The organism is Desulfocurvus thunnarius (genome assembly GCF_055390965.1).
In genome coordinates this window covers 2,086,084-2,197,802 of sequence record NZ_AP042411.1, presented here as the reverse complement: position 1 = coordinate 2,197,802, position 111,719 = coordinate 2,086,084, and the positions used below count along the sequence as shown (strand labels likewise).

Annotated in this window: 103 protein-coding genes (1 of these 103 running past the window's edge); 41 read left to right on the top strand and 62 right to left on the bottom strand. The window is 70.8% G+C overall.

Going from position 1 to position 111,719, the window contains the following annotated elements:
• From ACZ5KV_RS09590 to acs, 4 genes are all read right to left on the bottom strand, one after another.
• Positions 1-107: the start of an ABC transporter substrate-binding protein gene (locus tag ACZ5KV_RS09590; protein WP_464239084.1), read on the bottom strand. Its footprint begins 1,192 nt before the window's first position; only the first 107 of its 1,299 coding nucleotides appear in the window; the start codon lies at positions 105-107; its stop codon lies beyond the left edge, outside the window.
• 106 nt (positions 108-213) lie between these two features.
• The gene (locus tag ACZ5KV_RS09585; RefSeq protein ID WP_464239083.1) at positions 214-1,317 is read right to left on the bottom strand and encodes an ABC transporter ATP-binding protein; all 1,104 of its coding nucleotides are present in this window, start codon (positions 1,315-1,317) and stop codon (positions 214-216) included.
• Entirely contained in the window at positions 1,314-2,285 is a 972-nt protein-coding gene (locus tag ACZ5KV_RS09580; RefSeq protein WP_464239082.1) for a sugar-binding transcriptional regulator, read from the bottom strand. The genes ACZ5KV_RS09585 and ACZ5KV_RS09580 overlap by 4 nt, the downstream gene beginning before the upstream one ends.
• Positions 2,286-2,582: 297 nt before the next feature.
• Complete coding sequence (acs, locus tag ACZ5KV_RS09575; protein WP_464239081.1) at positions 2,583-4,568, bottom strand: acetate--CoA ligase; 1,986 nt, start codon at positions 4,566-4,568, stop codon at positions 2,583-2,585.
• A gap of 314 nt (positions 4,569-4,882) precedes the next feature.
• On the opposite strand from acs, the gene ACZ5KV_RS09570 reads away from it, so the two are divergent.
• Positions 4,883-7,597, top strand: coding sequence for a bifunctional acetate--CoA ligase family protein/GNAT family N-acetyltransferase (locus ACZ5KV_RS09570; RefSeq protein WP_464239080.1), 2,715 nt, complete (start codon positions 4,883-4,885; stop codon positions 7,595-7,597).
• Between the two features lie 85 nt (positions 7,598-7,682).
• Here ACZ5KV_RS09570 and ACZ5KV_RS09565 read toward each other — a convergent pair whose 3' ends face one another.
• Positions 7,683-8,330, bottom strand: coding sequence for a response regulator (locus ACZ5KV_RS09565; protein ID WP_464239079.1), 648 nt, complete (start codon positions 8,328-8,330; stop codon positions 7,683-7,685).
• A gap of 187 nt (positions 8,331-8,517) precedes the next feature.
• On the opposite strand from ACZ5KV_RS09565, the gene gnd reads away from it, so the two are divergent.
• Positions 8,518-9,438 carry a phosphogluconate dehydrogenase (NAD(+)-dependent, decarboxylating) gene (gene gnd, locus ACZ5KV_RS09560; protein ID WP_464239078.1) on the top strand — a complete coding sequence of 307 codons (921 nt, stop codon included), beginning with the start codon at positions 8,518-8,520 and terminating at the stop codon, positions 9,436-9,438.
• The gene (gene zwf, locus ACZ5KV_RS09555) at positions 9,435-11,036 is read left to right on the top strand and encodes a glucose-6-phosphate dehydrogenase (protein ID WP_464239077.1); all 1,602 of its coding nucleotides are present in this window, start codon (positions 9,435-9,437) and stop codon (positions 11,034-11,036) included. Before gnd ends, zwf begins: the two co-directional genes overlap by 4 nt.
• Before the next feature lie 31 nt (positions 11,037-11,067).
• Here the strand turns inward: zwf and ACZ5KV_RS09550 are convergent, their stop codons facing one another.
• On the bottom strand, positions 11,068-11,526 hold the full coding sequence (locus tag ACZ5KV_RS09550; RefSeq protein WP_464239076.1) for a hypothetical protein: 459 nt from the start codon (positions 11,524-11,526) through the stop codon (positions 11,068-11,070).
• A 307-nt stretch (positions 11,527-11,833) separates the two neighbouring features.
• Between ACZ5KV_RS09550 and ACZ5KV_RS09545 the strand changes: the two genes are divergently transcribed.
• From ACZ5KV_RS09545 to ACZ5KV_RS09520, 6 genes are all read left to right on the top strand, one after another.
• Positions 11,834-12,700, top strand: a complete 867-nt coding sequence (locus ACZ5KV_RS09545; RefSeq protein WP_464239075.1) for a tetratricopeptide repeat protein — start codon at positions 11,834-11,836, stop codon at positions 12,698-12,700.
• Positions 12,701-12,739: 39 nt separating this feature from the next.
• Positions 12,740-13,117 (top strand): hypothetical protein, encoded by a 378-nt coding sequence (locus ACZ5KV_RS09540; protein WP_464239074.1) that lies wholly within the window; start codon positions 12,740-12,742, stop codon positions 13,115-13,117.
• Positions 13,118-13,192: 75 nt separating this feature from the next.
• Positions 13,193-15,871, top strand: a complete 2,679-nt coding sequence (locus ACZ5KV_RS09535) for a TIGR03960 family B12-binding radical SAM protein (RefSeq protein ID WP_464239073.1) — start codon at positions 13,193-13,195, stop codon at positions 15,869-15,871.
• Positions 15,872-15,980: 109 nt separating this feature from the next.
• Positions 15,981-16,907, top strand: a complete 927-nt coding sequence (locus ACZ5KV_RS09530) for a DMT family transporter (protein ID WP_464239072.1) — start codon at positions 15,981-15,983, stop codon at positions 16,905-16,907.
• Positions 16,904-17,197, top strand: coding sequence for a hypothetical protein (locus tag ACZ5KV_RS09525; protein ID WP_464239071.1), 294 nt, complete (start codon positions 16,904-16,906; stop codon positions 17,195-17,197). Before ACZ5KV_RS09530 ends, ACZ5KV_RS09525 begins: the two co-directional genes overlap by 4 nt.
• A 109-nt stretch (positions 17,198-17,306) precedes the next feature.
• Complete coding sequence (locus ACZ5KV_RS09520) at positions 17,307-19,943, top strand: M16 family metallopeptidase (RefSeq protein WP_464239070.1); 2,637 nt, start codon at positions 17,307-17,309, stop codon at positions 19,941-19,943.
• Between the two features lie 314 nt (positions 19,944-20,257).
• Here ACZ5KV_RS09520 and ACZ5KV_RS09515 read toward each other — a convergent pair whose 3' ends face one another.
• Positions 20,258-21,037 (bottom strand): TIGR03943 family putative permease subunit, encoded by a 780-nt coding sequence (locus tag ACZ5KV_RS09515; RefSeq protein WP_464239069.1) that lies wholly within the window; start codon positions 21,035-21,037, stop codon positions 20,258-20,260.
• A 1-nt stretch (position 21,038) separates the two neighbouring features.
• Complete coding sequence (locus ACZ5KV_RS09510; RefSeq protein ID WP_464239068.1) at positions 21,039-21,998, bottom strand: permease; 960 nt, start codon at positions 21,996-21,998, stop codon at positions 21,039-21,041.
• A 178-nt stretch (positions 21,999-22,176) separates the two neighbouring features.
• On the opposite strand from ACZ5KV_RS09510, the gene ACZ5KV_RS09505 reads away from it, so the two are divergent.
• Positions 22,177-23,163 (top strand): ABC transporter ATP-binding protein, encoded by a 987-nt coding sequence (locus tag ACZ5KV_RS09505; RefSeq protein WP_464239067.1) that lies wholly within the window; start codon positions 22,177-22,179, stop codon positions 23,161-23,163.
• Between the two features lie 160 nt (positions 23,164-23,323).
• Here the strand turns inward: ACZ5KV_RS09505 and ACZ5KV_RS09500 are convergent, their stop codons facing one another.
• The 5 genes from ACZ5KV_RS09500 to ACZ5KV_RS09480 all read right to left on the bottom strand — a co-directional run bounded on the left by ACZ5KV_RS09500 (position 23,324) and on the right by ACZ5KV_RS09480 (position 25,876).
• The gene (locus ACZ5KV_RS09500) at positions 23,324-23,968 is read right to left on the bottom strand and encodes a redox-sensing transcriptional repressor Rex (protein WP_464239066.1); all 645 of its coding nucleotides are present in this window, start codon (positions 23,966-23,968) and stop codon (positions 23,324-23,326) included.
• 89 nt (positions 23,969-24,057) lie between these two features.
• Entirely contained in the window at positions 24,058-24,381 is a 324-nt protein-coding gene (atpE, locus tag ACZ5KV_RS09495; protein WP_464239065.1) for an ATP synthase F0 subunit C, read from the bottom strand.
• Between the two features lie 67 nt (positions 24,382-24,448).
• A complete protein-coding gene (gene atpB / locus ACZ5KV_RS09490) occupies positions 24,449-25,135 on the bottom strand; it encodes a F0F1 ATP synthase subunit A (protein ID WP_464239064.1) in 687 nt (228 codons plus the stop codon).
• 41 nt (positions 25,136-25,176) lie between these two features.
• A complete protein-coding gene (locus tag ACZ5KV_RS09485; RefSeq protein ID WP_464239063.1) occupies positions 25,177-25,602 on the bottom strand; it encodes an ATP synthase subunit I in 426 nt (141 codons plus the stop codon).
• On the bottom strand, positions 25,574-25,876 hold the full coding sequence (locus ACZ5KV_RS09480; protein WP_464239062.1) for an AtpZ/AtpI family protein: 303 nt from the start codon (positions 25,874-25,876) through the stop codon (positions 25,574-25,576). The genes ACZ5KV_RS09485 and ACZ5KV_RS09480 overlap by 29 nt, the downstream gene beginning before the upstream one ends.
• 421 nt (positions 25,877-26,297) lie before the next feature.
• On the opposite strand from ACZ5KV_RS09480, the gene ACZ5KV_RS09475 reads away from it, so the two are divergent.
• Positions 26,298-26,996 (top strand): Hpt domain-containing response regulator, encoded by a 699-nt coding sequence (locus tag ACZ5KV_RS09475; RefSeq protein ID WP_464239061.1) that lies wholly within the window; start codon positions 26,298-26,300, stop codon positions 26,994-26,996.
• A gap of 498 nt (positions 26,997-27,494) precedes the next feature.
• Here the strand turns inward: ACZ5KV_RS09475 and ACZ5KV_RS09470 are convergent, their stop codons facing one another.
• On the bottom strand, positions 27,495-27,848 hold the full coding sequence (locus tag ACZ5KV_RS09470) for a hypothetical protein (protein ID WP_464239060.1): 354 nt from the start codon (positions 27,846-27,848) through the stop codon (positions 27,495-27,497).
• 258 nt (positions 27,849-28,106) lie between these two features.
• Here ACZ5KV_RS09470 and ACZ5KV_RS09465 point away from each other — a divergent pair, with 258 nt between their 5' ends.
• A complete protein-coding gene (locus ACZ5KV_RS09465; RefSeq protein ID WP_464239059.1) occupies positions 28,107-28,520 on the top strand; it encodes a hypothetical protein in 414 nt (137 codons plus the stop codon).
• 108 nt (positions 28,521-28,628) lie between these two features.
• Here the strand turns inward: ACZ5KV_RS09465 and ACZ5KV_RS09460 are convergent, their stop codons facing one another.
• The 7 genes from ACZ5KV_RS09460 to ACZ5KV_RS09430 form a co-directional block, all read right to left on the bottom strand.
• Positions 28,629-29,060: a Fur family transcriptional regulator gene (locus ACZ5KV_RS09460; RefSeq protein WP_464239058.1), complete on the bottom strand. Its 432-nt coding sequence runs from the start codon at positions 29,058-29,060 to the stop codon at positions 28,629-28,631.
• Positions 29,061-29,347: 287 nt separating this feature from the next.
• Positions 29,348-30,520, bottom strand: coding sequence for a sulfate reduction electron transfer complex DsrMKJOP subunit DsrP (gene dsrP / locus ACZ5KV_RS09455; protein WP_464239057.1), 1,173 nt, complete (start codon positions 30,518-30,520; stop codon positions 29,348-29,350).
• A gap of 10 nt (positions 30,521-30,530) precedes the next feature.
• The gene (gene dsrO, locus ACZ5KV_RS09450; protein ID WP_464239056.1) at positions 30,531-31,313 is read right to left on the bottom strand and encodes a sulfate reduction electron transfer complex DsrMKJOP subunit DsrO; all 783 of its coding nucleotides are present in this window, start codon (positions 31,311-31,313) and stop codon (positions 30,531-30,533) included.
• Complete coding sequence (gene dsrJ / locus ACZ5KV_RS09445; RefSeq protein WP_464239055.1) at positions 31,313-31,699, bottom strand: sulfate reduction electron transfer complex DsrMKJOP subunit DsrJ; 387 nt, start codon at positions 31,697-31,699, stop codon at positions 31,313-31,315. Before dsrJ ends, dsrO begins: the two co-directional genes overlap by 1 nt.
• Positions 31,700-31,713: 14 nt before the next feature.
• Positions 31,714-33,333 carry a sulfate reduction electron transfer complex DsrMKJOP subunit DsrK gene (gene dsrK, locus ACZ5KV_RS09440; RefSeq protein WP_464239054.1) on the bottom strand — a complete coding sequence of 540 codons (1,620 nt, stop codon included), beginning with the start codon at positions 33,331-33,333 and terminating at the stop codon, positions 31,714-31,716.
• Positions 33,334-33,348: 15 nt separating this feature from the next.
• On the bottom strand, positions 33,349-34,395 hold the full coding sequence (gene dsrM / locus ACZ5KV_RS09435) for a sulfate reduction electron transfer complex DsrMKJOP subunit DsrM (RefSeq protein ID WP_464239053.1): 1,047 nt from the start codon (positions 34,393-34,395) through the stop codon (positions 33,349-33,351).
• Between the two features lie 33 nt (positions 34,396-34,428).
• Positions 34,429-34,974, bottom strand: coding sequence for an RsbRD N-terminal domain-containing protein (locus tag ACZ5KV_RS09430; RefSeq protein ID WP_464239052.1), 546 nt, complete (start codon positions 34,972-34,974; stop codon positions 34,429-34,431).
• Between the two features lie 713 nt (positions 34,975-35,687).
• Between ACZ5KV_RS09430 and ACZ5KV_RS09425 the strand changes: the two genes are divergently transcribed.
• From ACZ5KV_RS09425 to ACZ5KV_RS09400, 6 genes are all read left to right on the top strand, one after another.
• Positions 35,688-37,487, top strand: a complete 1,800-nt coding sequence (locus ACZ5KV_RS09425) for a B12-binding domain-containing radical SAM protein (RefSeq protein WP_464239051.1) — start codon at positions 35,688-35,690, stop codon at positions 37,485-37,487.
• A 102-nt stretch (positions 37,488-37,589) separates the two neighbouring features.
• Positions 37,590-39,038 (top strand): MATE family efflux transporter, encoded by a 1,449-nt coding sequence (locus ACZ5KV_RS09420; protein WP_464239050.1) that lies wholly within the window; start codon positions 37,590-37,592, stop codon positions 39,036-39,038.
• 16 nt (positions 39,039-39,054) lie between these two features.
• On the top strand, positions 39,055-39,951 hold the full coding sequence (locus ACZ5KV_RS09415; protein ID WP_464239049.1) for a DUF2156 domain-containing protein: 897 nt from the start codon (positions 39,055-39,057) through the stop codon (positions 39,949-39,951).
• Positions 39,952-40,105: 154 nt separating this feature from the next.
• A complete protein-coding gene (locus ACZ5KV_RS09410; protein ID WP_464239048.1) occupies positions 40,106-42,079 on the top strand; it encodes a methyl-accepting chemotaxis protein in 1,974 nt (657 codons plus the stop codon).
• 172 nt (positions 42,080-42,251) lie between these two features.
• A complete protein-coding gene (locus ACZ5KV_RS09405; protein ID WP_464239047.1) occupies positions 42,252-43,070 on the top strand; it encodes an AraC family transcriptional regulator in 819 nt (272 codons plus the stop codon).
• A 78-nt stretch (positions 43,071-43,148) separates the two neighbouring features.
• Positions 43,149-44,093, top strand: coding sequence for a DMT family transporter (locus ACZ5KV_RS09400; RefSeq protein WP_464239046.1), 945 nt, complete (start codon positions 43,149-43,151; stop codon positions 44,091-44,093).
• 143 nt (positions 44,094-44,236) lie between these two features.
• On the opposite strand, the gene ACZ5KV_RS09395 is transcribed toward ACZ5KV_RS09400, so the two are convergent.
• The 6 genes from ACZ5KV_RS09395 to ACZ5KV_RS09370 all read right to left on the bottom strand — a co-directional run bounded on the left by ACZ5KV_RS09395 (position 44,237) and on the right by ACZ5KV_RS09370 (position 48,780).
• Positions 44,237-45,814 (bottom strand): two-component system sensor histidine kinase NtrB, encoded by a 1,578-nt coding sequence (locus ACZ5KV_RS09395; protein WP_464239045.1) that lies wholly within the window; start codon positions 45,812-45,814, stop codon positions 44,237-44,239.
• The gene (locus ACZ5KV_RS09390; protein ID WP_464239044.1) at positions 45,811-46,662 is read right to left on the bottom strand and encodes a hypothetical protein; all 852 of its coding nucleotides are present in this window, start codon (positions 46,660-46,662) and stop codon (positions 45,811-45,813) included. Before ACZ5KV_RS09390 ends, ACZ5KV_RS09395 begins: the two co-directional genes overlap by 4 nt.
• Complete coding sequence (locus tag ACZ5KV_RS09385) at positions 46,659-46,928, bottom strand: hypothetical protein (RefSeq protein WP_464239043.1); 270 nt, start codon at positions 46,926-46,928, stop codon at positions 46,659-46,661. Before ACZ5KV_RS09385 ends, ACZ5KV_RS09390 begins: the two co-directional genes overlap by 4 nt.
• 104 nt (positions 46,929-47,032) lie before the next feature.
• Entirely contained in the window at positions 47,033-47,404 is a 372-nt protein-coding gene (locus ACZ5KV_RS09380; protein ID WP_464239042.1) for a hypothetical protein, read from the bottom strand.
• 19 nt (positions 47,405-47,423) lie between these two features.
• Positions 47,424-48,464: a sulfite exporter TauE/SafE family protein gene (locus tag ACZ5KV_RS09375; protein WP_464239041.1), complete on the bottom strand. Its 1,041-nt coding sequence runs from the start codon at positions 48,462-48,464 to the stop codon at positions 47,424-47,426.
• Between the two features lie 16 nt (positions 48,465-48,480).
• Positions 48,481-48,780 (bottom strand): DVU0150 family protein, encoded by a 300-nt coding sequence (locus ACZ5KV_RS09370; protein ID WP_464239040.1) that lies wholly within the window; start codon positions 48,778-48,780, stop codon positions 48,481-48,483.
• 232 nt (positions 48,781-49,012) lie between these two features.
• Here ACZ5KV_RS09370 and ACZ5KV_RS09365 point away from each other — a divergent pair, with 232 nt between their 5' ends.
• Together ACZ5KV_RS09365 and ACZ5KV_RS09360 are read left to right on the top strand one after the other, a co-directional pair.
• A complete protein-coding gene (locus tag ACZ5KV_RS09365; RefSeq protein ID WP_464239039.1) occupies positions 49,013-51,586 on the top strand; it encodes a sigma 54-interacting transcriptional regulator in 2,574 nt (857 codons plus the stop codon).
• 19 nt (positions 51,587-51,605) lie between these two features.
• On the top strand, positions 51,606-54,173 hold the full coding sequence (locus ACZ5KV_RS09360; protein ID WP_464241828.1) for a PEP/pyruvate-binding domain-containing protein: 2,568 nt from the start codon (positions 51,606-51,608) through the stop codon (positions 54,171-54,173).
• An 85-nt stretch (positions 54,174-54,258) separates the two neighbouring features.
• Here ACZ5KV_RS09360 and ACZ5KV_RS09355 read toward each other — a convergent pair whose 3' ends face one another.
• From ACZ5KV_RS09355 to ACZ5KV_RS09305, 11 genes are all read right to left on the bottom strand, one after another.
• Positions 54,259-54,651, bottom strand: coding sequence for a response regulator (locus tag ACZ5KV_RS09355; RefSeq protein ID WP_464239038.1), 393 nt, complete (start codon positions 54,649-54,651; stop codon positions 54,259-54,261).
• Positions 54,648-55,619: a sensor histidine kinase gene (locus ACZ5KV_RS09350; protein WP_464239037.1), complete on the bottom strand. Its 972-nt coding sequence runs from the start codon at positions 55,617-55,619 to the stop codon at positions 54,648-54,650. Before ACZ5KV_RS09350 ends, ACZ5KV_RS09355 begins: the two co-directional genes overlap by 4 nt.
• Positions 55,616-56,017, bottom strand: coding sequence for a response regulator (locus ACZ5KV_RS09345; protein WP_464239036.1), 402 nt, complete (start codon positions 56,015-56,017; stop codon positions 55,616-55,618). Before ACZ5KV_RS09345 ends, ACZ5KV_RS09350 begins: the two co-directional genes overlap by 4 nt.
• Before the next feature lie 2 nt (positions 56,018-56,019).
• Positions 56,020-57,711: a sensor histidine kinase gene (locus tag ACZ5KV_RS09340; protein ID WP_464239035.1), complete on the bottom strand. Its 1,692-nt coding sequence runs from the start codon at positions 57,709-57,711 to the stop codon at positions 56,020-56,022.
• A gap of 132 nt (positions 57,712-57,843) precedes the next feature.
• Positions 57,844-60,531, bottom strand: a complete 2,688-nt coding sequence (locus tag ACZ5KV_RS09335; RefSeq protein WP_464239034.1) for a PEP/pyruvate-binding domain-containing protein — start codon at positions 60,529-60,531, stop codon at positions 57,844-57,846.
• A gap of 9 nt (positions 60,532-60,540) precedes the next feature.
• Entirely contained in the window at positions 60,541-60,930 is a 390-nt protein-coding gene (locus ACZ5KV_RS09330) for a response regulator (RefSeq protein WP_464239033.1), read from the bottom strand.
• A 388-nt stretch (positions 60,931-61,318) separates the two neighbouring features.
• On the bottom strand, positions 61,319-61,957 hold the full coding sequence (locus ACZ5KV_RS09325; protein WP_464241827.1) for a PqiC family protein: 639 nt from the start codon (positions 61,955-61,957) through the stop codon (positions 61,319-61,321).
• Positions 61,957-63,609, bottom strand: a complete 1,653-nt coding sequence (locus tag ACZ5KV_RS09320) for a PqiB family protein (RefSeq protein ID WP_464239032.1) — start codon at positions 63,607-63,609, stop codon at positions 61,957-61,959. Before ACZ5KV_RS09320 ends, ACZ5KV_RS09325 begins: the two co-directional genes overlap by 1 nt.
• Complete coding sequence (locus ACZ5KV_RS09315) at positions 63,606-64,298, bottom strand: paraquat-inducible protein A (protein WP_464239031.1); 693 nt, start codon at positions 64,296-64,298, stop codon at positions 63,606-63,608. The genes ACZ5KV_RS09320 and ACZ5KV_RS09315 overlap by 4 nt, the downstream gene beginning before the upstream one ends.
• Positions 64,295-64,900 carry a paraquat-inducible protein A gene (locus tag ACZ5KV_RS09310; protein ID WP_464239030.1) on the bottom strand — a complete coding sequence of 202 codons (606 nt, stop codon included), beginning with the start codon at positions 64,898-64,900 and terminating at the stop codon, positions 64,295-64,297. Before ACZ5KV_RS09310 ends, ACZ5KV_RS09315 begins: the two co-directional genes overlap by 4 nt.
• Positions 64,901-65,191: 291 nt before the next feature.
• Positions 65,192-66,085 (bottom strand): LysR family transcriptional regulator ArgP, encoded by an 894-nt coding sequence (locus ACZ5KV_RS09305; protein WP_464239029.1) that lies wholly within the window; start codon positions 66,083-66,085, stop codon positions 65,192-65,194.
• 116 nt (positions 66,086-66,201) lie between these two features.
• Between ACZ5KV_RS09305 and ACZ5KV_RS09300 the strand changes: the two genes are divergently transcribed.
• The 4 genes from ACZ5KV_RS09300 to phnE all read left to right on the top strand — a co-directional run bounded on the left by ACZ5KV_RS09300 (position 66,202) and on the right by phnE (position 70,094).
• Positions 66,202-66,813, top strand: a complete 612-nt coding sequence (locus ACZ5KV_RS09300) for a LysE/ArgO family amino acid transporter (RefSeq protein ID WP_464239028.1) — start codon at positions 66,202-66,204, stop codon at positions 66,811-66,813.
• A 387-nt stretch (positions 66,814-67,200) separates the two neighbouring features.
• Positions 67,201-68,028: a phosphonate ABC transporter ATP-binding protein gene (phnC, locus tag ACZ5KV_RS09295; protein WP_464239027.1), complete on the top strand. Its 828-nt coding sequence runs from the start codon at positions 67,201-67,203 to the stop codon at positions 68,026-68,028.
• 61 nt (positions 68,029-68,089) lie between these two features.
• Complete coding sequence (gene phnD, locus ACZ5KV_RS09290) at positions 68,090-68,968, top strand: phosphonate ABC transporter substrate-binding protein (RefSeq protein WP_464239026.1); 879 nt, start codon at positions 68,090-68,092, stop codon at positions 68,966-68,968.
• A 4-nt stretch (positions 68,969-68,972) separates the two neighbouring features.
• Positions 68,973-70,094: a phosphonate ABC transporter, permease protein PhnE gene (gene phnE, locus ACZ5KV_RS09285; protein WP_464239025.1), complete on the top strand. Its 1,122-nt coding sequence runs from the start codon at positions 68,973-68,975 to the stop codon at positions 70,092-70,094.
• Positions 70,095-70,141: 47 nt separating this feature from the next.
• On the opposite strand, the gene phnF is transcribed toward phnE, so the two are convergent.
• A complete protein-coding gene (phnF, locus tag ACZ5KV_RS09280) occupies positions 70,142-70,864 on the bottom strand; it encodes a phosphonate metabolism transcriptional regulator PhnF (protein ID WP_464239024.1) in 723 nt (240 codons plus the stop codon).
• 143 nt (positions 70,865-71,007) lie between these two features.
• Between phnF and phnG the strand changes: the two genes are divergently transcribed.
• Genes phnG through phnN form a run of 9 tightly spaced genes read left to right on the top strand, consistent with a single transcriptional unit; the run spans position 71,008 to position 78,145 of the window.
• A complete protein-coding gene (gene phnG / locus ACZ5KV_RS09275; RefSeq protein WP_464239023.1) occupies positions 71,008-71,523 on the top strand; it encodes a phosphonate C-P lyase system protein PhnG in 516 nt (171 codons plus the stop codon).
• Positions 71,520-72,131, top strand: a complete 612-nt coding sequence (gene phnH / locus ACZ5KV_RS09270; RefSeq protein ID WP_464239022.1) for a phosphonate C-P lyase system protein PhnH — start codon at positions 71,520-71,522, stop codon at positions 72,129-72,131. Before phnG ends, phnH begins: the two co-directional genes overlap by 4 nt.
• Entirely contained in the window at positions 72,122-73,264 is a 1,143-nt protein-coding gene (locus tag ACZ5KV_RS09265) for a carbon-phosphorus lyase complex subunit (protein ID WP_464239021.1), read from the top strand. The genes phnH and ACZ5KV_RS09265 overlap by 10 nt, the downstream gene beginning before the upstream one ends.
• Positions 73,248-74,165 (top strand): alpha-D-ribose 1-methylphosphonate 5-phosphate C-P-lyase PhnJ, encoded by a 918-nt coding sequence (locus ACZ5KV_RS09260; RefSeq protein WP_464239020.1) that lies wholly within the window; start codon positions 73,248-73,250, stop codon positions 74,163-74,165. The genes ACZ5KV_RS09265 and ACZ5KV_RS09260 overlap by 17 nt, the downstream gene beginning before the upstream one ends.
• Positions 74,155-74,940, top strand: a complete 786-nt coding sequence (phnK, locus tag ACZ5KV_RS09255) for a phosphonate C-P lyase system protein PhnK (protein WP_464239019.1) — start codon at positions 74,155-74,157, stop codon at positions 74,938-74,940. The genes ACZ5KV_RS09260 and phnK overlap by 11 nt, the downstream gene beginning before the upstream one ends.
• A gap of 9 nt (positions 74,941-74,949) precedes the next feature.
• Positions 74,950-75,669 (top strand): phosphonate C-P lyase system protein PhnL, encoded by a 720-nt coding sequence (gene phnL / locus ACZ5KV_RS09250; protein ID WP_464239018.1) that lies wholly within the window; start codon positions 74,950-74,952, stop codon positions 75,667-75,669.
• Positions 75,666-76,808 (top strand): alpha-D-ribose 1-methylphosphonate 5-triphosphate diphosphatase, encoded by a 1,143-nt coding sequence (locus tag ACZ5KV_RS09245; protein WP_464239017.1) that lies wholly within the window; start codon positions 75,666-75,668, stop codon positions 76,806-76,808. The genes phnL and ACZ5KV_RS09245 overlap by 4 nt, the downstream gene beginning before the upstream one ends.
• A gap of 42 nt (positions 76,809-76,850) precedes the next feature.
• Positions 76,851-77,564, top strand: coding sequence for a DUF1045 domain-containing protein (locus ACZ5KV_RS09240; protein ID WP_464239016.1), 714 nt, complete (start codon positions 76,851-76,853; stop codon positions 77,562-77,564).
• Positions 77,564-78,145 carry a phosphonate metabolism protein/1,5-bisphosphokinase (PRPP-forming) PhnN gene (phnN, locus tag ACZ5KV_RS09235; protein WP_464239015.1) on the top strand — a complete coding sequence of 194 codons (582 nt, stop codon included), beginning with the start codon at positions 77,564-77,566 and terminating at the stop codon, positions 78,143-78,145. The genes ACZ5KV_RS09240 and phnN overlap by 1 nt, the downstream gene beginning before the upstream one ends.
• A gap of 176 nt (positions 78,146-78,321) precedes the next feature.
• Here the strand turns inward: phnN and ACZ5KV_RS09230 are convergent, their stop codons facing one another.
• The 4 genes from ACZ5KV_RS09230 to ACZ5KV_RS09215 form a co-directional block, all read right to left on the bottom strand.
• On the bottom strand, positions 78,322-79,062 hold the full coding sequence (locus ACZ5KV_RS09230) for a 3'-5' exonuclease (RefSeq protein WP_464239014.1): 741 nt from the start codon (positions 79,060-79,062) through the stop codon (positions 78,322-78,324).
• Between the two features lie 50 nt (positions 79,063-79,112).
• The gene (locus ACZ5KV_RS09225) at positions 79,113-81,062 is read right to left on the bottom strand and encodes a putative nucleotidyltransferase substrate binding domain-containing protein (RefSeq protein ID WP_464239013.1); all 1,950 of its coding nucleotides are present in this window, start codon (positions 81,060-81,062) and stop codon (positions 79,113-79,115) included.
• An 84-nt stretch (positions 81,063-81,146) separates the two neighbouring features.
• The gene (locus ACZ5KV_RS09220) at positions 81,147-82,922 is read right to left on the bottom strand and encodes a sodium:solute symporter family protein (RefSeq protein ID WP_464239012.1); all 1,776 of its coding nucleotides are present in this window, start codon (positions 82,920-82,922) and stop codon (positions 81,147-81,149) included.
• Between the two features lie 48 nt (positions 82,923-82,970).
• Positions 82,971-83,255, bottom strand: coding sequence for a DUF4212 domain-containing protein (locus ACZ5KV_RS09215; protein ID WP_464239011.1), 285 nt, complete (start codon positions 83,253-83,255; stop codon positions 82,971-82,973).
• A 400-nt stretch (positions 83,256-83,655) separates the two neighbouring features.
• Here ACZ5KV_RS09215 and ACZ5KV_RS09210 point away from each other — a divergent pair, with 400 nt between their 5' ends.
• The 3 genes from ACZ5KV_RS09210 (at position 83,656) to ACZ5KV_RS09200 (ending at position 87,200) form a co-directional block, all read left to right on the top strand.
• On the top strand, positions 83,656-84,318 hold the full coding sequence (locus tag ACZ5KV_RS09210) for a CvpA family protein (RefSeq protein WP_464239010.1): 663 nt from the start codon (positions 83,656-83,658) through the stop codon (positions 84,316-84,318).
• On the top strand, positions 84,315-85,145 hold the full coding sequence (gene mazG, locus ACZ5KV_RS09205) for a nucleoside triphosphate pyrophosphohydrolase (protein ID WP_464239009.1): 831 nt from the start codon (positions 84,315-84,317) through the stop codon (positions 85,143-85,145). The genes ACZ5KV_RS09210 and mazG overlap by 4 nt, the downstream gene beginning before the upstream one ends.
• Before the next feature lie 99 nt (positions 85,146-85,244).
• Entirely contained in the window at positions 85,245-87,200 is a 1,956-nt protein-coding gene (locus ACZ5KV_RS09200; RefSeq protein WP_464239008.1) for a GmrSD restriction endonuclease domain-containing protein, read from the top strand.
• 97 nt (positions 87,201-87,297) lie between these two features.
• Here ACZ5KV_RS09200 and ACZ5KV_RS09195 read toward each other — a convergent pair whose 3' ends face one another.
• From ACZ5KV_RS09195 to ACZ5KV_RS09185, 3 genes are all read right to left on the bottom strand, one after another.
• The gene (locus ACZ5KV_RS09195; protein ID WP_464239007.1) at positions 87,298-88,443 is read right to left on the bottom strand and encodes an iron-containing alcohol dehydrogenase; all 1,146 of its coding nucleotides are present in this window, start codon (positions 88,441-88,443) and stop codon (positions 87,298-87,300) included.
• Positions 88,444-88,561: 118 nt separating this feature from the next.
• Positions 88,562-89,230, bottom strand: coding sequence for an NAD(P)/FAD-dependent oxidoreductase (locus ACZ5KV_RS09190; protein WP_464239006.1), 669 nt, complete (start codon positions 89,228-89,230; stop codon positions 88,562-88,564).
• Positions 89,231-89,253: 23 nt separating this feature from the next.
• Positions 89,254-89,613 carry a cupin domain-containing protein gene (locus ACZ5KV_RS09185; protein WP_464239005.1) on the bottom strand — a complete coding sequence of 120 codons (360 nt, stop codon included), beginning with the start codon at positions 89,611-89,613 and terminating at the stop codon, positions 89,254-89,256.
• 273 nt (positions 89,614-89,886) lie between these two features.
• Between ACZ5KV_RS09185 and ACZ5KV_RS09180 the strand changes: the two genes are divergently transcribed.
• Positions 89,887-90,762 (top strand): Abi family protein, encoded by an 876-nt coding sequence (locus tag ACZ5KV_RS09180; RefSeq protein ID WP_464239004.1) that lies wholly within the window; start codon positions 89,887-89,889, stop codon positions 90,760-90,762.
• Positions 90,763-90,769: 7 nt separating this feature from the next.
• Here the strand turns inward: ACZ5KV_RS09180 and ACZ5KV_RS09175 are convergent, their stop codons facing one another.
• From ACZ5KV_RS09175 to ACZ5KV_RS09160, 4 genes are read right to left on the bottom strand one after another with little or no spacing between them, the layout of a single operon-like run.
• Positions 90,770-91,432, bottom strand: a complete 663-nt coding sequence (locus ACZ5KV_RS09175; protein WP_464239003.1) for a cyclase family protein — start codon at positions 91,430-91,432, stop codon at positions 90,770-90,772.
• Positions 91,429-91,908: a hypothetical protein gene (locus ACZ5KV_RS09170; RefSeq protein WP_464239002.1), complete on the bottom strand. Its 480-nt coding sequence runs from the start codon at positions 91,906-91,908 to the stop codon at positions 91,429-91,431. The genes ACZ5KV_RS09175 and ACZ5KV_RS09170 overlap by 4 nt, the downstream gene beginning before the upstream one ends.
• 10 nt (positions 91,909-91,918) lie before the next feature.
• Positions 91,919-92,275: a cupin domain-containing protein gene (locus ACZ5KV_RS09165; protein WP_464239001.1), complete on the bottom strand. Its 357-nt coding sequence runs from the start codon at positions 92,273-92,275 to the stop codon at positions 91,919-91,921.
• A 52-nt stretch (positions 92,276-92,327) separates the two neighbouring features.
• Positions 92,328-92,807 (bottom strand): Lrp/AsnC family transcriptional regulator, encoded by a 480-nt coding sequence (locus ACZ5KV_RS09160; RefSeq protein ID WP_464239000.1) that lies wholly within the window; start codon positions 92,805-92,807, stop codon positions 92,328-92,330.
• A 236-nt stretch (positions 92,808-93,043) separates the two neighbouring features.
• Between ACZ5KV_RS09160 and ACZ5KV_RS09155 the strand changes: the two genes are divergently transcribed.
• Positions 93,044-94,414: an MATE family efflux transporter gene (locus ACZ5KV_RS09155; protein WP_464238999.1), complete on the top strand. Its 1,371-nt coding sequence runs from the start codon at positions 93,044-93,046 to the stop codon at positions 94,412-94,414.
• A gap of 138 nt (positions 94,415-94,552) precedes the next feature.
• Entirely contained in the window at positions 94,553-97,357 is a 2,805-nt protein-coding gene (gene uvrA, locus ACZ5KV_RS09150; RefSeq protein WP_464238998.1) for an excinuclease ABC subunit UvrA, read from the top strand.
• Between the two features lie 238 nt (positions 97,358-97,595).
• Here the strand turns inward: uvrA and ACZ5KV_RS09145 are convergent, their stop codons facing one another.
• The 11 genes from ACZ5KV_RS09145 to ACZ5KV_RS09095 all read right to left on the bottom strand — a co-directional run bounded on the left by ACZ5KV_RS09145 (position 97,596) and on the right by ACZ5KV_RS09095 (position 109,064).
• Positions 97,596-98,792 (bottom strand): tetratricopeptide repeat protein, encoded by a 1,197-nt coding sequence (locus ACZ5KV_RS09145; RefSeq protein WP_464238997.1) that lies wholly within the window; start codon positions 98,790-98,792, stop codon positions 97,596-97,598.
• Positions 98,793-98,809: 17 nt separating this feature from the next.
• Positions 98,810-99,562 (bottom strand): energy transducer TonB, encoded by a 753-nt coding sequence (locus tag ACZ5KV_RS09140; RefSeq protein WP_464238996.1) that lies wholly within the window; start codon positions 99,560-99,562, stop codon positions 98,810-98,812.
• The gene (locus ACZ5KV_RS09135) at positions 99,559-99,972 is read right to left on the bottom strand and encodes an ExbD/TolR family protein (protein WP_464238995.1); all 414 of its coding nucleotides are present in this window, start codon (positions 99,970-99,972) and stop codon (positions 99,559-99,561) included. The genes ACZ5KV_RS09140 and ACZ5KV_RS09135 overlap by 4 nt, the downstream gene beginning before the upstream one ends.
• Entirely contained in the window at positions 99,969-100,538 is a 570-nt protein-coding gene (locus tag ACZ5KV_RS09130; protein ID WP_464238994.1) for a MotA/TolQ/ExbB proton channel family protein, read from the bottom strand. Before ACZ5KV_RS09130 ends, ACZ5KV_RS09135 begins: the two co-directional genes overlap by 4 nt.
• The gene (locus tag ACZ5KV_RS09125; RefSeq protein WP_464238993.1) at positions 100,519-102,021 is read right to left on the bottom strand and encodes a MotA/TolQ/ExbB proton channel family protein; all 1,503 of its coding nucleotides are present in this window, start codon (positions 102,019-102,021) and stop codon (positions 100,519-100,521) included. The genes ACZ5KV_RS09130 and ACZ5KV_RS09125 overlap by 20 nt, the downstream gene beginning before the upstream one ends.
• 14 nt (positions 102,022-102,035) lie before the next feature.
• A complete protein-coding gene (locus ACZ5KV_RS09120; protein ID WP_464238992.1) occupies positions 102,036-102,863 on the bottom strand; it encodes a DUF3450 domain-containing protein in 828 nt (275 codons plus the stop codon).
• A 563-nt stretch (positions 102,864-103,426) separates the two neighbouring features.
• Complete coding sequence (locus tag ACZ5KV_RS09115; protein ID WP_464238991.1) at positions 103,427-104,092, bottom strand: ABC transporter ATP-binding protein; 666 nt, start codon at positions 104,090-104,092, stop codon at positions 103,427-103,429.
• On the bottom strand, positions 104,089-104,859 hold the full coding sequence (locus tag ACZ5KV_RS09110; protein ID WP_464238990.1) for an ABC transporter permease: 771 nt from the start codon (positions 104,857-104,859) through the stop codon (positions 104,089-104,091). The genes ACZ5KV_RS09115 and ACZ5KV_RS09110 overlap by 4 nt, the downstream gene beginning before the upstream one ends.
• Positions 104,846-105,889, bottom strand: coding sequence for a hypothetical protein (locus tag ACZ5KV_RS09105; RefSeq protein ID WP_464238989.1), 1,044 nt, complete (start codon positions 105,887-105,889; stop codon positions 104,846-104,848). Before ACZ5KV_RS09105 ends, ACZ5KV_RS09110 begins: the two co-directional genes overlap by 14 nt.
• Complete coding sequence (locus ACZ5KV_RS09100; protein WP_464238988.1) at positions 105,886-107,004, bottom strand: methyltransferase; 1,119 nt, start codon at positions 107,002-107,004, stop codon at positions 105,886-105,888. The genes ACZ5KV_RS09105 and ACZ5KV_RS09100 overlap by 4 nt, the downstream gene beginning before the upstream one ends.
• 2 nt (positions 107,005-107,006) lie before the next feature.
• Entirely contained in the window at positions 107,007-109,064 is a 2,058-nt protein-coding gene (locus tag ACZ5KV_RS09095) for a TonB-dependent receptor (RefSeq protein ID WP_464238987.1), read from the bottom strand.
• Positions 109,065-109,186: 122 nt separating this feature from the next.
• Between ACZ5KV_RS09095 and ACZ5KV_RS09090 the strand changes: the two genes are divergently transcribed.
• Positions 109,187-110,137 carry a helix-turn-helix transcriptional regulator gene (locus ACZ5KV_RS09090; RefSeq protein ID WP_464238986.1) on the top strand — a complete coding sequence of 317 codons (951 nt, stop codon included), beginning with the start codon at positions 109,187-109,189 and terminating at the stop codon, positions 110,135-110,137.
• Between the two features lie 81 nt (positions 110,138-110,218).
• Here the strand turns inward: ACZ5KV_RS09090 and ACZ5KV_RS09085 are convergent, their stop codons facing one another.
• Positions 110,219-110,965 (bottom strand): transposase, encoded by a 747-nt coding sequence (locus tag ACZ5KV_RS09085; RefSeq protein WP_464238985.1) that lies wholly within the window; start codon positions 110,963-110,965, stop codon positions 110,219-110,221.
• Between the two features lie 317 nt (positions 110,966-111,282).
• Here ACZ5KV_RS09085 and ACZ5KV_RS09080 point away from each other — a divergent pair, with 317 nt between their 5' ends.
• The gene (locus ACZ5KV_RS09080; protein WP_464238984.1) at positions 111,283-111,717 is read left to right on the top strand and encodes a winged helix-turn-helix domain-containing protein; all 435 of its coding nucleotides are present in this window, start codon (positions 111,283-111,285) and stop codon (positions 111,715-111,717) included.
• Positions 111,718-111,719: the final 2 nt, after the last annotated feature.

Sequence of the window (111,719 nt, the reverse complement as noted above, 5' to 3'; positions counted from 1 at the left end):
TACATGGTCAGCTCGATGTCCTTGGCCCGGGACAGGCCGGGCAGGCACAGGGCCGCGACCAGGAGGGCCAGGGCCCCCAGGGCCGCTTTGCGGAATACGGATTTCATGATACTGCTCCTTGCATGTTGCGGTGTGCTTCCTGCGTGAAGAGACCGTCCACGCGCCCGGCGGAGCCCCCCGCCGGGCGCGTTTTTTCCTCTGCCGCCCGCGGGGTCAGGCCCCGCAGGAAATGTCGTCGCGCCGCCTGCCGCTGGCGGCGTCGAAAAAGTGCAGCGCCTGCGGCGGCAGCACCAGCCCCACCCCGTCGCCCGCGGCCACGTCGCGCTTGCCCGGCAGGCGCACCAGCACCTCGCCGCCCGCCAGGGCGCAGCGCGCCAGCAGGTCCGCCCCCAGGAACTCCGTGTCCACCACCCGCGCGGGCAGGCCGCCCGGGGCCAGGGTGATGTCCTCGGGGCGCACGCCGAGCAGCACGCCCCTGCCCGGCACCCCGGGCAGCACCGCCGCGCCCCCCGGCTCCAGGGCCGCGCCGCCTCCGGCCTCGTACAGCGGCACGAGGTTCATGGGCGGGGTGCCGATGAAGCGCGCGGCGAACACCGTGTCCGGGCGCGAATACAGCTCGGCCGGAGTGGCGTGCTGCACCAGCCGCCCGCCGTCGAGCAGCGCCACCCGGTCGGCCATGGTCATGGCCTCCACCTGATCGTGGGTCACGTAGATCATGGTGATGCCCAGGGTGCGTTGCAGGGAATGGATCTCGCGGCGCATGGAGTTGCGCAGCTTGGCGTCGAGGTTGGAGAGCGGCTCGTCCATGAGGCACACGGGCTTCTTGGAGACGATGGCCCGCCCCAGGGCCACGCGCTGCTGCTGGCCGCCGGAAAGCTCCGAGGGCTTGCGGTCGAGCAGTTCGCCCAGGCCCAGCAGGCGCGAGGCCGTTTCCAGCCGCTCGGCGATCTCGGCGGCGCCGCGCTTGCGCAGCCGCAGGCCGAAGACGATGTTCTCGCGCACCGGCAGATGCGGGAACAGCGCGTAGGACTGGAAGACCATGGACAGCCGCCGGTCGGCCGGGGGCAGGGTCGTGATGTCCGCCCCGCCCATGACCATGGTGCCCGAGGTCACGGCCTCCAACCCGGCCACCAGCCGCAACAGGGTGGACTTGCCGCAGCCCGAGGGGCCGAGGATGACCAGGAACTCGCCCGGGGCGATGTCCAGGGACACGTCGTCCACGGCGGTGAACTCGCCGAAACGCTTGGTGATGTTTTGCAGGCTGATGCCGACGCCCCGGATTTCGGGGGCGGCGGAGGCGGGGGAAGAGTCGCTCATGCGGTGGGTTCCTCGGTGTTTCCTTGGTCCAGCAGGGCGGCGGCGGTCTGCTCGTCGGTGGCCAGCACGGTCAGGTACCGGCCCAGGAGCACGGCGCGCAGGATGGCCGTCTTCTGCATGCCGCCCGAAGCGGCGATGATGATGGGGATGGCCCGCAGGCGGTCCAGGGACGGGCCGGTGAAGCAGCGGTTCAGCGGATGGTCCACCGGATTGCCCGCCGCATCCAGGAAGTGGCCGAACAGTTCGCCCACGGCTCCGGCCTCCAGCAGGGAATGCCACTCTTCGTGGCTCAGGGCGCCCAGGGCCACGTTGGTGGAGCGCGCCGTCAGGTCGCCCACGCCCACCAGGGCCATGTCCACCTCCGCCGCGCGCTCGTAGACGCGGGTGAACATGGGCTGGCCGACCAGGGTGGCGCGGGTGGCCGGGGAGTCGGCATACATGGGCGCGGCGATGTAGTAGCACTGCGCGGCGCCCAGCCTGCGGGCGTAGCGCGAGGCCACGTCGTAGGGGTTGGTGGTGTGGCTGTGGGGCAGGCCGCCGAAGAGGGAGACCACGGCGATGTCGCCCTGGGGGCGGCGGGGCAGCGCGCCCACGCTGGCACTCAGGGTCTTGCCCCAGCCCAGGCCCAGGGACTGGCCGTCGCGCAGCCGCTCGCCGACCCAGGCCGCGGCGGCCTCGCCCACGGCCTGATAGAGCTGGCGCTCGCGGGCCGGAGTGGGCACCACCATGGCCCGGGCCAGGCCGAAAGCCTCCTGCAACCGCCACTCCAGCTCCACGCACGAGGCCAGCGGGGAGCTGATGGTGATCTGCACGAGTCCCGTTTCGCGGGCGTCCTGAAGCAGGCGGTTGACCCGGGCCCGGGTCAGCCCGTAGTGCTCGGCGATGCCGGCCTGGGTCTGCCCTTCCTTGTAATAGGCCCAGGCGATGCGCGCCTGAAGGTCCCCCAGTCTGTCCGTATCGTCGCCCATGGCCCCCCACACGTGACTTGTGTCACTTTTTTGCGGCAACTGTACAGGATTCTGGAGACCACGCAAGGGGCAAACGCCCCCCCGGGCCCGACGACACACGATTGCCACCTGCCCGTAAAATCCCTGTAAATCAAAGTCCGGCGGCACCCCTTCGCTCCGGTCGGCCGCTGCATCCGCTGTGGACTATTGTACTTTCAGGTGACATTTGTTCCAGCGCCGACACACTCCGGGACGCAACGAAACGGGCCGGAGGCTTCCGCCCCCGGCCCGTGGTTCCGGCGTCCTGCGATGTGCGGCCTAATTCCCGCGAATCTCGTGGTAGCCGTCGATGAGGTCGTCGATGACCGTGGCGTCGGCCAGGGTCGAGGTGTCGCCGAACTGGTCGAAGATGCCCGCCGCGATCTTGCGCAGCACGCGGCGCATGATCTTGCCCGACCGCGTCTTGGGCAGGCCCTCGGCGAACTGGATGACCTCCGGCGAGGCGATGGGCCCGATCTCCTTGCGCACCCAGGCCCGCAGCTCCGCCGCCAGTTCCGGCGAGTCCTCCACTCCGGCGGAGAGGGTCACGTAGGCGTAGATCGACTCGCCCTTGATGTCGTGGGGCATGCCGACCACGGCGGCCTCAGCCACCTTGGGGTGCGCCACCAGGGCCGACTCGATCTCGGCGGTGCCCATGCGGTGACCCGAGACGTTGATCACGTCGTCCAGCCGGCCCATGACCCAGAAGTAGCCGTCCTCGTCGCGCCGCGCGCCGTCGCCGGACTCGTACATGCCCGGGAAGCGCTCGAAGTACGTGGAGCGATAGCGCTCGGGGTTGCGGAAAACCCCGCGCAGCATCCCCGGCCACGGCTTGCGCACCACGAGGTTGCCGCCCGTGCCCGGGGGCACCTCGGCGCCTTCGGCGTCGACCACCGCGGCGTCCACCCCCGGCAGGGGCAGCGTGGCCGAGCCGGGCTTGAGGGGCGTCACGTAGGGCATGGCCGAGATGAGGATGCCGCCGGTCTCGGTCTGCCACCACGTGTCCACGATGGGCAGGCGGCTCTTGCCGATGTGCTCGTGGTACCACATCCAGGCCTCGGGGTTGATGGGCTCGCCCACCGAGCCCAGCACCCGCAGGCTGGACAGGTCGCGCCGGGTGGTCCAGTCCACGCCCTCGCGCATCAGCGCGCGGATGACCGTGGGCGCGGTGTAGAAGATGTTGACCTTGAACTTCTCGACCACCTGCCAGAAGCGGTCCGGCCCCGGATAGCTGGGCACGCCCTCGAACATCAGCGAGGTGCCGCCCAGGGCCAGGGGGCCGTAGACGATATAGCTGTGCCCCGTGACCCAGCCGATGTCCGCCGTGCACCAGTACACGTCGTCGTCGTGCAGGTCGAAGACGTACTGCATGGTCGAGGCCACGTAGGTCAGGTAGCCGCCGGTGGTGTGCATCACGCCCTTGGGCTTGCCCGTGGAGCCCGAGGTGTAGAGGATGAACAGCGGGTCCTCTGCGCCCATGGCCTCGGGGGCCACGGGGGCCTGCACGTCGGGCGCGGCCATTTCCTCGTGCCACCACACGTCGCGCCCTTCGGTCATGGGCACGGCGTTGCCCGCGCGGCGCACCACGACGCATTTGCCCACGCTGGGGCAGGCCGCGAGGGCCTCGTCCGCGTTGGGCTTGAGGGGGATGGTCCGCCCCGCGCGCAGCACGGCGTCCGCCGTGACCAGCACCTTGGCCTCGCAGTCCTGCACGCGGTTTTGCAGGCTCATGGCCGAGAATCCGGCAAAGACGATGGAGTGCATGGCCCCGATGCGCGCGCAGGCCAGCATGGCGATGGCCAGCTCGGGAATCATCGGCAGGTACAGCGACACGCAGTCGCCCCGGCGCACGCCGAGCTTCCTGAGCACGGCGGCGAAGCGGTTCACCTCGGTGTGCAGCATCTGGTAGGTATAGACGCGCACGTCGCCGTCGGGCTCGCCCTGCCAGATGATGGCCGCCTTGTTGCGCCGCCCGTTTTCCAGGTGGCGGTCCAGGCAGTTGTAGGCCACGTTCAGCGTGCCGTCGGCGAACCAGGCCACCTCGGGCTTGTGCAGGTCGCACTCCATGATCCGCGTGGGCTCGCGGAACCAGGAAACCAGCTCCCTGGTGCGCCGGGCCCAGAAGCCCTCGGGGTCGTCCATGGACTGGCGGTACAGCTCGCGGTACTGCTCCATGCTCCGGACGTGGGCCTGCTCCCGGTGCTCCGCCGGGGGCTGGAAAAGCCGCGTTTCGTGCATCACGCTTTCGATTCTCTCTTCGCTCATGACCTGACTCCTTTAGGCTCCTTTGGCTGCCTTGGTTGTCCTTGCGGCGGAGGGCGACCCCACCCCGGCGCGCGCCCCCCTGGCCGCGCGCCGTGTGGTCCTGCCCTCCCGGGTTACACGCTTCCCTAGGCGATGCAAATTCCAGCGGGCACTATTTTTTGGTAAACGGCATGATTTGGTGGTATGAACGGATGCGTGAAAAGAGGCACACGCCCGGCCTTGCCCGGCGCCCGTTTTTGGGTCAAAGGAACCCTGTGGGCCGCAGTCCCGGCCCGCGACGCATACGGCCCCAGCGCCCCGGAGCAGCCCCGTCCATGAACCTCGACAATTTCAACACCATGTTCCGGCCCAACTCGGTGGCCGTCATCGGCGCCACCGAGGAGCCCGGCCACCCCGGGGCCGTGCTCATGCGCAACATTCTGGCCAGCAAATTCATCGGCCCGGTCATTCCCGTCCACGAAACCCTCTCGTCCTGCTTCGGCCTGCCGGTCTACCGCGAAATCGACACCCTGCCCCTGACCCCCGACGTTGCGCTCATCTGCTCCGAGCCCGAAACCGTGCCCGACTACGTGCTCCAGCTCGGCAGGCGCGGCACGGCCGGGGCCGTGGTCATCGGCAACGGCTTCGCCGACCTGCCCGCCGACGTGCGCGCCATGCTCGAAGGCGCCATCCTTTCCGCCGCCCGGCGCACGGACCTGCGCATCCTCGGCCCGGAGAGCATCGGCTTCATCTCGCCCGCCACGGGCATCAACGCCAGCCTGGGGCACGCCGGCGCCGAAAACGGCCGGGTGGCCTTCATCACCGAGTCCGACTCGCTGTTCACCTCCGTGCTCGACTGGGCGGGCAGCCGCAACATCGGCTTTTCGCACTTCATTTCCCTGGGCCGCAAGCTCGACTTCGGCTTCGGCGACCTGCTCGACTGGCTGAACGCCGACCCCAACACCCGAGCGGTCATGCTCTACGTCGAGGAAATCGCCAACGCGCGCAAGTTCATGTCCGCCGCCAGGGCCACGGCGCGCAACAAGCCGCTGCTGGTCATCAAGGGCGGGCGCAGCCCCGAGGCCGCCGACCTGCTGGGCCGCTACTCCCGCCGCCCCCAGGGGCTGGACGCCGTGTACGACGCGGCCTTCCGCCGCTCGGGCATGCTGCGCGTGGGCGACATCGACTCGCTCTTCGACGCCGTGGAAACCATCGTGCGCTCCCGGCCCCTCAAGGGCGAACGCCTGGCCATCCTTTCCAACGGCCGCAGCCCCGGCATCCTGGTGCAGGACATGCTCGTGGGCGGCGGCGGCACCCTGGCCCGGCTGAACGAGGAAACGCGCACCGCCCTCATGGACCTGCTGGCGGGCGAGCCCGGCGGCCCGGCCAAGGCCTTCCTTGACGCCGAAAACCCCGTGAACATCACCGCCCACGCCAGCCCCGAGCGCTATGCCGAGGCACTGAAGATACTGCTCAAGGCCGAGGGCGTGGACGCCGTGCTCGTGCTCAACGTGCCCTCGCCCCTGGTGGACGGCCAGGACGTGGCCCGGGCCGTGGCCGGGGCCGCCCGGCGCGCCAAGCGCACCGTCCTGGCCTCGTGGATCGGCGGGGAGCACTCCCAGAAGGGCCGCGAAATCCTCAACGAGGCGGGCATCTCCACCTACTGGACCCCGGACAAGGCCGTGCGGGCCTTCCTGAACCTGGTGCATTACGGGCGCAACCAGGACATGCTCATGCAGACCCCGGCCTCCCTGCCCACGGAATTCATGCCCGACACCTCCACCGCGCGCATGGTCGTGGACAGCGCCCTGGAAGCGGGCCGCAGCACCCTGACCGTGCCCGAGGCCATGGACGTGCTGGACTGCTACGCCGTGCCCGTGGTCGAAACCCGGCTGTCGGGCAGCGCCGAGGCCGCCGTGGCCGCCGCCGCCGAGATGGGTTTCCCCGTGGCCCTCAAGGTCCTTTCGCCCGACTCCTTCTGCAAGACGCGCGCGGGCGGCGTGGCTCTGGACCTGGAGTCCCCCGAGGCCGTGCGCGAGGCCACCGCGGCCGTGGCCGAGCGCGTGGCCGAGGCGCACCCCGACTGCCGCGTGGCGGGCTACGTGGTCCAGCGCATGGGCCGCCGCCCCCGGGCCCGCGAGGTCTTCATCCGCGCGAGCACCGACCCCGTGTTCGGGCCCTACATCCACTTCGGCCAGGGCGGCGCGGACACCGAAATCCTGCGCGACGAGGCCATGGCCCTGCCGCCGCTGAACATGGCCCTGGCCCGCGAGCTCATCTCGCGCACCGCCGTCTCGCACCTGCTGGCCGAACACCACGGTCAGCCCGGCGCGGACCTCGACGCCCTGTGCCTGACCCTGGTCAAAGTCTCGCACATCATCATCGACCTGCCCGAGGTCCAGACCCTGGAAATCAACCCCCTGTTCGTGGACCAGGACGGCGTGCTGGCCCTGGACGCCCAGATCACCGTCGCCCCGGCCCAGGGCGAGCCCGGCGCGCGCCTGGCCATCCGGCCCTACCCGCGCGAACTCGAGGAATGCGTGGTGCTCAACGACGGCACCCGCGTGACCCTGCGGCCCATCCGCCCCGAAGACGAGCCCGCCCATTGGGAGTTCCTGTCCCGGCTGTCCATCGACGACATCCGCTACCGCTTCTTCGGGCTGGTGCGCGAGCTGCCGCGCTCGGAGATGATCCGCCTGACCCAGATCGACTACGACCGCGAAATGGCCTTCATCGCCACCGCCGAGAAGCCCGACGCCCCGGGACAGACCGAAACCCTCGGCGTGGTGCGCGGCATGACCAAGCCCGACAACTCCGCCACCGAGTTCGCCATCGTCGTGCGCTCGGACCTCAAGCGCAAGGGCCTGGGGCGCATCCTCATGGACAAGCTCATCCGCTATGCCCGCACCCGGGGCACCCGCTTCATGACCGGCGAGGCCCTGCTCGAAAACAAGGGCATGTCCACCCTGGCCGAGCGCCTGGGCTTCGAGGTCAAAAAGAACTACGACGACGATGTCTACCAGTTCCGCCTGCCCCTGAACCCCGAATGACGCCGCAAGGCCCCGCGGCCTGACGGCCCGGGGCGGGGTATGGGCGCGCGGCCACCCTGCGGGGCGCGCTCCGGGAAAACGGGGGCTAGTCGAACAAGCCGTATTCGTGGGCGAAGGGGGCCAGCTCCGAGGCCGAACGCAGGCCGAGCTTGCGCACGAGGTTGGCCTTGTGCTTTTCCACGGTCTTGACGCTGATGCACAGCTCCCGGGCCAGGGCCTTGTTGCCCTTGCCCCGGGCCGTCAGGCGCAGGACCAGGAGTTCGCGCTCCGAAAGCCGGTCCAGCGCCGAGGGCTGCTCCCGGGCCGGGCCGGAGGCGGCGGGCTGTTCCAGCAGGGCTTCCGGAATGTCCGGGCTCATGTAGCGCCCGCCGGACAGGACGGTCTCCATGGCCCGCACCAGTTCGGGGGCGGTGGTGTTCTTGAGCACGTAGCCGTCGGCTCCGGCCGCCAGGGCGCCGCGAATGTGCGCCAGGCTCTTGTGGGCCGTGAGGGCCAGGATCTTGACGCGCGGGAAGCGGCGTTTGATGTCGCGGATGGCCTCGGCGCCGTCCATGGTGGGCATGGACAGATCCATGAGCACCAGGTCCGGCGTGATGCGCTCCACCTGACGCACGGCCTCCAGCCCGTCGCCCGCCTCGCCCGCGATCTCGAAGTCCGAATGGGCTTCGAGCAGGCTGCGCAGCCCCTCGCGGACGATATCCAGGTCTTCGACGAGCACGACGGTGCGGCGCATCAGTATCCTCCTGCGCGGATGAGTATTTCTCCGGACAGCATCCAGGCATAGCCGCCAAAAGTATCGATGTAAAGCCGGGTTTTCCCCGGGCGGCCTTCCCCGCCCCCTCCGCGCCGCGTCGCCGCGCTTTGCCATTGCGCCAAAGCGCGGTATGCTGGGCGGGAATCGGAAATCCGGAGGACAACGCATGAAAATCGCAATGCTCGGCCTGGGGCGCATGGGCATGAACATGGCCCGCAGGCTGCTCGCCGGCGGGCACGACGTGGTGGCCTGGAACCGCTCGCCCGGGCCGGTGCGGGAACTGGCCGCCCAGGGCGCCGTGCCCGCCTTTTCCCTGGCGGAGGCCGCGGCCGCCCTGGACGCGCCGCGCACGCTGTGGCTCATGCTGCCCGCGCCGGTGGTGGACGAACACCTGGAGGCCCTGCGGCCGCTGCTGGCTCCGGGCGACCTGCTCGTGGACGGCGGCAACTCGCCCTACAAGCGCGACCCGGACCGGGGCAAGACCCTGGCCGAAGCCGGGCTGCTCTACGCCGACGCCGGAGTCAGCGGCGGCATCTGGGGGCGGACCGAGGGCTACTGCACCATGGTCGGCGGGCCGCCCGAGGCCTACGAGCGCCTGCGCCCGGCCCTGGACACCCTGGCGCCCCCCGGCGGGCACATGCACTGCGGCCCCCACGGCGCCGGGCATTACGCCAAGATGATCCACAACGGCATCGAGTACGGCATGATGCAGGCCTACGCCGAGGGTTTCGCCCTGCTCGAAGCCTCGCCCTACGGCCCGGGGCTGGACCTGGGCGCCGTGGCCCGGCTGTGGAACCGGGGCAGCGTGGTCCGCTCGTGGCTGCTGGAACTGGCGGCGGCGGCCCTGGAGCGCGACCCGGCCCTGGACACCGTGGCGCCCTATGTCGAGGACTCGGGCGAGGGCCGCTGGACCGTGGACAGCGCCGTGGAACTGGGCGTGCCCGCGCCGGTGCTGGCGCTCTCGCTCATGGAGCGCTTCCGCTCACGGCAGGACAATTCCTTTGCCGACCGGCTGCTGGCGGCCCTGCGCAACGAGTTCGGCGGCCACGCCGTGCGCCGCCCCGGCCCGGGGGAGGGCGGGGCATGACCGGCGCACCGGACTCCGCGACGGGCGCGACGGGCGCGGCCCCGTCCATCTCCTTCGACACCGCGCCCTTGGGCGGCGGGCCGTCCTGTCTCATCCCGCCGCGCCCCGAGCCGTGCACGGTAGTCGTCTTCGGGGCCTCGGGCGATCTGGCCGCGCGGATGGTCCTGCCCGCCCTGTACGCCCTGCACCGCCACGGCGCCCTGGCCGGAGGGCTGACCGTGGTCGGCGCCGCGCGCACGCCCTGGGACGACGAGGCCTTCCGCGAGCACGCGCGCCGGGCCCTGGAAGCCGCCGGAGGGTTGGACGCGGCGGCCTGGGCGGCCCTGGCTCCGCGCGTGTTCTACCAGCCCCTGGACTACGCCGACCCGACGGGCTGCGCGGCCCTGGCCGCCCGCCTGGACGCGCTGGACGCGCCGGACGCACTGGGCAGGCAGGAGACGGACAGCGCGCCCGGCAACCGCCTGTTCTATCTGGCCACGCCGCCCACGGTCTACGCCGCCCTGGCGCGCAACCTCGGCGCGGCGGGCCTCGCCCGCGAGGAGCGCGGGTTCGCGCGCATCGTGGTCGAGAAGCCCTTCGGCCGCGACCTGGACAGCGCCCGGGCCCTGGACGCCGCCCTGCACGAGCACTTCGCCGAGCATCAGATCTTCCGCATCGACCACTACCTGGCGAAGGAGACGGTGCAGAACATCCTGCTGCTGCGCTTCGCCAACGCCATCTTCGAGCCCCTGTGGAACCGGCGCTACGTGGCCTCGGTGACCTGCGCGGCCATGGAGACCCTGGGCGTGGGCCACCGCGCGGGCTATTACGAGCGCTCGGGCGTGCTGCGCGACATGTTCCAGAACCACATGATGCAGCTTCTGGCCCTGGTGGCCATGGAGCCGCCCCCGGCCTTCGACGCCGAGGCCGTGCGCGACGAGAAGACCAAGGTCTACCGCGCCCTGCGGCCCTTCGCCCCGGCCCGGCTGGCCGAAGACCTCGTGCTCGGCCAGTACGGCCCGGGCACGGCGGGCGGGGCGCCCCGGCCCGGCTACCGCCAGGAGCCCGGCGTGGCGCCGGACTCCGCCACCCCGACCTTCGCGGCCATGCGCCTGTGGGTGGACAACTGGCGCTGGCAGGGCGTGCCCTTCCACCTGCTCTCGGGCAAATGCCTGCGCGAGAAGCTGACGCGCATCGTGGTCCGCTTCCGCGAGGTGCCGCACTCCCTGTTCCGGCATATCCTGGGCGAGGACATCGGCGCCAACCGGCTGATCCTGGACATCCATCCCGGCAACGCCGTGTCGCTCACGGTGCAGGCCAAGCTGCCCGGGGCCCGGCTGTGCCTGCAACCGGCGACCATGCGCTTCGACTTCGACGCCGCCCACGCCCCGGCCCGGGCCCTGGAGGCCTATGAAAAGGTGCTCCTGGACTGCATGCTCGGCGACCAGACGCTCTTCTGGCGCCAGGATGCGGTGGAACTGTGCTGGGGCTTCCTGACCCCCGTGCTGGAGCGCTGCGAGGCTTGCGGCGCCACGGGCTCCCCGGCGGTGCCGCACGACTATCCGGCGGGCTCGTGGGGCCCGGCGGCGGGGCTGGAGATGGTCCAGGAACTGTTCTAGGCGGGAGCGGAACGGAACGCGGGCCAGGCGGCTACACGCTGCCCAGGCGGCCCGGCACGGGCTGGAACTGGGCCAGGGCGGCCTGGGCGTAAGCCTCCAGGGCCCGGCGGCGGGAAAGGACCGCGTCGGCGGACAGCGCCTCGGACCCGGCGGCGCCGGAGCCGGAAGCCCCGGCGGCCTGCTGTCCGGCGGCGGTCTCGGCCAGCAGGGCGGCGGCGTCCAGGGCGTCGGAGAAGGCGCGCCCGGCCAGGGTCGGCGCGGTGGCCTCGGGCATCTCCACATCATGGGTGGTCAGGTCGATGCCCAGGCTGCCCAGGGTGATGCCGATGGAACGCGTGCGCACGGTGGCCTGGGCGCCGTCGGCGCGCAGGGCCTGGGCCAGGCGCGCGGCGTCGCGCTCCATGCGCTGGGTGCGCATGGCGTCCTGGTAGGCGCCAAGGCCGTGGGAGCCGGGGCTGGTCGTGCTGCCTGCCGTGGGGCGTACGCCCATGGCGTCCTCCGGGCCCCGTGGGGCTCGGCTGGGGTGGGCCGCGCGGCGGGCTCCCCGTCCCGGGGGGCCGCGCGGTCCGGTCTCCGTCCTGGAGGCGGGCCTGAGCGGGCGGGCGAAGCCGCCGCTTCAAACAAGAGTATAAACCCGCGCCGCAGCCGTGGCAAGCGGTCGGCCCCACCCGGCGCCAAGTGCTTTATTCCGCCCTGGAAATGCTGTACAAACACACGACACACCCCGCGCCCGGAAGCCGGGGCCGCAAAAGGGAGCAGGAAAGGCGCCCGGAGGGCGCCCGAGGGAGAAAGACAGCATGGCCAGCCCCGTGCAGACGGTGATCCAGCATCTGAGCCGCGCCAAGGCGGCGTTCCTCAAGGGCGAAACCCTGCGGCCCCTGGTCTGCGTGGCCGAGGCGCTCAAGATCGTCCTGACCACCAAGCTGCATTCGCAGGACATGGCCAAGGTCGCCGGGCTGCTGCGCGAAAACGTCCAGAACCTCGGCAAGCTCGAAGGCGTCGCCTCGCGGGTGTCCAGCCCGCTGGGCTATCAGCCCGGGGCCGAACGCAAGCTCCTGGCCCTGCTCCTGCCGGTCATCAAGGCCCTGCACGCCGAGACCAAACGCGAGAGCATGGGCGCCGTGCGCGAACGCAAGCTGAAGATCGACCACGCCATCATCCACGGCACCAAGGCCCTGCAAGGCGGCAAGGTGGACGAGGCCCAGGGCTATTTCCGCGAGGCCGTGGACCTCTACGTGGACGAGCACGCCATGTTCCTGATCATCGCCGACCGGCTCCAGGCCGCCGGAGCGTTCAAGGAATCCTTCGAGTACCTGCGCGGCGCCCTGGCCCTGAACCCCGACGAACGCAAGGCCTGCGAGATGGTCGTCGCCGCATCGGAAAAGGTGGCCAACCCCGACCGGGGCCTGACGCTGCTCCAGAAGATCGCCGAGAAAAAAGGCGCCGGGCCGCACCTGCACCTGGCCCTGGCGCGGCTTCTGGTGCTCAAGAAGCAATGGCCCGAGGCCGAGGGCCACGCCCGCGCCGCCGCCCAGGCCAAGGACGACCTGCTCGACGCCCACAAGCTGCTGCGCCGCCTGACGGCCCGCGCGGCAAAGGCCGCCAAGGCCCCGGCGGCGCCCCAGGCCGGGCCCGGCCTTGACAGCCCGGTCCCGAGTTCCTAGGTTCCCCTCTCCACACACCGCATCCAAGGAGCAGGCCCCATGGCGTACGACATCCGGCTCGTGAAGCTGGTCAACGGCGAGATGATCATCGGCAAATACAAGGACGACGACCAGGGCAAACGCCTGGAGGACGTGGCGGTGCTTCAGACCGTGCCCACCCAGCAGGGCGTGCAGATGATGCTCCTGCCCTTCGGCTACCCCTTCGACAACGAGATCGACGCGGTCATCGCCTACGCCCACGTGATGTACGAGTACAAGAAGTTCCCCGAGGAACTGAAGACCAAGTATCTGGAAGCCGCCAGCAACCTGACCCTGACCGCCCCCGCCGGGGGCCTGGGCGGGCTGGGCGGCCTGGGCGGCGCCAAGGGCGCGCCCAAGGGCGGCGTGGCCGACCTGTCGCGGCTGCTCAAGAAATAGCGGCGCCCCGTTCCTGTTCGGAAGGGCGGCCGACGGCCGCCCTTTTTCGTCTCCCACCCGCCCGCGCGAGGGCCCATGAAAAAGCTTCTGCCCCTGTTCACCGGCCCCAGCCGCTACCTCGGCAACGAGCCGGGCTCGGTGCTCAAGGACCCGTCCGCCGTGGCCGTGCGCCTGGCCCTGGCCTTTCCGGACCTCTACGAGGTGGGCATGTCCTACCTCGGGCAAAAAATCCTCTACGGCATCGTCAACGAGCGCCCCGAGTTCTGGGCCGAGCGCGTCTTCGCGCCGGACATGGACGTGGCCGCCGTGCTGCGCGAACACGGCGAGCCCCTGTGTACCCTGGAGTCGGACACCCCCCTGGCGGCCATGGACGTGGTGGCGTTCCACATCACCCACGAACTCTGCTACACCAACGTCCTGTACATGCTCGACCTGGGCGGCATCCCCCTGGAGGCCGCCGCGCGCGGCCCGCGCGATCCGCTGGTCATGGCCGGGGGCGGCTGCACCTTCAACGCCGAGCCCATCGCCCCGTTCATGGACCTGATGGTCCTTGGCGACGGCGAGGAAGTGCTGCCCGAGATTCTGGAGCACGTGGCCCGGGCCCGGGCCGAGGGGCTGCCCCGGGCGGCGCTGCTGGAGCGGCTGCGCCACCTGCCGGGCGTCTACGTGCCCGCCTTTTTCGCCGAGGCGCCCGGGGGCGGCCTGCCCCTGACCCCGCGCTTCGCCGATTCCCCGCGCGTGGAAAAGCGCATCCTGCCCGATCTGGCCGACGCCCGGCGCGCGGCCTTCCCCACGGGGCATATCGTGCCTTTCGCGGATACCGTCCACGACCGGCTGGCCGTGGAAATCGCGCGCGGCTGCACCCGGGGCTGCCGCTTCTGTCAGGCGGGCATGGTCTACCGCCCGGCCCGCGAGCGCGCCCCCCAGGCCCTGGACGCGCTCATCGCCAAGGGGCTGGCCGAAACGGGCTTCGAGGACCTGTCCTTCCTGTCCCTGTCCACGGGCGACTATTCGGCCCTGGAAGAGCTGTTCGCCGCGAGCTTCTCGCGCTGCCGCCAGGCCCAGGTGTCCATCTCCCTGCCGTCCCTGCGCGTGGGCTCGGTGAGCGAGCGGATCATGGGCCTCATGTCCACCATCCGCCGCACCGGGGCGACCCTGGCCCCCGAGGCGGGCAGCCAGCGCCTGCGCGACGTGATCAACAAGGGCGTCACCGAGGAGGCCCTGGTGGCCCACGTGCGCAAGCTCTTCGACCACGGCTGGCAGAACGTGAAGCTCTACTTCATGCTCGGCCTGCCCACGGAAACCGACGAGGACCTGGACGCCATCGTGGACCTGTGCCTCAAGGTCCGCGACTGCGCCGGGCGCCACGTCAAGCGGTTGCAGGTTTCTGCGGCGGTGTCGCCCTTCGTTCCCAAGGCGCACACGCCCTTCCAGTGGGAGCGCCAGTTGACCATGGACGAGGTCCGCGCGCGGGTGGACCGCCTGCGCGCCGGGTTCGCCCCGCACAAGCGCCTCAAGCTGCGCTGGCATCAGCCGGAGATGAGCTTCCTGGAAGGCGTGTTCTCGCGCGGCGGGCGCGAGCTGGCCCCGGTGGTCCGCGCGGCCTACGCCAAGGGCGCGCTGTTCGCCAGTTGGATCGACCACCTGCGCCTGGGACCCTGGCTGGAGGCCCTGGCCGAACACGGGCTGGACCCGCTGCACTTCCTGCGCGAGCGCGACGAAGACGAACCCCTGCCCTGGGACCACCTGACCAGCGGCGTGCACACCCGCTTTTTGCGCACCGAGCGCCGCCGGGCCCGGGAGGCCCGCCTGACCGACGACTGCCGCTACAACGCCTGCCGCAACTGCGGGGTCTGCAACTTCGAGGGCCGGACCTCGGAGCTGGCCCTTCAGGCCGCCCGCGAGGAGATCCGGCCCCGGGTCATCCACGCCGTGCGCGACCAGGCCGACGCCACGGGCGACGCCGCCCACCAGACCGCCCCGGCCCCCGAGCCCCAGGCGGCCCCGGAGATTCCGCAGCCCGGGCCACGGCCCGAGCCCCAGGCCGAACAGGCCAAGGGCGCCCGCCCGCGCCCGCCGGACATCGGCGAGCTGGCCGACAAGGCCGCGCACTACCGCGTGTGGCACACCCGGCTGGACGAGATGCGCTTCATCAGCCAGATCGAGCTGCAACGGCTCATCGAGCGCGTGCTGCGCCGGGCCGATGTGCCCGTAAGCTTTTCCGCCGGGTTCCACCCCCTGGCGCGGCTGTCCTTCGGGCGGGCGCTGCCCGTGGGCGTGGAAAGCCGCCGCGAGTGGTTCGACGTGTTCCTGCGCCGCGACACGGGGCCCGGGGAGCTGGCCGCGCGCCTGACGCCGCACCTGCCCCGGGGCATGGACCTGCTGTACATCGAGACCCTGGACCTGGGCCGCAAAACGCGCCAGGCCGTGGCCGAGGACTTCCTGCTGACCTGGGAGGGCGACGCCGCCGAGGTCGCCGCACGCCAGGCCCAGTGGGCCGGGGCCCTGACCCTGGCCGAACTGCCCTGGGCCCGCGAGACGAAAAAGGGCCCGCGCACCACCGACGTGCGGCCCTTCATCGCCGGGGCCTGGCCACGCGAGGGCGCCGTGGCCCTGCGCCTGGACTGGAGCACCGGCTACGTGAGCCCCCTGCGGCTGGTGGAGCTGGTCAACCCCGGGCTGCGGCCCGACCGCTTCGGCCTGTGCAAGCTGCGCCAGTGGATGGACGCTCCGGAGCCCGACGCGCCCTGCTGACCGCGCGCCCTCGCCGTCTCTGATTCCCCGCCGGGCCCGCGCGCGCCCCTTGCGCCGGGCCCGCCGAAGGGCTATCCCTGCCGTATCCTTGGGTATCGAAGGGGGCGCCGTGGCGCAACATTCCCGCGCGGCGGCGCTGCTGGCGCTGACCGCCCTGCTGTGGAGTTCCGGCGGGCTGGCCGTCAAGGTCATCGACCTGCACCCCATGGCCATCACCGGCGCGCGCAGCGCCCTGTCGGCGCTGACGCTGCTCGTGCTGCTGCGCGGGTCGGCCCGCCCGGCCCTGACTCCGGCGGGCCTGGGCGCGGCCCTGGGCTATGCGGGCCTGCTCGTCACCAACGTGGCGGCCACCAAGCTGACCACCGCCGCCAACGCCATCCTGCTGGCCTACACCGCGCCGCTCTACGTGGCCCTGCTGGCCCCGGCCCTGCTGGGCGAGCCCACCCGCCGGGCCGACTGGGCCTTCCTGGCCGCCGCGCTGGGCGGCATGGTGCTTTTCTTTCTCGACCGTCTCTCGCCCGCAGGCCTGTGGGGCAACGCCCTGGCCGTGGGCACGGGCCTGTGCTACGCGGTCTTCACCCTGTGCATGCGCGCGCAGAAGGACGCCTCCCCCGTGGGTTCGGTGGTCCTGGGCCATGCCGTCACGGCGGCCGTGGGCCTGCCCTTTCTGGCCCACGGCCTGCCCGACGCCGCCGGGGCCCTGGGGCTGGCCTACCTGGGGGTGGTCCAGCAGGGGCTGTCCCTGCTGCTCTACGTCTGGTGCATCCGCCGCCTGCCCGCCCTGACGGCCATCCTGATCATGACCCTGGAGCCGGTGCTCAACCCGCTGTGGGTGGCCCTGGGCGTGGGCGAACTGCCCGGGCCGTGGGCTCTGGCGGGCGGGGCGCTGGTGCTTGGCGCCGTGACCCTGCGCGCCGTGGCCGGGGCAACGGCGTCCGCCGGTTTGCGGCGCCCGCGCGGCTGTGGTATGCTGGAGCCCAAATCCGCCCTGCGGCCCGCGCAGGGCCGGGGCGGCAACAGCGGGAGGAAACCATGACCACAAACGTGACGACAGACGCGCTGCTGGCGCGCATCAAGGAGTTCTACCCCGAACTGGAACGCCATGGCGTGGCCTTGTCCGCGCGACTGGACGAGGCCTCCGGCGCCTGGATCGTGACCATGAACACGGAGGCGGCGGGAACCGCGGGCGAACACAGCCTGTCCACCCATGTGGACGTGCAGGACGCCGAAAAGTGCCTGCAGGGTGTGGAGTGCCTGTACCTGGGAGTCCAGGTCGGCCGGTTCATCGAAAACCACTGCCTGGGGGGCGGGGCCTGCCCGGTGTGACGGGCTTGCCAAATTCCGTCCGGAACCTATGATTGAAAAGCGGGGCGCGCCCCGCTTTTTTTCATCCGCGCCACGCGCGCCATCCTCAAAGGAGACTACGGAGTGCCCCATGCTGAAACGGATCCTCATCCTGGCGGGAGCCCTGCTCATGGCCGCCGGGGTTAGCCTGGCCCACGCCGGGGACGCCGCCCCGACGCTCACGCGCCTGGAAAACGGCCTGGGCGTGCTGGTGCAGCCCGACAAGCGCTTCCCCCTGGTGTCCCTGCGTCTCTACGTCCACGCCGGGTCGGCCTACGAGACGCCCGGTCGCTCGGGCATCAGCCACCTGCTGGAACACATGGTCTTCAAGGGCACGGCCCGCCGCGCCCCCGGCCAGGTCGCCGAGGACATCGAAAGCGCAGGCGGCTACCTGAACGCCGCCACCAGCTTCGACTACACCGTCTACATCATCGACCTGCCCGCCGAGCGGCTGGACCTGGGCCTGGACGTGCTGCGCGACATGATCTCCGGCGCGGCCCTGGACCCCGAAGAACTGGAACGCGAAAAGCAAGTGGTGCTCTCGGAGCTCGAACGCGGGGAGGACAGCCCCGGCAGCCGCCGCTTCCAGGCCCTGCAACCGTTGCTGTGGCCCGGCACGCCTTACGAGCGGCCGATCATCGGCCTGCGCGAAACCGTCTCCTCCTTCACCCGCCAGGACATCCTGGACTACATCGCCGAGTTCTATCAGCCGCAGTCCATGCTGGCCGTGGTTGTCGGCGACGTGGACCCCGCCCGGGCGGTGGATATGGTCCGCGCCCATTTCGGCGACCTGAAGAACACCGCGCCGACGGCTCCGCGCGGGCCGCTGCCCGCCCCGCGTTTCGACGCCCCGCGCGTGGCCGTGCAGGCCGGGCCGTGGAACAAGGTCTACCTCTCGGTGGCCTTCCCCGCGCCCGCCCTGGGCACCGCCCAGGGCCCGGGGCTGGACCTGCTGGCCCAGGTGCTCGGCGGCGACCGCTCCTCGCGCCTGTACCGCAAGTACCAGTACGAACTGGGCCTTGTGGACTCCATCTCCGCCTATGCCATGAACCTCGAAGGCACGGGCCTGTTCTCCATCAGCGCCGAGCTGGACCGCGACAAGCTGCCCGCCTTCTGGGCCGGGCTGACCGCCGACCTCGCCGCCCTGCCCACGGCCACCTTCACCGACCGCGAGCTGGACCGCGCCCGGCTGAACCTTGAGGACGACCTCTACTCCTCCAAGGAAACCCTGGGCGGACTGGCCTCCAAGCTCGGCTACTTCCAGTTCTTCGAAAACGGTCCCCAGGCCGAGGACAACTACCTCTACGCCCTGCGCCACGCGGGCGCGGACGAACTGCGCGCCCTGGCCGCCGGTGTGCTGACCCGCGAGGCCCTGGCCGCAACGGTTCTGCTGCCCGAGGGCGAAACGAACGCCCCGGAAGCCCTGGAAAAGGACCTGCTGGCCGGGGTGGACGCCGCCTTCGGCCCCGGCGCCGCTGCCGCGCCCAAGGCCGAGGCCGTCGGCGGCCAGCGCGGCGGCATGGACACCGTGGACCTGGGCGGCGGGCGGACCCTGGTGCTCCTGCCCGACACCACCCTGCCCTATACCTCCGTGACCTTGGCCGCTCCCGGCGGCGACGCCCTGCTGTTCCCCGACGAACAGGGGCTGGCCGAGCTTGCGGCCCAGGCCCTGACCCGGGGCACCGCCGACCTGTCGGCCACGGAATACCGCGACTTCCTGGCCGACCGCGCCGCCTCCATCGGCGCCCGGGCCTCGCGCGACATGTTCACCGTCAGCGCCCGCTTCCCCTCGCGCTTCGCCGCCGACGTGCTGCCCCTGCTGGGCCGGACCATCACCGCCCCGGCCTTCGGCGCCGACGAGGTGGCCCGCGCCGTGACCGAACAGCAGGCCGCCATCCGCAGCCGCGAAGACCAGCCCACAGGCCTGGCCTTCCGTCACCTCTTCCCCATGCTCTTTGCCGACACCGGCTACGGCCAGTTCCACGAGGGCACCGTGGACGGCATCGCCGGCCTCGGCCCGGCCCAGGTGCGCGAGTTCTGGGCGCGCCAGCGCCGCCAGCCCTGGACCATGGCCGTCTGCGGCGACTTCGACCGCGAGGCCGTGGTGGCCCTGGCCCGCGAGCTGGCCGCCGGGCCGCCCGCCGAACCCTTCGCCTTCCCCCGGCCGACCTGGGGCCCGGGGCACACCCAGGCCCTGACCCTGCCCGACCGCAACCAGTCGCACATCGTGGTCGCCTTCCCCGTGCCGGGCCTGCGCTCGGACGACAGCGTGGGCCTGGACGTGCTGCGCCAGGCCCTGGCCGGACAGGGCGGGCTGCTCTTCCGCGAACTGCGCGACCGCCAGGGCCTGGGCTACACCGTCACCGCCCTGCTCTGGCAGGCGCCGGAAACGGGTTTCCTGGCCTTCTACATCGGCACCTCGCCCGACAAGACCGCCCAGGCCCTGGAAGGCTTCCGCCAGGCCGTGACCGGCCTGCGCGAAACGCCCCTGGCCGAGGCCGAGGTGGCCCGCGCCGCCAGCCTCATCGCCGGGGACTACCACCGCGACAACCAGAGCCTGTCCGCCCGCAGCGCCGAGGCCGCCGGGCTGCTGGCCCGGGGCTTCCCGGCGGACCACGACCGCGAAAACGTGGCCCGCGCCGCCCAGGTCACGCCCGCCGACCTGCACGCCCTGGCCCGCAACTGGCTGGTCTGGGACCGGGCCTACGTGCTGACCGTCGAACCCTGACCACCGTCGACAACGACAAGCCGACGCCCGGGTACCGCAAGGTTCCCGGGCGTTTTGCATCGGGGCGCACGCGGCGCCCGCGAAAGAGGAAGACGCGGGAACCTTTTCCCTGCGCCGAAGATTCCTCCGTCCCCCGCTCTCCCGCTCACCCCCCGCCCCTTCCAAAATGCGCTCTTTCGGAACAGGGCGACGGCGCACGCGCCGCGCGGGGCCGGGCGACGTGTGGGAGGCAAGGGCCGGAGCCCCTGGCGGAAGGTATGGGGGAGGCGAAGCGCCCGACCGGTTCGCTCGAGGATGGGCAGCGATCCGGACGGCTAATAGGCGAAGGGTTCCTGGTCGTGCATGGTGAAGATGAACGGGACGCTCGGCGCGGCCACGGGCTCGACGCTGGCGGCGGCCACGGCGTGCTCCTCGCCCAGAAGCACGCCGATGACCCCCGGAAAGGCCACCTGCGGCGCGGGGTCGGGGCCCAGGGGCTCCAGGCCGCCGCGCACCTCCACCCAGGTTCCGGTCTCGGGCGCGGTGCCCGGTGCATGGACCACGAAGCCCACGCCCACGGCGTCGGCCAGGCAGCAGACGATCTGCACGCGCACGAGGACGAACGCGCCGCGCGCGTCCAGTTCCGGCAGGCGCACGACCATGCCGCGTGCCGCGAAATGCCGGGGGGCGGTGATGCCCGAGTCGGGCATGGCGCCCACGAGCAGTTCCGCGAGATTCAGGCGCACGTATTCGGTGCCGTCCACGGTAATGCGCGGGGCGAGGGATTCCTCAAGCTCCTGGGCCTCGGTGGGCCCGGTGAGGGGCGTGTGTTCCGGAGCCTTGGGCAGGCTGGCCTGCTGCGCGGCCAGGGTCAGGGCGGCCATGAGGACCATGGTCGCGGCGCCGGGCGCGGTGCAGCGCCGCCCGCGCGCCAGGGCCACGGCGGCACCCAGCAGGACCAGAACCAATCCGCTGCCCCCCGTGAGCATCTGAAAGCGGGGGTTCAGGAACATCCAGTAGTTTTCGGCCTGGGCGAGGTGGAGCATGGCGCCGCCCAGGGCCGCCAGGGCGGCGCCCCGGCCCAGACGGCCCCAGGGCAGGGAACGCGCGGCCATGCTAGCGGCCCTCCGCAAGGCCCAGGGCCAGTGCCAGCAGCAGCACCACCACCGTGGGCACCGTGACCAGGGCCACGGCCAGCCGCCGCCGGAAGGTCACCAGGAACATGGGGATGAGTTTCAGGTCCACCATGGGACCCAGGGCCAGGAAGGCCAGTTGCGCTGCCTTGGGGACCATGGCGAAGGACGCGGCCACGAAGGCGTCGGCCTCGGAGCAGACCGAGAGCAGCACGGCCAGGAGCATCATGCCCGGCACGGCCACGAACACGTTGTCGCCCAGCCAGGCGATGGCGCCCAGGGGCAAAAAGGCCTTGAACGCGGCGGCGGCGCAGGCGCCGAGGACCAGGAAGCGGCCCATGGACAGGAATTCCTCCGCCGTATGCAGCAGCACGCGCAGGATTTTGGAGCCGCCAGCGGGGCCGTGGTCGTGGCCGCAGCCGCAGGAACAGGCCGGGCCGTGCCCGTGGTCGTCGTGGGCGGCGGCCGGGGCGCCCGGAGCGGGCATGCGCCCAAGGGCGGGGCGCGCCGCGCGCAGCACGTCCTCAGGCCGGGCCTCGCCCAGGGCCAGCCCCAGGGCCACGGCGGGCACGGCCACGAGGATGACGCGCCACAGGGCCATGTACCACTGGCCGGGAAAGGCCACCAGGGTGGACAGCAGGGACACGGGGTGCATCACCGGCGCGGCGAGCATGTAGGGGATGACCACCCGGGGCGGCACCCCGCGCACGAGCAGCTTGCGCGCGATGGGCACCACGCCGCACTCGCAGGTGGGCACCACGAGCCCGGCCAGCAGGCCGAAACTGATCTGCCCGCCCGGGGAGCGCGGCACCAGCCGTTGCAGCACCGTGTCGGGCACGCAGACTTCCACCAGCGAACCCAGCAGCGCCCCCAGCAGCAGGAAGGGCGCGGCCTCGAAGACGATGGCCGTGGCGTAGGAGGCGAATTCGAGCAGGGTTTCCATGGCGTGCGGGACGATCCGGGGCGGTTGGCGGGCGGTGGGGCGAAGGCCCCGGCGCGGCGCGGTTCGGGGAGGTTCGGGAGCGGCCCGGAGCCGGGCGACCCGGGCAATCTAGCGCCCGGCCCGGCCGGATGCAAGCCCCTTTCCCGGCGGGCGGGCTTGGTGTATACCGGGGGGCACCTTGCTTGAGGAGCGCGCCATAGACCCCTTCATCCAGCTTACCGATGTCGCCCGGCACTATACCGTGCGCGGCGGCCTGCTCGGCGCCCGCCAGGGCAGCGTGCACGCCGTGGACGGCGTGACGCTGGAGGTTCTGCGCGGCGAGACGCTGGGGCTGGTGGGTGAATCGGGCTGCGGCAAGAGCACCCTGGCGCGGCTGCTGCTGCGCCTGGAGCAGCCCAGCTCCGGGCGCATCGTGGTCGACGGGCAGGATTTGGCCCGGGCCCCTGCGCAATTCCTGGCCGCCTATCCGCGCAAGGTCCAGATGATCTTCCAGGACCCGTTTTCGTCGCTGAACCCGCGCTGGAGCGTGGGCGCGACCATCGTCGAGCCGCTGGCCATCCACGGCGTGGCCCGCGCGGCACGCGCCGCGCGGCTGGCGGAACTGATGGAGCGCGTGGGCCTGCGCCCGGAGCTGGCCCGGCGCTATCCGCACGAATTTTCCGGCGGCCAGCGCCAGCGCGTGGCCATCGCCCGGGCCCTGGCGTTGAACCCGGACTGCGTGGTCTGCGACGAGCCCGTCTCGGCCCTGGACGTATCCATCCAGGCCCAGGTCATCAACCTGCTGCGCGAGTTGCAGCGCGACTTCGGCCTGACCTACGTGTTCATCTCTCACGACCTGTCGGTGGTCGGCCACGTGTCCGACCGGGTGGCGGTGATGTACCTGGGACGGCTCATGGAGCTGGCCCCGGCCGAGGAGCTGTTCGCCGCGCCGCTGCACCCGTACACCCGGGCCCTGCTGCGGGCCGTGCCCGTGCCGGACCCCACGCGCCGGAGCCGGGCCGCGCGCCTGGGCGGCGACCCGCCGAGCCCCCTGGCTCCGCCCGCGGGCTGCCCCTTCCATCCGCGCTGCCCCGAGGCCCTGCCCGTATGCGCCCAGGCCGCCCCGGCCTGGGCCGAGGTCGCCCCGGGCCGCCGCGCGGCCTGCCACCTGCACGCCCCGGCCTGACCGCCACGCCGCCACGCCGCCACGCCGCCACGCCGCCACGCCGCCACGCCGCCACGCCGCCACGCCGCCACGCCGCCACGCCGCGCGACCGCTTGCGGTCGCGCGGAAACGCCCGTGCCGGTGCGTCGTCCGGCAGGTCGGCCGCGGGTTCGCCCCGGGCCTAGCCTTCCTGGAGATTCAGGGTCACGTTGAAGGCCACGGCGTAGAAGTGGTGGAAGAAGTCCACATACTCCACGGTCACGTCGTCGGGGACGGTGATCCGCGCCGGGGCGAAGTTGATGATGCCCTTGATGCCCGCGTCCACGAGATAATTGGTGGCGCGCTGGGCGCGTTCGGGCGGAGTGGTGATGATGCCGATCTCGATGTCCAGCTCCTCGGCCTTTTCCTTGAGGCGGCGCGAGCAGATGACTTCCAGGCCGGAGACGACCTCGCCGATCTTGAAGGGGTCGCAGTCGAAGGCGCCGACGATATGGAACCCGCGCAGCTTGAATTCGCGGTGGTTCAAGAGCGCACGGCCCAGGTTGCCGATGCCCACCACGCAGGTGCGCCAGACGCGGTCCACGCCCAGGGCCTTCTTGATGCTGCCGATGAGGTCCTGCACGTAGTAGCCGACGCCGCGCACGCCGAATTCGCCGAAATAGGCGAGGTCCTTGCGAATCTGGGAAGGATTCACATCACAGGTGCGGGCGAGCAGCTCCGAGGAAATGACTTCCTTGCCATCGCGCTGCAGGGTCTCCAGAACCTGGATGTACACCGCCATGCGCTGGATGGTGGCCCGAGGGATATGTTGGCTTTTGAGGGTCATCGGCGGCCAAATTATGTGAAATTAGTAACGATGTAAACAGAAAAAAGGGAGGCCGTGCAACACGGCCTCCCTTTGTCGGCACGTGCGAATTAGCTGACGAAGGGGTTGGCGAACAGCAGCAGCAGGCAGACGACCAGGGCGTAAATGGCCAGGGACTCCACGAAGGCCAGGCCCAGGATCAGCATGGTCTGGATCTTGCCGGCGGCCTCGGGGTTGCGGGCGGTGCCTTCGCAGGCGGCCTTCAGGCCCAGGCCCTGGCCGATGCCGCAACCGGCGGCGGCGATGGCCATGCCGATGCCGCAGGCCCACATGATGTTGGACAGCACCTCGGGGGCGGCGTCGGAGGCGAAGGCCAGGGAGGCGATGGACAGCAGGGCCACGGTGTTCACGGCGGTCATCAGAACTTTACGCATGGAGTGACTCCTTGAAAGGTTGTATTGTGTCGGTCGTTGGACCATTTCCCCCAATGTCGGGTGCGGCCTAGTGCGCGTGATCCAGGGAGCCCTTCAGGTAGATCATGCCGAGCATGAAGAAGATGAAGGCCTGGATGAACTTGGCCAGCACGAACAGGAAGTACATCGGCAGGGAGCCGACGATGGGCGCCAGCATGAACATCAGGATGAGCACGATCTCCTCGCCCTTGATGTTGCCGAACAGTCGCAGCGTGAGCGAGAGCGGCCGGGCCAGGTGGGAGATGAACTCCAGGATGATCATCAGCGGAGCCATGGCCGGAACCGGGCCCATGAAGTGCTTGATGTAGCCCGCGCCCCATTTCTTGATGCCGATCCAGTTGTAGTAGAGGAACAGGAACAGCGCCAGGGCCGCGTTGGTGTTGACGTTGGCCGTGGGCGCGTCCAGCCCGGGGATGAGCCCGAACCAGTTGCAGGGCAGGATGAACAGGAACAGGATGACGATGACGTGGAACACCTCGCGGCCCTTCTCGCCGACGTTTGCGACGCAGAAGTCCTCAAGGCCTCCGATGATCAGCTCGAAGACGTTTTGCAGCTTCCCGGGCACAAGAGTCAGGTTCTTGCGCACCAGGATGCCGATGGTGAACAGCAGGAGCATGACCACCCACGTGTAGGCCACGTGGACCGGGACATGGATGCCCACGGCATCCAGAACCGCGGGAACGATGAATTGCGGATGCGGAAGTCCACCAGCCATATAGGTAACGCCTCCTTGATATGTTTTCCCACCCCGGCGGGTCAGTTCGCGGATGGTTTCCCCGTCACCCGTGAAATGCCCCAGATGAGAACAGTCGCAACCCCTGTGGACAGCCCAAGCAGCAGGGCGGGAATCGAGGCCCCGCCCCAGGCGACGAGTGCCGCCAGGGCCAGCGCCGTCACGAACAACCGCCCGTAGAACCGCACAAGCAGGTTCGGCACGGCGCCGTCACGGTGCACGAGCACCCGCTGGAGGAACCCCGCCAGCAGGTAGAAATTCAACGTCATCAGCACGGCGCCCAGGGCCGTGTCGGCCAGCCAGCGCCAGCGCCAGCCCAGGCCCAGCCCCAGCAGGCACAGCGCCCCGGTCAGCACGATCTGGTTGCGGACCATGACGCGCGTGTCCCGGTGGGCATAGCCCCGGCGCAGGAGCCAACGCTCAACGCCTGTCAGAAGTCTGCCCGTCATCGCGGTCCTGCCCGTCGTGCCCGGTGGGCCCGTTTTCCTGGGCGTCCTGACGGCCAAGGCGCCGGACCTCCTGGAACATGTTGCGGAACCCCGCGATGATGCCCAGGATCAGGAAGACCAGCAGCAGCCAGGGCTTCGTGCCCAGCCACTTGTCCAGATACCAGCCCATGCCCATGCCGATGAACGTGGATGCCACCAGATGCATCCCCATCGTGCCGACATCGGCCAGGGGGGTCAGAACAGACTTCTTGTCCTTCTTGCTGCCAAAGAGCATCGCACTCCCGCGGCGTCCAGCCGTCTCTCCGGAAACCGCTTCGTGCATTCATTCACAAACACCGCGTCCCTACCACAGCCGCCGCGCGGTAGTCAACATTCTTGAGCGGTTCCGGATGCGTTTTTCCTGCGCCGGGCGACCTGGGATCACACGGATGGCCGTTGATTCCTACCCTCCCGGGCCGACGTTGTCCAGTCCCCCGATGCAGACCACAGGCCGCTCACGCCCCTGCCCGGTGCGACGGCCTCGCGCCACGCACGTTCCCGCCCCCGGCCAGGCAAATTTTTTTCGGCACAAGCGTCCGCACCGGCACCACCCCACGCCGCCACCCGCCGCCCACCAAGCCGCCAATCGGGGAAAAACCCCTTCCCCCCGGCGTTTTCGGCCTTGACCGCGCCCCGGCGATGACATACCGGGAGGCATGACCCTCCAGAGCGCCACCCCGGGCTCCGGCCCGACCCGTCCTCGTGTCCTCGTGGCCGACGACGACCGCGCCCTGCGCGCACTGGTGGAATTCCACTTCCGCGACGCGCCCTGGGAGGCCGTCTTCGTCGCCGACGGCCCCGCCGCCGTGGAAGCCTTCGCCCTCGCCCCCTGGGACCTCGTGCTGCTGGACCTGCAACTGCCCGGCCTGCACGGCACCGAGGCCGCCCGGGCCATGCGCCGCGCCGAGGCCGAACAAGGCCGCGCGCCGGTGCCCATACTGGCCCTGTCCGCCGGAGGCCCGGACGGGCCGGTCACCCCCGGGCCGGACTTCTCCGGCACCCTGCCCAAGCCCTTCACCCGCCAAGCGCTGCTGGACGCCGTGGGCACCGCCCTGCGCGCACCCGCCCCGCGCGCCGGACAGGGCACCGACCCCGCCCTGCTCCACCTGTTGCCCCGGCTCTACGACTCCGTGGCCGAACTGGCCGCCGAGGCCGCGGCGGGCCTGGACCGGGGCGACCTGGACGCCGCCGCCCGCGCCGGGCACAAGATGCGCGGAGCCACCGCCTGCTTCGGTGTCCGCCCCCTGGCCGACGCCGCCGCCCGCCTGGAGCGCGAAGCCCTGGACGGAAACCCCGCCGCCGCCGCCCTGGCCCTGGATACCCTGACCGGCCTGCTGGAAACGTCGCGATCCTGAGCCGTCGGGGCGCTGCCCCGAACCCCGGCAGGGGGCGTTGCCCCCTGCACCCCCACCAGGGGCCGACGGCCCCTGGACCCCACACGCCGGCGCGGGCCGGGCGGCAGAAAGCCGCCCGGCCCGCGCCGGAGATTTTGACGGGTGGGTAAGGGGAAAGGCTCCGAAGGTTTTGCCTGGGAAAAAGGAAGAACGTCCCTGAGGTTTCGGGAGGGCGAGGTTCGGCGACCGCCGGGAGACGCGCTTATTGGCGGATAACTCTTGGAGATTTTACGACAATCCTGGCAAACGGCCCGCAGGACGAAACGAAAGAACCGCTCCCGGCCGCAGGCTGCCCCCCCGCCCGGGGCCGCCCCGAACGAGAACCTCCCCGCGCTGGACAAAAAGCCCGAAAGAAACGGGGGGGAAAGATGGAGGCGGGGCGGGCGGCCCCCTTTCTCCTCAAAAAGGGGGGGCCGCCCGCCCCCGCCGCGAATCGCGGCTCCGGCGCGGCCCGGTGGCCTAGTTCACGCTGCGGGTGGGCGTGGGGGCGATGGCGAGCATGGCCTGCTCGTCCACGGAGGCGGACTCCTCGACGATGAGGCGGCAACGCTGGGCGCCGGTGCTCAGACGGGCGAGAATGTGCTCGTAGGCCGCCGCGTCGGTTTCGTTCAGGCCCACGGCGAAACTGTTCCTGCGCAGCAGGTTCAGCAGGTCGTTGGTGGCGGTGGCCAGGGCGCCGTACTCCTCGATCATGGCCTCGCGGAAGCCGCCGCTGTGCAGTTCGCAGAGCACTTCCGGGCGCAGGCTCTCGCGCAGTTTCTCGAAGGTGGAACGGATTTCCTCGGCGCTGGGTTCCATGTCCAGAATACGCATCTGTGCTCTCCTTGCCGCCGCCACGGCGGGTCGTTGGGGTCGTTGGCGCTGGCGAAGCAAGGTTCGGGCCAAAGAGCAGTGCAATTTTTTTAGCTGTTATCCAGGGCTGTTACACTCTTAGCGAATCTTTACAGGGCAGGGTTTGCCGCCCAGGAGTCAAGGAAACGACGCCGCAAGGGGTGTTAAGGTTTTTACGGAGGCGGCCGATGAGAGGGCAACGCGCCTGGCGTGTCAGACCGTGTCATTCAGGAGGCCGCAATGGGCACAGTGATCGCCCTGGACCAGTATCGCATGCGCAGGGATCCCGACAGGGAACTGCACACACTCCTCGCCCCGCCGCCGCGCATCAACGACGGGCAGATTTTCGCGCGCGACTATTCCAAGCTGGACGGCATCGTCTTCGCGGTGCTGAAAATCCGCGAGATTCTGCGCTACCATGTGCAGACCAACGAGGAGTGGCAGTATCTGGCGCTCCAGGTGCTGGATGCGGCGTACCATTTCGATGCCGAGCGCAGCGCACTGCTGCACGAGGCTGCGGAATCGCTCAAGGAATACATTCTGGGGGAGATGGACAGCCGCAACGGCCGCGACATGACGGCGGCGCTGCTGCTGCTGGACCTCGTGGAGAAGGCGCCCCGGAACCGGGACCGCCAGCCCGCCCGGGACGGCTGAGGAGCACGGGCCGTCCTTCCGAAAAAGAAAACGCCCCCTGCGGGGGCGTTTTTTTGCGCCCGGAGGGGTTCCTCACGGGAGCGCAGGCGGGCCCGAATTTTCGGGGTGCTACTGTCTGCCCTGCGGGCCGTCGGGCCGGGAGGGGGCTCCCCGCTCGCGGCACAGGTCGCATATTCCGTAGAATTCCACGGTGCCTCCGGTAATCGTGAACCCGGGGGCGCTGAAACCCGTCACGTCCAGTTCCGCGACCTCGTTTTCCACGTCGCCCACACGACCGCAATGCACGCAGCGCACATGGTAGTGCGGATGGGTGTCGCCGTCGAAACGCTTCTGGCTGCCGGCCGATTCCAGCTTGAGCACCTCGCCGTTCTCCTGGAGCACGTCCAGGTTGCGGTACACCGTGCCCAGGCTGATGCGCGGCAGACGCTCGCGCACGGCGTCGTAGAGTTCGTCCGCCGTGGGATGGCTCTTGAGTTTGCGCAATTCCTCAAGAATGATCCTGCGTTGGCGGGTCATGCGCTGGGGTCGTTGTTCGGCCATGGGTTCCCTCGTTTTTATGCTTCGATTGATAACTATTACTGATAAGCCCAAAGGTCAAGGGGGGACCAGGGATTTTCCCCGGCTGCGGGCAGCCCCCCTCCCCCGGCGGCAGCGGCGCCCCGGTCCCGGCCCCGGGCCGTCGGGCGGCCGGGGCCTCGGCGGGGCGATAGACCTGCTCTCGGGCTTGGTCACCCGGCTCGCGCGCGGTCTGCAAGAGGAAGGCCCGCCCCTTGCGGGGCGGGCCTTGTCAATCGAGGCTGGGCAGCCGGATGCGGGCGGCCTGGGGGTTATGCTGCGGCTTTTTTGACGGAGACAGCGATTTTCCACAGCACGGTGACGACCAGGGCTCCGATGGAGTAGATGCCCAGGGAGATGAACAGCTCGGTGGAGGACGGCATGTATTCCGTCACGCCCTCGAACATGTTGGGGATGAAACCGGCGACCACCAGGCCCATGCCCTTGTCGATCCAGGTCGCGGCGATGAGGATCAGCAGCGCGAAGATCAGCACGGGCTTGCAGTTGCGGGTCGCCGGGGGAATGAGCAGGGCCAGGGACAGCAGGGCCAGGAACGCGGCGGTCCAGAAGTAGGGCACCATGGCGCCCAGGTGTTGGCCGGTCGCGGGGTCTTCGAGCCCGGCGAACAGGTACACGATGGAGTGCATGTGCCCGGGGATCTGGGAATAGAAGGCGGTGAACAGTTCGAGGCCGAAGAAGAAGACGTTGAAGATCATGGCGTAGGTGATGATCCGCGCCAGCATCTTCACGGCGTATTCGCCCAGCTCGAACTTGGCGACCTTCTCGACGATGAACAGCAGCAGCAGCATGATGGCCGGCCCGGCGCAGAAGGCGCTGGCCAGGAAGCGGGCGGCCATGATGGCGGTCAGCCAGAAGTGGCGGGCCGGGATGCCTGCGTAGAGGAAGGCCGTGACGGTATGGATGGAGAAGGCGAAGGGCACGGAGACGATCGCCAGGATCTTGACCCACTTGGCGTAGGGCACGCCCTTCTTCTGGGCCTCAAGGGAGGCCCAGCCCACGATGATGTTCAGGAACATGTAGCCGTTCAGCACGATCATGTCCCAGAACAGCACGGAGTTCGGCGTCGGGTGCAGCACGACGTTCATCAGGCGCTTGGGCTGGCCCAGGTCGACCACGACGAAGAGCAGGCACATGATGATGGCGCCGATGGCCATGAACTCGCCGAAGACGACGAGGTTTCCGAACTTCTTGTAGTCGTGCAGGTAGTAGGGCAGCACGAGCATGACGCCCGAGGCGGCCACGCCGACGAGGTAGGTGAGCTGGGCCACGTAGAAGCCCCAGGACACGTCGCGGCTCATGTTCGTGAGTTGCAGGCCGTGCTGGAACTGCAGGACGTAGTTGTAGGCGCCGACCGCGATGCACGCGAGCAGCAGCCCGATCCACCACCAGTAGTATTTGTTGCCGTTAAGCGCTTTTTCGAGCATGGCTCACCCCCTAGATGATGTAGAAGACGCTCGGGCTGGTGCCCAGGTCCGGTTTGCGGCGGAGGGTGAAGTTCTCCGCCAGGATGTGCCGGATCTCGGAGTCGGGATCGCCCAGGTCGCCGAAGACGATCTTGCCTTCGGAGGCCTCGACGCAGGCCGGCATCTTCCCTTCGGCCAGGCGCTCGGTGCAGAAGGTGCACTTCTCGACGACGCCCTTCATGCGCGTGGGGTACGCGGGGTTCTCTTCGGCGAGGAACGGGCGCGGATCCTGGAAGTTGAAACTCCGGGAGCCGTAGGGGCAGCCCGCCATACAGAAACGGCAACCGATGCAGCGGTGCATGTCCATCATCACGATGCCGTCCTCGCGCTTGAAGGTGGCCTTGGTCGGGCACACGCGCACGCAGGGCGGGTTGTCGCAGTGGTTGCACAGCAGCAGATAGCGGGAGTGATGCACCCGCTCGGCCAGGAACTCCTGGTGGTTGTGCGGGAAGGCGGCGTGGAAGGAGTCGGTCCACAGCCATTTCACGTCCTGCTTGCCCGGGATGGTCGGGACGTTGTGCTCCTTGTGGCAGGCCGCGATGAGGGGCGCGAAGTCCTCCTCGCCGTGGAAGGCGCGGGTGTCGATGACCATGCCCCAGCGCTTGGCCGTGAGATGCTCGTGGCCGGGCGCCATATGCTCATAGTGCGGCAGGTAGGCGCCCTTGGAATAGGCCAGGGCGGAACCCGCACCGGCGGCCATGCCCAGGGCCGTCACACCAGCCACTTTCAGGAAGTCGCGTCTGGTGGTTTTCATTATTTCTCCTCCTTGGGCGCGATATGGCAATCCCAGCAGTAGGGCTCCACGGCTGCGGCGGTGTGGCACTTGTCGCAGAAGTCCTTCTTGCTGTCATGGCAGTCCATGCAGGTCTTTTGCAGGCTCATTTCCACGTGGCTGCCGGAGGCGGCGGTATAGTCGCGGTTGCCCTCGCGGACCACGGAATCCCGCCAGGTGTCGAGAAGCTGCATGTGCTCGGCGCGCATCCACTCGGTGGGCTCGATGCACTGGGTGGCCTTGGACTTGGGCGGCAGCTTCAGCTCGGGGGTCGTGTAGCCGGCGCTCCCCGCATTGTACCAGAACGGGAACCCGACGATGCCGAGGAACACGATCAGGCCGGCGATGATTTTTCCACCATCATACATTGGCAGTACCTCCCTTACTCCATCCCGGGCAAGGGCTCTTGCCGCAGGTCTACTTCTCTGGGTTTCTCGCCCGTCATGACCAGCGCGTTGGCCACCAGCTCATGGACGCCGTACACCTCCACGCCGGGCGCCCAGTAGCGGGCCAGCGGGGGCAGGGTGGCGCGGTCGATGGCGCAGATGGTGGCCAGGGTGTTCACGTCGTTCTTCTGCTGCACGTGGCGCAGGGCGTTGCCCCGGCCGATGCCGCCGCGCATGCGCATTTCCATGAACTCGTCCGTGTTCAGGCCCGATCCGCCGGCGCAGCAGAAGGTCTTCTCGCGGATGGTGTCCTCGGGCATTTCGACGAAGTTGTTGCACACGTTCTTGATGACGTAGCGCGGTTCGTCGAGCAGGCCCATGGCGCGGGCGGGGTTGCAGGAGTCGTGGAAGGTCACGATCTTGTCGTCGTTGCGGCTGGGGTCGAGCTTGAGCTTGCCGTGCTTCATCAGGTCGGAGGTGAACTCCGTGATGTGGATCATGCTCGTTCCGGCGGCGTTTTCGAAACGGGTGCCGGTGATGGGGCTCACCGGGGTTTCCAGGAAGTCGGCCGGACCGTTCATGGTGTCCATGTACTGGTTGAGCACGCGCCACATGTGGCCGCACTCGCCGCCGATGATGTACTTCACGCCCAGGCGCTTGGCCTCGGCGTACATCTTGGCGTTCAGCTTCTTCATCATCCTGTCGGACGTGAACAGGCCGAAGTTGCCGCCCTCGGAGGCGTAGGTGGACCAGGTGTAGTCCAGCCCGATCTCGTGGAAGAGCATCAGGTAGCCCATGTAGGTGTAGGTGCCCGGGTCGGCGAAGATGTCGCCCGACGGGGTGATGAACAGCACCTCATGGCCTTTCTCGTTCACCGGGCAGTTGACCTTGATGCCGGTGATTTCCTCGATGTCGTCGCACATGAACTCCATCATGCCGTAGTAGGCATGGGGCTGGATGCCCATGTGGTTGCCGGTGCGGTTGGAGTTGGAGGCGGGCTCCAGAATCCAGTTGATGTTGCAGCCCACCAGGTGCAGCAGCTCGCGGGCCATCATGGTGATCTCGGCGGTGTCGATGCCGTAGGGGCAGAACAGCGAACACCGGCGGCATTCCGTGCACTGATAGAAGTACAGGAACCACTCCTTGATGACATCCTCTTCGAGCTTGCGCGCGCCCGCCAGGCGGCCCAGGATCTTGCCCGCCAGGGTGAACTCGCCGCGATAGATGGAGCGCAGCAGCTCGGCGCGCAGCACGGGCATGTTCTTGGGGTCGCCGCCGCCGATGTAGAAGTGGCACTTGTCGGCGCAGGCGCCGCAGCGCACGCACACATCCATGAAGACCTTGAAGGAGCGGTACTTGTCCAGCCGCTCGCGGAAGCCCTTCTTGATGCGCTCGCGCCAGTCTTCGGGCAGCTTCCAGTCCACGTCGGTGGGCACCCACTCGCGGATGTGCGGGAAGTCGCCCTTGGTGGCCTTGTTCAGGTATTCCAGGATGTCGGGCTTGGCCGGGTAGCACCACGTGCCAGGCTTGAACTCGGGCGGAACATCCATCCAGTTCTTCTGGGGAACCTTGTAATCGTACTGAAGCAGCTCTTCAGGTTTGACATTCCAAGCCATCGTCCACTCCTTGGGCTACTGGGCCTCGGTTTTGGCGGCCTCTTCGAGAGTCTTCTCGACGGGCAGCCCGGCTTCGATCATCTTCTCCCGGAACTCGTCCTCGTAGGCCGCGTAGCTGTGCGGCTTGACGTTCGGGTCGTTCCAGGGGTTGCGGTGGTACCTGGCGCGGCTGTCGTTGGGCAGGTTCCTGGTGGGGGAGAGGAACACGCCGCCCATGTGCATCAGCTTGCTGAAGGGCAGGTAGGCGATGAGGCAGCTCACCAGGAAGACGTGGACGAAGAAGATGGCCCCGACCCCTTCGATGTGCACGGCGGGGTTCAGCGAGAACAGGGCCATGGTCACTTCCTTCACGGCCATGATGTCGGTCTTGGCCCAGTAGCGCATGGCGATGCCCGAGACGGCCACGGCCAGGATCAGGAACAGGGGGAAGTAGTCCGCGGGCTGGGAGATGTAGCGCACCTGGGCCACCGCGAAGCGGCGCAGCAGGAGCAGCGTCACGCCCACGACCAGGGTCGCGCCGCTCAGGTACAGCGCGGGCACGCCGATCTGCAGGAAGGTGTCGGCGTATTCCAGGCCCAGGATGAACGAGGGCACCGGGTCGAGGAACAGCCGCCAGTGGCGGATGAACACGGCCAGGAAGGAGTAGTGGAAGATCAGGGCGAACAGCCACAGCCATTTGGCCGAGGCGTAGCGGATCTTCACGTCCACGCCGTCGGCGGCGGAGCCGAAGCGCTGCACCGCCAGGTTGCGGAACAGGGAGCGGAACAGCAGCACTTCGAGGGCCATGCGCACGAAGGTCTGCCCGGCGGTGGCGGGGTTGTCGTACTTGTCGTGGCGGATCCAGTCGTGCGACTTCATCTGCCCCGCGGTGGTCGGGATGCGGAACGGCACGGGCGCTTTGGCCCAGCCGATGACCTTGGCGACGAAGCCGACCAGGAAGACGGCAATCGCCAGCCAGGGGATGTACAGCCCGAAGAGCTGCTCCATCCCCGCGGCCCCCGCGCCGACCAGGGCGATCACGACCAGCGCGAAGACAGCGAAAAGTGAGTACAATGCGTTCATAAGCCCCTACCTCGATTGATGTTACACTGCCATTTACCCGTCACCCGATTCCGAAGTCCCGCTGTCGAACTTCGGATATTCGACGATGATCTTGTGCTTGCGCATGAGCCCGGTGAAGTTGCGCTTGAAGTCGTCCAGGCGGTTTTCCATCACCGTGTTGCGGCATTTGGTGTAGAGGTCGAAGGCGATGAGCATCATCGTATCGACCTTGTTGTCGAACTCGTGCAACTCCCTGGCAGGGATGGCCCCGGAGTCAATCTCGGCGGCGAAGCGCTCGCGGACCACGTGCTTGACGAAGAGCAGGATGGCCACGGCCTCGGAGGGCATGTAGTCCTGCACGGCGCGGATGCGCACCACGGTGTCCAGCAGGGGGGCCAGATCGTTCGAGGCCTCGGGCTGGAGCATCTCGTCGTAGAGCTTTTCGATGGCCCCGTGGATGTTGGTGCCCACGGGATTGCCCCAGCGGTGGTTCTTCTTGAGGAATACAGCCGACAACCCCGGGTAGGTCCGCACGATGAGGTCGAACCAGCGGTCGAGGATCTGTTCCCTGTTCTGGGCGAGAAGCGCAGCCAGTGTCATGGTGGGCCTTTACTAAATGATATGATAACCAGTTGGCGCACAATACGAATCGGCACAGGATTGAAGCATCCCGCGCCATTTGTAAACACTTGAAAACGAGTCTCAACCCTCCCGCCACGGCCTGCGGGCCGGGGGGGCGCCCCTTTTCCGCCAGGGGGCCGGGCGGGCCCGCCGCCCTGCGGCCCTGCGGTGCGCTCCGGCCATCGGGGGCCGTCGGGGACAGGACTCGAAAACTGCCTCGCGGATCGTTTCGCATTCCGCTTGCCCCGGCTATAATGAAATTTCCGCCTTCTCGTCAAATGGTTCGTGCAAATTTTCACTATTGGACGCGACGACCGGCCCCCAGCCCCACGGTCCGCAGGGCCCGGGGCCCGGTTTCCCGCGCTGTCGTAGCGGGAGCGCCGGAGGTGCGCCCGGAGCCCGGGCGGGCGGGCGGGGGAGCGCTCCCCCGCCCCGGGCAGCCAGGGCCGCCCCGTAAGGCGGCCGGAAGGCACGGGTCGCTCGGCGGCACGCCCCGCGCCGCTCGTTGCCCCGCGCCGCCCGCCCCGGGCCGCCGCATTTCCCCCCGGCCGCGGTTCCTCGCCGGTCCCGGCCTGTTCCGGCGTCTCCCGGCGTCCGCCCCCCCCCGCCTGCCCCGCTCCGCGCCCATTCCACCGCGCCCCCGGCGCTGGCGCTCGGGCCCAAGGTCGGGTACAGCTTGCGCCGGAGGAGCCATGCGCGAGAAACCCCTGGTCGCCCTGATCTACCCGCCCTGGCTGGAGGAGCGCACGCACACCGAGGACGTGGCCTGCGTGCCCATGGGCACCTACGCCGTGGCCGCGGCCCTGCTGGAGGCCGGGTGCGACGCCCGCGTGCTGGACTGGCACGCCCTGCGCGGCCAGCCCGAGGCCATGCGCGAGGAACTGCGCGCCCTGGCGCCCGACGTGGTCGGCGTCACCGTGCTCCAGGCCAACCGCTTCGGGGCCATGGACGCCGCGCGCATGGCCCGCGAACTGGACCCGGACGTGCGCGTGACCTTCGGCGGCGTGGGCGCCACCTCGCTGTATGCCTTCTTCCTGGAGCACTGCCCGGAGCTGGACGCCGTAGTCCTCGGCGAGGGCGACCTGACCACCCCCGAGCTGGTGCGCGCGTGGCAGACGGGGACGGACCCGGCCACCGTGCCCGGGCTGGCCCTGCGCGGGCCGGACGGCCCCGTGCTCACCGCCCCGCGAGCGCCCGTGGCCGACCTGGACGGCCTGCCCATCCCCGCGCGGCACTTCACCTACCAGCACCTGTCCCTGACCCGGGGCTGCCCCGGGCGCTGCACCTTCTGCGGCTCGCCCGCCTTCTGGGGCCCCCGGGTGCGCTTCCGCTCGCCCGGCCATTTCGTGGACGAGATGGAACTGCTGGCCGCCCGGGGCGTGGCGCACCTCTACGTCAGCGACGACACCTTCACCCTGGACCGCGAGCGCGTGCGCGCCGTATGCCGCGAAATCCTGGCCCGGGGGCTGGAAGTCGAATGGCAGGCCATCTCGCGGGTCAACGCCGTGGACGACGAGACCCTGGCCCTCATGCGCCGCGCGGGCTGCATCCAGATCAGCTTCGGCGTGGAGTCCGGCGACGACGCCATCCGCGAAACCCTGAACAAACACGTGCGCCGCGAGGACGCCGTGCGCGCCTTTGCCCTGTGCCGCAAATACGGCATCCTGGCCCGGGCCTATTTCATCTACGGCTGCCCGGGCGAAAGCGACGCCACCATCCGCGCCACCCTGGAGCTCATCGCCGAACTGCGACCCCTGGTGGCCCACTTTTTCATCCTGTCCGTCTTTCCGGGCACGGAGCTGTACGAGCGCTTCAAGGCCGCCACGGGCGCCGCCGACTCCATCTGGCTCGACCCCGTGGAGGACATCAAGCACTTCGAGCTGGACCCCGACCAGGACCTGGAGACCGTGGCCGCCTGGGGCCGGGCCCTGCGCGAGGGCTACCACGCCATGCTGCCGGGCTTCGCCCTGGCCGCCGCCGACGACCTGGCGCCGGACCCGGAGCTGGCCCGGTCGCACGCCGATTTCCTGGCCCGGCTGGGCATGACCTTCGAGCGCGGCGACTACGCCCGGAACCCGCACGTGCCGCGCGCCGGGGAAATCGCCGCGCGGCTCTATGCCCGGGCCCTGGAGCTCCACCCCGACGCCACCGCCGCCCTGGGCCTGGGGCTCATGCTCCAGCGCCAGCGCGACTACGGCGCCTCGGTGCGCACCCTGGCCCTGGGCCTGACGGGCAACCCGGGGCACGAGGGCCTGTCCCTGGCCCTGGCCGTGGCGCTCATGAACTGCGGCGACTTCGAGCGCGCCTGTTCGTTCCTGACGCCGTTCACGGGCAACCCCCAGGCCATGGACTACCTGGCCCTGTGCCACCGCCACCTGGGCCACCCCGAGCGCGAAGCCCTGGCCCTGGCCCACGCCCGGGCCCTGCGCCAGGGCCGCCCCGTGCCCGGGGCGGGCGACCCCATCGCCGGGAAGCCGGGCGCCCCGGAGTAGAAGCCGCCGCCGCGCCGCCCCGGGGTTGACCGACCCCCGGGGCGGTCTTATCCTCGCTGTTCGGTTCCACCGCACCCCCACGCCCACCCCACGAAGGCCCGCATGGCGTTCAAGAATCCCGCGCAGGACACGGCGCACCCGTATCGCGCCATCTGGCGGCTGTCCTGGCCCCAGGTGGTCATGATGTTCCTCCAGTTCTGGATCGGCTTCGTGGATGTCTACGTGGCCGGGCTCATCAACCGCGAGGTGCAGGCCTCCCTGGGGCTGATCACCACCTGCCTGTTCTTCCTGCTCATCGTGGGCACGGCGGTGGCCAACGGCGCCGTGGCGGCGGTAAGCCAGAGCGTGGGCGCCGGGCTCTACCGCCGGGCCCAGCGCTACGTGGGCCTGTGCCTGGCCCTGGGGCTGGGCATGGGCCTGGTGCTCATGCTCGCGGGGCTGACGGGCCGCGAGGCCTTCCTGGTCGTGCTCCAGGTGCCGGAGGAACTGCACGGCATCACCGGGGATTTTCTGTCCGTCTACGCCCTGCTGCTGCCCGCCTACCACGTGATGCTCATCTCCAACGCGGTGTTCCGGGCGCGCAAGGAGGTCATCTTCCCCACCCTGTCCATCCTGCTGGTCTGCGTGGTCAACGCCGCGGCGGACTTCGGGCTGGGCCTGGGGCTGTGGGGCCTGCCCGCCATGGGCCACTCCGGGCTGGCCTGGGCCACGTTCTGGTCCATCACGGCGGGCACGCTGCTCAACCTGGCCATGCTGTGGCGCAAGGGGCTTTTGCGGCGCGGAGCCTTCGCGCCCTGGCGCTGGGTGCGCCGGGCCCTGCCCCGGCTGCTGCGCGTGGCCGGGCCCTCGGGGCTCATGCAGGTGCTGTGGCAGTCGGGCTACCTGATGCTCTTCGCCATCACCGGCGCCCTGCCGCGCGACAACATCGTGGCCCTGGCGGGCATGACCGCCGGCGGGCGCATCGAGGCCCTGCTGTTCCTGCCCGGATTCGCCTTCAACATGACGGCCTCGGTGCTGGTGGGCCACTACCTGGGCGCGGGCCAGCCCGCCGAGGCCAAGCGCTTCGGCTTCCGCGTGCTGGGCATCGGCGTGGCGGCCATGAGCCTGGTCGCCCTGGGCCTGTGGCAGGTGGCCGACGACGTGGCGCGCATCATGTCCGACGACCCGGCGGTGCGCCTGGAGATCATGAGCTACCTGTCGTGGAACCTGCTGGCCATTCCCTTCACCCTGACGGGCATGATCCTGGGCGGGGCCCTGGGCGGCGCCGGGGCGACCGTCTACACCATGGTCGTCTTCGGCACGACCATCTGGTGCGTGCGTCTGCCCCTGGCTTGGCTTTTGGGCCACCACATCCTGGACGGGGCCCGGGGCGTGTGGATTTCCATGCTCGTGTCCCAGATGGTCCAGGCGCTGGTCATACTCTACGTGTTCGCATTCAAGGACTGGAAACGCTTCGCCCTGGTGCGGCGCGCCTCGCGGCGCGATCCCGCCGGGCTGACCGAGGAGCCGGAGCCCCTGCCGGTGGGCACCAACGGCGGCCTGAGAAAGTAAAGGAAGGCATGACGAAATGAAGGATTGCACCCCCCCCGTCTTCGAACCCGTTTCCCTGGAGCGGCAGGACGACTACCTGGAGCGCTTCGCCCGCTGCCCCCAGAAGGCGTCGGACTACAGTTTCATCAACATCTGGGGCTGGGCCGAGGAATACGGCCTGCAATGGCACTTCGGCGACACCCACGTCTGGCTGCGCCAGACCAAACCCCACGTCGTCCACTGGGCGCCCGTGGGCCCCTGGAACGACGTGGACTGGAGCCGCTGCCCGGTCATCGGCTGCTGCGGCACCTTCACCCGCGTGCCCGAAACCCTGGCCGTGCTCTGGCAGCGGGCCCTGGGCCCGCGCGTGGAGCTGACCGAGGCGCGCGGCCACTGGGACTACCTCTACTCCGTGCCCGAACTGACCGCCCTGTCCGGCAACCGCTTCCACAAGAAGAAAAACCTGCTCAACCAGTTCCTGCGCACCTACGACCACCGCTACCACACCATGACCCCGGACTGCGTGGAGGCCGCCCTGCAGATGCAGATGGACTGGTTCCTGTGGCGCGACGCCGAATCGCGCGAGGTGCTGGCCGCAGAAAACAACGCCATCCGCCGCGTGCTTCAGAGCTGGGACAGCCTGCGCGGCGTCTTCGGCGGGGTCATCGAGGTCGACGGCGAGCGCGCCGCCTACACCGTGGCCGAGCACCTGTGCGAACGCACGGTGGTCATCCACTTCGAGAAGGCCCACACGCGCTACAAGGGCATCTATCAGGCCATCAACCAGATGTTCCTGGACCACGAGGCCGGAGGCTACGAGTTGGTCAACCGCGAGCAGGACCTGGGCGACCCGGGTCTGCGCAAGGCCAAGGAGTCCTACAACCCGGTCGACTACCTCAAGAAGTTTGAAGTGACCGTGCGCCCGGCAGACTAGCCCGGCGCGAACCCCGCCCCCCGAGGGGGGGGAATATCGATAAAATGTTGCGCCTCGGCGCAATTCCGGCTACCTCCGCTAAGAGGGGCGGCACGCGCCAAGCCCGGCCGGGCTTGGCGCGTGCCGGAATTTCTTGTCTTCGGAGGAACCCGTCATGTCCATCCGCAAAAAACTGCTGCTCATCGCCCTGGCCGCCCTGCTCGGCCTTGGGGCCATCTTTATCGTCAACAAGATAGGCCAGACGCACATCGCCACCTCCGTGCGCGGCGAGACCTCCATGCTCCAGGCCGAGATCGCCATGCTCCAGGCCCGGCGCGCCGAAAAGAATTTTCTGGACCGGCGGGACATGAGCTACGCCGAGCGGCAGGCCCAGGCCATCGCCGACGCCAAGGCCGCCCTGGCCGCATGCGCCGAGGCCGATCCCGAGCTGGCCGAAGACATCGCCCAGGCCGACACCCTGCTGGACGACTACCAGGGCCAGTTCTCCACCCTGGTGCTGTTCATGCAGTCCCTGGGGCTCAACGAAAACGAAGGCCTGCAGGGCGACCTGCGCGCCGCCATCCACGAGGTGGAAAAGGCCCTTACCGCCAACCGCAGCGACGCGCTCATGGCCGCCATGCTCTCCCTGCGCCGCCACGAAAAAGACTTCATCATGCGTGGCGACCCCAAATATCTCGACAAGTTCTCCGAGGGCGTGGACGCGATGTACACCGCCCTGGACTACGACCCCTACATCTCCCGCGACGGTTACGAGACCATCGCCTCCCAACTGGACGCCTACGCCGCCCGCTTCGCCGAATTCGGCCGCGCGACCCTGAAACTCCAGGAAGCCCAGGCCCGGTTCATCGAAGCCGTGCGCAAGTCCGGCGACGTGATGGACGCCCTGGTCGTGCGGACCCGGGAACTCACCGCCCGCGACACGGGCCGCCTGGAGCTGTTCATGCTCCTGGCCGAGACGGCCATCGCCCTGGCCCTGGTCGGCGCCATCGTCCTGGTGGCCCGCTCCATCAGCGGCGGCCTGGGCCGCCTGCAGAAATGCTCGCGCGACATCGCCGGAGGCGACTACGCCGCCGCGAGCCGGGAGCGCTTCAGCGGCGAGCTGGAAGCCCTGCGCCAGGACCTGGAAGCCATGGTCGACAAGCTCGTGCAGAGCATGGAAGAGGCCGAGGCCAAGAGCCGCCAGGCCGAGGAACAGGCCGGGCACGCCCGCCAGGCCATGGAGGAGGCCGGCCGCGAAAAGGAACACGCCACCGCCCTGATGGACACCATGGGCGAGGTCGCCCAGCGGGCTGCGGCCATCGCCGAAGATCTGGCGGGCGCCGCGCGCGAACTGGAGGACCAGGGCCGCGAAATCGCCCGGGGCACCGACCGCCAGCGCGACCACACCCGCGAAACCGCCACAGCCATGGAGGAAATGACCGCCACGGTGATGGAGGTGGCGCGCAATGCCGCCCAGTCCGCCGAGGGCGCCACCCGCGCCCGGGCCAAGGCCGACGAGGGCGCGGCCCTGGTGGCCGAGGTCGTGGACGCCTCGGGCCAGGTCAGCGCGCGCACCGGGGAGATGAAAACCTCCCTGGCCGAGTTGGCCCGGCGCGTGGAATCCATCGGCCAGATCATGGACGTGATCACCGACATCGCCGACCAGACGAACCTGCTGGCGCTGAACGCCGCCATCGAAGCCGCCCGCGCGGGCGACGCCGGGCGCGGCTTCGCCGTGGTCGCCGACGAGGTGCGCAAGCTGGCCGAAAAGACCATGACCGCCACCCGCGAAGTGGGCCAGGCCATCGCGGGCGTGCAGGAGGGCAGCGCCGCCAACATCCGGGCCATGGACGGCGCCGGGGAAGCCGTGACCTACAGCACCGAGCTGACCCACAAGGCGGGCGGCGCCCTGAAGGAAATCGTGACCATCATCGCCGAGGCCGCCGACCGCATCGGCTCCATCGCCACCGCCGCCGAGCAGCAGTCCGCCGCCAGCGAGGAAATCAACCGCTCCGTGGAGGAGGTCGCCGAAATCGCCGCCCAGACCTCCGAGGGCATGGCCCGCTCCGCCGAGGCCATCCGCCACGTTGCGAGCCTCTCCGAAGACCTCAAGGGCCTCATCGACGAGTTGAACGCCACCCGCCGGTAAGACGGCGGGCCGCAAGCCCGGGCGTCCCGGTTTCCGGGACGCCCGGGCCGGATTTGCGCGACGGGGGTCCGGCCCGGCCGGGCGCACCTCCGTTCCGCCCGGTGCCGGGGGCAATTTCCTTCAAGACAGCGGAAAGCGAAGGGTGTATGCACGGGGGGTCGAGGATTCTGCCGTGAAAGCCGCCCACAACGTCACCTTCTGGCGCTATGCCGACCTCACGGGCCTGGAGCTTGGACTCATCAGCAACAGCGCCCACGTCTTCCCGCGCCATTACCACGACTACTACGCCATCAGTTGCATGGAGCACGGGGCCAGCTACTGCCTGCGCAGGGGCGACGAGGCCACCTGCGTGCAGACGGGCGGGCTGGCGCTGATCAACCCCGGGCAGGTGCATACCGGCGGCTGGCCCGGGGGGCAGCCCATAACCTACCGCATGTTCTACGTCGATGCGGGCATCATGCGCGCCGCCGCGCAGGACCTGACCCAGCGGCCCGACGGCTGGCCGGAGTTCACGGCCCTGGTGGCCCGCGACCCCGTGGCCTGGGCCGGGCTCCAGCGGCTGGCGGCCGTGGCCCCGGCAGCGCGCGAGCCCCTGGCGCGCCAGTCGGCCCTGTGCACGGCCCTGGGCACGCTGCTGCTCGGCCATGCCCAGGTGCGCCCCGCGGCCGGCCCGGGCCGGGAGCCCAAGGCCGTGGCCATCGTGCGCGACGTGCTGGCGGCGGACCTGGCCGCCCCGGTGACCCTGGACGACCTGGCCCGCGCGGCCGGGCTGTCGCGCTATCACCTGCTGCGCGTGTTCAAGAAGGCCACGGGCCTGACGCCCCACGCATACCGCACGCAACTGCGCATCGAGCACGCCAAGGTGCTGCTGCGCGCGGGCCGGGCCCCGGCCGACGTGGCCCAGGACTGCGGCTTTGCCGACCAGGCCCATTTCGCCAACCGTTTCCGCCACTTCACGGGCGCCACGCCCGGGCAGTACGCCGCCGCCTGATCCCCCGCTGCAATTTCCTGCAATACGCCGCGCCCGGACGCGGGGTATTGGCCTGTGCTGCCGGAGGAACCGCACGTCATGAACACCACGCAATCCCGTTTCCAAGCCGCGCCCACCCTGCTGCCCACCCTGGCCATTCTGGGCGCCGTGGCCCTGTGGGGAGCCTCGTTCTCGGTCATGAAGGCCCTGGTGGCCGTGCTGCCGCCGGAGTCGGTCATGCTGGCCCGCCAGGCCGGAGCCTGCCTGGCCGTGGCCTGTTTCCTGCCCCGGCTGTCCCTGGCGGGCTACCGCAAGGGCGACTGGAAGTGGCTCGGGCTGTTCGTCTTCTTCATGCCCTGCGCCTATTTCCTGCTGGAATCCAACGCCCTGACCCTGACCACCTCGTCCCAGGCGGGGGTTATTTCGGCCTCGGTGCCGCTGCTGGTGGCCCTGGGGGCACGGATGGTCCTGGGCGAACCGCTGACGCGGCGGACCCTGGCCGGGCTGGCGCTGTCCATGGCCGGGGTCTGCTGGCTGACCCTGGCGGGCGCGCCGGACGCCCAGGCGCCCAACCCGCTGCTGGGCAACGTCCTGGAACTGCTGGCCATGCTCTGCGCCGCCGGGTCGATCATCGTGCTCAAGCGCCTGTCCAGCCGCTTCGGCTCCTGGACGCTGACGGCCATGCAGACCTTCGCGGGGCTGGTGTTCTTCCTGCCCGGACTGCCCGGGCTGGTGGGCGCGGCGTCGGAACTGTCCGCGGCGCAGGTGGGCGGGCTGGTCTTTCTGGGCGTGGGGGTCACGCTGGGGGCCTTCGGGCTGCACAACTACGGCATCAGCCGCCTGCCCGCCGCCCGGGGCGCGGCGCCCATCAACCTCGTGCCGGTGGTGGCGGTCGTCCTGGGCTGGGCGGCCCTGGGCGAGGCCCTGAACCCGGCGCAGATGCTGGCCGCCGTGACCGTGCTGGCCGGAGTGTTCCTCAGCCAGTGGCAGCCCCGGACGCGGCGCGGGGCCGATGCGGCCGCAGCCGCGCGGGCGGTCTCCTAGCTGGTCGCCCCAAAAACGCCGATCTGCTGCGTCAGCGGAAAAACCCGGGCCGTTTGTGTATGCCAAATACACGGCGAATTCCGGGTTTTCCCGCCTCTCGCGCCGCACCATTTTGAACGGCCTGCGGATATTGCAGCAGGCGGCTAGTCCTTGGGTGCGCAGCCCGGGGCGGCTTCCGCCTCGTCCCGGGGCAGGGTATCGTCGAGGATTTCCGGCACCGGCGAGGGGCTCCACGACATGGACAGCACGGCGGGCACGAGCAGGGTCACGCTGGTGCCCTGGCCCAGGGTGCTGGCGATACGCACATCGCCCCCGGCCTCGTCCATGAGCTTGCGGATCATGGCCAGCCCCAGGCCATAGCCCCCGGCCTTGGTGCTGCGGAAGGGCGAGAACACCTGGTCCAGTTCGCGCGGACTCATGCCGTGGCCCCGGTCGCGGACCTCCAGGGCCAGCATGTCGTCCTCGCGCCGGGCGTGCAGGGCGATTTCCCCACCGCCGGGCATGGCCTCCATGGCGTTCTTCATCAGGTTGACCAGGCACTGCTTGAGGCGGTCGGGGTCCATGGCCGCGCGGGGCAGCCCGGGCTCGACCTCGCAGGCGAAGCGGAAGCCCTGGCCCGCGTAGCCGATGCCCATGAGTTCCGCCGCCTCCCGCATCAGGGGCGCAATGTCGGCGTCGCTGTGCCCCGGGGCGGCCGGGCGGGCGAAGTTGAGCACGCTGGTGAGCATGGCGTCCAGGCGGCGCGTCTCGGCCAGGATGATCTCGACCTTTTCGCGGTCGGCGGCGTCGAGGTTGGGCGAACGGCCCAGGGCGGTGATGAACCCGCCGATGGCGCACAGGGGGTTCCTGATCTCGTGGGCGAGGTACATGGACATTTCGCCGACGACCGAAAGCTTCTCGGCCTGCTGGCGCTCGCGCTCCAGGCGCGTGCGCGTGGTGATGTCGCGGCGCATGACCATGATCCGCTCCAGGTCGCCGCGCTCATCGAAGATGGGGTAGGAATAGACCCGGAAATAGAGCAGCTCCCCGCCGGGGCTGACCCGGGTCATGCGCGCCTCGGCCTTGCGCTCGGTGCGCAGGGTGGCCTGCACGGGGCAGTCGGCGCAGGGCTCGGGGCAGAAGGGCACGCCCCGGGCCAGGGTCTGCACCTGCCGGCAGGGCTGGCCGAGCAGCTCTTCCTTGGGGCGACCCGTGCGCTGGTAGACGTGCGGGTTCATGTCCAGCACGCGGCCTTGCAGGTCGAGCAGCAGGATGTCCTCGCGAATCTGGGTGACCACGGCGTCGAGCAGGGCCCGGGAGTGGCCCAGGCGGGTGCGCGTGTGCGCCCCGGCGCGATGCATGTTGTGCAGCGCGCACAGGAACACGGCGGCCTGACGGTCGATGAGCGAGACCTGGGGCGGCAGCGCCGTGCGCAGGTCCGTCAGGCCCAGGCGCTCCTCGCGCAGGTCCACCAGCACGGTCAGGTCCGGATGGGCGGCGAGCAGCTCGCGCCAGGAGTCGTAGTGGGCCGTGCCGCGCCGGTCCAGCCCCCGCGCGGCGGCCTGCTCCGGGGTGCAGGCCACGCCCGCCAGCCGCATGGGCGGCAGGAACTCCTCGAGGTCGTGCTCCTCGGCCAGGGCGGCCAGGGCCGCGAAGCCCGGCCCGGTGCCCACGATACCCAAAACGCATTCGCGCAGCCCGTCTTCCCACAGGCAGGTCCGCTCGGCTTCGCCCTGGCTCATGCGTCCTCCTTCCCCGGGTTCCCCGGCCGCTCGGGCCGGGCCACGAAGTGCCCGGGGCCGATGTTCGCCTCCAGGGACACGGTGGCCGTGGCGGTTTCGGTTTCCACCTCTTCCACGGTCAGAAAGCCCACGGCCCGGCGCCCCGGGTCGAGAATGGTCATGCAGTCGCCGGGGCGCACGCCGTGGACCCGGCCCAGCCCGAAAACGACCTCCCAGCCGTGGGCCCGCCGGGCCAGACGGTAGATGGGCCCGACGCCCGAGGCCAGCAGGCGCTCCAGGTCCTGCCCGGCCTGACGGTAGACCAGCGCCCCGCCCGCAAGGGCCAGGGCCAGCGCCCCCAGCACCACCCAGACCGGCTGGAGCCCGAACAGCCGCAGCAGCAGGGACGGCTGGTCGGCCCGCAGGGCCGCGAGGTCGGGAAAGATGCGCACCGTATACGTCGGTGCCTCCGTGGCGGGCTGGTTGCCGAAGCGCACCGTCAGGCGGTGCTCCCCTGCCGGGGCGCCCGCCGAGGCGTGGATTTCGGCCCGCCACAGGCGCCCCTGCAATTCCACGAAGCGCACGTCCAGGTCCGGCGTGTCCAGTTCGGCATGGACGTAACGCTCCAGGAGCGCCGGGCCTTCGGCCAGGGCCCTTTCATGCAGGCTCACGGCCTGCCTGTCGGCCGGAACGATCAGGTCGCCGCTGGCCCGGGCGGCGCCGCCCGCGACCACGCGAAACAGGTCGCGGGCATCGCCGATGGCCAGCCAGCAGGCGTCGGCCACGGCCAGCAGCAGCAACAGGCAGGCGGCGATGGTGAACTTTTGCAGGCCGCGCCGCGCGGGGCCGGGGTCCGTGGGCGCGCTCATGGCGCCGCGGCTCCGGCCGCGGATTCGGGAGCGGCCTCGGGGTCCGGCTCGGGGCTGCGCAGGCGGCGCAGGGCCAGGCGCGCGGCGACGACGGTCACCAGCAGCATGGGCACGTAGAGCCGCAGGAACTCGGCGGCCATGCTCTCGGGCGCGGCGCTGCCGCGATACATGCAAAAGGTGAGTTCCGCCAGGATGAGGATGTCCATGACCACCACCACCAGCCTTTGGGCGGGACTCAGCCGGGTCTTCACGGTGCGGGGCTTCACGGGGCCTCCCGGGTTGAATGGGGGTCCGCGCCCGTCGGGAGGCGCGGACCCCCGGTGGGGTGACCGATGCGGCGGGGGGAAGCCGCCGCATCGGGGTGGCGGGCTTACTTGCCTCGCAGGCTCTGCTTGGAGACGTTCATCACCTTGATGGCCGCGCGCCGGTCGCCCGGAGCGCCCTGAGCCGCCAGGGTCGCGCGCTTCTCGCCGGGAATCTCGTAGGCGATGCGCAGAATGTCCCCGGGTTCGGGAGTGAGCCCGATTTTGGCGTTCTTCACGTCGTAGGTGGAGACGACCCCGGTGCTCACGCCGTGGGGATGCTCCTTGCTGAAGTTGATGTCGTATTCCTCGATGGTGATCGTCCGGGCCGCGGTGTCGTATTCCAGGCACTTGCCCTGGGCCACCTCGGCGGCCAGGGCCGCTCCGGCCCACAGGCCCAGCGCCAGGGCCAGGATCAACGTCGTCGCCATGCGTCTCATGTCGGCCTCCTTTGCGCGCCTACCCGAGGGAGCGCGCCTTCTTGTCGCGCAGCTCGCGCGCGGCGCCCGTGAACATGATCTTGATGATGTACAGGCAGATCGCGCCGATGGTGCCCAGGATCAGGGCGGCGGCGGACTGGCTGAAGCCGAACTGCTTGAGGATGATGGAAATCATGCAGCACAGCACGGCGATGCCGAAGGCCACGCGGATGCCGTACCCCTTGGAGTACTTGGTGGCCACGGTGCCGATCTGCGCGCCGATGGCCGCGCCGGTAAGCATCACGAACACGGCCACGATCTCGATGCGGCCCTTGAGGGTGTAGGTGAACGCCCCGTAGAGCCCGGAGATCATGACCTCGAACAGATCGGTGCCCACGGCCACATGGGTCGGGCAGCCGATGAGGTACACCAGGGCGGGCATGCGCAGCAGGCCGCCGCCGATGCCCAGGAAACCGGCCAGGACGCCCGTCAGCAGGCTGACCAGCATGGGCAGCCAGGCCGAGCAGGTAAAGCCGGAGGCCTTGAAGTGGACCATGGGCGGGATGTTGATGCGGTGCAGGGCCTTGTACCAGGTCACGCCCTCGGTGCCGTGCTCGCCGCCCAGGCCCTTCTTCTTGTTGGAAACGGCCTTGGCGTAGTCGTAGAAGACCATCCAGGCGATGAAGGCCAAAAAGCCCACGTAGACCCAGCGCACCACCGGCCCGACCTGACCCAGGCGCTCCAGCCACATGACGAGCTGGGCGCCGATCTCTATGCCGACCATGGTGCCCAGAAGCATGACGATGCCGAGTTTGTAGTCCACGTTGCCGAACTTGGAATGGCGCATGGTCGAAACCATGGACTTGCCCGCGATGTGGGCGATGTCCGTGCCGATGGCGAAGGCCATGGGGAACCCGAGGATGTTCAGCCCCGGGGTGACCATCCAGGCCCCGCCCATGCCGAAGAACCCGCCGATGACGCCCACGGAGAACCCGATGAGCACCAGCCCGGGCCAGAAGATATGCACGCCCGCGATGGGCATGTACATGTACAACCAACTGGAGTCGGCCATGATGTCCATGACGATCCCTCCCGGGCTAGTGTTCCACGATCTTGCGGGACCTGAGGTCAAGCCCCGTAAGGCTCATCAGCTTGTCCATGGTCACACCGAGGAAGCAGCCGTAGGCCGCCGTGAGCACCACGGTCCAGACCGCGAAAAGCACGATGTTCGTGTTGTAGAGGTTGGCGAAATACAGCAGGATCTCGTTGTTCAGAACCCGCGTATCGGCAACCACGACCAGATCGCTGGCCTTGCCCCCAGCCGCCCGGGCCAAGGGCGCCAGCAACGCGTCCAGGCCCAGCAAACCCGTAACCAGCAGTGCCACCTGCCTCTTCATTGTCGCCTCCCTGGCCGGGCGCCCGACCATCCGGGCCCGGCCTTGTTTCGTGCCCCCGCCGCGCGGGGAGCATCCGTGCGCCATCCGGCCCTTGCCCGATCCGCACGCCACCCCGAAAAGCAAGGCATGTGCCAATGGCGATTTCCCATGGCGGGGCACACCAATTGCATCATCGTTCTTGCGCAATCGGGGCTTTTGGATGATCGTCATGCGTGACCGGAGTGAGAACACGATGCAAAAAAACGATCGGACGCGACTCTACCAGGGCGGCTTTCCCTTCCTGTCCTACAGCACCGGCTCCAAAAAAGGCGCCGGGCGCAGCCTGCGCACGCGCCTGCTGCGGGTTCTGCTGCCTCTGGTGGTGCTCATCCTGCTCGTCTCGGGCTATGTCGGCTACCAAGTCTCCCGCCAGTACATAGACATCGCCCTGGACCGGAACGTACGCGTGCAGACCCGGGCCGTGGCCCACCACGTCTCCTCCTTCCTCGACCGATGCCGCAAGGACCTGCTCTACATCGCGCAAGATGCGGGCGACCCCGCAAAGTTGCGCAATTTCCTTGCGCGAAAGCTGGCCGTGGGGGATGCGGGCTACCGCGAATTGACCTACCTGTCCCCCGACGAAGGCGGCCACACCATGCTGCTGGTGGAAAACGGGGAAATCTTTCAGGTGCCGGAGGAGCGCTTCGCGAGGGTCGTGCCGTCGCCCTTTGCCGTGTTCGAGGAGGGCGCCGCCCTGGCCCCGGGCCGGGTGCTGCTGACCCAGACCCAGTACAGCGAATATCCCTGCCCCTCGCCGAGCAACGCAGGACACCGCGTGGCGGCCCACATCCTGCGGCTGGTCACCCCCGTGGACCCCGACGGCGACGGCCGCCCGGGCTATGTCGTCCTGGGTGTGGACGTACGCCGCGTACGCAACATCCTGTCGTTGTACAATTCGCCGCGCTCGCCGCTCTGGGCCTACCCGCGCAGCGACGAGGTGCGCTTCACCTACGTCTTCGACCCCGAGGGCTGGGTGCTCTTCCAGTCCGAGGATCCCGACCGCGAAGACCAGCCCCTGTCCACCTATCTGCCCCGGGCGGGCATGGAGGGCACCCTGGGCCGCCCCGGGCTGGACGTGGCCTTCCGCCCCGACACGGCCGACGCGGACTACTGGCGGGCCGTGGCCGCCGTGCGCGAGGACCAGGCCGGGCTGCTGCACGTAAGCAGCGGGGGAAGCGGCGGCGGCAAGGACTACGCCATGGCCTACGCGCCGGTGTACTTCACCCCCGAGGCCGACGGCCCGCGCCAGGTCTACTGGGGCCTGGTGTTCATGGACCGCAGCAAGCTGACCCTGACCGCGGGCTTCAAGCACCTCGACGCCCTGTTCGTCATCACCCTGGCCGCCATCGCCCTGATGTGGATCGGCATCTATTTCACGACGCGCATAGTGACCAAGCCCATCGTGCGCCTGTCGGAAATGGTCGGCGAATTCCGCTCCACGGGCCGCATGCGGCGCATCGACCTGCGCCCGGCGGGCCATGAGACCGCCCTGCTCACCGGAGCCATCAACGGCATGGTCGACATCATCTCGCAGCAGGCCGAGGAGTTGCGCCTGCGCGAACGCAGCCTGCGCGGCTACACCATGAAGGAACGCGCGGACTTCGACACCGAGCCCGCGCCCGAAGGCCCAGGGCTGGACATCATCCCCGAGATCGTGGGCAGCGGGCCCAAGATCGCCCGCTTCAAGTCGGACATCCTCAAGGCCGCCCAGACCGACGTGGACGTACTCGTCATCGGCGAAACGGGCACGGGCAAGCAGCTCGCCGCCGAAGCCGTGCACGCCCACAGCGCCCGGGCCGGCAAGCCGATCATCTCCATCAACTGCGGCGCCCTGGACGAGAACCTGCTGCTGGACACCCTGTTCGGCCATATCAAGGGCGCCTTCACCGACTCGCGCGCCGACCGCAAGGGCGCCTTCGTGGAGGCCCACGGCGGGACCCTGTTCCTGGACGAAATCCAGGCCGCCTCGCCCAAGGTCCAGCAGGCCCTGCTGCGGGCCATCGCCGAACGCAAGGTCAAGCCCCTGGGCAGCGACAAGGAGATAGAGGTCGACGTGCGGCTCATCGCCGCCACCAACGCGGACCTGCCCGCGCTCATCCGCGAGGGCCGCTTCCGCGAGGACCTCTACTTCCGCCTGAAGGTCATCACCGTCTACTCGCCGCCCCTGCGCGAACACGCCGAAAGCATCCCCGCGCTCACACGGCACTACCTGCGCCAGGTGGAGCAGATGGTCGGGCGCCGGGGCCTGGGCGTCTCGCGCGGGGCCATGGAGAAGCTGCGCGGTTACCACTGGCCGGGCAACATCCGCGAGTTGGTCAACGCCATCACCCGGGCCGCGGTCATGGCCGAATCCGACGTGATCCAGGCCACGGACATCCGCCTGGAGCAGGAAGCCGTGCCCGAAACCGAGGAAGCCGCCCTGGCCGTCGCCGAGGAGGCCGTGTTCGTGCTCGGCCCGCTGGACGAGCAGTCCCCCGCCCCCGCCCGCTCCGGCCCGGAGGAGCCCGCGCCCGAGGCGCCGCCCGCGCCCAGGGGCCCGGCCCGCGCCCCCGCGCGCGAGGCCGCCAGCCGCCTGAACGAGCGCCAGCGCAAGGCCTACCCCGAGATCCTGCGCCGGGGCGAGATATCCCGCCAGGCCTACCAGGACCTCGTGGGCGGCGGCCTGCCCGCGCGCACGGCCATCTACGACCTCCAGGACATGGTCAAGAAGGGGTTGCTGGTGAAGACCGGACGCGGCCCGGCCACCCGCTACCTCGTGGACGGCTGAGGCGACCGCCGTGCTGCGCATGCTCGACCGGTTCCGCAGGCGCAGGGGGGCCCTGGCCGCGTCCGGCCCGCCCGTGGCGCTTGGGGAACGCTACGAGGGTTTCAAGGAGTTGCTGGAGTCCAACTCCGAACTGCTGACCCTGCTGACCGAGGTGGACGCCATGCTCGCGGGCGAGACCGTGTTCGGCATGGCCTGGGTCCGCTCCCGGGCCTCGCGCATCGCCTTCCACGGCGGGCGGGTGGTCCACGGGCTGAACCGGCTTTCCGGCGGGCGCTACGCGGCCCTGGCCGAGGTCATGGACGGCTTGAAGGAGCGCATCCGCACCGTGGCCGAAACCCGGCGCACCGAGGCCTGCCCGCATCTGATCCTGCCCTACGGCGCCGTCACCCGGCATATGGTGGACTGGGTGGGCGGCAAAAACGCGCACCTGGGCGAACTCACCGGCCTGCCCGGCCTGCGCGTGCCGCCCGGCTTCGCCGTGACCACGGCGGGCTACGAGCTTTTCCTGGCCGAAGCCGGGTTGGAGGCGGTGGTCCGCCGCGCGGCCATGGACCTGGACCCCGACGACCCGGACAGCACCCGCCGCGTGAGCGAAGCCGTTCAGCACGCCTTCTTGCGCGCGGCCCTGCCCCCGGCCCTGGAGCGGGCCATTCTGGACGCCTGCGCGGCCCTGCCCGGCGACGGCCCCCTGGCCCTGCGCTCCAGCGCCATCGGCGAGGACGGCGAGCTGTCCTACGCCGGGCAGTACCTCACGGCCCTGAACGTGCCCCGGGCGGACGTGCTGGAAACCTACAAACGCGTGCTGGCCAGCCTGTTCACGCCCCGGGCCATCGCCTACCGCCTGCACCAGGGCGTGAACGCCGCCGACCTGGCCATGAGCGTCGGCGTGCTGGGCATGATCGATGCCCGGGCCAGCGGCGTGGCCTACTCGCGCCACCCCACGGACCCGGCCCGCGATGCGGTGCTGGTCAACGCCGTGTGGGGGCTGGGGGTCTTCGCGGTGGACGGCGTGGTCCCGCCGGACGAATACCTGCTGGCGCGCGACGCCGGGCACGCGCTGCTGGCCGCGCGCCCCGGGGCCAAGGCCGTGCGCCTGGCGCCCGGGCCCCAGGGGCGGCTGGACGAACTGGCCGTGGCCCCGGAGCTGGTCCACGCGCCGTGCCTGGATGCGGCCCAGGCCCGCGAGATCGCCGCGGCGACCCTGGCCCTGGAAGCCCATTTCGGCACGCCGCAGGACGTGGAATGGGCCCAGGATCGGGACGGACGCCTGTTCATCCTCCAGGCCCGGCCGCTGCGGGCGGCGCATGCCCAGGCTCCGGTGCCGCCTCCGGCTCCGCCGGGCGCCGAGGTGCTGCTCGCGGGCGGAGCCACGGCCTGCCCGGGGCTGGGCTCCGGCCCGGTGTACCACGTCCTCGGCGTGGACGATGTGGCGGGATTCCCCCAGGGTGCGGTGCTGGTCGCGCGGCATTCCTCGCCCAAATACGTCGCCGCCCTGGCCCGGGCCGGGGCCGTTGTGGCCGAGGCCGGCAGCGTCACCGGGCATATGGCCGCCCTGGCCCGCGAGTTCCGCGTACCCGCCGTGTTCGGCCTGCCGGGCGCCCTGGCGGCCCTGGCTCCGGGCCGGGTGGTCACCGTGGACGCCACCGGGGGCCGGGTCCATGCGGGGGCCGCGCCCGAAGGCGGGCCCGGAGCGGCCCAGAGCCCGCCGCGTCCACGCCGGAGCCTGGCCGGAACCCCGGTCCACGCGGCCCTGGCCCGACTGGCGGAACTGAGCGTGCCCCTGCACCTGACGGACCCCGGCGCGCCGGATTTCGGCCCGGCGGGCTGCCGCACGGTGCACGACGTGACACGCTACGCCCATGAACGCTGCTACGAAGAAATGTTTCGCCTGGGGGAGCTGACCATGGAGCACTCCGGGGCCACGCGGCGGCTGGACGCGCCCCTGCCCCTGGACCTGTACGTCATCGACCTGGGCGGCGGGCTGCACGACGTGGCCCCGGGCCAGACCAGCGTGCGCCCGGAACAGATCGCCTCGGCGCCCTTTGCCGCCCTGCTGGAGGGCATGGGGCATCCGGCTCTTTCGGACCGCGCGCCGCGCCCGGTGAACCTCGGGGGATTGCTCTCGGTCATGTCGCGCCAGATGCTGGAGCCCCCCGCCGAGCCGGGCGGGCGCTTCGGCGGGCGCAGCTACGCCCTGGTATCCGACGCCTACCTGAACTTCAGCTCCCGCGTGGGCTACCACTACAGCGTGCTCGACGCCTGGTGCGGCCCGCGCGTGGACGAAAACTACGTGAACTTCGGCTTCAAGGGCGGCGCCGCCGACGACCTGCGCCGCCAGCGGCGTACCCGGGCCATCGCCCTGATCCTGGAACGCCTGGGCTTCCGCGTGGAGCGCGTGGCCGACCGCGTCCAGGCCCGTTTCCGCAAATACGGCCACGAGGCCGTGCGCCAACGCCTGGAGCAGCTCGGGCGCCTGCTGATCTACACCCGCCAGATGGACATGCTCATGGTGGACGAGACCATGGTCGAACGCGCCGCGCAGGCCTTCCTCGACGGCAGCTACGACCTGGGCGCGCCTTCCCGGTGAGCCCCCGGGCGGGCCCCCGGGCGGGCCCCCGCGCGAACCCGGCGCGGGGCCCGGCGGGGCAACCCCGCAGCCCGGCCCGCCCTGTCTACTGCGGCGGCTGGAGCCTGCGCCATTCCTGGGCCCAGGTGACCTTCTGCACGATCTCCTTGATGGTGCAGGGCTTGAGCAGATAGTCGTAGGCCCCCAGGTTGATCATCTCCACGGCGTCGTCCACCGAGGCATGCCCGGTGACCACGATCACCGCCGGGCCCAGGCCGCGCCTGCGCATCTCGCGCATGGTGCCGTGGGCGCTCAGGCCGGGCATGAGCATGTCCAGCAAAACCACGTCGTACCCGGCACGGCCCAGTTCCTCCAGGGCCTCGTCGCCGCTGGCCACGCACACGGCGGTGATGGCCTCCTGGCGGTTGAGCAGTTCGGTCATATTGGTGCGGAAGGCCTCGTCGTCGTCCACGACGAGCACGCGGATGCTGTCGGTCATGACTCACCTCGCTCGGTCTGCCGGGCCGCGGCCCGGCGGTTGGCGCCCACAGGCAGGCGCACGGTGAACACCGCCCCGCCCCCCGGGGCGTTGGCCGCACCCAGGGTGCCGCCCAGGCGGTCCACGATGCCCAGGCACACGGACAACCCCAGGCCCGTGCCCTGGCCGGGGGGCTTGGTGGTGAAGAAGGGGTTGAAGATACGCGTCAGGTTCTGCTCGGGAATGCCCGGGCCGTCGTCGCGGACCTCGATCTCCACCCAGCCCGGGGCTCCGGGGCGGGCGGCCAGTTCCACCCGACCCCCGGCCTGCACGGCCTGCACCGCGTTGACCAGCAGGTTCAGCACCACCTGCTTGAGCTGCGGCGGGTCGGTGAGCATCTCGTCCATGGCCGGGGTGTAGCGGCGCACGATGCGCACCCCGCGCCGCTGGGCCTCGCGCTCGGCCAGCAGGGCCATGTCCTCGCAGAGCTGGGCCAGGGCCACGGGCTGGCACACCGGGGCCGCCTTGCGCACCAGTTGCAGCATGCCGTGGGTGATGTCCCCGCAGCGGCGGACCTGGGTCTCGATGGAATCCAGGCGCCGGGCCAGGCCCTCGCGCACGGGCCCCGGCCCAAGGGTTTCCACGTCGGCGCGCAGCAGCTCGGCCTCCTGGCCGATGACCGCCAGGGGCGTGTTGATCTCGTGGGCGATGCCCGAGGACAGTTCGCCCAGCACGGCCAGCTTCTGGGACTGGGCGAGCTGCTCGCTCAGGCTGCCGCGCTCCACCGTGGCCGCGCGGATGTGTCGGCACAGGGAGTGGACCGTGGCCGCCGCCAACAGGGCCGTGGCCCCGGCGGCGGCCAGCCCCGCCGCCCCGGGCAGCCGCGCGGCGGCCAGCGCCCCCAGCAGCACGGCCAGGGGCAGCCCCCCCTGGGCCAGCAGATACGTGGCGCGGCACAGCCCGCACCGCGCTCCGGCGGCGGGGCTCACGCCCCGGCCTCCCCTTCGGCCCGGCGCCTGCGGGCGTGGTCCCAGGCCTTGCGGATACGCTCCAGCAGGTCGTCGATGCGGAAGGGCTTCATCACGTAGTCGTAGGCGCCCAGACTCATGCCGCGCAGGCCGGATTCCGCCGAGCCGTGGCCCGTGAGCATGATGACCTCGATCAGCGGGTGACGGCGCTTGATCTCACGCAGCACCTCCAGCCCGTCCATGCCGGGCATTTTCACGTCCAGCACCACCACGTCCACGGGCCGGGCCTGCAAAAGCGCCAGGGCCTCGCGCCCGCCCGGAGCCGAAACCACGTCCAGGTTGCGCTTGCCGAAACGCTTGACGAACAACTGGATGAAATCGGGTTCGTCGTCCACGACCAGCACCTTGATGGGGTCCATGCTCAGGCCTCCTCGGCGACGCGGGCGGCGTGCCCCGCGCCGTGCCCCTCCAGGGGCAGGGTGATGGTGAACACCGCGCCGCCCCGGGGGCCGTTGGACGCCACGAGTTGGCCCCCGAGCTTGCGGATGATGCTGTAGGCGATGGACAGGCCCAGGCCCGTGCCCTCGCCGGGAGCCTTGGTGGTGAAGAAGGGATCGAAGATGCGCGAGAGATAGGCCTCGGGAATGCCCGGGCCGGTGTCGCTCACGCGCAGCCAGACGCCCTGGCCGTTCTCGGTGCGGCCCGTGGCCACGGCCACGGTGCCGTTGCGGCCCACGGCGTCGATGGCGTTCTCCAGGATGTTCAGCAGCACCTGTTGCACCTGGGCGGTGTCGGTGCTGATGCGCGGCAGGTCGGGGGCGTAGTCGCGGCGCAGGGCGATGTCGCGGTGCATGGCCTCGCTGCGCAGGAACGAAAGCGTCTGCTCGGCCACGTGGTTCATGTCCACGTCCTCCTCCACCGGCTCCATGCGCCGGGCGAAGCCGAGCATGCGGTGGGTCACGGCCCGGGCGCGCTCCACGTGGTCCTCGATCTTGTGCACGGCGGATTCGATCTCGGTGAAGTTCTCGATGGTTTCGGGGTTCTCCTCGGTGAGCAGGTCCTTGATCCAGCCCGCGCTCTCCATGATGAGCGTCAGGGGATTGTTGATCTCGTGGGCCACCCCGGCGGCCAGCTTGCCCAGGGCGGCCATCTTGGCCGACTGCATGAGCCCGGCGTCCAGGGCGGCGCGCTCGCGGTCGGCGGCCTCCAGCTTGGCGACCATGGAGCGCGAGGTCAGCACCGTGCCGGTGACGATCATCAGCGCCACCACGCCCATGGCCAGGGCACCGATGGAGCGCGTGCGGAAAAGCGGCGACATGGCCTCGTCGGGATCCTCGGTGACCACGAGCATCCAGCGCGTGCGCGTGAGCCACGACTGGCCGGTGATGAGCCGCTGGCCGCGCAGGGTGGTCTCCTCCACGCGCTCGCCGTGGAACAGGCTCACCGCCGGCAGGCCCGACTCCTGGAGCACGTTGCCGCCGAAGCGCGTGGGCGTCTGGAGCAGGCTCGCCTCGTTGACCAGGAAGGCGTCGCCCGTGCGCCCGGTGCGCAGGCTCTGCACCAGGGAGTTGAAGACCTCGGAGTCGATGGTGGCGCGCAGCAGCCAGGCCTCGTCGCCCTGGCCGCAGCGCACGGCGATGATGAAGTGCGGGAAGTTGCGGAAACCCAGGAACACGTCGCTCAGATACTGGCCCTTGAGCATGGCCTCGGCGAACCACTGCTCGGCGCTGTAGTTGACTCCGGCGAGCTTGTAGGGCCCGACGTAGGCCACGTGGCGGCCCTGGGCGTCGATGACGCCGAGGTCGATGTAGGAGCGCGAGTTGGCCTGGATGACCCCGAACATGGCGGCCAGGGCCCCGGGGGCGGCCAGTTCGGCGAAGCTGTGGGTCTGGCCCAGGGTGCGCAACTGGGCCACGCGCTCGTCCAAAAAGATGTCCAGCGACCGGCGCTTGTTGGCCACGGTGGAGGCCATGGAGGTCATGACCTTTTCGGTGTAGGCCGTGCTGAACTGGCCGTGGATGACATAGCCCATGGCCAGCAGGGGGATGAGGGAAAAGGCCAGGGTCGTGGCCGTGATCTGCCAGCGCAGCCGCCTGTATTCCTGCATCGCCATGGTTGCCCCCACCGCTTGTTTCAACCGTTGCGCATCGGTCCCACCACCGGCGGACAAGCAAGACACGGGCCAGGAAACCGCTTGCGCGATCCGTTCATCCCGCCGGATTTGCTGGAAAGTTAAAGAGCAAGATCACGCAAAACGCAAAGCCGACTCCTGACGGGACTCCGCCGCCAGAGCCGCCAGCCCGTCGCGCACGGCGCGCTCGCGCCGCGCGGCCTCGGCCGGATCGGCCATAATCATGTCCAGTTGTCTGGTGTGTATCACGAGGTAGCCCAAAACGGCCAGCAGTTCCAGGATGCGCCCGGCCTCCAGGCCCTCGGCCCGCGCGGCCACGGCGTCGCCCGTCACGTCCACGCGCATGCCGCGCTCCTCCAGCAGCCCGGCGATGAACCGGGCGCGCAGCTCGCGGCGGGTGCGGTCGGCGGCGCCACCGTTGAAGCGCAGGCTGGCGTAGTTGGCCGCCGGGTCCTGCCCGGCCTCGGCCTCGACGATGCTGAAATGGAACCCGAAGCGCGAGTGCAGGTTGCAGAACGTCTGTGAAATCATGAAGTAGTTGCGGTCGCTGAAGCGCGAGCGGGCCGCGGCCTCCAGGTCCGGATTGGCCGTGGCCTCGGCCAGCACGGAGAAAAAGCCCCGGGCGTTCACGGGCGGAGGCCCGGCCCAGGGCGCCACGGTCATACCGCGCCACAGGGCCAGCATGGGCGCGCAGGCGATGTCGGCCAGGGCCACGGTGGGCCCGGGAGCGGTGCCCGGGGCCAGTCCGCCGCCGAGGTCCACCACCCAGTACTGCATGGGCACCTGGCAGACCAGGCGCCGGGCCGCGCTTGCGGGCAAGGGCGGGGCGTTGCCGGGCTCGAACATCTCGGCCACGGCCTTCTCATGGCAGAAGCGGGTCATGTCGTGCAGGGTGGCGCAGGCCTCGGGGCGGAAATCCCCGCCCGCCGGGTCGAGCAGGCGCAGGGGCACCACCAGCGCCGCAGCCTGGGTCAGGGCGCGGTGTACGGGCGAGCCCTCGATGGGGCTGCGGCGCGGAGCGGCCTCGCGGGCCGGGGCTGCGCGCCGTCCGCCCAGGATCAGGGCGGCGTCGGCGTCCACGGTGACGACGTTTTCCCCGGGCCCGCCGGACCACGCGCCCAGGGCGGCCACGGCCCCGGCGCAGGCGAACAGCGCCGGAACCCCGAACTCCCGGGCCACGGTGGCCAGATGGCCGGTGACGCCGCCGCGCTCGCAGACCAGGGCCGCAGCCCGCGACAGCAACGGCGCCCACTCCGGCAGGGCCAGGGGCGCCAGGAGCACCCCGCCCTCGGGGAAGCCCAGGGCGTCCGCCGGCCTGCGCACCAGGCACACGGGCCCGCAGCCCGCGCCGGGGCTGGCCGTGACCCCGCCGCGATACAGCACGGGCAGGCCGCCCGTGGCGTCGGCGGCGTCGCCCGCCCCGGTCGGCACCGCGCCGGAGCCGACGGCAGGGGCCTCCGGCCCGGCAAGCTGCCCCAGGGGCCGGGCCTGAAGCAGGGTGAACCGTCCGTCGGGCTCCAGGGCCCATTCGATGTCCTGCGGGCCGCCGTCGCAATGGGCCTCCACGGCCAGGGCCAAGCGCGCCAGGGCCAGCACGGCCTCGGGCTCCAGAGCCGGGCGCCCGGCGGTGGCCGCGTCCAGGGCCCGGCGCTCCAGGCCCTCCCCGGCGCCGGGCATGTAGGCCGTCTCCTGGGCCACGTGCTCGGCGCGCAGCAGTTCCGGCCCTTCGGGCCCACGGCCCACGAGCCAGGTGTCCGCCGCGTCGGAGCCGTCCACCACGGCCTTGGGCAGGCCGTGCACGGCGCTGACGGTCAGGGTCCGGTCACCCGCGTCCAGGGGGTTGGCCGTATAGATCACCCCGCCGCACAGGCTGCGGACCATGGGCAACACGGCCACGGCCATGGGCACGTCCTCGTCGCGCAGGCCCCGGCCCAGGCGGTAGGCCATGGCCGTGGCCCCGTAGAGCGAGGCGACCACGTCGCGGTACACGTCGGCCAGGGACTCGGGATGCACGTTGAGCTCCGAGCGGTACTGCCCGGCAAAGGAGGTCTGGGCGGCGTCCTCGCCCACGGCGCTGGAGCGCACGGCCAGACGCAGCCCCGGGCCGCAGGCGGCCTTAAGCCCGGCCGCGGCCGCGGCCAGGGCCTCTTCCAGGGCGGCGGGCAACGGGGCGGCGACGATGCACTGCTGCAACGCGGCGGACAGGGAGTACAGCCCATCCAGCCCGGCCCCGGCGCGGGCCTGGGCCAGCCGCGCCAACTCCCGGCGCAGCCCCTGGTGGGCCATGAAGGCCTCGAACCCGGCCACCGTGACCACGAAGCCTCCGGGCACACGCACCCCGGGCAGGGTGCCCAGTTCGCCGAGCATGGCGGCCTTGCCCCCGGCGCGCGGGGCATCGGCGGCGCGCAGGGCCGCCAGGGGCTGCACCAGCGGCCCCGAAACGGGCGGGCGCGGCGGATCGAGCAGGGCCTCCAGGCGTCCGGCGATGGCCGCGTGGCGCGGGAAAAGCGCTTCGTATTTCCCGGGCGCCAGGGCGCACAGGGCCTGGGCCATGCGCAGCACGTCGGCGCTGACGGCGGTGCAACTGGCGCGCACGAAATCCATGCCGAAGGGCCGGGGGGCCACAAGGGCCTCCTCCATGGCGCCCATGGTGCCCAGGGCCCGGTTGTTGGCGGCCAGCAGGACGCGGAAGTTCAGGCAGCGCTCGCGGTGGGCCTGGAGCAGGGCCGCCTCACGCGCCGGGTCGGGCGCGTCGCGCAGCAGCCCGGCCAGGGCGCGCAGCAGACGACGCAGCGGGCCCATGGCCGCCGCCTATGTGCGCCCCGCCCTCAGGCGGGCGCGCTGGCAGGCGTCCTGTACCCGGAAAAGGAATTCGTTGATGGGCACCGGCTTGAGCAGGTAGTCGAAGGCGCCCAGCTCCAGGCCCTTGCGCGCGGACTCCACGCTGGCGTGCCCGGTGAGCAGCAGCACCTCGGCCCGGTGGTCGATGGAGCGCAGGCGCTCCAGGACCTCGAGCCCGTCCATGCCCGGCATGCGCACGTCGAGCACGATGACATCGAAGCGCTGGGTCGCGGCCAGGGCCAGGGCCTCCTCGCCGGTGGCGGCGATGGTCAGTTCCACATTGCGCCGCGACAGCCGCTTGCGCATCAGGTCCAGGAATTCGCCCTCGTCGTCCACGAGAAGCAGTCGGATGGCGCTCATGGTGTTCCCCCTTGGGTGCGGGCCCGGCCCGGCGCGCGGCCCTGACCGCCACGCCGGGCCACGGCCCCGAGGTGTCTTGCAGGCCATGGAGCAAGCCACGTTCCAGAACTGTTGGCGCAACGGCTCGCCAACATGCTGATTTCACAGACTATAATAAGAAAAAACCGCGCAGTGTCACGCAACGGCTGCCCACGGTTGCGCAAAGGCCGCCCTGCGGAGGCAACGCCGGGGCATCTCGCAGGCTCCGGAACGCGGGCGCGCCCCGGCCTTGCACCCGGCCTCCCGTCCGCCTCCGGCTTCGCGGGCCGGGACCGGGCCGGACCGGGCCCAACGCCCCTCAAGGGCCGGGGCCGGGTTGCGGGCATGCCGCCGGGGCCGGAACCCGACCTCAGAGCCCCCGGGCCCGCAGATCGAGAATGGCCGCGCCCATCTCGCGGGCCAGCGCCGCCAGAACCCGGCCGTGGGCGGCCACCAGGGCGCCATGGTCCGCCCCGGTCACGGGCTCGCGCAGCACCGTGCGGCGCACGACCGCGGCCCGGGCGGCCCCGCGCGGCAGCACGCCCCAGGCCGCTTCGAGCACCACCTCGCCCCCGGGGGCGCCGTCCAGGCGCACCACGGTCACGGGCACGCGGTAGTCGGGGTCGATGAAACCTTCCCACGGGTGCCCCACCACGCGCTGGGAGTCCAGCAGCGCCCCCAGGTCGGCCACCAGGGCGCCGAGCACGGCCTCGTCCAGCGGCCCGGCCCAGCGGTGGAATTCCTCCAGGTGCACGCGCTCGACCCCGTCGCGGACCACCAGTTGCGGGCGATCGATGACCCGGGGAATCTCCAGCGGGCCGACGCCCACGGCCGGGCCCGGGCCCGGAGCCAGGGGCGCGGCGGCCTGGGGCGCCAGGGTGTAGAAGGCCACGGGCGCCACGGCGCCACGGCAGGCGCACAGGGCCGCCGCCAGCCCCAGGGCCAGGAGCAGCGACACACACCGGCCCCGGAACGCCGGGGCAAAAGCGGAAACGGCGCGGGCGCGCATCACGGGGCCTCCTTGCCGTAGAGCAGCGCGTCGGGCTGCCGTTCGAGGGTTTCGGAGAGCACGCGCAGGGAGCGCGCCGCGTCGCCCAGCTCGCGCAGCAGCTTGCGCATATCCGTGCGCAGGGCGGCGTCGGGCGCCAGGGCGGCCTCGGCCTGGCCCAGGGTGGCGGTGGCCTGCTCCAGGGTCCGGGCCACGGCGGGCAGGATTTCCAGGTCGCGCGCGGCGCCCATGAGCTGGCGCATCTGCTCCAGGGTGGCGCGGATGGAATCCAGGGTGGCGCGCAATTCGCTGGAAATATCGCCCATGGGCACCTCCTCCAGCCGGGCCAGGACGCGCTGGGCGCTGGCCAGCAGCCCGCCCAGGGCCGAGGGCGCCGTGGGCAGCTCGGGCAGTCGGCCCGAGGTCCCGACGCGCCCCGGGGCCATGCGCGGGTAGAGGTCCATGTCCACATAGGCCTGGCCGGTGAACAGGTTGCCGGTCTTGAGCTGGGCGCGCATGCCCATGCCCACCAGGGTGCGGATCACGGCGTCGCGCGCGTCCTTGTCGCCCAGGGCGAAGCGCTCGGGCTCGATCTCGACGGTCACCGGGATGCGCGCGGCCTTGTGCCGGGGGTCCAGCTCCAGGCGCATGTCCGTCACGCGGCCGATGGGCATGCCCCGGAACTCCACGGGCGCGCCCACGGACAGGCCGCGCACGGACTCGTCGAAATGCAGCACGTAACGCTCGCGGTAGTCGAAGGCGCGCTCGAAACCGCCCTCGCGCGAGGGGTGCAGGGTAAACAGCGCCTCGGGCGGGGCGGGTTCCGCCGCCTCGTCGGCCCCGGGGCTGTCGAAGGCCACGCCGCCCACCAGCAGGGACACCAGCGACTCGGTCTGCATGCGCAGGCCCCGGGCATCCAGGCGCAGGTCCACGCCCGAGGCGTTCCAAAAGCGCGTGTTGCGGCGCACGCGCTCATGGTACGGCGCCTGGACGAAAACCCTGATCTCCACCTGATCGTTTTTCTTCAGTTCATAGCCGACCACCTGGCCGACCTTGACCCGCCGGAAGTAGACCGGGGAGCCGATGTCCAGGGAACCCAGGGTCGTGGCGCGCAGCAGGAAATGGCTGCCGTCGGTGTCGCCGGTGACCAGGGGCGGAGCCTTGAGCGCCGTGAACTCGCTGGTCAGCTTGCCCTTTCTGGACGGCCAGATGCCGATGTAGGCCCCGGAGAACAGCGTCTCCAGGCCCGAAATCTCGCTGGGCGTGATCCGGGGCCGCACCAGCCAGAACTGCGTCTCCGAGCGCAGGTAGCGCTCCATGTCGCTGACCACCCGCGCCGTGACCACCACGTGCTCCAGGTTCTCGTCGAAGCGCACGTTCTCCACCTGGCCCACTTCCACATCCTTGAACTTGATCCGGGTCTTGCCCGCGACGATGCCTTCGGCGGTCTCCATGCGGATGGTGATGAGCGTGCCCTGGGCCTGGAGAGCGTCGAAGGCCATCCACGCGGCGGCCACGGCGGCCACCAGGGGGATGAGCCAGACGATGGACACCAGGCGCCTGCGGCGGACCCGGGCCGTGGGCAGGGCCGCGAACTCCGGCACGGCGCCGGACCCGGGCTCCCCGGAGCCACCGGAGCCCCCGGAGGAGGAAGGCATGGACGGTTCGGTCATGGCAAAGCCTCGTTTCGTTGGTCCCAAATCAGGCGGGGATCGAAGCTGCGGGCGGCGAACATGGTCAGCACCACCACGGCGGCGAAAAACACGGCGCCCCGCTCGGCCTCGATGACCGCCAGGGCCTGGAGCCGCACCAGGGCGACCAGGATGGTCACCACGTAGACATCGACCATGGACCAGCGGCCCACGGCCTCGGTCAGGCGGTAGAGCCGGGCCCGGTCATGGCGCCGCCAGCCGCCGCCCCGGCGCGAGGTCACCAGCAGCAGCGCCAGGACCACGATCTTGAGCACCGGCACCACCACGCTGGCGAAGAACACGATGGCCGCCAGGGGCCACATGCCCGAGGTCAGCAGATAATAGACCCCGGAGAGCACCGTGTCCTTGCGCGCGCCGCCGAAGGTCGTCACGGTGGTCATGATCGGCAGGCTCATGGCCGGGACGTAGAAAATCACGGCGGTGATGAGATAGGCCCAGGTGCGCCCGAGGCTGTCGGGCTTGCGGCTGTGCAGGGCGGCGCCGCAGCGCGGGCAGGCCGCGTGCTTCAGGGCCGCGTCCGCGGCGCTGGGGCGCACCAGCAGGTGGCAGCAGTGGCAACTCACCAGCCCGGCCCCGGCGGCCGTGGGCGCGCGGGCGGGCACCGAAGGCCCGGAGGGCACGGCGCGGGCGGAGGCGGGCACGGTGCTCACGGGCGGATCTCCAACCGGTCCCAGACCGTGCGGGGGTCCAGGCTGGCGGTGATGCCCGCAAGGACCAGCACCAGGAAGCCGAAGGCGTACAGCGCGGGGCCGACGACGATCTCGGCCATGGACGACAGCTTGACCATGGCCACCAGCACGCCCAGCAGGAAGACTTCCATCATGGCCCAGGGTTGCAGGGCCAGGACCATGCGCAGGGCCCGGGCCGTGCCCGGCGCACGCCGCCCCAGGCGCAGGGGCACGAGGATGTAGCCCAGCAGCACCAGCTTGAGCAGCGGGGCCGCCGCGCTGGTCAGCACCACCAGCGCGGCCAGCCCGGCCATGCCCTGGTCCGCCAGCAGCCACACGCCCGAAAGCAGCGTGGCGGGCTGCACGTTGGCGTCGATGCGCATGGTCAGCAGCGGAAAGGCGTTGGCCAGGGCGAAAAGGATCAGCCCGGCCACGGTCAGGGCCAGAACCTGGTCCAGCCCGGTGTCGCCCTGGCGATAAAGCACGGCGCCGCAGCGCGCGCAACGGGCCACCCCGCCCGGGGGCAGGGGCACCGTGCGTTGCAGCAGGTCGCATTCGTGGCAGGCGATGGTCGTGCCGTGCATGGCGACTCCCCGGCGGCTTCCCCCGCCCGCGGCGCGGGGGGCGCGCCGCTCCGGGGCGGCGGACGCACGCTTCCTTAAACCACGGGACACAAAGACATGTAAAGCCCGCCGGGCACGTGGGGCGCGGCAGTCCGCCGGGTCCGGCCGACTGCCGGGCAAGCGAAAATCCGCAGACCGGTCGGCAACGGCGAGCGGGAAAAACAAAAAATCCCGCCTGAACAATGCATTGCATACACAAAAGGGGCCGGGGTTTTCCGCTTGCATGGCGGGTCGCCGTCTTGGGACGGCCCGCTAGGGCTCCAGCATCCGCCGCGCGCCCCGGGCCAGGGCCTCGCTCAGGCCTTCCAGCAATGGCGAACGCAGGTTCCAGCGGTGCCAGTAGAGCGCCACGGGCACCTCGGTGCGCCCGTCCACGCAGACCAGCCGCCCGGCGGCCAGGGCGGCGGCGGCCTGGATGAAAGGCGTCATGCCGCAGGCCAGCCCGGCCTCGGCCAGAGCCATGAAACGCCCCGGCGCGGGCACGAAATGCACGGGGTAGTCCCGGGGCGGGTCGTCGGGAAACAGCCGGGCCAGGACCAGGTCGTGCAGGTCGTCGGCCCGGTTGAAGCGCACCGCCGGAGCCCGGGCGGCGGCCTCGCGGGTCAGCCCCTCGGGGAAATGGCGGCGCACGAACCCCGGCGTGGCCAACAGCCCGTAGCGCATGACGCCCAGGCGGCGCACCGTGCAACCCTGCATGGGCTCGGCCCGTGCGCTCACGCAGCCGAGCACCTCGCCATCGGCCAGCATGCGGTGGGTGCGCTCCTGGTCGTCCACGGCGAGGTCCAGCAGGGCGTCGCGCTCGCGCACGAAGTCCGTCACCGCGTCCATGAACCAGAAGTCCAGGCTGTCGGCGTTGACGCCGATGCGCAGCACGGGCCGTCCGCCCGGGGCCGCCGGGTCCAGCTCCGCCTCCAGGTCTTCCTCCAGGCGGCGGACCTGGAGGCAGTGGCGGATCAGGCGGCGGCCGTCGGGCGTGGGGCGCGGCGGGCTGGCCCGCGTGAGCAGCACGCGCCCGGTGCGCTCCTCCAGCAGGCGCACCCGCTGGGACACCGCCGATTGCGTCAGGCACAACGCCCGCGCCGCGCGCTCGAACCCGCCCTCCCGCACCACGGCGGCCAGGGCTTCCAGAAGTTTGTAGTCGTGCATGGCCTTCCATTAGCATTACTAATGGAAAAGCAGAACTATCAATTTCACAACACGGCCCGGCCCGGCTACAAGGGCCTCGCGTGCGGCGCATCCGCCCGCGCAAGGGAGGCTTTTTCATGCTCATGCCGTTCTTCCAGGGCTTCGGGGTCGGGGGCGGGCTCATCGTGGCCATCGGCGCGCAGAACGCTTTCGTCCTGACCCAGAGCGTGCGCCGCAACCACGCCTGGGCCGTGGCCCTGCTGTGCAGCCTGTGCGACGCGCTGCTCATCGGCGCGGGGGTGGCCGGAATGGGCGCGGCGGTGGCGGCCAGCCCGCTTTTGGGCCGCGTGGCGGCCTGGGCCGGAGCGGCGTTCCTGTTCTGGTACGGCCTGGGGGCCCTGCGCTCGGCCCTGCGCGGCGGGCGGCTGGACGTGGGCGCCCAGGGCCCGGCCGGCCTGGGCGCGACCCTGGCGGCGACCCTGGCCGTGACCCTGCTGAACCCGCACGTCTACCTGGACACGGTGGTCATGCTCGGCAGCCTGAGCGGCCAGTTCCCGGGGCCGGGGCGCTACGTCTTCGGCGCGGGGGCGGCGTGCGCGTCCCTGTCGTGGTTCCTGGGCCTGGGCCTGGGCGGGCGGCTGCTGGCCCCGGTCTTCACGCGCCCGGCGGCCTGGCGAGCGCTGGACGCCCTGGTCTGCGCCACCATGTGGGGCATCGGCGCCGGGCTGCTGCGCGGGGCTCTGGGGTAGGCCAGGCGGGCTGGCGGGCCTCCGGCGGGCAGGGCTCCGCCCTGCACCCGCCAGGGGGCGACGCCCCCTGGACCCCGCACGCCCGGGCCGGACAGGCCGAGGAGGAGGACCTCCTCGGCCTGTCCGGCCCGGGGGAGTTCCAATATCCCGGCGCCGGGTGTCGTCCGCCGCTCCTTTCGGCTCCTGCCGGGCTCCGGGGTTATTTTCCCCTTGTTTTCAAGTGTGTTGCCCGGGGTCGCCCGGCGGCGCCCCGGGGGTAGACGAATGCCGCCCTCGTCTAGACCGCGCCCGGCCTTCAACGGATCACAACATCCCCGTCACCGTTTCATCACACTGCGGGTCTAGGTGCTTGAGTGGAGCCGGGCAAGCCGCTCCGAGGAGGACACCATGACCGCAGCCACCACCACCAAACTGGGCGCCCATCCGGGCAACGCCATCCGCACCCGCAGCCTGACCAAGATCTACCCCAACGGCACGCGCGCCCTGACGGACGTGACCCTGGCCGTCGACAAGAGCGACTTCGTGGCCATCATCGGCTCGTCGGGCGCGGGCAAGTCCACCCTGCTGCGTTGCCTGAACCGGCTGGTGCGGCCCACGGGGGGCACGGTGCGCCTGTTCGGCGAGGACGTGACCCACGTCTCCGGGCGCGGGCTGCGCTCGGTGCGCCGCCGGGTGGGCATGATCTTCCAGCAGTTCCACCTGGTACGCCGCCTGACGGTGCTGGAAAACGTGCTCGTGGGCCGCCTGCGCTTCAACACCGCGCCCCTGGGCCTGGCCATGAGCCTGGCGCGCGTGTTCCCGCGCAACGAAAGGGAGTTCGCCTTCGAATGCCTGCGCCACGTGGGCATCGCCGACCTGGCCTTCCAGCGGGCGGACACCCTTTCGGGCGGGCAGCAGCAGCGGGTGGCCATCGCCCGGGCCCTGGCCCAGGAGCCCGAGGTCTTCCTGGCCGACGAGCCCATCGCCAGCCTGGACCCGCGCAGCGCCGAAACGGTCATGGACACCCTGATGCACATCCACGAAACGCACCACATCCCGGTGCTCGTGAACCTGCACCACATCGAGTTCGCCCGCGACTACGGGCGCCGCGTGCTGGGCATGGCGCGGGGCCGGGTCTGCTTCGAGGGCCGCCCCGCCGACCTGGACGACGAAGTCATCACCGGCATCTACGGCGCCAAGGTCGGCGAGGCCTTCGGCCAGTTGAGCGCCGCCTAGAGCAGCCTCCCCGCCCCCGGGCGGGACGCGATACCCAACACCCCATTTGGAGGAACCGACGATGAAACGCATCCTGACGGTACTTTTCGTGGCCGCCCTGGCCACCGTGGGCCTGCTGCACTCCGTGGCCCAGGCCAACCCCGCCTCCTGGCCCTCCGCGGTCAAGCTGGGCGTCATCCCCACCGAGGGCGCCGCCGACAGCGCCAAGCGCTTCCAGATCCTCTCCGAGCACCTGGAGAAGATCCTGGGCATCAAGGTCGAGGTGTTCACCGCCTCCGACTACGCGGGCATCATCACCGCCATGGCCAACAAGCACATCGACTTCGGCTACTTCGGGCCCAAGAGCTACGTCGAGGCCGCCGAAAAGGCCGGGGCCGAGGCACTGGTGCTCGAATGCGGCACCGACGGCATGCCCGGCTACAAGGGCATCATCATCGCCCGCAAGGATTCGGGCATCACCACCATGGAGCAGGCCAAGGGCCACACCTTCGCCTTCACCGACCCCAACTCCACCTCCGGCTTCCTGGTGCCCAACGTGCTCTTTGCGCGCGACCTGAAGGTCAAGCCCGAGGAGTACTTCTCCGAGGTGCGCTTCTCCGGCTCCCACGGCGCGTCCATGCTCGCGGTGAAGAACGGCGGCGTGGAAGTGGCCGCCACCAACGACATCGACCTGGACCGCATGATCGAAAAGGGCTCCGTGTCCAAGGACGACTTCACCGTCCTGTGGACCTCCGAGCTGATCCCCGGCGCGCCCATGGCCGCCCGGGCCGACCTGCCCTCCAGCCTCAAGGCCGCCTTCGCCGGTGCGCTCATCACGGTCAACTCCGACAAGCAGATCCTGGAAAAGCTGGCCATGGGCGGCTACCAGCCCGCCGACGACAAGACCTACGACATCATCCGCTACCTGAACCGGCTGAAGAAGCAGCTTGAGCAGAAGTAGGGACATGATGGCAACCGCAGACACGCACTGCGACCTGACCCTGGCCCAGGTGACCCCCAGGCCGACCCTCAAGCAGAGGGCGGCCATGGGGGCCCTGGGGGCCATCATCGTGGCGACGCTCGTGGCGTCGTGGGTGTCCACGGGCATCGACCCGCTGGCGCTGTACAACAAGCGCCAGAACGCCTTCGACTACCTCTTCGGGCGCCAGCTTTCGGAGATGGACGAGGCCAGGGCCATGGAACAGGCCCGGCGCCTGCCCGAGATCATCGTCCAGGAAGAAGCGGCCATGGACCTGCGCGACGCCTACCAGGAGCGCGGCGAGAAAATCGACGACATGGCCCTGCAGGAAGAGGCGCGCGAGCTGGCCGCCCGGCGCATGGCGGCCATGACGCCCGAGGAGCTGGACGCCATCGTGGACGAGGAATACCGGCGCATCGCCCGCGAGCGCAGGGGCGGCTACTTTCCGCCCGACATCCACGCCCGCAACCTGCTGCACTACTCCCGGGCGCTCATCGAAACCGTGGCCATCGCCATCTGGGGCACGCTGTTCGCCTTCCTGGCGGCCATTCCGGCCTCCATGTTCGCCGCGCGCAACACCCTGAAGCTGATGATCTCCGGCGAGGGCCGCCTGGCCCGGGGCGCGCGCGCCGGGGTCCACTTCGGCGTGCGCCGCGTGCTCGACTTCTGCCGCGGATTCAACGAATTCGTCATGGCCCTGATCTTCGTGGCCGTCATCGGCCTGGGGCCCTTCGCGGGGGTCATGGCCCTGGCGATCCACACCTTCGGCATCCTGGGCAAGGTGTTCTCCGAGGCCATCGAGGCCATCGAACCCGGGCAGGTCGAGGCCGTGGAGGCCTCGGGCGCCGGGCCCACGCAGATCATGGCCTTCTCGGTGCTGCCGCAGGTCATGCCGCTGGTGGTCAGCTACAGCCTGCTGCGCTTCGAGTCCAACGTGCGCAGCGCGAGCATCCTGGGCTTCGTGGGCGCGGGCGGCATCGGCTTTCTCATGTTCGACAAGATCAACGGCTACCTCTACCGCGAGGTCTGCACCATGATGATCATGGTCATCATCACGGTGACCATCATCGACTCGCTGTGCGGCGTGCTGCGCAAGAGGTTCGTCTAGCCATGGGCGCGGCGCGCGGCGCGCGGGCCGCGGGGCCCCGGCGGCCCTTACGGCCGCACGACGAATTCCACGCGGCCCGAGGCCCAGCGCGTGAAGCCGTATTCCACGGGGCGGCCCTGGTCGTCCACGTTGACGCTCTCCACCACGAGCACCGGCTTACGCCGGGGCTGGCCCAGCAGGCGCGCGTCGCGGGCGCTGGGCAGCCGCGCGGTGATGCGCGTTTCGCGGCGCACATAGTCGCGTACGCCGTAGCGCGCCAGGCTGGTGGTAACCGAGCCCGTCTCGCGGTACGCCGCGCCGATGCCCGGAAAACGGGCGTGGGGAAAGTAGTGCGAGCAGACCAGCAGGCCCTGGCCGTCCACGCGGGACAGGGTTTCCATATGCTCGGCCAGCTCGCCGGGCAGAAGGCGCAACACCCTCGCCACCCGGCCCTCCACGGGCGCCACCTCGTACTCGAGCACCTCGCCCCCCGGGGTGCGGCGCTGGGCCAGCAGGTTTTCGGAAAAGCGCACCCGGCGCGAGAGGTCGTAGCACACCACATCCTCGCTGACGAAGGCGCCCCGGCCCTGCTCCACGCGGATCAGCCCGCGCGACTCCAGGGCCTGGAGCGCCCGGCGCACGGTGTGGCGGTTCACGCCGAAGCGTGCCGAAAGCACGGCCTCGGTGGCCAGCCGGTCGCCCGGGGCCGCCGCCGGGGCGGCGATTTCCGCTTCGAGAATGCGCTGTATCTGGCGCCACAGGGCGACGCCGCTGCCGCGTTCCAGTGCCATGGTTCCCTCCCCGGGGCCCGCAGGTTTCTCCGTTTCTCCCGTTTTCCGCGCTGACGGCGCACAACCGGACGCCGGGCCGAAGAGGCTCCGGCGCGCCGCAAGATGTCTAGATAACCGGACAACCATGACGAAAGGATGACGCCATGACCCAGAGCGATCCCGATTCCGAAACCACCCGGCGGCGGCGCTGGATGGGCCTGCTGGCCCGCTCGGCCCCCGGGGCCCTGGAGCGCGCCTGGCTGAGCCTCGCCTCCCGGCCCGGCTACACGGTGCTGCGCCCGGCGCAGACCGGGCTGGCCCTGGTACGCGCGCGCATGGGCGGCGACGGCGCGCCCTTCAACCTCGGCGAAATGACCATGACCCGCTGCGCCGTGCGCCTTGCGGGCCCCGCCCCGGAAGGTTCCCCGGACAGCGCGGGCGGCGACGCGGGCGGCATTCTGGGCCTGGGCTACGTCGCCGGGCGCGACGCGCGCAAGGCCGAGCTGGCCGCCGTGTTCGACGCCCTGTTGCAGCACCCGGCCCTGGGCCCGGGGCTGCTGGAGGCCGTCGTCGCCCCCCTGGCCGCCGCCGAGGCCGACCGTCGCGCCCGGGCCGCCCGGGCCACGGCGCCCACCCGGGTGGAGTTCTTCACCCTGGTGCGCGGGGAGGACGCCCGGTGAACGCCGCCACCACCACCCCGGCCCCGGGTTTCGCCGACCCGGTGCATGGCGCCCAGGGCGTATTCCGCGCCCTGCTGGAGGCCATGGCCCGGCCCGGAACGATCCGGCTGCTGCCCGCCGCGCCCGGCGCCGTGCCGGGGCTGAATCCCGCTGCCGCCGCCGCATTGCTGACCCTGGCCGACCTGGACACGCCCCTGTGGCTGGACCCGGCGGCGGACACGCCCCAGGCCCGCGCCTGGCTGCGCTTTTCCTGCAACGCGCCGCTGACGGACGACCCGGCCCGGGCGGCCTTCGCCGTGGTCGGCGACGGCCTGCGCCTGCCCGACCTGACGGCCTTCAACCCCGGCAGCCCGGAATATCCCGACCGCTCCGCGACCCTGGTGCTGGCCGTCGCCGGGCTGGCCCCGGACCGGGGCTGGACCCTGCGCGGCCCGGGCATCCCCGGCACGCGGCGTCTGGCCGTGGCCGGGCTGGCCCCGGGGTTCGCCCGCGCCCGGGCGGCCCTGGACCCGCTGTTCCCCATGGGCCTGGACGTGGTGCTGGCCGCGCCCGGAGCCCTGGCCTGCCTGCCGCGCACCACACGCATCGAGGAGACGCCATGTACGTAGCCGTCAAGGGCGGCGAGGCGGCCATCGCCAACGCCCATCGCCTGCTGGCCGCCACCCGGCGCGGCGACCCCGCCGTGCCCGAGCTGGACGTGGCCCAGATCGACCAGCAGCTTTCCCTGGCCGTGGACCGCGTGATGACCGAAGGTTCGCTCTACGACCGCGAGCTGGCCGCCCTGGCCATCAAGCAGGCCCACGGCGACCTGGTGGAAGCCGTCTTCCTGGTGCGCGCCTACCGCACGACCCTGCCCCGCCTGGCCGCGACCCGGCCCCTGGACACGGCGGCCATGGCCCCCCGGCGACGCATCTCGGCAACCTTCAAGGACCTGCCCGGCGGCCAGGTGCTGGGCCCGACCTTCGACTACACCCACCGCCTGCTGGACTTCTCGCTGCTGGCGTCCGGCGGCCCGGCTCCCGGGGCCCCGGCCGCCGAAGCCGACACCGGCGCCCCCGGCGCCCAGGCCGCCCCGTCCCGGGGTCTCCTGCCCCGGGTCACGGCGCTGCTGGCCGACGAGGGCCTGCTGGAACCCGAGGCTCCCGGCGCGGCCGAGGCCCCGGTGGGCGATCTGACCCGCGACCCGCTGACCCTGCCCGCCGGGCGCGACCTGCGCCTGCAAAACCTGGCCCGGGCCGACGAGGGCTTCCTGCTGGCCCTGGGCTACTCCACCCAGCGCGGCTTCGGCGACACCCACCCCTTCGCCGCCGAGCTGCGCATGGGCGAGGTGGAGGTGGAGATCATCCCCGAGGAGCTGGGCTTCGCCGTGGGCATCGGCGAGGTCACCGTCACCGAATGCCAGATGGTCAACCGCTTCACCGGTGCGGCGGACGCCCCGCCCCGGCTCACGCGCGGCTACGGGCTGACCTTCGGGTTCTGCGAGCGCAAGGCCATGTCCATGGCCCTGGTGGACCGCGCCCTGCGCGCCCGCGAGCTGGGCGAAGACCCGACCGCCCCGGCCCAGGACGAGGAATTCGTGCTGCTGCACTCGGACAACGTGGAGGCCCAGGGCTTCACCTCGCACCTCAAGCTGCCGCACCACGTGGACTTCCAGGGCGACCTGGAGCTTTTGCGCAGGCTGCGCCAGGAATATTTCCAGCGCCGCGCCGCGCGGGAGGACGATCATGATCCCAACTCCTGACACCCCGGCCCGGGGCCTTGCGGGCTACAACTTCGCCTACCTCGACGAGCAGACCAAGGCCATGCTGCGCCGGGCCATCCTCAAGGCCGTGGCCATCCCCGGCTACCAGGTGCCCTTCGCCAGCCGCGAGATGCCCATGCCCTACGGCTGGGGCACCGGCGGCATGCAGGTCACCGCGGCGGTCATCGGCGCGGGCGACGTGCTCAAGGTCATCGACCAGGGCAGCGACGACACCACCAACGCCGTGTCCATCCGGGGCTTCTTCGCGCGGACCACCGGCGTGGCAACCACCACGCGCACCGCCCGGGCCACGGTGATCCAGACCCGCCACCGCGTGCCCGAAGCCCCGCTGACCGAAGGCCAGATCCTGGTCTACCAGGTGCCCATCCCCGAGCCCCTGCGCTGGATGGAGCCGCGCGAGCCCGAAACCCGCGCCATGCACGCCCACGAGGAATACGGCGTCATGCACGTCAAGCTCTACGAGGACATCGCCCGCCACGGGCGCATCGCCACCAGCTACGACTACCCCGCGCGCGTGGCCGGGCGCTACGTGACCTCGCCCTCGCCCATCCCCAAGTTCGACAACCCCAAGCTGGACCGCTGCCCGGCCATCCAGCTCTTCGGCGCCGGGCGCGAGCAGCGCATCTACGCCATCCCGCCGTACACGCGGGTCCAGAGCCTGGACTTCGAGGACCATCCCTTCGAGGTCCAGCGCTGGGAGCAGTGCTGCGGGCTGTGCGGCGCGACGGACAGCTACCTGGACGAAATCGTCGTGGACGACGCGGGCGGGCGGATGTTCGTCTGCTCGGACAGCGACCACTGCCGCGCCCGGCGCGAGGCCGGGCACACCGGCCCCCAGGGCGCCGCGCACCCCGAGGAGGAACCCGCCCATGCATCCTGAAACCGCCGCCCCCCTGCTGACGGCCCGGGGCCTGGGCAAGCACTACGGCGCCCACCTGGGCTGCCGCGACGTGGCGTTCGACCTCTTCCCCGGCGAGGTGCTGGGCATCGTGGGCGAGTCGGGCTCGGGCAAGAGCACGCTGCTGGCCTGCCTTGCGGGCACCCTGGCCCCCAGCGCGGGCAGCGTGACCTACCGCCCGGCCCGGGGCCCCGCCCTCGACGTGCACCGCTGCCCCGAGCCCGACCGCAGACGGCTCATGCGCACCGACTGGGGCCTGGTGCACCAGAACCCGCGCGACGGGCTGCGCATGGCCGTCTCCGCCGGGGCGAACATCGGCGAGCGGCTCATGGGCACGGGCGCGCGGCACTACGGGCGCATCCGCGCCGAGGCCCTGGCCTGGCTGGCCCGGGTGGAGATCGACCCCGCGCGCATCGACGACCTGCCGCGCACCTTTTCCGGCGGCATGCAGCAACGCTTGCAGATCGCCCGCAATCTGGTGACCCTGCCCCGGCTGCTGTTCATGGACGAACCCACCGGCGGCCTGGACGTGTCCGTCCAGGCCCGGCTGCTGGACCTGCTGCGCGGGCTGGTGGCCGAGCTGGGCCTGGCCGTGGTCCTGGTGACCCACGATCTGGCCGTGGCGCGCCTGCTGGCCCACCGGCTGATGGTCATGCGCGGGGGCGAGGTGGTGGAGGCGGGCCTGACCGACCAGGTGCTCGACGACCCGCAGCACCCCTACAGCCAGCTTCTGGTGTCATCCATCCTCCAGGCATAGGACGCGACAATGACCGACATCGCCATGCGCCCCGGGGCCCTCGTGGAGGCCCGGGGCCTGACCAAGACCTTCATCCTGCACAACCAGGGCGGCACGGAGCTGCCCGTGCTGCGCGACCTGGACTTCCACGTGCTGCGCGGCGAGTGCGTGGCCCTGGCCGGGCCCTCGGGCACGGGCAAATCCACCCTGCTGCGCGCGCTGTACGCCAACTACAAGCCCCAGGCAGGCAGCGTGGCCGTGCTGCACCAGGGCCGCGTCGTGGACCTCGCGCGCGCCGACCCGCGCACGGTGCTCGACGTGCGCCGCCGGACCCTGGGCCACGTCAGCCAGTTCCTGCGGGTCATCCCGCGCGTGGCCTGCCTGGACATCGTGGCCGCGCCGCTCACCGACGAGGGCCTGCCCCGGGCCGAGGCCCGCGAGCGCGCCGGGGCCCTGCTGGCGCGGCTGAACATCCCCGAACGCCTGTGGGGCCTCGCGCCGTCCACCTTTTCCGGCGGCGAGCAGCAGCGCGTAAACATCGCCCGGGGCTTCGTCAAACCCTGCCCGGTGCTGCTGCTGGACGAGCCCACCGCCAGCCTGGACGCGCACAACCGCGCCGTGGTCGTGGGCCTGATCCGCGAGGCCAAGGCCCGGGGCACGGCCGTGGTCGGCATTTTTCACGACGAGGAGGTCCGCGACGCCGTGGCCGACCGTCTCCACCCCATGCAACCCATCGGGAGCGCCGCATGAGCAGCGAAACCATCCTGACCAACGCCCTCGTGGTCACCCGCGAGGACATGTTTTCCGGCAGCGTGACTCTGGCCGACGGGCTGATCCGCGCCGTGGACCGGGGCCCCAGCCGGGCGCCCGGCGCCGTGGACCTCGGGGGCGACGTGCTCATCCCCGGGCTCATCGAGCCGCACACCGACAACCTGGAGCGCCAGCTCATGCCCCGGCCCGGGGTGCTCTGGCCCTCGGCCCTGGCCGCGCTCATGGCCCACGACACCCAGGTGGCCGGGGCGGGCATCACCACCGTGCTCGACAGCATCTGCTGCGGCGAACTGAACGAGGGCAAGATGCGCCGGACGATCTTCGCCCTGTCCGTGGAGGCCGTGCGCCACGGGCGGCGCACCGACGTGCTGCGGGCCGACCACCTGCTGCACCTGCGCTGCGAAATCTGCGACCCCATCGTCATGGAGCACTTCGAGCCCCTGGCCGACGACCCGCTGCTGCGGCTGGTCTCGCTCATGGACCACACCCCGGGCCAACGCCAGTTCACCTCCCACGAAAAATACCGCGAGTACTACGGGCACATGAACTGGAGCGACGAACAGTTCGAAGCCATGGTGGCCGAGCTGCGCGCCGTGCAGGAGCGGGTGGCCCCGGCGCAGCGCGCGCGGGTGGTGGAGCTGTGCCGCCGGCGCGGCGTGCCCCTGGCCAGCCACGACGACACCACCGAGGAGCACGTGGACCGCGCCGGGGACGAAGGCGTGGCCATCAGCGAATTCCCGACCACCGAGGCCGCCGCGCGCCGCTGCCGGGAGCGCGGGCTGGCCATCGTCATGGGCGCGCCCAACGTGGTTCGCGGCGGGTCGCACTCGGGCAACGTCTCCGCGCGGGACATGGCCGCGGCCGGGCTGCTGGACATCCTGTCCTCGGACTACGTGCCCGCCAGCCTGCTGCACGCGGCCTTCCTGCTGCACGGCGACCTGGGCCTGCCCCTGCCCGGGGCCGTGGCCCTGGTCACGGACAACCCGGCCCGGGCCCTGGGCCTGGACGACCGGGGACGCATCGCCCCGGGCCTGCGGGCCGACCTGGTGCGCGTGCGCATGGTCGAGGGCCACCCGGTGGTCCACCAGGTCTGGAAGCGGGGGGCGCGCATCCTCTAGCGGGCCGCGCGGCAGAAGAAGGCAGAAAAGGAGAACACCGCCATGACCGAACGATTCGCCCTGTACTACGCCCCGGAGCACGGCAGCGCCCTGGCGGCCTTCGGGGCGCGCTGGCTGGGCCGCGACGCCGCCACCGGCGCGGCCTGCATCCAGGCCACCGTGCCCGGCGTGGCCGACGATATCCTGGCCCGGGCCACGGCCGCGCCCCGGGCCTACGGCTTCCACGCGACCCTGAAGCCGCCCTTCGCCCTGGCCCCGGGGCGTAGCGCGCGGGAGCTGCTGGACGCCGTGGCGGCCCTGGCCGCGGCCCTGGCCCCGGTGGCGGCCCCGGCCCTAGCGCCGGAGGCCATGGGCACGTTCCTGGTGCTGCGCCCGCAGGGGCCCTGCCCGGAGCTGGACGCCCTGGCCGCGCGCTGCGTCACGGCCCTGGACGCCTTCCGGGCCCCGGCCGGGCCCGGGGAGCTGGCCCGCCGCCGGGCCCCGGGGCTGACCCCGGGGCAGGAGGCCATGCTCGCGCGCTACGGCTTTCCCTACGTGCTGGAGGAATTCCGCTTCCACCTGACCCTGGCCGGGCCCCTGGCCGGAGCCCTGGCGGACGACGGGCTGCGCGCCCGGATGCTCCGGGCCCTGGAGGCCCTGGCCCGGCCCTTCGCGGCCCGGCCGCTGCCGGTCCGCGAGGTGTGCGTGTTCCGCCAGCCCGCCGAGGGCGCGCCCTTCGCCCTGCTCAAGCGCTTCCCCCTGGCCGGGGCGGCCTGATGCCCGGCTCCGCGCCCGGCAAAGCGGCGCCCGGCCCGGGGCGGCTGGTGCTGGTCACCGGGGCCTCGGGCGCGGGCAAGGACAGCCTGCTGGCCTACGCCCGGGAGCGCGCCCGGGGCCTGCCCCTGGCCTTTGCCCACCGCTACATCACCCGCCCGGCCCGGGCCGGAGGCGAGAACCACGTGGCCCTGGAGCCCTGGGAGTTCGCCCTGCGCCGCGAGCGCGGGGCCTTTGCCCTGCACTGGGAAGCCAACGGCCTGCACTACGGCCTGGGGCTGGAGATCGACGCCTGGCTGCGGGCCGGGCTGGTGGTGGTCGCCAACGGCTCGCGGGCGGCCCTGGGGCGGGCCGGGGCGCGCTGGCCGGGCCTCGTGCCCGTGCTCATCCGCGCGGCGCCGCAGGTGCTCGAAGCGCGCCTGCTGGCCCGCGGCCGCGAAGACGCCGCCGCCGTGCGCGCCCGCGTGGCCCGCGCCGCCGCCCAGGACCCCGCGGCCCTGCCCGGCCTCGCGGTCATCGCCAACGACGGCCCCCTGGAACAGGCCGGGGAACGCCTGCTGGCCCTGCTGCGCGCCCTGGTCTGAAGGCCCCGGCTCCCGCCCCGCCCGACGCCCGGCTGTCGAAAAATCAGCGTTCGCAACGCCGCCTCAAACGGCGCGCCGCAAGGCGCGAAAAAATCCGGACCGCGCAGTGCCCCCCGCAGGCACGCGCTGCCCGGATTTTCCGCTGTCGCGGCAGCCCGCCGCCTCAGGGCGGCCCGCTACAGGTACCAGCGCCAGCTCCGCCCGGCCAGATAGAGGTCGCGCAGGGTCACGATGCCCCCGGAGCGCAGCTTCTTGACCAGGAAAAGGAACAGGTAGGCCGTCTGCATGGCGTCGTAGAGGGCATTGTGCTCGTCGAAGGCGGGCAGGCCGTAGTCGCGGCAGAGCTGCCCGAGCTGGTAGGACACGGAGCCGTCGAACTGGTCGTAGTAGTTCTCCCACAGCTCCTGGCGGTAGACCTGGGCCAGACGCATGGTGTCGATGCACGGGGTGCGCAGGCGGCCGCCGAGGATGGCCCGCGCCGCGCGGTTCAGGAAGGAAAGGTCCAGGCCCACGTTGTGCCCGACCAGGAGCGCGCCGTCGCAAAAGCGCAGAAAGGCCGGAAAGGCCTCGCGCAGGCGCGGGGCGCCGCGCAGCATGTCCGGCGTCAGGCGGTGGATCATGGTCGCGGCCTTGGGCACCGGCCCGCGCGGGGCGACCAGGGTGTAGAAGGAATCGGCGGTGATGGACAGGTCGCGGATGCGCACGGCGCCGATGGAGACGATCTCGTCGCTGGCCGGGGCCAGGCCGGTGAGTTCGGTGTCCACGACGCAGAATTCGTACTCGGCCAGGGGCCGGTCCTGGTCGAAGGTGGTGAAGCGGTCGTGGTTGGCGCGCAACAGTTCGCTCTGCGGGGCGCGGCCCAGGCGCGCGAACACGCGGGCCAGAGCGGCGACGGGGGCGGGGGCGGCGGTCATCATGATCAACTCCTTGCGGGCTTCCCGGCTCCCGGGGCGGGAGCGGCCGGGGGTCAGCCCACGTTCAGGCTGAAGGCTTCCCTGACGAAGGTTTGCAGCGAGCGGACCACGCCGAAGGTCTCTTTGAGGGTCTGCTTTTCCAGGTCCGAGAGGGTGGCGGGGTTCAGGTGATTGTCCGGGGCGCCGCCCGCGTCGATGCGCGCCATCTGGTGCACCAGGCGCAGTTGCATGAGGAACTCGTAGGCCTCCAGGGCCTCCACGCCCAGGTCGGGCGGGATGTGGCCCTGGTCCTTCAGGGCTTCCAGGCGGTCGAAGGTGTTGGTCTCGCGCAGGCCGTGGCGCAGGGCGAACAGCCGGGCGAAATCCACGAAAGGCGTGAGTGCGCGGGTCTTGAGGTCCAGGGTGTCCTTGTGGGCGCCGTCCTTGTCCACGACGATGTTGCGGAAGAAGGACAGGGGCGGCCGGGTGCTCAGGCAATGGCGGGCCAGGTGGCGCAGGAACACGTCCTGCCGGGCGGCGTGGACGACCACGTGGTCGCGCAGGGTCTCGCCCAGGGCGGCCTGGCCCCAGCCGGGGCGGAAATCGAAGAAAATGGTCGCCCGCAGCACCTCCTCGGGCTCGGGCAACAGGACCATGGTCTCGAAAAAGTCGCGCATCCGGCTCATGGGCATGCGCCAGCGGGGGTTGGAGGCCATCATGCCCCCCGGGCAGGGCGGGTAGCCGCAGCGCACCAGGTGGTCGATGGCCGCCTCGGCGAAGCGCCGGAAATAGTCCTCGCAGCGGACGGCCTCGGCCGGGTCGGGGCAGTCCGCGTAGACCAGGGCGTTGTCCTGGTCGGTCTGGAAGGTCTGCTCCTTGCGGCCCTCGGAACCCATGAGCAGCCAGCAGAACGGCACGGGCGCCGGGCCCAGCTCCTCCTGGACGAAGCCCAGCAGCTTCTCCAGGATCAGGTCGTTCATGATCGTCACCATGCGCGTGATGTTGCGGGCCTTGGCGCCCTCCTCCACCAGGGAGCCCACGGTGGTCGGCACCTTGGCCGCCAGGGGGTACAGGGCGGCCATGGTCCGCGCCCCGGCGATCTCGCGGAACAGCGACGTGGGCGAGCGGCCTTGCAGGAGCATGATGTCGTGGGCGGTGACCATGCCCGCCACGCGGCCCTCGCGCAGCACGGCCAGGTGGTGGATCTGGGCGCTCATCATGCGCAGCAGGGCGTCGAAGCAGGGCTCGCGGTGGCCGATGGTCGCCAGGGGCGAACTCATGATGAACTCCACGGGCGCGTCGTGGGGCTCGCCCTCGGCAACGGCGCGGCGCAGGTCCTTGTCGGTGACGATGCCCACGGCCTCGCCGTGCGGATCGGTGACCAGCAGCGACCCCACGCCCTGGGCGACCATGATCCCCGCGGCCTCGCGCAGGCTGCTGCCCGGGGCGATCAGCAGCGGCGGGCGACGGATCACGTCGCCCACGCGGGTGGAGAACAGCACCAGGGGGCTGGCCGCGCACAGGTCGGCGTGCTGGCGGCGCAGCTCGGAAAAGGCGCGCTCGATGTAGTTCTCGGAGATGTTGTGCAAGTAGTACTGGGCGATGGCCGGGTGCTCGGCGATGAGCGCGCGGAACACGGCCCCGGGGATCTTGAAGCAGAAAGTGTCTTCCACCGTCTCGGCGCTCAGGCTGGCGCGGGCCTCGCGGATGACGCCCAGGGCGCCCACGGCGGCGCCCTCGCCGCGGTAGTCGATGAGCGTGTCCGGCAGGGCGCCCTCGCGGCCTTCGCGGCCTTCGCGGACAAGGAAAAGCTTCACCGCGCCGCTGCGGATGAGCAGCACGTCCTGCACCAGGGTCACGCCCTGGGTCAGCAGGCGGGTGCCCTTGGGGTGGAAGTCGATGGTGCAGGCCCGGGCCAGGGCCTCCAGGGCCGGGCGGTCCAGGTCGGAAAAAGGCAGCGTCCGGCCGAGAAAGGGCACGAGCTCCGAGGCCTGGGCCGAGAAGACCTGATCGGGTCTGTTCATGGCGTCCTGCGTTCTGCGACGGGTTGTGGGCCGGGGGCGCGCCCCGCGTGGGGCGGGGCGCGCCGTCGGCCCGGTTCGCTGGTCCTAGTGATCCACCGCCGCGCCCGCCCCGCGCGGGAAACGGACGGTTTCGACCATGTCCTGCACGGCCTGGGGCGGGGCCGGGGTCAGGGCCGAGACGACCACGGTGACCACGAAGTTGAGCACCATGCCCACGGCGCCGATACCCTCGGGGCTTATGCCCATGAACCACGGCGCCACGCCCAGGAACTTGGTCTGCACGATGTAGAGCATGGTGAAGCCGATGCCCGCGACCATGCCGCAGATGGCGCCCTCGCGGGTGGCGCGCTTCCAGAAGATGCCCAGCACCAGGATGGGGAAGAAGCTCGACGCCCCCAGGCCGAAGGCCAGGGCCACCACCTGGGCCACGAAGCCGGGCGGGTTGATGCCGAAATATCCGGCCACGCACACGGCCACGCCGATCATCACCCGGCCCAGGGTCAGGCGCGCGCGCTCCGAGGCGTTGCGGTTGATGACGCGGTAGTAGAGGTCGTGCGACACGCTGGAGGCGATGACCAGCAGCAGGCCCGAGGCCGTGGACAGGGCCGCCGCCAGGCCGCCCGCCGCCACCAGGGCGATGACCCAGGCGGGCAGCGCGGCGATCTCGGGGTTCGCCAGGACCATGATGTCCGGGTCCACGTACAGCTCGTTGGCGCCGCCCGAGGGCGCGTTGGCCAGCAGCACCTGGCCGTGCGCGCCGGTCTGGCCCGTGGCCTGGGGCTTGCCCGCGAAGGCCGCCCCGGAGCGGTACTGGATGGCTCCGTCGCCGTTCTTGTCCATCCAGGCGATGAGCCCGGTGCGCTCCCAGTTCCGGAACCACTCCGGGGCCTGGGCGTAGGGCGCCTCGTTCACGGTACCGATCATGTTGTAACGCGCGAAGGCCGCCACCGCCGGAGCCGTGGTGTAGAGAATGGCGATGAACAGCAGGGCATAGCCCGCCGAAAGCCGCGCGGCGCGCACGCTGGGCACGGTGTAGAAACGGATGATGACGTGGGGCAGCCCGGCGGTGCCGACCATGAGCGCCAGGGTCATGCACAGCACGTCGATCATGGATTTGTTGCCCGGGCCGAAGGCCGAGGTGTAGGCCGCGAAGCCCAGGTCCTGGCCGATCTGGTCCAGGGTTTCCAGCAGATGGCGGCCCGCGTCGGGCCCGGAAAGGATGCTGGAACCGAAGCCGATCTGGGGGATGAAGCTGCCCGTGACCATGCGCGAGATGGCCACCGCCGGAATGATGAAGGCGACGATGAGCACCAGGTACTGGGCCACCTGGGTCCAGGTGATGCCCTTCATGCCGCCCAGGCCCGCGTACACGAAGACGATGACCATGCCGATGATGACGCCGGTGTTCACGTCCACTTCCAGGAAGCGCGAGAACACGATGCCCACCCCGCGCATCTGCCCGGCCACGTAGGTCAGGGAGACGAAGATGGCGCAGATCAGGGCCACCACCCGCGCGGTGTCGGAATAGTAGCGGTCGCCCACGAAATCCGGCACCGTGAACTTGCCGAACTTGCGCAGGTAGGGCGCGAGCAGCAGCGCCAGGAGCACGTAGCCCCCGGTCCAGCCCATGAGGTAGACCGTGCCGCTGTAGCCCGTGAAGGAAATGATGCCCGCCATGGAGATGAACGACGCGGCGCTCATCCAGTCGGCGGCGGTGGCCATGCCGTTGGCCAGGGGCGGCACGCCGCCGCCTGCCACGTAGAAGCCCCTGGTGTCCTTGACCCGCGACATCCAGGCGATGGTCAGGTACAGCCCGAACGTCAGCCCGACCATAAGATAGGTCCACATTTTGATCGTCATATACGCTCCCCGGCGCCCTGGGCGCCCCTGTGCGAGGTTTCCGGCGGTCTACTCGTGCACGTCGTATTTCCTGTCCAGCCGGAGCATGAGCAGGTAGTAGACGAAGATGAGCACCACGAAGACGAAGATGGACCCCTGCTGGGCGAACCAGAAGCCCAGGGGGAAGCCGCCGATGGTCACGGCGTTCAGCGGCTCGACGAAGACGATGCCGCAGCCGTAGGAAACCGCCGCCCAGATGGCCAGCAGCACGGCCATGTAGCCGACGTTCCTGCGCCAGTAGTCGCGCATGGAGCCTGTTGCCTGCGTCTGTCGGGCCTGAGTCTGTTGCGTCATGGTTCGGGCACCTCCCTTGCGTTTGCCCGTGCGCCGGGCCCGGGCCCGGCGCGCCCGGGGCGGGGCCCCGGGTGTCCTGGTTCCGGTCTACAGGGCGCGCAAGCGGCGGTGCACGCGCTTTTCGGTGAGCGCGCAAAAGCCCGGGCAGGCGGCGGACGAACGCGCAGCGCCCCGGGGCCGCGCCGCTCGACGCCCCCGGACCGCCGTCCACAGGGCCAGGGCGCCGCTGGGCGGTCCGCCCCGGCCGCCCGGGGCAACTGCGCGACCGGGGCCCCGTTTGCCGCCCGCCGTTCACCGCCTCCGGACGACTGTTCACCTTCGGGCCCGATTCTGGTACAGACTGCGGGGAGCATCGACCAACGCCCACACGCCCCGCCCGCCGGGGCAAGAGGATCTGCCGATGATAAGCCTGCTCGACGTGGTTTTCGGTTCCCTCGCCCTGCTTCTGGGCGTGCGGGGGCTCTTTCGCGGCCTGCTCAAGGAGGTGCTGTCCACCCTGGGGGTGATCGGCGCCTGGTGGCTGGCCGCCGAGCACGGCCCCGCCGTGGCCCCGTACCTGGAGCGCTGGGTGGAGAGCCGGGGCGTGGCCGAATTCGCGGCCTACGTTCTGGTGTTTTTCGCCGTGATGCTCGGGGTCAAGGCCCTGACCTGGGTCATCGCCAGGATCCTCAAGGCCTCGCCCGTGGGCTGGATCGACATGCCCGGCGGGCTGGCCGTGGGCCTGGGCAAGGCCTGGCTGCTGTGCTGCGTCATCCTGGCCGGGCTGCTGGCCTTTTTGCCCGACGCCGAGTTCGTGCGCAACTCGCGCGCCGTACCCTACCTCATGCCCGGCGCCCAGTACCTGCGCGAAAAGATGCACACCGGCATGGCCGGGTTCGACCCGCTGCGCATGCTGCCCGACGCCCTGCCCGCCCTGCCCGCCGGGCCCGCCCCCCAGGAGCCCTCCGGCAAGCCGGACGACGACGCCGGGGCCCAGGGCTCCGGCATGACCGACAAAGCCCGCGACCTGCTGGAAACCATCGGCAAGGTCATCACCAAGCAAGAGGAAGAACCCAAGCAATGACCCCCGACACCGCCCTCGCCCCGGACCACGGCCCGGCCCTGCGCGAACTCTTCGCCGTCATCGACGCCCTGCTGGCCGAAAACGGCTGCCCCTGGGACCGCAAGCAAACCCCCCAGACCATGACCGACTACGTGGTGGAGGAAAGCTTCGAGCTGGCCGAGGCCATCCGCGCCGACACTCCCGAACGCTCCAGCCCCGACACCCGCGCCGAGGTCATGGAGGAACTGGGCGACGTGGCCTTCCTGCTGCTGTTCGTGGCCACCCTCTACCACCGCGCCGGGCATTTCGATTTCTCCGACTCCCTGCGCTACTCCGCCGCCAAGATGATCCGCCGCCACCCCCACGTGTTCGGCGACCTGAAGCTGGAGAACCAGGAAGAACTGCTGCGCAACTGGGAGCGCATCAAGCGCGCCGAAAAGGCCGAGGGCGACGAGCAGCCCAAGCGCGTCTACGCCAGCCTGCCCAAGGGCCTGCCGCCGCTGCTCAAGGCCTACCGCATCAACTCCAAGGCCGCGCGCGCCGGGTTCACCTGGGCCGACGACGCCGGTCAGGCCGCACACATGGCCGACGAATGGCGCGAATGGGAGCAGGCCAAGGCCGACGGCGACCCCGCGCGCATGCAGGAGGAATTCGGCGACTACCTCTTCAGCCTCGTGGAATACGGCCGCCGCCACGGCATCAAGGCCAACGCCGCCCTGGAGGACGCCAACGCCAAGTTCCTGACCCGCTTCGACGCCATGGAAGCAGCCGCCCGCGCCCAGGGCCGCGACATCGCCGAACTGACCCTGGACGAAATGAACGCCCTGTGGGAGCAGGCGAAGAAGTAGGGGAAAGGAAGCACGAAAGGGGAACCGGGCGCGGCAGGACATGCCACCCGGTTCTCTTGACGAACAGTGGCCAACACCCCCGACGGAAGGTATGCCGCCGTGAAAATCTCCACCATCCTCGACCATGTTGACAGCGGACACATGGCCCTGCCGGAATTCCAGCGCGGTTATGTATGGAACCGCGACCAGGTGCGTGGGCTGTTTGACAGCCTTTACCGGCGTCACCCCGTCGGCGGCCTGCTCGCCTGGGCGACGGATTCCGGCACGGCCGCTTATCGTGGCGACGGCCAACTTGCCACGGGCGTGGTCAAGCTCCTCCTCGACGGGCAGCAACGCATAACAACGCTCTACGGCGTCGTGCGGGGCCGCCCCCCGAAATTTTTCGAGGGCAACGAACAAACCTTTACCGGGCTCCACTTCCATCTTGAGCACGCCACATTCTCCTTCTACCAGCCGGTCAAAATGCGCGACGACCCATTGTGGATCGACGTGACTGAACTTTTCAAAAAGGGCACAGCCGGTCTGGGAACATTCATAACCGAATTGTCCGCCCAGCCGGAAATGTTGCCCAGGATCGGGGACTACATCGGCAAACTAAGCCAGATTCTGGGGATACTTGCCATAGACCTGCATATTGAAGAAGTCACCGGGGCGGATAAAAGCCTGGATGTGGTGGTAGACATCTTCAACCGCGTGAATAGCGGCGGGACGAAACTGTCGAAAGGCGATCTGGCTCTGGCCAAAATCTGCGCCGATTGGCCCGAGGCCCGGGAGGAGATGAAAATCAAGCTCAAAAGCTGGTCGGATGCAGGCTACAATTTCAGCCTTGATTGGTTGCTGCGCTCCGTAAACACCGTGCTTACGGGTGAAGCCAAGTTCAATTTCCTGCACGAAAAAAGCGCACAGGAAGTCCGGGGTGCCTTGACCGACGCTACCAAGGCCATCGACTCCTGCCTCAACATTATTGCCGGTCGGCTGGGGCTGGACCACGATCAAGTGCTTTTCGGCCGTTACGCCATTCCGGTCATGGTCCGCTATCTGGCTCTGCGCCGGGGCATGCTTGATGCCGCCGAGCGCGACAAGCTCCTGTTCTGGTTCGCCCAGTCGGGCATGTGGGGCCGCTTCTCCGGCTCCACGGAGTCCTTCATCGACCAAGACCTCGCCGCCATTGAAACAGCGGACGCCCCCCTGGACGCCCTCTTGGAGCAACTGCGCTTATGGCATGGCGGCCTGCGGGTGGAGCCGGGCCATTTCTCCGGCTGGAGCCTCGGCGCACGATTTTACCCCGCTCTTTATATGTTGACCCGCATGGGTACGGCCTGCGACTGGGGTACTGGCATCGCCCTCAAGGCTGAGATGCTCGGCAAACTCAACCGCCTGGAAGTCCATCATATTTTCCCCAAAGCGCAACTCTACAAACACGGGCATTCCCGCTCCGAGGTGAACGCCCTGGCCAACTTCTGCTTTCTGACCAAGGAAACGAACCTCCAGATCAGCGACAGGCGCCCCGAAGACTATTTTCCGAAAATAGAGGCGCTTCATCCTGGAGCACTGGCATCGCAATGGATTCCCATGGACGATGCGCTTTGGAAAATAAAAAACTACCGGAGTTTCCTGGAAGCGCGCAAGCAACTCCTGGCCGACGAAGCCAACCGGTGCATGCTCGGCCTGCTGCATGGCGAGGGAAAATGGCTCGAAGGCGCATCTTCGATCATGTCCACCCCGACCGCTGAACCGGAAGACTTTGACGCCAACGCCGAGGAACAGGCCCTCGCGGCCCTGAACGAGTGGGTCACAACGCAAGGGCTGCCGACCGGCCTTCTTTCCTACGATTTCGCCGACCCGCAAACCGGCGCGCAACAGGCCGTGTTCGACCTTGCCTGGCCCCTCGGGCTCCAAGCGGAACTCAGCGCCCCGGTAGCCGTCCTCCTTAATGAGGAGGCCGAGATTATCGCTCTCGCCAGCCGTGCAGGCTACAAGTGCTTCACCTCCATCGACTCCTTCAAGGATTACGTCTTGAAAGACATTCTCTCGTCCGCTGAAACGAATCTGTGAGTCCTCCCCGCCCCGGATACGGACGCGGGCGCGGACAGAAAACGCGAACGGGCGCCGGTTTTTCCAACCGGCGCCCGTTCGCATTGTCGGGGCGGGGCTACAGGGCCCGGGTCAGGATGGCGCGGGCCACTTCGGGGGTGACGGCTCCGTCCTCGCCCAGGGCGGTCATGCCGTGGCGCGTCAGGGCGTCCGTCAGCCGCTCGGGGGCGTCGGGCTCGGCCACGCCCGCCGCGCGCAGCCCGGCGGGGATGCCCAAAGAGCGGTACAGCGCCTCGATGGCGTCCACCGTGCGTTCGGCCAGGTCCGCCCCCGGGGCCAGGCCGAACACCGCGCGGCCCATCTGCGCGAGCTTGGCCCGCTTGGCCTCCAGGCGCACGCGCAGCAGCGCGGGCTGCACCAGGGCCAGGGTCACGGCGTGGTCCAGCCCGTAGCGCGCGGTGATCTCGTGGCCGATCATGTGCGTGGCCCAGTCCTGCGGCACGCCGACGCCGACGAGTCCGTTCAGGCCCTGGTTGGCCGCCCACATCAGGTTCGCCCGCCACAGGTCGTCGTCGCGGCCCGCGAAATCCCCGGCCAGCGCGGCCAGGGTGCGCAACAGGGCCTCGCTGTAGCCGTCCTGGACCATGGCCCCCGTGGGCCGGGTCAGGTACTGCTCGCAGACGTGGACGAAGGAATCGATGATGCCGTTGACGAGCTGGCGCTCGGGCAGGGATTTCATGGTGTCGGGGTCGAGCACGGCAAAGCGCGGCTGCACAGCGGGGGCGCCGAAAGGCAGCTTCTCGCCCGTGGCCGCACGGGTGATGACCGCGCCCGCGTTGGATTCCGAGCCCGTGGCCGGCAGGGTCAGCACCGCGCCCAGGGGCACGGCGCTGCGCACCGTGTGCCTGCGGGAGGGGATGTCCCAGCCGTCGCCGTCGTAGAGCGCGGCGGCGGCGACGTATTTGCTGCCGTCGATGACCGAGCCGCCGCCCACGGCCAGGATGAAGTCCACCCCGTGCTCGCGGACCAGGGCCACGGCCTTGTCCAGGGTCTCCATGTGCGGATTGGGCTCCACGCCGGAGAACTCCCACCACGAATGGCCCGCCAAAGCGCGCGCCACCTGATCGTAGACGCCGTTTTTCCTGATGGAGCCGCCGCCGTAGATGAGCAGCACGCGGGCCTGCGGGTCGAGGCATTCGGCCAGGGCCGCGATCTGGCCCCGCCCGAAAAGGATGCGCGTGGGATTGTGATAGGAAAACAGCATGGGGGAGACCTCCGGGGTTGGTACGCGACAAGGGCCATGCTCCCGGCTCGAGCCGGGAGCATGGCCCTCAGAATAAATCGCCACGCGGCGATGTAAACCCCGGCGATCCGGGCTCCCGCTAGCTCGCAGCGCCGCCCACGGCTTCCAGAATGGACCCGATGCCCACGCGCTCCACGAAACGCGCCGTGCGCTCGCGCTTGCGCGCGCCCGTCCGGTAGTGCTCCAGCAGGCGGTCCACCAGGGCCAGGGCGTCTTCGCGCGAAAGGCCTTCGCCGACCTGATCGCCCACGCGCGGGCGGCTGCCCGCATTGCCGCCGAAATGCACGTTGAAGCCCGATTTCGTGCCCGTAACGCCCACGTCGCGCAGCTTGGACTCGCCGCAGGACAGCGGGCAGCCCGACACGCCCATCTTGACCTTGGCCGGGAAATCCACGCCCACGTACTTGGCCTCCAGCTCCGCGCCCAGGGCCAGGGAATCCTGCACGCCCAGGCGACAGACCGCCGTGCCCGGGCAGGCCTGCACGTAATGCACGCACAGCTCCGTGGCCCGGCCGATGTCGCGGCCCAGGTCGTCCCACACGGCGTCCACGTCCTCTTCGCGCAGGCCGACCAGGGCGATGCGCTGGCCGGAGGTGATCTTGACCACCGGGATGTTCCACTTGCGCGCCACGGCGGCGATGCGCTCCATTATCTCCGGAGTGAGCATGCCCATGGGCGTGCGGGGCACGATGGCCCAGGTTTCCTTGTCGCGTTGCAGGATGGCGCCTTCGGGCGCGGTGTCGCTCATGGTGACCTCCTGGGGTCGGGCCGTCAGGCCGCGGCGGGCTTGACCACGACCAGCAGCATCTTGAAGGGTTCGTCGGCGTCCAGGGCATGAGGCACGCCCGCGGGCATGGCGATGGCCTGCCCGGCGGCCACGTCGTGCACGGCCTCGCCGATGGTCACCCGGGCCCGGCCGTCGAGCACCAGGACCAGCGCGTCGCCCGGCGAGGTGTGTGCGCTGATGCCCTCCCCGGCGGCGAGGCTGAACAGGGTCACGTTGGCCGTGGGCTGCTGGGCCAGAGTCCGGCTGACGACGCGGCCCGCTTCGTAATCCACCAGCCCGGCCAGGTCCAGAGCCTGGGCGAAGGGAATGTTCTTGAACAGTTCGGTGCGCATGTTCAGGGTCATGATGGTCTCCTTGGCGCGCCGCTCCCGGGCGGCGGACAATGTGTTGCGTCACCCGGACCATAGGCACTGCGGGGCGAAAGCCCTTTGAGGCATATCAAATTTTAGCGCGCATGGGTAAAAAAATCGAAACGCGCGTACAGATGCCGAATGGCATTGACAGGTCCATACCAAATCGCTATGTCACTTCCACAACGATGAACAATACCCGCCACGCCTAGCGCGCCCGCAAGGGAGCGATGCGAACCAGGGCGGGTTATTTTTTTGGAGAACGCGATGGGACCAGACCGGGAGATATTCGCCAAGCGTCCCCTGACCATTGAGGAACAAATCGCCTTGCTCCAGACGCGGGGCATGCGCATCCCGGACAAGGAGCGCGCGGCACGCTATCTGCGGTTCATCGGCTACTATCGCCTTGCCGTCTACGGCGTCCCCTACAAGACCGTTGGCGACAACTACGCCCCCGGCGCCACGTTCGACAACATGCTTGATCTGTACATCTTCGACCGCAAGCTTCGACTCCACTACATGGATGCCATTGAACGCGTCGAAGTGGCGGTACGCACGACAATCAGCAACCACATGGCGTTACGTCATGGTGCGACATGGTTTTGCAACCCTGAATTGTTCCAAAAAGAAATCCACCACAAGAACCTTCTCGAATCCATACGCCGCGATACAGGGCACCCGGATGTCGCCAGAAATGGATCAAACCATCGTTTCTGTAACGCTTTCTATAAACGTTACGGGCCGGAAGCCGTCCCTCCGTCCTGGATGGTGGCGGAGGTGCTGTCCTTCGGCTCCTGGTCCAGGACGTTCCAAAACCTGCGAGAAAGGGCAGACAAGGCAGCCGTGGCACAACATTTCAATCTGCCTTGGGAAACCTTGGGCAGTTGGCTGCACGCGCTTTCCCATGTCCGCAACATCTGCGCCCACCATGCCCTGCTCTGGAACACCGTCTTCACCATCAAGCCCGCATTGCAGCGCTTCTATCCCGGAGAGGACGACTCCAGGCTATACGGTCAGACACTGGTCGTGCGCCATTTCCTGAAGACCATTACGCGGGATTCAAGCTGGGAGCGGCGCCTGCGGGAACTTTTGGAGCAGTGCCCCCGGGGGATTGCCGAAATGGGCTTCCCTGCGCACTGGTAACCCCTCCTCAGGGCGCCAGGGCGAAGGCGCGCACGGGCAGGGAGCCCAGGGCGCGAACCGGGGCGGGCACGGCGAAGAAGCGCAGCTCCGGGCACTCCCCGGGCAAGGCGTCCAGGCCGGTCAGGTTTTCCACGATGGGCACCCCGGCGCCGAGCAGCAGCGTATGCACCGGGCGCGCGGGGTCGGCGGTGGAGTCGATGTTCATGGCGTCGATGCCCGCCAGGGCCGCCCCGGCGGCGCACAGCAGTTCGGCGGCCTCGCGGGTCAGGTAGGGCAGATCGTGAAAGTAGGCCTCGCCGCCCCAGTGGCGGGCGTGGCCGGTCTGCACCAGCACGGCCCGCCCGGCCAGGGGCAGGCCCGCGAAGGCCTCGGGGCCGATGGCCCGGGGAGCGCCGGGCGCCCGGCGCACCAGGGCCACTGGCAGGTTCGCCGTGCGCTCCAGGGGCAGGGCCGCCAGATCCGCGCCATCCGCGTGACGGTGGAAGGGCGCGTCGATGTACGTGCCGGTGTTGCCGATCATGGCGATGCGCCCGATATGGAACTCCGTGCCCGGGCCGTAGTGCGCCCGCGAAGCCTCGCGCGAAAGGTGCGCGTCCACCACCGGGCCGGGCAGCCCCGGGCAGGTGGTCATGCCGTGGACCACGGGATGGGCCAGATCAAAAAATCTCATGCGTCCTCGCTCAGGGTGTCGGCCAGATAGGCGTCCAGGTCCGGACGGCCCGAAGGGTTGCGCAGGCAATGGGCCAGCCAGACCCCGCGCTCGAAGCACATCACCCGCAGATCCCACACGCAGGCCGTCAGGCTGGTGTGGGTCTGCTCCTCCAGGGCCGTGGGCCGCCCGGCCGGGGCAATGAACACACGGTGGCGCAGTTCGTTCTCGTTCTCCCACCAATCGGCGAAGACCCAGGCCGCGCCGCGCCCGTCGTGGATGCCCAGATAGCCCACGCCGTAGCACCCCGGCGCCAGGGCCGGAGCGGGAAAGGCCTCGGACGCCAGGGCATGCGCGGCGGTCGTCAGCTCCGGGCGCGGCAGGGCCCGGCCATGGGCGATGCCGTAGGTTTTGATGCGCCAGCCGCCGGTTTCCAGCAGGCCCAGGGGCCGGATGGGCCGCAGGCCGCAGGGCTCGGGCAGGGGGAAGGTCTTCATGCGCGCCTCCTTAAATCCAGCGCGCCTCCACGGTGCGCTCCGAAACGTTGCCGCCGGTGTTCACCGTGCCCACAGGCTCGATCATCATGATCTTCGTCTCCTGCCCGGCCACGGGCATGTGCTCCACCCCGCGCGGCACGCTGATGCACTCCCCGGGGCCCAGTTCCACGTCGCCGTCGCGGAATTTCAGGGTCATGCGGCCCTCGACGACGAAGAACATCTCGTCCTCGTTTTCGTGGCTGTGCCACTCGAAGGGCCCCTGGATGCGCGCGAGCTTGACGTGCATGTCGCCCACGCGGGCGATGATTCTGGGCGACCATTGCTCCGTGAACAGCGCGAACTTCTCCTGGATGTTGATCTTGTCCATCGTCGTGCTCCTGTGGGGGCGGGTTGGGATGCTCCGGGTGGCCCGGCTCTCGTCAGTTCTTGCCGGTTTTTGTTGGCGTGGCGGGCGCCACGGGCACGCCCCCGCCCTCATGCAGGGCGCGGAAGGCGATGACCGTGCGCGTGCCGCAAACGGCCTCGATGTCGTTGATGCCCATGACCACCTCTTCGAGCTGGGCCGTGTCGCGGCAGCGAACCTTGGCCAGAAAGCAGTCCTCGCCCGTGAGGTGGGCGACCTCCTGCACGGCGGGCACGGCGCACAGGGCGCGGCCCACCTCGTGGGCCCGGCGGTGGGCCGACAGGCGCACGAACACATAGGCCAGCACGGGCAGGCCCACGGCCACGGGGTCCACCCGGGCGGCATAGCCCCGGATGACCCCGGCCTGTTCCAGGCGCCTGATGCGCCCGAAAACCGCCGAGGCCGTCATACCCACGCGGCGGGCGATCTCCGCATTGGGCGTGCGCGCGTTCCCCTGAAGAATCGTAAGAATAGTGGCATCTATTTCGTCAAACATAACTTTTAATCCTCACTAAAAAGTCGATACATAATCACTCCCCGCGAGTAAAGCACGAAACGGCCCGGAGCCCTTCGGGCGGGGCGGCCCTGGCCGGAGGCGGACGGGGGCCGAAAGGACGGCGCCCGGCGGCGGAGTTGTACAGCGCCCTTGCCAAGACCGGGCCGCGCGATTAAGGGGTGCGCTGGGGGCGTGTCCGCTCCCGTTTTTTCCGAACAAGGCACAGGGTGTTTTTCATGGGCAGATGGCATATGCAGGGCGGCTACCACGAGGTTCTCGTGGTGGGGATGCCCCTGGTGGCGAGCATGATCTCGGGCACGGTGATGCAGTTCACCGACCGCATGTTCCTGGCCCACCACAGCCTGGACGCCCTGGCGGCCTCCCTCTCGGCCAGCATCACCAACTTCGTGTTCATGGCCTTCTTCGTGGGCGTGGCCAGCTACGTCAACGTCTTCGTGGCGCAGTATACGGGCGCCGGGCAGCCCGGGCGCGTGGGCGCGGCCCTGTGGCAGGGGCTGTGGTTCTCGCTGCTGGCCGGGGTGGCGCTGGCGCTCCTGGCCCTGCCCGGCGAGGCGATCTTCGCCCTGGCCGGGCACGCGCCCGAAGTCCAGGCCATGGAAACGGCCTACTACCGCATCCTGTGCTGGGGGTCGGGCCTGGCCGTGCTGGGCATGTGCCTGTCCACGTTCTACTCCGGTCGCGGCCTGACGCGCACCGTGGCCGTGGTCAACATGACCGGCGCGGCCCTGAACATCCCCCTGGACTACGCGCTCATCAACGGCGTCTGGGGCTTTCCGGCCCTGGGCATCGTCGGCGCGGGCATCGCCACGGTAACGGCCTGGGGCGTGACGGCCCTGCTCTTCGTCGTCCTGGTCTTCACCCGGGGCAACGAGGAGCGCTTCGGCGTGCGCTCGCGGTGGCGGCCCGACCGCGCGCTGTTCGCCCGGCTCATGCGCTTCGGCATGCCCGGCGGGGCCCAGCTTTTCCTGGACGTGTTCGGCTTCACGGTGTTCATCCTGCTCATGGGCCGACTGGGCACCACGGAACTTGCCGCATCCAACCTCGTGTTCTCCCTGGATCATTTCGCCTTCATGCCCATGGTCGGGCTGCATATCGCCATCGAAACGCTGGTCGGCCAGGGCCTGGGCGCGGGCGACATCCGCCGGGCCGAGGAAGCCACGCGTAGCGCCATGCACCTGTGCCTGGCCTGGGCCTCGATGCTGGCGGCGATCTTCCTGCTGGCGCCGGGGCCGCTGGTGGCGGCCTTCCGCCCGGCGGACATGACCCCCGGGCAGTACGCCCCGGTGATGGAAATGGGCCGTCTGCTGCTGGTCGTCGTGGCCTTCTACACCCTGTTCGACGGCATGGCCCTGGTCCACTTCGGGGCCCTCAAGGGCGCGGGCGACACGCGCTTCGTCATGGCCTGCCAATTCGTGTGCTCCCTGCTGCTCCAGGTGCTGCCGGTGTGGCTGCTGGTGGAGGTCCTGGGCTGGGGAATCTACTGGTGCTGGGGCACCCTGGCCGTAGCCCTGGCCGTGCTGGCCCTGACCGCGCGCCTGCGCTACGCCGGAGGCCGCTGGAAGACCATGAGCGTCATCGCGCATTAGCGCCGCCGGGGCGGCCCGCCCCGGCCCCGCGCCCTTGCCTCGCGCCGGATGGTACTTATTGTTTCCCCTTCGGGCGCAGCGCCGCCCGCAACCCGCACCCTCAACGCCCGCGCCGCCCGGCGCGCCACGCAGAACGTCATGACCAAACCGTCCACCCCCCGGCCCGCCGCCCACGGCTCCGACTGCATCCACATCGAAGGCGCCCGCCAGCACAACCTCAAGGACCTGGACCTGGACATCCCGCGCGGCAAGCTCGTGGTCGTCTGCGGGCCCAGCGGCTCGGGCAAGTCCACCCTGGCCTTCGACATCGTCTACGCCGAGGGCCAGCGGCGCTACGTGGAGTCTCTTTCCGCCTACGCCCGCCAGTTCCTGCCCCAGATGGACAAGCCCAAGGTGGACAAGATCGAGGGCCTGTCCCCGGCCATTTCCCTGGAACAGCAGGCCGCCTCGCGCAACCCGCGCTCCACCGTGGGCACAGTGACGGAAATCTACGACTTTCTGCGCGTGTTCTACGCCCGCCTGGGCACCATGTACTGCCCGCAATGCGGCAAGCCCATCCGCTCGCAGACCGCCGATGAAATCGTGGACGAAATCCTGGCCCTGGGCGAGGGCACGCGCTTCCTGCTGCTGGCCCCCCTGGCCGAGCACCAGAAGGGCACCCACGCCGAGCGCCTGAAGCGCCTGCGCGCCGAAGGCTTCGCCCGCGTGCGCGTGAACGGCGAGGTCCTGGACCTGGAGCCCCTGCCGACCCTGGAGAAGAACCGCAAGCACACCATCGAACTGGTGGTGGACCGGCTCGTGGTCCGCGAAGGCATGCGCGGGCGGCTGGCGGACTCGGTGGAACTGGCCCTGGCCCACGGCGGGGGGCGGCTGGCCGTGGCCCTGGCGGGCGGCCCGCGCGACGGCGAGCAGATATTCTTCAGCACCGATTCGGCCTGCCCCACCTGCCACGTCAGCCTCCCGGCCCTGACCCCGCAGCTTTTTTCCTTCAACAGCCCCCAGGGCGCCTGCCCGACCTGCTCGGGCCTGGGCAGCGTGGACTACTTCGAGCCCGCCCTGCTGGCGCCCAACCGGGGCCTGTCCCTGGAGCGCGGCGCGGTCATCCCCTGGAAGAACCCCCGCGTGCTCGCGCGCTTCGCCGACCGCCTGAAGGCCCTGGGCCGCCGCCACGGCTTCGGCATGGACACGCCCCTGGCCGGATTCACCCCCGCCGCGCACCATGCACTCTTCCACGGCGAGGGCGAGGGCGGCGACTGGCCCGGCGTGGTCGCCCTGCTCGACAGCGGCATGAGCTTCGGCTCCATCTGGCGCGACGAGCTCTCGCGCTACCGCCAGAGCCGCCCCTGCCCGGCCTGCGCCGGGGCCCGCCTGCGGCCCGAGGCCCTGGCCGCCCGCGTGGGCGACCTGAACCTCTTCGAGTTCACCAGCCTATCCATCCGCCGCGCGCTGGACTGGCTGCGCGGCTGCGAATTCCCCGGCCACAAGGCCATGATCGCCGAGCCGCTGATGAAGGAGCTGACCCACCGCCTGGGCTTCCTGGTCAACGTCGGGCTGGACTACCTGTCCCTGGGCCGCAACATGTCCACCCTGTCCGGCGGCGAGGCCCAGCGCATCCGCCTGGCCGGGCAGCTCGGCTCGGGCCTCGTGGGCGTGACCTACGTCCTCGACGAGCCCTCCATCGGCCTGCACCCGCGCGACAACGACCGTCTGCTGGCGACCCTGCGCGAGTTGCAGGGCCGGGGCAACACCGTGCTCGTGGTCGAGCACGACGAGGCGACCATCAAGAGCGCCGACCACGTGCTGGAGCTGGGCCCCGGCTCGGGCTGGCTGGGCGGCGAAATCGTCTACCAGGGCGACGTGCCCGGCCTGCTGGCCGACGCGGGCAGCCTCACCGCGCGCTACCTGCGCGGCGACATGCGCATCGAGCAGCCCGAGGCCCGGCGCCCGGCCCGGGGCGTGGTTTCCCTCAAGGGCGTGACCACCAACAACCTGCGCGGGCTGGACGTGGACTTCCCCCTGGGCTGCCTGACCTGCGTCACCGGCGTGTCCGGCTCCGGCAAGTCCTCCCTGGTCATGGACTCCCTCTACAAACACCTGGCCCTGGAACGCGGCATCAAGGTCGAATCCCCCGGCCAGCTCGCGGGCATCACCGGCGGCGAGGCCATCGAGCGCATCGTCTCCATCGACCAGACGCCCATCGGCCGCACCCCGCGCTCCAACCCCGCGACCTACACCAAAATCTTCGACGAGATCCGCGCCATCTTCGCGGGCACCAAAGAGGCCAAAAAGCGCGGCTACAAGCTCGGGCGCTTCAGCTTCAACGTGCGCGGCGGCCGCTGCGAAGCCTGCCAGGGCGACGGCTCCATCCGCGTGGAAATGCATTTCCTGCCCGACGTGTTCGTGACCTGCGACGTGTGCAAGGGCCAGCGCTACAACCGCGAAACCCTGGAAGTGCGCTACAAGGGGTTGAACATCTCCGAGGTGCTGGGGCTCACGGTGCGCCAGTCCCTGCAATTCTTCGAGAACTATCCGGCCCTGGTCCGCCGTCTGGCCATCCTCGAAGACGTGGGCCTGGAATATCTGCGCCTGGGCCAGCCCGCCACGACGCTGTCCGGCGGCGAGGCCCAGCGCATCAAGATCAGCCGCGAGCTGGGCAAGCGCAGCCTGCCCGGCACCCTCTACATCCTCGACGAGCCCACCACCGGCCTGCACATGCACGAGGTCGGCAAGCTCATCGCCGTGCTGCACCGCCTTGTGGACAAGGGCGCCACCGTGGTGGTCATCGAGCACAATACCGACGTGGTCCGCGCGGCGGACTGGGTGCTCGACCTCGGCCCCGGCGGCGGCGAACACGGCGGGCGCATCGTCTCCCGGGGCACCCCCGAGCAGATCATCGCCGACCCCGAATCCATCACCGGGCGCTTCCTCGTGGACGAGCGCTGAGTACGCGCCGGAGGGCGCACCGCCGGGGGCGCCGCCCCCGGGCCCCCGGCAGGGGGCGTTGCCCCCTGCACCCCCACCAGGGGCCGACGGCCCCTGGACCCCACACGTCGGCGCGGGCCGGGCGGCAGGAAGCCGCCCGGCCCGCGCCGATGTGTTGGCGAGAGATTTTGGCGAGTGGTGTGGGAGGGACGATGCCGGGGCGTGTGCGGGGCGGATTGTGGCGGATGGCCCGAGGCGCCTAGTCGTTGCCCAGCAGTTCCAGCGCCCGGCGCGCCGCGCCTGCGGTCTGGGTGAAGGTCGCCGCGCGCTCCAGGGCCCGGCGGGCCTGCTCCGGGCGCCCGGCCTCCCGGGCCAGCCAGCCCAGGCGCAGCCAGGCCCGGGCGTTACCCGGCGCCAGCTCCAGGGCCTGGGCGCAGGCGTCGGCGGCCTGGGCCGCGCGGCCCCGGGCTTCGAGCATGGCCGCCTTGCGCAGCAGGCGTTCGGCGTCGGGCGCCTGGGCCTGGGCGGCGTCCAGCCAGCCCAGGGCGGCGTCCAGCCGCCCGGCGCGGTAGCTGGCCTGGGCCAGGGCGTCGCAGTCGCGCGGGGCCGGACGCGGGCCCGCGGCGCGCTCCAGGGCCTGGATGCCCAGGGGCAGGGCCCCGGCGGCGAAATACAGGTCGGCCAGGGCGCGCAGGTCCTTTTCGGCGGGCGGCTCCAGGCGGGTCAGCGCGTCCAGGGCGGCGGCGGCTCCGGCCAAATCGCCGCGCCGACTGCGAACACCCGCCAAAAGGCGCCACCAGCGCCCGGCCCCGGGCTCGGCCCGCAGGCAGCGCAACACGGCGGACTCCGCCAGGGCCCCGTCGCCGTCGGCCAGGGCGGCGGCGGCCAGAAGTTCCAAGGCCCGTGCGGTCACGTCGGCGCCCCCGTCTCCGCTCATCCCGCCCCGATCGGCCTGGGCCGTCAGGGATTCCAGAAGGCGCACGGCCTGACGGTGCTGCCCGGCCTGATGCCGGGCGGCGGCGGCTTGCAGCAGCAGTTCGGGCTCGGGAGTCGGCCCCAGGGCGACGGCGCGCTCCAGGTGCTCGGCGGCCAGGGCGTAGTCCCGGCTCTGGTAGGCGGCGATGCCCAGGTTGCGGTGCAGGGCCGGGTCGTCGGGGGCGCGGCTCAGGCCCGAGGCAAAGGCCCGGGCGGCGTCCGCCGGGCGGTCCTGGTCGAACAGGACGTTGCCCAGCAGGTGCCACACCGGCGCGGGCGCGGCCTCGCCCTCGACGGCGATGAGTGCGCGCAGGGTGGCCTCGGCCTGGGCCGGGCGGCCCTGCTCCAGGGCCTGGGCCGCCTCGTGCAGGGCCGTGCGCGCGGCGTCGGAGACCTCCGGCTCCTGCGCGCGGGCCGTGCCGCAGGTCAACGGCAACCCCAAAAGCAGCCAGAAAAGCAGAAAAAACGCGGTCGGACGCACGGCGGCCCCCTGCTTCCTCAACCGCCCAGGTCGAAGCGCACGGGCAGTTCGACCCAGGTGGATACGGCCCGGCCGCCCAGGCGGCCCGGGGTGAAGCGCCAGCTCCGCACGGCGCGCAGCACGCTGGCATCGAACACCCCGGGCGGGTCCGCCGCCAGGACGCGGGCCTCGGTCACGCTGCCGTCCTCGGCAACCAGGAAGCGCACGGTGACCGTGCCGCTCTGGTTGCGGCTGCGCGCGGCGTAGGGGTATTCCGGCGGCGCCGAAGCCACGATTTGCGGGCCCTGGTCCACGTCGGCCAACTCGAAGGCGCGCGGCGCGGCGGGCTCCAGGGGCCGGGCCACGGGCAGGGCCAGGGGCGCGGGCGCGGCCAGACGCGGTGCGAAGTCGAACTCCGGCAGCGGCGCGCTGGCTTGCAGGCGCGGCGGCTGGGGCAGGGGCGGCAGGGGCTCGGGGCGCCGCGCGGGCTCCGGGGGCGGCGGCTCCTCGGGCAGGGGCTCGGGGGCCAGGGCCTGGGGCGGCAGCCGGGGCGCCTCGATAACCCGCACCGGCGGCTGGGCGGGCCCGGCCTCGGGCAGGGCGCCCTGGCGGGCCAGCAGCGGCAGGACCACGAACACTGCGGCATTGACGGCCACGGCCAGGGCCACGGCCAGGGCACGGTCGCCCAGGCGCCGCCGCGCGCCGGAAGCCGGGCCCGACCCCGGCCCGGAAACGGCGCCGAGGGGCGCCCCGCCCCCCGCACCCACGCAGCGGGCCGGGCAACGGATCATTCGGGCCTCCGCGCGGCCACGGCCAGATTGCGGGCCCCGGCCAGACGGCACTGGTCCAGCACGCGGACCACCTGCCCGGCGGGCGCGGCCTCGTCGGCGGCGACGACCACGGCCCCTCCCGGGGTCGCGGCCAGGAAGCGCGCCACCAGAGGACGGACGGAGCGCAGGTCGGCCCGGGTGTGGTCCACGTGCAGCGTACCTTCGGCGGTGATGGCCACCACCAGGGTTTCGGCCTGCACGTCCACGGCGGTGGCGGCCTCGGGGCGGCGCACGTCCACCCCGGCCTCGCGCACGAAGCTGGACGTGACCAGGAAGAAGATGAGCAGCAGGAAGACCATGTCGATGAGCGGAGCCATGTTCAGCTCCGCCGGGCCGCCGCGCCGGGCGCGGGTGTTCCTGTAGCAGCTCATGGGCGGCCCTCCGTGCCGGAACAGGCGGCGTCCGGACGCCCGAGCAGCAGGCACTGGCGCTGCACGCGGGCCTTGTGCCGCGCGGCGCGCCGCCGCAGCAGGCTGCCCGCGAAAAGCCCGGGAATGGCCACGGCCAGCCCGGCCTGGGTGGTGACCAGGGCGGCGGAAATGCCCGCAGACAGGGCCTTGACGTTGCCCGCGCCGAGCACGGCCATGTCGCCGAAGGTGCGGATCATGCCCGTGACCGTGCCCAGCAGCCCGAGCAGGGGCGCGGCCCCGGCCAGGACCAGGATGGTGCCCAGGTGGCGGTCCACCGCCGCCTCGCAGCGGTGGAACAAGGCGTGCAGGAGCTTGGCGTCCAGGTCCGGGTCGCCGGTGCGCCGGGCGGCGTAGGCCGCCTCCAGGTCCGCGCGCCAGTGCCGGTCCGCCCGGCGCAGGCGCCACAGCTCGCGGGCCTTGAGGAAAACCAGGGTCCACAGCCACAGGGAGAGCAGCACCAGGGGCAGCATGACCCAGCCCCCGGTGCGCAGGTAGCCCAGTCCGGCGTCAAGGGCGGTCCGCCACATCTGCGCCCCCGGCGCCTTGGGCGCCGCCGTTCCGGTTGCCGTTCCGGTGCAGGATGGCCACGGTCAGGGCCACGCCCTTCTCCTCCATGTCGCCCACGATGCGCTCCACCCGGCGCTCCAGGAAGTGGTGGGCGATCATCACCGGAATGGCGACCATGAGCCCCAGCTCGGTGGTCACCAAAGCCTGACTGATGCCGCCGGACAGGGCCCGGGGGTCGCCGCCGCCCGAGAAGGTCAGGGCCGTGAAGGTGTCGATCATGCCCGTGACCGTGCCCAGCAGGCCCAGCAGCGGGGCCACCGCCGCCAGCACGGCCAGGGTCGGCAAAAAGCGCTCCAGGCGCGGCACCTCGCGCAGCACGGCCTCGTGGAAGGCATTTTCCAGCACGTCGCGCGTGCAGCCCATGTATTCCAGCCCGGCGGCCAGCACGCGCCCGGCCGGGGTGCCCGCATGGGCGGCGCACAGGGCGCGGCCCTCGTCCAGGCGGCCCCGGGCCAGCAGGCCCGCCAGTTCGCCCGCCAGCCCGGCCCCGCCGGGGCGCACCCGGGCCAGGGTCCAGCAGCGCTCGAGCACCAGAGCCACGGCCACCACGGCCACCAGCAGGATGGGCCAGACCAGGAAGCCCCCGGCCTCGAGCCAGTCCGGCCCGCCGCCCTGCTCCAGGCGGTCGAGCACGGCGCCGCCGGACAGGTCCAGCACCGCCGTGCCGCCGGAACCCGAGGCGAAGTCCTCAAGGGTGCCCGACAGGCCCCAGGGCGGGGCGGCGGCCAGGGCCACGTAACGGCCCGAGTCCGCGTCCAGGCGCAGGAACCCGGCCCGGCCGTCGGCCTGATACCAGGCGCCCAGGCGGCCCAGGCGCGTGATGCGCCCCCGGGCCGAGGCGCCGTCCGGCCCCAGGAAATCGCCCTCGAACGCCATCAGCCCGCCGCCCGAGGCGATTTCGGCGCACAGGGCGTCGATCAGGGCCGCGAGGGAATCCGCCCCCAGAGGGGCGTCGGCGTCCAGCAGCGGGGCCAGGGCCGCGCGGACCCCAGGGGCTTCCGCCGCCAGGGGGCTGCCCGCCAGCAGGCCGTCGGCGTCGCCCGCCGCCGTGCGCATGACGGCGCGCACCAGTCCGGCCTGCCCGCGCGAGGCGTCCAGGGCCGCGCGGGCTTCGGCCTCCTCGGCGCGCAGGGCGGCGACCCGGGCGTCCAGGGCCGCAAGGCGCTCCTCGGCGGCGGCCCGGGCGGCGCGCAGGCGCGCGGCCTCGGCGCGCAGCTCGCGGCGCTCCTGGTCCACATCCTTGCGCAGGGCCTCGGCCTCGGCCCGGGCCGCGGCGGCCTGGGCGCCAAGCTCGCGGGCCACCTGTCCCGGGGCCTGCTGGGCCCCGGCGAAACCGGGGGCCAGAACAAGGGCGAGCAGCAGCGGCACCAGGAAAACGACGGAGCCGAGGCCCGCGAAGCCCGGGGCCGAAAGCGCGAGGCGCGGGCTCCGGAGGGGAAACATATGCCGGGCGGGGGTCATGGCTGCCCCCCGGCCTGTGCCCCGCCCCGCTCGCCCGCCTGCGGCGGGGCCGGGGCCTCGGCCCGGGTTTCGAGCCGCGCCGGGCCCACGGGCAGAGCCAGCAGCTCGAACGCCCGGCGGTGATCGTGCATCTCCAACGCCTGGGCCAGGGTCCGGGCTTCGGAGGCGCCCAGGGCCTCCCAGCCCGGAGCCCCGGGCAGCAGCCGCGCGGCCCGGGCGCCGTCGCGCGACAGGAACAGCGCCGCCGCGCGCCCCAGCCGCAACACGCGGCCCTGAACCTGTGCGCCGTCCAGGTCGATGGCGTCGTCCCAGGCTTCCACCAGGGCGCCGTATCCGGCCTCGACCTGCAAGGCCTCCAAAAAGCGACGCAGCTTTTCGCCGGGGTCCAGGCCGTAGTCGCCCAGGGTCTCGCGCAGCATTTCCAGGCGCTGGGCCCGCTCCCGGGGCAAAAAGGCCAGATCGGCGGCCACCAGTTCCTCCAGGCGCGCCAGCACGGCGTCGAGCACGGGCTCCAGCCCGCGTTCCAGGGCGGCCATCTCCCGGGCGGAGTCGCGCAGCCCGGCCACCACGGCCTCGCGGCGGGCGATATAGTCCTGGCGGCGAATCAGGGCGGCTTCCAGCCAGGCCAGCGCTTCGCCCTCGCGGCGGATTTCGTCGCGCAGGGCGTCGCGTTCCAGGGCCCAGGCGTCGGCGGCCCGCTGGGCCTGACCCTGGGCCGTGGCCGCCCCGGCGAGCTGCCCGGCGGCCTGCTCCAGGCCGGGGCCCGTGTCGGCAAAGCCGAAGGAAGCGGGCGCGGCCAGGGCCAGGCCCGCCGCAAGCGCCACGGCCAGGGCCGCCGACAGGACCTGCCCCCCCGGACGCCGCCCCCGCGCGCGCCCAGCCGCGCCAACCGGCGCCGCAGGCCGCGAATATCGGGCACAGCAGGGGCACAACGCCTCGGAAAGAGCAAAGAGATGTGATCTGCTTTTCATGTTATGAAATAATTTTTTGTGTGACCAACCGGTGCTGCCCGGCCAGGGCCGCCTTCGGGCAGGACCTCCCGAGGGCTCCGGGTGCGATACTCCAAAACAGGCTATGTGGCAATACTCGCCAGGAAACACCGTCGCTTCCGCCCTCCCGTCCCGCGCCCCAGCCCTTGCGCGCACAAAAACCCGCATCCTTTGAAGGGAATAATTTGGTAACACGATTCCATTACGTATTTCATGCAAAGCCACGGCAAAGGCTCACGTCAGCCATCGGCCCCGACGCGAAACACGAAAAAAGCCGCGACCCGTGTCGCGGCCTTCCCGCCTCCTCCCGGCTCCCGGGCTCTTCCCTCGGCCCACCCGCGCCCCGGAGCCGCCCGGCCGGGGCGCCCGTGCCACTCGAGTCGGCGGCCGCCCCCCGGTCAGAGGCCCGGAAGGGCTCCCGTCGTTGCCGCATCCGGCGGCGCGCAGCCCGGCGCGTCCTCGCGCAGCAGGCCGTCTTCCAGGCGATAGACGCTCCGCGTGCCGTGCAGGATGTCCTCTCTGTGGTGGGTCACCTGGAGCACGCCCAGCCCCCGGCTACGGACCTGGGTTTCCAGCAGGGCCCGCATGTCCCGGCGCAGGGCGTCGTCCAGGCCGGTGAATGGCTCGTCGAGCACGAGCAGGTCCGGGTCCACGGCCAGGGCCCGGGCCAGGGAGACCCGCTGGCGCATGCCGCCCGAAAGCTCCCCGGGGTAGAGCCCCCCGGCCCCGGCCAGGCCCACGGCCTCCAGCACGGCGCGGCACGCGGCCCCGGTCTGCCGCGCCGGGCCCGCCAGGGGCAGCATCACGTTCTCCAGGGCCGTGCGCCAGGGCAGCAGCCGGGGCTCCTGGAAAACGAAACCCACACGCCGGGCCGTGAGGGCCGCATGCCCGCCATGGGGCCGCAGCAGGCCCGCCGCCACGCGCACCAGGGTCGATTTGCCCTCGCCGCTGCGGCCCATGAGGGCCACGGCCTCGCCGGGGCGCACCACCAGGGTCACCCCGCGCAGGATGTCGCGCTGGCCGTGGCGGTAGTGCACGTCGCGCAGGGTGACCAGGGGGGTCATGGCGTCCTCCCGCGCCGCAGGGTCCGGCGCAGGCAGCGCAGCAGCGTGGCCTCCACCAGGCTGACCAGCAGCATGCTGACCAGGGCCACGGCGTAGAGTTTCGGGGTGTCCAGATTGGCCCGGGCCAGGGCCAGGGCGTAGCCCAGGCCCTGGGAGGCGCCCAGGGTTTCGCCCAGGATGGCCACGCGCATGCCCCCGCCCAGGGCCACCACGCAGCCGGACAGAAACGGCGCGCTGGCGGCTGGCAGGTACAGGGCCGTCAGGCGCCTGCCCCAGCCCAGGCCGTAGGCCCGGGCCATCTCGCGCAGGCCGTCGTCCACGGCGGCGAAGCCTTCGCGCACGGCCAGGAAGATCGTCGGCACCACGGACAGGGCCACGATGGCCACCACCATGGCCGAGCCCACGCCCCACCACAGCATGGCCAGGATGACCAGCACCACCCCCGGCACGCTGGACAGCACCCAGCGCAGGGGCAGCAGGAACAGGCACGCGCCCCGGTGCAGCCCGGCCCAGCCGCCCAGGGCGCCGCCCACGGCCACGCCCAGCCCGAAGCCCGCCAGCACCCGGCCCAGGGTCGGCAACAGCCCCGTCAGCCAGAATCCGCCCTGGCCCAGCAGCCCGGCCAGAGTGCGCAGCGTCTCCAGCGGGGCGGCCACGGCCAGCCCCCCGCCCCAGGCGGCCAGGATCTGCCAGAGGCCCAGAAAGCACAGGCAGCCCGCCAGCCGCCAGCCCCAGTCGGGGATGTCGGGCAGGTCAGGAATCCGCATGGCCCATGTCCCAGAAAGTCTCCCCGGGCAGGCGCCCGCCCAGGCAGGTCGGGCACTGCTCGAAAAGACGCTCCAGCAGGAAGCGCGCCGCCGCCTCGCCCCGGGGGCCGACCAGCAGCGCCGGGGCGCCCGGAGCCTGCGCGGCCGCGTCGGCTCCGGCCCCAAGCAATGCCCCCAATTCCGGATAGCCGACCTCGGCCAGGGCCCGGGCCGCCTCCGGCTCGGCCAGGGCCCAGGCCAGGCCCTCGGCGAAGCTTTCGCGCAGCGCGGCGCAGGCCGCGCGATCGCCCGCCACGGGCCCCACGGCCACCAGAGCGGCGGTGGGCATGGCCCACTGGCCGGGGAAAGCCCGGAGCCACAGGGCGCCGAGGTCCACAGTGCGGGCCAGGGCCACCCCGCCCGCCGCATCGGCCACGGCCCGCGTGGCAAAGGGCTCGGGCAGCAGGGCGTGGGCCGCCCGGCCCAGGCGCAGCAGGTTCAGGGCCTCCATGGCGCTGCCCGCGTGGCGCGGGTGCAGGGTCACGCCCGTGGCCCGGGCCAGCACGCCCAGGACCAGTTCGGGCATGTCGCCCGGGCCGAAGGGCAGCAGGATTTCGGCGCCGTCCAGGGCCAGAAAGGCCGCCAGCGCGTCGGCTCCGCCCGGGCCCGGCGCCCCGGCCCCGGAGTCCGCCGCCGACACGATCCACAGCGGCGCGGCATAAGCGGCCAGCACCGTGCACGGCAGGCCCCGGGCCGCCAGGACCGCCGCCGTGGGCAGGGTGGCGATGACGGCGTCGATGGAGCCGCTGGCCACCAGGGCCCGCAACTGCTCGGGCGAGCGCCAGGGCGTAAACGCGGCGTCCAGGCCCGCGCGGCGCAGGGCCGCACTGTGCGGCGCCCGCAGCAGGGCCAGGGCCTGGGGCACGGGCGGGGCGGCCAGGCGTAGCCGGGGCGGCGCGTCCCCGGCCCGGGCCGTGCCCGGCGCCCAGGGCGGCGCGGCCCCCGCCGCCAGCAGCGCGACCACCAGCAGAGCCAGACGCAACCCCCTCACGGCCGGACCTCCCGGTCCTTCCCGGCGCCCCCGGCGTCCCCCGCCTCCGGGCGCCGGAATATCTCCAGATCGGCCTCGCCGTAGAGCATGGGCAGCGCGGCGGCGTGGACGCGCACGAAGCCCGCTCCCCGGGCCGCGGCGGCGATGCCCCCGCGCGCGAAGGACACGTCCTGTCCCTCCAGGGCCAGGGACAGCCGCGACAGCACCAGCTCCGCCGGAGCCGTGCCCTCGGCATGCACGCCCTCGTGGATGCTGACGAACAGCCCGCCCGGGCGCAGGGCGGCGAACACCCGGCCCAGAAAGGCCGGCAGGTCGCGGGCGTAGTACAGGCTCTGGCAGGCCCAGGCCAGGTCGTAGTCCGCGCCGAAGTCCACGGCGTTGTAGTCCCCGGGCACGAAACGCACGCGCCCGGCCAGCCCGGCGGCCCCGGCCTCCTCCCGGGCCACGTCCAGCACGGGCGCGAAGTCGCACAGGGTCAGATGCAGCCCCGGCAGCCGTTCGAGCATGCGCAGGGAGGTCACCGCCGGGCCGCAGCCCAGGTCGAGCATCCGGCGGAACCCCGGGGCCCCGGGCAGGGCGGCGACGAGCGCGGCCATGGCCTCGGCGATGCCCGCCTTCTGATAGCCCGCCAAGCCCCGGGCCGAGCGCCGCCAATGCTCCTCGCTGCGCAGGCCTGGGGCTCCGGCCACGGCGGGCCGGGGCGCGAAGAGCAGCTCCCGCAGGCTCGCCAGGTTGCGGTGCTGCATCGCCTTCAGGGACTGGACCATGGCCCCGAGGTAGGCGGGGCGATCCTTGCGCAGGAAAGCGTCGGCCAGGGCGGCGTTGGCGTAGCGCCCCTCCCGCTTTTCGAGCAGCCCGGCGGCGGCCATGGCGTCCAGCACGGGCCCCAGGGCCTCCTGGCGGGCGCCGCCCAGGGCCCGGGCGACGGCCGCGAGGTCCGCCCGGCCCTGCGGGCCCCCGGCGCGGGCAAGCACGTCGGGCAGCTCCAGGTCGATGGCCAGCTCCAGCAGGGCCAGGGTCACGGGAGCGGTGAGCCACCGGCCCAGGCAGGCGAAAGGCGGCTCCCCGGCGGCCGGGAGCCGCATGCCTTCGGGTTCGGTCATGGTGCGGGGCATGGCTAGAACCTCCACACGACGCGGGTGCCGAAGCTCATGGGGTCGCCGTCCTCGACGATGGTCTGGCCGTTGGCTTCGAGCTTCTTGGTGGCGTAGCGGTCGTCCAGCAGGTTCTTGGCCCAGACCGAGAACTCCCATTGCTCCATGCGGTAGCCGAGCTGGAGGTTGACCGTGCGGTAACCCGCGTCGCTCAGGGAATTTTCGGCGTCGAAGTACTGCTTGCCCGAGCCGAACAGGTCCACCTGGGCGAAGAGCCCGTTTTCGAGGGTATAGCCGACACCGAGGTTGAAGGTCAGGTCCGGCGCCCAGGGCAGGCGTTTGCCGTCGTAGTCCGCGCCGCCCACGGTCCACTCGTCGACCTCCGAGCGGGCGTAGCCCAGGCCCGCGCGCAGCTCCAACCCCGCGACGGGGTAGGCCCGGGCCTCCAGTTCCACGCCCGTGGAGTGGGCCTTGGCCGAGTTGGTGAACTTCCACGCGCCCACGCCCCCGGCGGCGTCCTCCTCGCGCACCTGCTTGTCGCGGATGGTGGAGTGGAACACCGAGAGGTTGGCCAGCAGCCGGTCGTCCAGCCAGGAGGTCTTCAGCCCGGTCTCGTAGTTGGTGCTGTATTCGGCGTCGTAGGAAAAATTATCCTCGTTGCTGGCGGAGAACACGTTGAACCCGCCGGGCAGGTAGCCCCGGGACCAGGACAGGTAGCCGGTCACGTTGTCCGTCATGTCCAGGGACAAGGCGGCCATGGGCAGCAGTTCGGTATAGTCGGTGGTCTTGCCGTAGTCGCGGCGCAGGCCCGCGCCGGTCTCGTAGGTCTGGTCGCCGTCCAGGCGGGTGTGCTCCGCGCGCAGGCCCGCCGTCAGGCGCAGGCTGTCCAGCAGGGCGTAGGTGGCCTGGCCGAAGAGCGCGCCCGTATCCTCGGTGGAGTCCGTGTGCAGATAGGTGTTGGCCGTGGCCATGGCCCGCAGGCGGTCCATGTTCGTGCGCAGGGAGGTCCGCCCCAGGTAGGCCCCGCCGACCCAGGACAGGTCGCGCTCGCCGGTGGAAGCCAGGCGCAGCTCCTGGGTCACGTTGCGCTGGTCGATGTTCATGTCCGACACGCCGGTGGCCGAGGCCGTGCGGTCGATGTCGCTTTTCATCTTGTAGTCGTAGTCCATGTAGCTGGTGATGGAGGTGACCTTCACGAGATCGGTGGCGTAGTCGGCCACCAGCGCGGGCACCACGAGGTCCGAGGAGGCGTCGTCGGCCGCGTCGGAGCGGACCTTCAGCCTGCCGGAGCGGTTCGGCCCCGTGTCCAGGCGCATGGTCCCGATGCCGTCGTCGCTGTGGGTCGCGTCCACGGACAGGCGCAGGTCGAGGTCGGCGGTCGGCGTCAGGCGGAGCATGGCGCGGCCGGAGTCGGCCTTGCGGCTGGCCGCGCTGTCGCTGCCCTTGTGGATGTTCTCCACGAAGCCGTCGGTCTGGTGGCGCAGGAAACTACCCGAGAGGTACACCGAATCCTCCACCAGCGGCCCGGCCGCCGAGGCGCCCGCGCGCAGGGTCTCGAAGCTGCCGACCTCGGCGAAAACCGAGCCGCGCGCGGTGTCGTCCGGCGCGCGGCGTACGAGGTTGACCACGCCGGATTCGCTGTTGCGGCCGTACAGCGTGCCCTGCGGCCCGCGCAGAACCTCGATGCGCTCCACGTCGAGCAGGTCCATGTTCTGCATGAAAGACAGCGGGTAGGGCACGCCGTCCACGTAGAGCCCCGCCGGGGATTGCAGGGCCGTGTCCCAGGTCGAGAACCCGCGGATGACGATCTCGTTGCCGGAACTGGTGCTCTTCATATGTACGTTGGGGAACAGGGCCGTGGCGTCCTGGAGGGTTTTGGCCGCAATGTTTTCCAGGTCGAGGTCCGACGCGGCGGACACGCTGGCGGCGATGTCCTTGACCTTCTGCTCCCGCTTGGTGGCGGTGACGGTGGTCGTGTCCAGCGTGTAGGCCAACTCGGGCCGGGGCTGGGCTTCCTGGGCGGCCGCACTGCCCGCAAGGAGCAGCACCGCCGCGACGGCGGAAAGGATGATTGGGCGCATGGCAGGGCTCCTCTTGAAATTGACTTTCCTTTTCAGTAAAGGAAAACCCTGCGGGCGGCTCACCCGGGCGGGGACGAAAACCATCCCCTCCGGGCCCGACCCCGGGGACGGACACAACCAGCATGGGCACCGGAAACACCCTCTCCCTCTTCGCCGGGCCGACGGTCTACCGCACGGGAACCGAGGCCGTGGCCCTGCGCCCGGGCCTGACGCTCCAACTCGCCAGGATCGCCCCGGGCGTGCCCGTGTTCACGGAGTTCACCATCGAGGACTCGCCGATCATCTTCGGCTTCATGCTCGCCGGGCTGAACCGCTGCCGTTACGTGGACGGCCCCCTGCGCCGGACCACGCGCATCCACGGCAGCGGCAGCAACCGGATCACCTACCTGCCCGACACGGCGGGCTCCCTGGAATGCCGGGCGGGCATGCATCGCCTGAGCATCATCGTCTCCCAGGAATTTCTGGAGCCGTACCTCGCCCTGGAACGCGCCCGCACGCCCGGGCCCCTGGCCGCCGCCTTGTCCGGCCGCCGGGAGACCTTCCAATGGGCCGGGCGGCGGAGCGTGCACAAGATGCGCCTGGTGGCGGACATCCTCGGCGGCCCCTACGGCGGCGCGTTGCGCAGGCTGCACCTGGAGGCGCGCGCCCTGGAGCTCATCGGCGCGCAGCTCGACGAGTTCCTGGCGCCGGACACGACGCGGGCCGGAGGCCGGGGCGCCGGAGCGGCCCCCGGGCCCCTCCGCGGCGCGGCGGACGTGGCCCGCATCCGCGACGCGCGGGAGATCCTGGTCCAGGACATGGAAAACCCGCCCTCCCTGGCCGAACTGGCCCGGATGGCGGGAATCAACGAAAAAAAGCTCAAGGCGGGCTTCAAGCAGGTCTTCGGCGTGCCGGTGTTCGAATATTTCCGCGCCTACCGCCTGGACATGGCCCGCGAGATGCTCGCCTCGGGCGCCATGACCGTCACCGAGGTCGCCATGCACGTGGGCTACCAGAGCCTGGGCCATTTCAGCGCGGAATTCCGCAAGAAATACGGCCTGCCCCCCAAGAAATTCCAGACACGACAGGGCTGACGCGTCCGCCCCCCCGCTTCACGCCGCCCGGGCGAAGCCCTCCCGGGGCGCATCGCCGATGCGCCCGCCCGAGGCCGGGATTCAGCCGTCGGGCACAAAGCCGCACAGGGCCTTGGCCAGCAGGGGGAACACGTCCTGGTCGCGGTAGTTGTAGCGCAGCTCCAGTTCCTTCAGGCGCAGGGCGAAGGTCGCCGGGCCCAGGCCGCGCTGGCCGGAGAGCTGGCGCTTGGCCCAGGGCCAGAAGCCCCCGGCGTCGGCGGGCAGGCGCTTGTCGTCGTGATGGATGAGCCGCGTGGGCCACAGGGCCGGGCCGCAGCCCAACAGGGTCAGGTAGTTGCGGTACGGCGCGGTGTAGACCACCGGGCCCTGGCTGGCCGTCTTCAGCCGGAAGTTGAGCTTGAAGTGCAGCAGGCTTTCAGCCGTCACGTCGGGCAGCACGTCGCAAATGGCCACCCCGCCGATCTCCACCAGCCCGAACACCGGCGAGGCCTGCGGGTCGGCCTCGGCCTCGGCCTGACGCAGGGCCCGGGCGTCCAGGGCCTGGGCCAGGATGGCCCGGCGCAGAGTGTCCTGGGCCTTGAGGGCCGTGGCGTAGGCCACGCCCATCTGCCCGGCCATGTCCCGCGCGGGGGTCCACAGCTCGGTCAGCTTCAGGAACCACAGCCACTGGCGGCAGCTCAGGCCGCACAGGTTCACGAAGCGCTGGCTGAAGTCGTGGAAGGTGTAGCCGCAGCGGCTGCACCGCCGCCGCCCCGAGGCCAGCCGATAAAGCCTGCGCTCGCGGCAGCGCGGGCAGTGGCGTTGATGGTTTTTCCAGCAAAAACCCAACAAATAGCGCCGGGCTTTGCTTTCGGAAGAAACCAAATCATTGAAGTGTATTAAATCCATCCGCCAACGTGCGTCCACTTCCCGGGGATTCTGACAAAAAACAGGACAACAGGCCGGAACCACTGGCCCTCGCCACGATTCACGCGTTGCGCGCGCCGGGGCGGGGGCGGTGTCAAAGCCCATGACTTCCGTCTGCCACGCAATTGCCCACCAGCCGGTCAGGAAATACACCCGATGCTATCCGGTTCCGCAATGGGACGGCTCAGGATTTCCTATACCATGCGGAGCTATACGACCGCGGACCAAGGAGGTCAACCATGTCGACCGGATCGCCGCCGGTGACCGTGCGGTTGCACATCTGGCTGGAAAACAAGAACGCCGTGGCCTTCGGCCTGGGGCGCGTCCAGCTACTGGACCTGATCGGAACGCACGGCTCCCTGCGCAAGGCCGCCAGCGTTCTGGGCATGTCGTACCGCGCCGCGTGGTGCAAGCTGCGGGCGACGGAAGAAGCTCTGGGCCTGCGCCTGGTGGAGGCCGGAGCCACCAAGCGCGAAGGCTGCCACCTGACCCCCGAAGGTCAGGCCCTGCGCGATGCCTTCCGCCAATGGTTCGACGAGGTGGAAAACTGCGCCATGCTCAAGGCCGAGAAAATCTTCCCCTGGCCCATCATCGGCTTTGGAGACGCCCGGCGCCCGGGGCTGGAGCCCCTGCACGCGGCCACGGCCAAGGACGGCGCCCTCTCCCCGCGCTGAGT

Coding starts and splice junctions, on each gene's coding strand:
- ACZ5KV_RS09585 (WP_464239083.1), bottom strand. CDS start 1,317: ATGAGCGACTCTTCCCCCGCCTCCGCCGCCCCCGAAATCCGGGGCGTC.
- ACZ5KV_RS09580 (WP_464239082.1), bottom strand. CDS start 2,285: ATGGGCGACGATACGGACAGACTGGGGGACCTTCAGGCGCGCATCGCC.
- acs (WP_464239081.1), bottom strand. CDS start 4,568: ATGAGCGAAGAGAGAATCGAAAGCGTGATGCACGAAACGCGGCTTTTC.
- ACZ5KV_RS09570 (WP_464239080.1), top strand. CDS start 4,883: ATGAACCTCGACAATTTCAACACCATGTTCCGGCCCAACTCGGTGGCC.
- ACZ5KV_RS09565 (WP_464239079.1), bottom strand. CDS start 8,330: ATGCGCCGCACCGTCGTGCTCGTCGAAGACCTGGATATCGTCCGCGAG.
- gnd (WP_464239078.1), top strand. CDS start 8,518: ATGAAAATCGCAATGCTCGGCCTGGGGCGCATGGGCATGAACATGGCC.
- zwf (WP_464239077.1), top strand. CDS start 9,435: ATGACCGGCGCACCGGACTCCGCGACGGGCGCGACGGGCGCGGCCCCG.
- ACZ5KV_RS09550 (WP_464239076.1), bottom strand. CDS start 11,526: ATGGGCGTACGCCCCACGGCAGGCAGCACGACCAGCCCCGGCTCCCAC.
- ACZ5KV_RS09545 (WP_464239075.1), top strand. CDS start 11,834: ATGGCCAGCCCCGTGCAGACGGTGATCCAGCATCTGAGCCGCGCCAAG.
- ACZ5KV_RS09540 (WP_464239074.1), top strand. CDS start 12,740: ATGGCGTACGACATCCGGCTCGTGAAGCTGGTCAACGGCGAGATGATC.
- ACZ5KV_RS09535 (WP_464239073.1), top strand. CDS start 13,193: ATGAAAAAGCTTCTGCCCCTGTTCACCGGCCCCAGCCGCTACCTCGGC.
- ACZ5KV_RS09525 (WP_464239071.1), top strand. CDS start 16,904: ATGACCACAAACGTGACGACAGACGCGCTGCTGGCGCGCATCAAGGAG.
- ACZ5KV_RS09520 (WP_464239070.1), top strand. CDS start 17,307: ATGCTGAAACGGATCCTCATCCTGGCGGGAGCCCTGCTCATGGCCGCC.
- ACZ5KV_RS09515 (WP_464239069.1), bottom strand. CDS start 21,037: ATGGCCGCGCGTTCCCTGCCCTGGGGCCGTCTGGGCCGGGGCGCCGCC.
- ACZ5KV_RS09510 (WP_464239068.1), bottom strand. CDS start 21,998: ATGGAAACCCTGCTCGAATTCGCCTCCTACGCCACGGCCATCGTCTTC.
- ACZ5KV_RS09500 (WP_464239066.1), bottom strand. CDS start 23,968: ATGACCCTCAAAAGCCAACATATCCCTCGGGCCACCATCCAGCGCATG.
- atpE (WP_464239065.1), bottom strand. CDS start 24,381: ATGCGTAAAGTTCTGATGACCGCCGTGAACACCGTGGCCCTGCTGTCC.
- atpB (WP_464239064.1), bottom strand. CDS start 25,135: ATGGCTGGTGGACTTCCGCATCCGCAATTCATCGTTCCCGCGGTTCTG.
- ACZ5KV_RS09485 (WP_464239063.1), bottom strand. CDS start 25,602: ATGACGGGCAGACTTCTGACAGGCGTTGAGCGTTGGCTCCTGCGCCGG.
- ACZ5KV_RS09480 (WP_464239062.1), bottom strand. CDS start 25,876: ATGCTCTTTGGCAGCAAGAAGGACAAGAAGTCTGTTCTGACCCCCCTG.
- ACZ5KV_RS09475 (WP_464239061.1), top strand. CDS start 26,298: ATGACCCTCCAGAGCGCCACCCCGGGCTCCGGCCCGACCCGTCCTCGT.
- ACZ5KV_RS09470 (WP_464239060.1), bottom strand. CDS start 27,848: ATGCGTATTCTGGACATGGAACCCAGCGCCGAGGAAATCCGTTCCACC.
- ACZ5KV_RS09465 (WP_464239059.1), top strand. CDS start 28,107: ATGGGCACAGTGATCGCCCTGGACCAGTATCGCATGCGCAGGGATCCC.
- ACZ5KV_RS09460 (WP_464239058.1), bottom strand. CDS start 29,060: ATGGCCGAACAACGACCCCAGCGCATGACCCGCCAACGCAGGATCATT.
- dsrP (WP_464239057.1), bottom strand. CDS start 30,520: ATGCTCGAAAAAGCGCTTAACGGCAACAAATACTACTGGTGGTGGATC.
- dsrO (WP_464239056.1), bottom strand. CDS start 31,313: ATGAAAACCACCAGACGCGACTTCCTGAAAGTGGCTGGTGTGACGGCC.
- dsrJ (WP_464239055.1), bottom strand. CDS start 31,699: ATGTATGATGGTGGAAAAATCATCGCCGGCCTGATCGTGTTCCTCGGC.
- dsrK (WP_464239054.1), bottom strand. CDS start 33,333: ATGGCTTGGAATGTCAAACCTGAAGAGCTGCTTCAGTACGATTACAAG.
- dsrM (WP_464239053.1), bottom strand. CDS start 34,395: ATGAACGCATTGTACTCACTTTTCGCTGTCTTCGCGCTGGTCGTGATC.
- ACZ5KV_RS09430 (WP_464239052.1), bottom strand. CDS start 34,974: ATGACACTGGCTGCGCTTCTCGCCCAGAACAGGGAACAGATCCTCGAC.
- ACZ5KV_RS09425 (WP_464239051.1), top strand. CDS start 35,688: ATGCGCGAGAAACCCCTGGTCGCCCTGATCTACCCGCCCTGGCTGGAG.
- ACZ5KV_RS09420 (WP_464239050.1), top strand. CDS start 37,590: ATGGCGTTCAAGAATCCCGCGCAGGACACGGCGCACCCGTATCGCGCC.
- ACZ5KV_RS09415 (WP_464239049.1), top strand. CDS start 39,055: ATGAAGGATTGCACCCCCCCCGTCTTCGAACCCGTTTCCCTGGAGCGG.
- ACZ5KV_RS09410 (WP_464239048.1), top strand. CDS start 40,106: ATGTCCATCCGCAAAAAACTGCTGCTCATCGCCCTGGCCGCCCTGCTC.
- ACZ5KV_RS09400 (WP_464239046.1), top strand. CDS start 43,149: ATGAACACCACGCAATCCCGTTTCCAAGCCGCGCCCACCCTGCTGCCC.
- ACZ5KV_RS09395 (WP_464239045.1), bottom strand. CDS start 45,814: ATGAGCCAGGGCGAAGCCGAGCGGACCTGCCTGTGGGAAGACGGGCTG.
- ACZ5KV_RS09390 (WP_464239044.1), bottom strand. CDS start 46,662: ATGAGCGCGCCCACGGACCCCGGCCCCGCGCGGCGCGGCCTGCAAAAG.
- ACZ5KV_RS09380 (WP_464239042.1), bottom strand. CDS start 47,404: ATGAGACGCATGGCGACGACGTTGATCCTGGCCCTGGCGCTGGGCCTG.
- ACZ5KV_RS09375 (WP_464239041.1), bottom strand. CDS start 48,464: ATGGACATCATGGCCGACTCCAGTTGGTTGTACATGTACATGCCCATC.
- ACZ5KV_RS09370 (WP_464239040.1), bottom strand. CDS start 48,780: ATGAAGAGGCAGGTGGCACTGCTGGTTACGGGTTTGCTGGGCCTGGAC.
- ACZ5KV_RS09365 (WP_464239039.1), top strand. CDS start 49,013: ATGCAAAAAAACGATCGGACGCGACTCTACCAGGGCGGCTTTCCCTTC.
- ACZ5KV_RS09360 (WP_464241828.1), top strand. CDS start 51,606: ATGCTCGACCGGTTCCGCAGGCGCAGGGGGGCCCTGGCCGCGTCCGGC.
- ACZ5KV_RS09355 (WP_464239038.1), bottom strand. CDS start 54,651: ATGACCGACAGCATCCGCGTGCTCGTCGTGGACGACGACGAGGCCTTC.
- ACZ5KV_RS09345 (WP_464239036.1), bottom strand. CDS start 56,017: ATGGACCCCATCAAGGTGCTGGTCGTGGACGACGAACCCGATTTCATC.
- ACZ5KV_RS09340 (WP_464239035.1), bottom strand. CDS start 57,711: ATGGCGATGCAGGAATACAGGCGGCTGCGCTGGCAGATCACGGCCACG.
- ACZ5KV_RS09335 (WP_464239034.1), bottom strand. CDS start 60,531: ATGGGCCCGCTGCGTCGTCTGCTGCGCGCCCTGGCCGGGCTGCTGCGC.
- ACZ5KV_RS09330 (WP_464239033.1), bottom strand. CDS start 60,930: ATGAGCGCCATCCGACTGCTTCTCGTGGACGACGAGGGCGAATTCCTG.
- ACZ5KV_RS09325 (WP_464241827.1), bottom strand. CDS start 61,957: ATGCGCGCCCGCGCCGTTTCCGCTTTTGCCCCGGCGTTCCGGGGCCGG.
- ACZ5KV_RS09320 (WP_464239032.1), bottom strand. CDS start 63,609: ATGACCGAACCGTCCATGCCTTCCTCCTCCGGGGGCTCCGGTGGCTCC.
- ACZ5KV_RS09310 (WP_464239030.1), bottom strand. CDS start 64,900: ATGCACGGCACGACCATCGCCTGCCACGAATGCGACCTGCTGCAACGC.
- ACZ5KV_RS09305 (WP_464239029.1), bottom strand. CDS start 66,085: ATGCACGACTACAAACTTCTGGAAGCCCTGGCCGCCGTGGTGCGGGAG.
- ACZ5KV_RS09300 (WP_464239028.1), top strand. CDS start 66,202: ATGCTCATGCCGTTCTTCCAGGGCTTCGGGGTCGGGGGCGGGCTCATC.
- phnC (WP_464239027.1), top strand. CDS start 67,201: ATGACCGCAGCCACCACCACCAAACTGGGCGCCCATCCGGGCAACGCC.
- phnD (WP_464239026.1), top strand. CDS start 68,090: ATGAAACGCATCCTGACGGTACTTTTCGTGGCCGCCCTGGCCACCGTG.
- phnE (WP_464239025.1), top strand. CDS start 68,973: ATGATGGCAACCGCAGACACGCACTGCGACCTGACCCTGGCCCAGGTG.
- phnF (WP_464239024.1), bottom strand. CDS start 70,864: ATGGCACTGGAACGCGGCAGCGGCGTCGCCCTGTGGCGCCAGATACAG.
- phnG (WP_464239023.1), top strand. CDS start 71,008: ATGACCCAGAGCGATCCCGATTCCGAAACCACCCGGCGGCGGCGCTGG.
- ACZ5KV_RS09265 (WP_464239021.1), top strand. CDS start 72,122: ATGTACGTAGCCGTCAAGGGCGGCGAGGCGGCCATCGCCAACGCCCAT.
- ACZ5KV_RS09260 (WP_464239020.1), top strand. CDS start 73,248: ATGATCCCAACTCCTGACACCCCGGCCCGGGGCCTTGCGGGCTACAAC.
- phnK (WP_464239019.1), top strand. CDS start 74,155: ATGCATCCTGAAACCGCCGCCCCCCTGCTGACGGCCCGGGGCCTGGGC.
- phnL (WP_464239018.1), top strand. CDS start 74,950: ATGACCGACATCGCCATGCGCCCCGGGGCCCTCGTGGAGGCCCGGGGC.
- ACZ5KV_RS09245 (WP_464239017.1), top strand. CDS start 75,666: ATGAGCAGCGAAACCATCCTGACCAACGCCCTCGTGGTCACCCGCGAG.
- ACZ5KV_RS09240 (WP_464239016.1), top strand. CDS start 76,851: ATGACCGAACGATTCGCCCTGTACTACGCCCCGGAGCACGGCAGCGCC.
- phnN (WP_464239015.1), top strand. CDS start 77,564: ATGCCCGGCTCCGCGCCCGGCAAAGCGGCGCCCGGCCCGGGGCGGCTG.
- ACZ5KV_RS09230 (WP_464239014.1), bottom strand. CDS start 79,062: ATGATGACCGCCGCCCCCGCCCCCGTCGCCGCTCTGGCCCGCGTGTTC.
- ACZ5KV_RS09225 (WP_464239013.1), bottom strand. CDS start 81,062: ATGAACAGACCCGATCAGGTCTTCTCGGCCCAGGCCTCGGAGCTCGTG.
- ACZ5KV_RS09220 (WP_464239012.1), bottom strand. CDS start 82,922: ATGACGATCAAAATGTGGACCTATCTTATGGTCGGGCTGACGTTCGGG.
- ACZ5KV_RS09215 (WP_464239011.1), bottom strand. CDS start 83,255: ATGACGCAACAGACTCAGGCCCGACAGACGCAGGCAACAGGCTCCATG.
- ACZ5KV_RS09210 (WP_464239010.1), top strand. CDS start 83,656: ATGATAAGCCTGCTCGACGTGGTTTTCGGTTCCCTCGCCCTGCTTCTG.
- mazG (WP_464239009.1), top strand. CDS start 84,315: ATGACCCCCGACACCGCCCTCGCCCCGGACCACGGCCCGGCCCTGCGC.
- ACZ5KV_RS09195 (WP_464239007.1), bottom strand. CDS start 88,443: ATGCTGTTTTCCTATCACAATCCCACGCGCATCCTTTTCGGGCGGGGC.
- ACZ5KV_RS09190 (WP_464239006.1), bottom strand. CDS start 89,230: ATGAGCGACACCGCGCCCGAAGGCGCCATCCTGCAACGCGACAAGGAA.
- ACZ5KV_RS09185 (WP_464239005.1), bottom strand. CDS start 89,613: ATGACCCTGAACATGCGCACCGAACTGTTCAAGAACATTCCCTTCGCC.
- ACZ5KV_RS09180 (WP_464239004.1), top strand. CDS start 89,887: ATGGGACCAGACCGGGAGATATTCGCCAAGCGTCCCCTGACCATTGAG.
- ACZ5KV_RS09175 (WP_464239003.1), bottom strand. CDS start 91,432: ATGAGATTTTTTGATCTGGCCCATCCCGTGGTCCACGGCATGACCACC.
- ACZ5KV_RS09170 (WP_464239002.1), bottom strand. CDS start 91,908: ATGAAGACCTTCCCCCTGCCCGAGCCCTGCGGCCTGCGGCCCATCCGG.
- ACZ5KV_RS09165 (WP_464239001.1), bottom strand. CDS start 92,275: ATGGACAAGATCAACATCCAGGAGAAGTTCGCGCTGTTCACGGAGCAA.
- ACZ5KV_RS09160 (WP_464239000.1), bottom strand. CDS start 92,807: ATGTTTGACGAAATAGATGCCACTATTCTTACGATTCTTCAGGGGAAC.
- ACZ5KV_RS09155 (WP_464238999.1), top strand. CDS start 93,044: ATGGGCAGATGGCATATGCAGGGCGGCTACCACGAGGTTCTCGTGGTG.
- uvrA (WP_464238998.1), top strand. CDS start 94,553: ATGACCAAACCGTCCACCCCCCGGCCCGCCGCCCACGGCTCCGACTGC.
- ACZ5KV_RS09140 (WP_464238996.1), bottom strand. CDS start 99,562: ATGATCCGTTGCCCGGCCCGCTGCGTGGGTGCGGGGGGCGGGGCGCCC.
- ACZ5KV_RS09135 (WP_464238995.1), bottom strand. CDS start 99,972: ATGAGCTGCTACAGGAACACCCGCGCCCGGCGCGGCGGCCCGGCGGAG.
- ACZ5KV_RS09130 (WP_464238994.1), bottom strand. CDS start 100,538: ATGTGGCGGACCGCCCTTGACGCCGGACTGGGCTACCTGCGCACCGGG.
- ACZ5KV_RS09125 (WP_464238993.1), bottom strand. CDS start 102,021: ATGTTTCCCCTCCGGAGCCCGCGCCTCGCGCTTTCGGCCCCGGGCTTC.
- ACZ5KV_RS09115 (WP_464238991.1), bottom strand. CDS start 104,092: ATGACCCCCCTGGTCACCCTGCGCGACGTGCACTACCGCCACGGCCAG.
- ACZ5KV_RS09110 (WP_464238990.1), bottom strand. CDS start 104,859: ATGCGGATTCCTGACCTGCCCGACATCCCCGACTGGGGCTGGCGGCTG.
- ACZ5KV_RS09100 (WP_464238988.1), bottom strand. CDS start 107,004: ATGCCCCGCACCATGACCGAACCCGAAGGCATGCGGCTCCCGGCCGCC.
- ACZ5KV_RS09095 (WP_464238987.1), bottom strand. CDS start 109,064: ATGCGCCCAATCATCCTTTCCGCCGTCGCGGCGGTGCTGCTCCTTGCG.
- ACZ5KV_RS09090 (WP_464238986.1), top strand. CDS start 109,187: ATGGGCACCGGAAACACCCTCTCCCTCTTCGCCGGGCCGACGGTCTAC.
- ACZ5KV_RS09080 (WP_464238984.1), top strand. CDS start 111,283: ATGTCGACCGGATCGCCGCCGGTGACCGTGCGGTTGCACATCTGGCTG.